The following is an 81,512-nucleotide window of genomic DNA, read 5'->3' as shown; positions in this document are numbered from 1 at the left end:
CCACCAACATTTCTTCCTAGCGCCGATACTCAGCCACTGAGTTCATCCGGTCTTCCATCGCCAGCGCTGACCACTCCACCTTCACGTCTTGCCCTCGGCTTTGCGCAGGGCGGCGGCGCGGCGTTTGGCGAAGTGGGCTGAGGCCTCTTCATTGGGCACGGCTGGCCGCGTGTCGCTCAAGGCTTCTTGCACTTTGGCGCGAAACCAGGCGTCATGCGCGGCAGGGTCCACGGCAAAATTGAACGGCAGCGTTCCTTCATTGGCCACGCGGGTCAACAGAATACGCACGGCATCCGACACGGTCAGGCCCATGTTGTTGAGCACTTGCGTGGCGCGCGCTTTCAGAACGGGGTCGATGCGGGTTTGAACAAGAGCGGTGGCGGGCATGGCGGGCCTCCTGGTGGACTAGACTTGGGATTCCCGCATTGTAATTCAATTGAATTACACAAAACCGCTGTCAAATACCTGATCCAAAACCAAGGTGGACATCCTGAACTCGAACCCATGACATGGTTGCCCGGAAAAGGGGGAAATCCCATTGCAGGGTAAAATCGATCCTGCTCCGGGGTGCACGCCAGTGCTGAGATTCAGACCCGCGAACTTGACCCGGTTCATGCCGGCGTAAGAAGAGCATTCGCCTTGTCCTGCCGCGCCCTTGCGCCGCTTGCGCAGGCGGGCTTCGGAGCTTCCCTGTACAGGATTGCCACGAACGCCCATGAACAACGTCGCCCCGCCGGTCGCGGAACTACTCGAATTCATCGCCCAGGACGGCTGCACCGACGAGCAGTTCGATCAGCTCGCGCTGCTCCTCTTCGCCTATCAGTACGGCGCCAACGCCCCCTATCGCAGTTTCTGCCAGCGCCGCGGCGCGACGGTGCGCAACGTGAAGACGTGGAGCGACATTCCGGCCGTGCCCATCGATGCCTTCAAGGCGATGGAGCTGCGCTGTGAGCCGCCCCGTCCTGACGAGCGCGTGTTCATGACCAGCGGCACGACGCGCGCCGATATGCGCGGGCGGCATTTCCATCCGCACCTGGCCGTGTACGACCTGTCCATGACCCGCAATTTCGCCCAGCGCGTCATGCAGGGCACGCCTCGCCTGCCGATGGGCATCTTGTTCCCGGATGAAATCGCGATGCCCAATTCGTCGCTGGCGCATTACCTGGCGCTGGCGAAATCCGCCTTCGGCACCGAAGACAGCCGCTATTTCATGTCGCCGCAGGGCATCGACCTGGACGGCTTGTGGCGTCAGCTGGAAGAGGCCGAGCGCCAGGGCGAGCCCTATGCGCTGCTGGGCGCCAGCTTCAGCTTCGTGCATGTGATCGACGCGCTGCGCAAGGAGGGCCGGTCGTTCCGCCTGCCGCCCGGAAGCCGCATCCTGGATACCGGCGGCTACAAGGGGCAGTCGCGCGAGTTGCCGCTGGACACCTTTTATTCGGAACTGTCGGAGCTGCTGGGCGTGCCGCGCACGCTGTGCATCAACATGTACGGCATGACGGAACTGAGCACGCAGTTCTATGACGACGGCAATGCCGTCGTGCCGTCGGTCAAGTCGGGGCCGCACTGGATCCGTTCGCGCCTGGTCGATCCGGCCACCGGCCGCACCGTGCCGGCCGGTGAGCGTGGCATCCTGGCGCACTGCGATCTGGGCAACTTCAATTCGGTCAACACCATCCTGACGGAAGACGTCGGCCTGCCGGCAGACGGCGGCTTCCTGCTGCTGGGTCGCGCCGAGGGCGCGCAGGCCAAGGGATGCTCACTGGCGGTGGAAGAATTCATCCGGTCGGCCACGCCATGAACACGGTCCGGGTCGAGGCCGGATACCTGCCGGGACTGGCCGCGGCCGACGTCCAATGGCAGACCCTGCCGTTCGAGCAGGATGGCCAGCGCGTCGACGTCGCGGTGCCGGTATTGACCGCGCTGCAGATGCAGGCACTTGCCGAGCGCATCAAACGCGCCAGCGCGCAGCATCTGAAGACGATGACGATGTCGGAGATCATCGCAGTTATCGACCGCGCCATCGCCCGCCTGCTTGACCCCAACGACCCGTACCGGCGGCAGGCCGACGCGCTGCTGCCGATCGTCAGCGGCTACGACGCTGAGATGGTGCGCCTGGGCCTGACCGGCTTTTTCAAGACGTTCCGCGCGCCGCAACTGCACCGCTTCGTAGCCGAAGACTTCGCCAACCCCAAAGTGCTGGACGGCTTCCAGCCTGCCGCCAAGGGCGGCGCGGTGCGCGCCTACGGTCCGCAGCTGCTCGCCCATAGCTGGGCGGGCAACGTGCCCGCGCTGGCGTTGTGGAGCCTGGTCTGCGGCTTGCTGGTGAAGGCCGGCAACATCGGAAAACTGCCCAGCGCCGAGCCGCTGTTTGCAGGCTGGTTCGCGCGCTTGCTGGCTGAGGTGCACCCGCCGCTGGCCGATTGCCTGGCCGTGGTGTGGTGGCGCGGCGCAGGCGACGAAGACGCGTCGGCGCTCTATGCCCAGGCCGATACGGTCGTGGCCTACGGCGGCAACGACGCGCTGCACGCCATCCAGCGCCGCCTGCCGGTCACGGCACGCTTTCTGGCGCACGGGCACAAGCTGGGTTTCGGCGTGGTCAGCGCAATGGCGCTGGATGCCCAGAAGGCGCCCGCCTTGGCCCGGCGCGCCGCGTGGGATGTGATGCGCTACGACCAGCAGGGATGCTATTCGCCGCACGTGTTCTATGTGCAACGCGGCGGCCCGGTTTCGCCGCGCGATTTCGCGGGCTACCTGGCCGGCGAGCTGTCGAATCTGCAGCGGCGCTTTCCACGGCGCGCGCTGGATTTGGAAGAATCTGCCGCCGTGGCGAAATGGCGGCAGGCGATCGAATGGACGCTGCCCCCAGGCGGCGCGGACGCGCTGATCGGCGACATGGAAACGGCATGGAGCGTGGCCTACGTCGATGAGGCGGCCTCCCTGGCGCCGACCGCTCTGCAGCGCAGCATCACGGTGGCCGGCATCGACGCGCTGGACGAGGTGGCGCCGCTAGTGGCGTGCCGCCGCGAATTCCTGCAGACCGCCGGCGTGGCCGCCACGCCGGAAGAGCTGTACCGCTTGGCCGAACAGCTGGGCGCGGCAGGCGTCACCCGCGTGAGCGCCATCGGCGCGATGAGCGTGCCCGAAGCCGGCTGGCATCACGATGGCCGCTTCAATTTGCTGGATCTCGTCCGCATGACTGAAATCGAGCAGTCCGCCGAAGCCGCGGCCGATCCGTTCGCGTCCTACGAGCCATGAACGCCGCTGTGACCAGGCCTTTTCTGGACATCGAACGGGCGGTCTATACCTACCCGGGCCGCCCACCCATCGTCGACGGTATCGATTGGCGACTGGAGGCCGGTGGCTTTCATTGCCTGGTCGGGCGCAGCGGCTGCGGCAAGACGACGCTGCTGAAGCTGGCCGCCGGCCTGCTGAGGCCGCAGTCCGGCCACATCCGCCTGTGGGACGGTACGCCCGCCGCCCCCGGGCCGCAGCTGGGCTATGTGTTCCAGGCCCCCACGTTGCTGGAATGGCGCCGCGTGATCGACAACGTGCTGCTGCCCGTGTCGCTGCAACGCCGTCCGTCTTCGGAGGACACCGCGCACGCGCACGAACTGCTGGCGATGCTGGGCCTGTCCGACCATGCCCAGCATTACCCCCGGCAACTGTCTGGTGGCCAGCAGAGCCGGGTGGCACTGGCGCGGGCACTGATCCTTGCGCCGGCCCTGCTGTTGTTGGACGAGCCCTTCGCGGCATTGGACGCCATCACGCGCGGCGAGCTGCAGGACGACCTGATGCGGATGTGCCGCCTGCGCAAGACAACGGTGCTATTCGTCACGCACGACATCAGCGAAGCTATCTACCTGGGCGACCGCGTCGCGGTCATGCACCAAGGCCGCATGGTGGCCGACCTGCACGTGGACTTGCCCGCGCCGCGCACGCAGTCCATGCGGCACGGCGCCGCGTTCAATGCATATTGCGCGCAGGTGTTCGAATTCATGAACGGGGCCCGCCCATGAAGGCCGCCTTCACGTCTCGCTTTTTGGCGGTCGCGCTGCTGGTCGTCCTGATCGGCGCTTGGGAGGCGGTTGTCAGGCAAGCGGGCATTTCCGCGCTGGTGCTGCCCGCCCCTTCCACCGTGGCCACGACGCTGTGGACGAGCCTTGCCACCGGCTATCTGTGGCCGCACATCGGCGCCACGCTGGCCGAAATGCTGCTGGGGCTGGCGCTGGGCGGCGCAACCGGCCTGGCGATGGGCGTGGCGTTGGCGGAATCGGCCTTGCTGGATCGCGTGCTCAAGCCCTACGTCATCATCAGCCAGGTCGTGCCCAAGCTGGCGCTGGCGCCGCTGTTCGTGCTGTGGTTCGGCTTCGGCATGGCGCCCACCGTCGTCATGACCGCGCTGATCTGCTTCTTCCCTTTGATGGAAAACACGCTGACCAGCTTGCGGCAGGTGGATCCGAACCGGCTGCAGCTGTTCCGCATGCTGGGCGCCTCGCGCGCGCAGACCTTGCTGCGCCTGAAACTGCCCGCGGGGCTGCCCGGCATCCTGGCCGGGCTGCGCGTGGCCCTGGTGCTGGCGCTGGTCGGCGCCGTGGTGGGCGAATTCATCGGCGCCAGCCGCGGGCTGGGCGCCGTCATCATCGCCGCGCAAGGCATGATGGACACGCCTCTCATGTTCGCGGCGCTGACGGCCATCGCCGCCATCGGGCTGCTGGGCTATCAGGCCACGCTGATGCTGGAGCGGCGCCTGCTGCGCCCCTACGCCGATCACTCATGACATTCTTCAGGACTCGTCCCATGCTCCCCTCTCCCACCCGCCGCGCGCTGCTGACCGCAGCCGCGAGCTTCGCCGCGGCGTCTCTGGCGCCGGCGGCCGCACGCGCCCAAGACGCCGCCGCAGGCAAGGTCACGCTGGCCGGCTGGAGCAAGCCCATCAGCGAAATCACCAACCTGCTGGCCGAGCCCGACAAGGGCTTCTTCAAGGCGCAGGGCGTGGAACTGGTCTACCTGCCGGGCGCGGGCGGCGGCGACGCCATCCGCAACATCCTCAGCGGCCAGGCCGACGTGGCCTTCACCGACCCGGGCTCGTTCTTCATGGCCCTGGATAAGGGCGAAAAGCTGCGCGCCATCTACGACATCTATCCGCAGAACGTCTTCAACGTGGTGTCGCTGAAGTCGGCCAACATCACGCGGCCGGCGGACCTGAAAGGCAAGCGCATCGGCGTCTATAGCCTGGCCAGCGGCACGCGCCAGAACCTGCTGGTGATGCTGCACCAGGCCGGCCTGACCGAGGCCGACGTTGAAATCGTCGTGACGGGTGTGCTGAATTTCGCACCGCTGCTGCAAGGCCAGGTTGACGCCACCGCGGCCACTGACACCGGCCTGCTCGTGGGACGCCGGCGCGGCCTGGGCGAGGTCAATGTGATGGAGGTGCGCGACACCCTGAACGTGTCCAGCGACCTGTTCGTGGTGAGGGAATCCGTCCTGCAGCAAAAGCAGCCGCTGCTGCGCGCGTTCCTGAAGGCGTACCGCGACAGCGCCGCGTGGATGATCGCCCAGCCGGAGGAAGCCGCAACGCTGGCCGGCAAGCGCGCCATCGACGGCACCGACCGCGCCATCAACCTGGAAGTGATCCGGCTGCGCAATGCGGCCTCGATCGCTTCCGGCGGCCGCCCGCTGGGCACGCTGGATCTGGACCTGCTGCAACAGGCCGCCGACGCCTATCGCAAGCTGGGCCTGATTCAGAATCGCATCGACGTGTCCGCCGCCGTCGACGCCAGCCTGCTGCCGGCAGCCTGACATGAGCGCCGCCCTGAAGTTCACAGGCAAGGTGGTGCTGGTGACCGGCGCCAGCCGCGGCATCGGCGCCGAAATCGCCCGCGGCTTTGCGCGGGAAGGCGCGACAGTGGTCGTCAACTACCTGAGCAATGCCGAGGCCGCCGAGGCCGTGGTGGCGCAATGCCAGGCCGCCGGCGGCGACGCCTGGGCCGTGCAGGCCGATGTCGGCTCGCCGGAGGCGGTGCGCGCCATGGTCGACGGCATCGTGCAGGATGCGGGCCGGCTGGATGTGGTGGTCAACAACGCCTTGCGGCATTACGCGTTCGATCCCCGGCAGCGCACCGCGTTCGACGCCCTCGGCTGGCAGGACTACCAATCGCAGTTCGACGGCGCCGTCGGGGCGGCGTTCAACGTCTGCCGCGCCGCGCTGCCGCATTTCAAGCAGCGCGCGCAAGGCGCCATCGTCAACATCGCCAGCAACCTGATCGAGCATCCGGTGGTGCCGTATCACGACTACACCACCGCCAAGGCGGCATTGGTGGCGTTCAGCCGCAATCTGGCCACCGAACTGGGACCCTACGGCATCCGCGTGAACTGCGTCGCCCCCGGCCTGGTCTACCCGACCCAGGCCAGCGGCGGCACGCAGGAGTCGTTTCGCGAGCAGTTGATCGCCGCCACGCCGCTGCGGCGCATCGCCCGGCCCGAGGACGTTGCCGGCCCCGTGTTGTTCCTGGCGTCCGACTGGAGCGGATTCATGACCGGGCAGGTGCTGTTCGTGGACGGCGGACTGGTGATGCGCTAGAGTGGGTAGCCCCCCGGTTCGCCGCATCCCAACGGAGTCGCGACATGCGCGTCCGAGCACGAATCCTCCACTGCCTGTTCGGACTGCTGCTAGGCCTGCCGGGCCTGGCAAGCGCACAAACGGCCTCGGCGCCGGCGGCGCCCGCCCCGGCTCCGCCCGAGGCCATCCAGATGGCGGACATCCCGTTGCGGGCGGATACCGACCTTCGGTACGCCGAAGGCGTGCTGCAACGCGTCGCGACGGCCGACCCGGGCACGGCGTTCACACCCACGCTGGACGCCATCGCCAAGTCCGCCGACGAAAAACTCTATGAATTCCAGCCCGCCCAGCTGCGCACCCTGCCGATCATGCGGGTGGAAAGCCTGGAGCGGCATTGGCTGTTTGACGCCCACCGGCTGGCGCATTGGCGATCCGACCTGCGTCAGGCCACCTCCTGGTACGCCAGCGACGCGGCGGAATTGTTCCGGCGGCGCGCCGCGTGGCAGGCGATCAAGGATGCCGCGGGTGCGGCCAACCTGCCGCCCGCGCTGACCGACCGCATGGATGCGGTGCTGGCGCAATTGACCGCAGCCGCCCAGGCGCTGTCCGGGCCGCTGTCGCGGCAAGCCGAACTGGAACAGCGCGCCGCTTCCATCGAGGAACGGATCAAGGCCGGCCAACGTTCGGTGACCGACGCCATCGACTACATCGATTCCCGCCTGATGCGCGTGGATTCGCCCCCGCTCTGGGCCCTGGGCCAAACCCCGGACTCGGGCCAGGACACGATGGCGCTGCTGCGCACGGGGCTGGACATCGAAGTGCGTTTCGCCCGCGATTACAACGCGGCCGAAAGCGGCAACCAGCGCGCGCTGCGCATATTGCAGCTGGTGCTGCTGCCGCTGCTGCTATGGCTGGCGCGAAAAAGCCGGGACGCGATCCGGGCGGGCGTCATGAGCGAAACCGCGGCAGGCGTGCTTGGCCGTCCCCTGTCGACGTGGCTGCTGCTGTCCATGCTGGGCGTGCTGGCGCTGGAGCCGGACGCCCCCTTGATGGTGCAGCAGGTCGCGCTGGTGCTGGCGGCGGTGCCGGTGCTGCGCTTGCTGCCGCCCTCTGTCCGCCGCCAGATGGATCAGTGGCCGCACGTCATCACCGGCCTGTTCCTGGCCGAGCGCCTGGGGTTCCTGTTCCTGGCCAACACGCTGTTCTACCGGCTGTCCACGGTGGCGCTGACCGCCGTCGCGCTGGCCGCCATCCTGTGGTTGATGCGCCGCGGCCACAAGGCAGTGCCCGTCGCCCCCACGCGGCAGATGCGCGCCTTGCGGGCTATCGCCTGGGGCGCCGCGGCGCTGCTGTGCGCGTCGCTGGCCGCCAACCTGTTCGGCAATGTGTCCCTGGCCGAAATGCTGACCAGCGCCGTCATCGGCAGCGGTTACTTCGGGCTGGTGCTCTACGCGGGCGTCACCGTCATCACCACGCTGCTGCAACTGTTGCTGGCGCGTCAGGGGATCTCCCGCTTCCGGCTGGCTCGCGAGCATGCGCCGCCGCTGGTTCAACTGCTGATCCGCCTGTTGACCGCGGCCGCCGCCGTGGGGTGGGCGGTGTACGCCATGGACCGCTTCCGGGTGCTGCGGTCGACCTACGCCTTCGTCGCCGAACTGCTGTCCTACACGCTGGCCGTCGGGACGATCTCGATCAGCCTGGGCAATATCCTGGTGTTCCTGATCTCGGTGGTGATCGCGTTCTGGGCCGCGCGCACCATCCGCCTGGTCCTGCACGACGAGGTGCTGACGCGCATGGCGCTGCCTCGCGGGGTGGGCAACAGCATCGCGTCGCTGACCTACTACCTGGTGCTGCTGCTGGGCCTGGGCATCGCGCTGTCGGCGGCGGGTTTCCAGACCAGCCAACTGACCATCGTGTTCGGCGCGTTGGGCGTGGGCATCGGCTTCGGCCTGCAGAACGTGGTGAACAACTTCGTGTCGGGCCTGATTCTGATGTTCGAACGCCCGATCCAGCCCGGCGACGTCGTGGACATCAGCGGCACGTCGGGGCAAGTGCGCGAGATCGGGATGCGGGCCACGCGGATCAAGACTTTCGAAGGCGCCGATGTGATCGTGCCGAACGGCACCTTGCTGTCCGAAAAACTGACGAACTGGACCATGCTGGACCGCAGCCGCCGCATCGAAATCAGCGTCGGGCTGGCATACGGCACCGACCCTGCGCAGGTGATCGCGCTGCTGAACGGCGTGGCGCGGCAAACCCCCGGCATCGTGGCCGACCCGGCGCCCGTGGTGCTGTTCATGGGTTTCGGCGCCAGCACACTGGACTTCAGCCTGCGCGCCTGGACCACCGATTTCGACCGCTGGATCGATATCCGCAGCGACATGCTGACGGGCATGTACACGGCGCTGAAACAGGCCGGCATCGAGATCCCGTTCCCGCAGCGCGACCTGCATCTACGCAGCATTTCGGACGAGGCCGGCGCCATGCTGGCGACGCGGCCGCCGCCCGCGGCCACCGAATCGGGCTGAGCCGTGGCGCCGCGGCTTATGCCGGCATCGCTTCCTTCACCAGTTCCACCCAATAGTGCGCGCCCAGGGGCAGGATGTCGTCGTTGAAATCGTAGTACGGGTTGTGCACAGGCGGATTGTCCTGCCCCGGGCGGGCCGCCCCCACGAACACATACGCGCCGGGGCGCTGCTCCAGCATATAGGCGAAATCCTCCGACCCCATCCGCGGCGTGCAGGCCGTGTCCACCTGTTCCGCGCCCACCACGCGCGCCGCCGCCCGGGCGGCCAAGCGCACTTCGGCCTCGGTGTTGACGCATGCGGGATAGCCGCGGAACACCTGCACGTCGATCGTGGTGCCGGAGGTCATGGCCACGCCGGCGCACACCTCGCGCAGCCGGCGTTCGGCCAGGTCGCGCGTGGCGGCCGTCAACGTCCGGCAGCTGCCGCGCAGCAGCACGCTGTTGGGCACGACGTTCCACGTGTCGCCCGCGTGAATCTGCGTGAGGCTCAATGCCAGCGCGTCGGTGGGCTTGACGTTGCGGCTGACGATGGTCTGCATGGCGGTGACCACCTGCGCCGCCGCCACGATGGGGTCGACGCCATGTTCGGGCTGGGCTGCGTGGCACCCCTTGCCCGTCACGGTGATCTCGTAGGTGTCGCAGTTAGCCATCACGGTGCCCACGCGGGTTGCCACCGTCCCGAAGGGCAGATTGGGCGAATTGTGCAGCGCGAAGACGGCGTCGCAGGGAAACTGCGTGAACAGGCCGTCCCGCACCATCGCCAATCCGCCGCCCGCGTGCTCTTCCGCAGGCTGGAAAATGAAATGCAGCGTGCCCCGCCAGCCGGGGTCGCCGGCCAGATGATGTGCCGCGCCCAGCAGCATGGCGGTATGGCCGTCGTGGCCGCAGCCATGCATCTTGCCGGCGATGGTCGAACGGTGGGAGGCGTCACCCAGCTCTTGCATGTCCAGCGCGTCCATGTCGGCGCGCAGGCCGATCACTGGCCCCTCGCCTCGCGTCATCGTGCCCACCACGCCGGTCTGGCCCAATCCGCGGTGAACGACAGCGCCGGCCCGTTCGAGCTCCCGGGCCACCAGGTCAGCCGTGCGGAATTCACAGAAGGCGGTTTCAGGATGCGCGTGCAGATCGCGGCGCCATTCGCGCATTTGATGCAGCAGGTCGGGGCTGACGGGCGATTGGACGATGGCCATGGGGCGGAGTCTCCGTAAGGCGGCTTGGGGGAAATACGGCTACCGACTATAGACAGGCGCGGGTACAAAGCCGATAGCAATGATCAAGTCTTATCGATGCGGTTTTTGCAACGATCCAACCCCACGCCAAGACCGCGGCAAGGAAGCCCTGATGGATGATGTCCTGGAGTTCAAGCGGACGCTGTGTCTGCTGCAAGTCATCGAGACCGGCACGCTGCGCGCCGCGGCCGACCAGCTGAATACCGATCCGTCGGCCATCAGCCGCGCCATCGCCCGGCTGGAGGCGGACACGGGGCTGACCTTGCTGGAACGCCGCGGACGCGGCGTCGTGCCGACCGATGCGGGGCGCCTGGTGGCGCTGTTCGCGCGGCGGCAGCAGGACTTGAATGAGTCCTTCCAGGCCGAGGTCAACAACCTGAAAAGCGCCACCCGCGGCCACGTCGAGCTGGCGTTGGGCGAAGGGTTCGTCGACATGCTGTGGGAACCCGTCCTACTTTCGTTCGTGCGCGAGCATCCCGACATCACCTACAGCATCCATGTGGCCGGCACCAACGAAACCGTGCGCTGCATCGTGGAGGAACGCGCGCAGATCGCCCTGGCCTTCCAGCCGCCCAACGATATGCGGCTGCGGTCGCACTATTCCCGCGCCGCGCCGATGCGCGTGCATGTGCACAAGGACCACCCGCTGGCGCGCACGCGCCGGGCCTTGCGGCTGGCGGACCTGGCGCCGCACGGCTGGGCCGCGATGGACGAATCGTTCGGCGTGCGCCAGCACATCCAGGCGGCGGAGCTGGACGAAAACGTCAAGCTCAAACCTGCCTTGCTGACCAATTCGTTCAAGATCCTGTGGGAGTTCGCCAGCCAGGGGCTGGGTTATGTCGTGAACCCGCTGTCCATGCCGCTCAAAGGCGCGCAGTTCCGCCAGATGGTGTCGCTGCCGCTGGCCAATCCCATCCTGAACAACAGCCGCACGCACGTCATCAGCCTGGCGGGCCGGCACCTGCCGCCCGCAACCGCCAGCATGCTGCGCCACATCCTGAAGACGTTTCCCGCCCTGGAGCCCCGGCGCGCCTGAGCCGTCCTCGCCTGAACCTTCCGCACTGATGCAGGCCACCCCCCAGGCCGGCAGCGCATCGTTGCGGAATTCACAATGATCCGACCGGCCGCCCGACATTGATGCGGGCAAACGCCGCTGCCTAGACTGCGTGAAGCAGTCCGGGAACCCGGCTGCCTCGACAACAGCAATGACAAGGGAGAAGCAGCATGCGTTGGAACCTACCGGCCCGGGCGGCCGCCATTTGCCTGGCGGCCTGCGCTGCCGCCCCGCTGGCGCAGGCCGCGGACTACCCCGGCGACAAGCCCTTGAGCCTGATCGTGCCGTATCCGGCCGGCGGCGCCAGCGATGCCTCGGCGCGGCAGTTCGGCGTGCACATCGCCCATGCGCTCAAGCAGCAGGTCGTCGTCGAGAACGTAGGCGGTGGCGCGGGCATGCTGGGCGCGCGCCGCGTGCTGACCAGCGCCCCCGACGGCTACACCTTCCTGCATGGGTCGGCCAACGAAGTCATCCTGAGCCCGTTCCTGAACACGGCGGCCCGCTACAAGCCCGAAGACTTCCGCCTGACCCAGCCCATCAGCGAAGCCACCATCGTGCTGTTGGCGCGCGCTGACTTACCCGTATCGACCGTCGATGACTTCATCGCCTACGCCAAGCGGCCGGGCGCCAAGCCCCTGACCTTCGGCAGCGTCGGGGTGGGTTCCCTGTACCACATCATGACCGAGTACCTGGGCCGGCGCGTAGGTGCGGAATTCCTGCACGTGCCCTATCGCGGCGCGGCGCCCGCCTTGCAGGACCTGATCGGCCGCCAGGTCGATTTCGCCGTCCTGCCCTATCAGCAGGCGATGGAAGGCATGGCGGCGCAGCAACAGATAAAGATCCTGACCAGCTTTTCCGACACCTTGCCCCCGCCGCTGGCCAAGCTGCCGCTGATCTCGCAAAGCAAGACCATCCCGGACTTCGTCTACACGATCGCGGGTGGCTACTACGTGCGGCAGGATACGCCGGCGCCAGCCGTGGACACTTTGCGCCGCGCGGTGGGGTACGCGTTGGAGCAGCCCGACCTGCGCGAGCGGATGGAAGCCGAAGGACGGCTGCTGTTGCGGCCGATGAGCCAGCAGGATGCCGACGCCTACGCGGTGGCGCAGGTCGCCAAGTACCGGCAGATGATCGACGCGCTGGGGCTCAAGCCGATGTAGGCATCGGCACCGTCAGCCCGTGCTTCACCCGGTTCATGACCACCAGGGTGGAGAAGCGCTTGACGTTGGGGTTGCCCCAGAAGTGGCGCTGGGCGAAGACCTCGTATTCGGCCATGTCGGACATGGTCAGGGTCAGCACGAAATCGACCTCGCCCGTGACCGACAGACACTGCATGATCTCGGGTGCGCCCGACATCGCGCGCTTGAACTGGTCCAGCTTGTCGGCGCGCTCGCTCTCCAGCGACACCAGCACCACCATCATGATCCCCCGCCCCACGGCGGCGGGATCCACCACCGACACGTCGGCCGTGACCACGCCGGCTTCGCGCAGGCGCTTCATGCGGCGCAGGCAGGACACGGGCGACAGGTTCACGCGCTCGGCGACGTCCTGGCTGGTGCGCTGGTTGTCTTCCTGCAGGCTTTGCAGGATCTGAAGGTCGAAATCGTCTAGTTCCATGGGGGCTCGGAACGCGTGGTATCTGGGCGGATAGGGCTACCCGCCAGATTCTAATCCTGCCCGCGACGGAATCCGGCCCCATTTCGACGGGAAACTTCATTTCCGGCCCTGCGGACGAAGGAAATATTCAGGCGGCTTGCTTACACTGGGAGCCTGCCACCCGCCACGCGGGATTTCCAGCCGTATCCCGCAATGCCCTCACTCCAGCTTTTCCTGCTTTTCCTTGCCGCCGATGCGGCGCTCAAGCTCACGCCCGGCCCCGACATGGCGCTGACGCTGTCACGGGGCATGACGCAGGGGTTCCGCCCCGCCTTCCACAGCGTGCTGGGCAATGTGGCGGCCGGCTTCATCCAGGTGCCGGCCGTGGTGTTGGGCCTGGCCTCCGTGCTGCGGGCCCTCCCGGCGCTGTTCGTGGGCATCAAGGCGGCGGGCGGTCTGTACCTGGGTTACCTGGGCATCAAGGCGATCATCCGCTGCGCGCAATCGGCCGAGGTGTCGCTGAGCGCTCGGCCGGGCGACGCCCGCGACGCCTTCTGGCAGGGCTTCATGACGAATCTGCTGAACCCGAAGGTGCTGCTGTTCATGATCGCCTTCCTGCCGCAGTTCACCACGCCGGACAACGGGCCCGTGTGGGTCCAGATGCTGGTGCTGGGCATCACGATGAAGGTGCTGAGCCTGCCCTATGGCAGCTGCTTCGCGTTCGGCGCGTCGCGTATCCGCGGCTGGGTCGGGCGCAATCCGTGGTTCCTGCGGATGCAGCAAGGCCTGCTGGGCGCCATCATGGTCGGCCTGGCCCTGTATGTGCTTTACTCCACCGCCGTGAATCCAGGCCCGTGAGGGCTGGACCCAGGCCCTTTTTGATTTTGCGCACCGCCCCAACGCTTTGAGCTTCACCCCGCCACCATGACCGCCGCCACCTTGAACACCGGGCAGAACGCCTCGGCCTCCACCCTGCTTCCCACCCTGTCGCTGATCGGCGCCATGGCCTCGCTGTGCATTGGCACCTCGTTCGCCAAGTCGCTGTTTCCCGAAGTGGGCGCGCAGGGCACGACCGCTTACCGCATCGTCATCGGCGCCATCATCCTGATCGCGTTCTGGCGGCCGTGGCGCTTTCCGCTGACCAAAAAGAACGCGGCCAAGATCGCCCTGTACGGCGTCACGCTGGCGTGCATGAACCTGCTGTTCTACATGGCGCTGCGCACGCTGCCGTTGGGCGTGGCGATCGCCATCGAATTCACCGGGCCGCTGACCTTGGCGGTGGTGCTGTCACGGCGCGCGATCGACTTTGTCTGGATCGCTTGTGCGCTGGCCGGACTCGTGCTGCTGATCCCCACCGGCCAATCCATCCATGACCTTGACCCGACGGGCATCGCCTACGCGCTGGCTGCCGCGGTCTGCTGGGCGCTCTACATCATCTTCGGCAAGATGGCCGGCAACGTGCATGGCGGCCAGGCGACGTCGCTGGGCCTGCTGGCCGCCACGATGGTGGCGCTGCCGGTGGGCGCCGCCCATGCGGGCATGGCCCTGCTGGACCCCAAGCTGATCCTGGCCGGCATCGGAGTCGGCATCCTGTCCAGCGCCTTGCCGTATTCGCTGGAAATGGTGGCGCTGCGGCGGCTCCCGCAAAAGACCTTTGGCGTGCTGCTCAGCATGGAGCCCGCGATGGGCGCGCTGGCTGGGGTGATCGTGCTGAACGAACACCTGACCCAGACGCAATGGCTGGCCATCTGCGGGATCATCCTGGCGTCGGCCGGTTGCGCGGCAACCGCGCAACGCAGCCGCAAGGCCCAGGTGCCCGCCCCCGACTAAGGCGTGCGCCGTCAGTCGGCTGATATGCCCTTGTGGCGGATCACCGCGCCCCAGCGGTCGCGTTCCTCGCTCGCATAGGCAAAGAACGCGTCCGGCGTGCTGCCGGCGGGTTCCATGCCTTGCAAGGTCAGTTGCTTGATCACGTCGGGCGACTGCAATGCCGCCACGATGGCGCGGCTCAGCTTTTCCACGATAGGCTTGGGCGTCCTGGCCGGGGCCACCACGCCTTGCCACGCCGCGGCTTCCAGGGGATAGGCGCCGGCCTCCCCGAAGGTTGGCACGTCGGGCAGCAGCGCCGACCGTTGCGCGGCCGGTACGGCGATGGCGCGCAGCTTGCCCGCCTGGATCAACGGCCGCGCGGCGGCCAGGTCGGCCATCATCAGGGGCACAACCCCCGAGGCCACGTCCTGCAGGGCGGGCGGCGTGCCCTTGTACGGGATGGCCGTGGCCTGCCCACCGAAGGTCTGCAGAAACAGTTCCATGGCCAGATGGTGCGGACTGCCCACGCCCAGCGAAGCGTAGCTGGCCTGCTTGCCACTGCGCAGATACATCAAGACGTCAGTCATGGTGGTCAGGTCGGATGCCGGCGACGCCACCAGGACGATAGGCAGGTTCACCAGCGTGGACACCATCGACAGATTGCGGAACGGCTCGTAAGGCAGGTTCTTGTACAACGACGGGTTCAGCGCCAGGGTGCTCATGCCTGCCGTCATCAGCGTATAGCCGTCCGGCGCGGCGCGGGCCGTTTCCTGCGCGGCGACGATAGTGGCGGCGCCGGGGCGATTTTCCACCACCACCGTCTGGCCCAGCGTGTCGCCCACGTGCTTGGCGACGATGCGGGTCGCCAGGTCGCTGCCGCCGCCGGGGCTGAATGGCACCAGCCAGCGGATCGGATGGTCCGGATATTCCGCGGCGGGCGCACTGGCGGAAAATGCGGCGGCGGCCGACAGCGCCGCCCCCAGCAAGGCGCGGCGGATGGTGCTTGTACTCATGACCTGGTCTCCTGAAGTGTTCGCGTCCATCAACCGCGTGCGGGGGACAGCCAGCGCAGGCCTGCGGAGGTGTCGCCTGCCGGCCGGTATTCGCAGCCGATCCATCCCCGGTAGTCCAGCTCGCGCAGCACGCCAAACACCCACCCGTAATCCAGTTCGCCGCGGTCCGGTTCGTGACGCAATGGCACGCCGGCGATCTGCAGGTGCCCCACACGTCCGGTCGGCAGGAACTCGCGCAGCTTGGCGGTGACGTCGCCTTCGACAATCTGGCAATGGTACAGGTCCATCTGCACCTTCAGGTTGGGCGCATTGACGGCCTGCACGATCGCATGCGCGTCGTCCTGGCGGTTCAGGATATAGCCGGGGATGTCGCGCGTATTGATGGGTTCGATCAGCACCGTGACGCCCGCCGAACGGGCCTGGCGCGCGGCCCAGTCCAGGTTCTCGCGGTAGCAATCCAGCAGGGCCTCGCGCGGCACGTCGGCCGGCGCCAGGCCCGCCATCACGTGGACATTCGAGCAGGACAACGCCGTCGCGTAGGACAGCGCCTGTTCGATCCCCGCCTGGAATTCTGCTTGCCGGCCGGGCAAGGCGGCCAGCCCGCGCTCGCCCTGGCCGACCACGCCGGGCGGCGCGTTGAACAGCACTTGCGACACGCCGGCCGCATCCATGCGTTCGCGCACGAAGGCCGCGGGCGCTTCGTACGGGAACATGCATTCCACGCCCAGAAAACCATCCGCCGCTGCTGCGGCGTAGCGGTCCAGGAACGCATGTTCCGTGTACATCATCGACAGGTTGGCGGCGAATTTCAGCATGGCGGGCTCCGGGCCGGGCGGCATTCCCGGCAACTTAGCACACCGCCGCCCCGCCGGGGCTACCCGCCGAAGTCGGGCGCCGGATGCAGCGTCAGGCGCGGCCCCGCCTTCAGGATCTGGCTGGGGATGTCGTGCCCGACCAGCGCGGGCAAGGTCGCCGCGATGCCCAAAATTCGGGTCAGGTCCACGCCCGTGTCGTAGCCCATCAGTTCCAGCATGTGCACCAGTTCTTCCGTGCAGACGTTGCCGCTGGCACCCGGCGCATACGGGCATCCGCCCAGTCCGCCCAGCGACGCGTCGAAGCGGTCGATGCCCGCTTCCAGCGCCGCCAGCGTGTTGGCCAGCGCCATGCCGCGTGTGTTGTGAAAGTGCAGGGTCGTGGTCAGGTCCGGAAACAGCCGGCGGACCTCGCGGCTGATCTTGCCCACCTGCGTGGGATAGGCCATGCCGGTCGTGTCGCACAGGGTGATGCCATCCACGCCCAGCGCGGCGAAGCGCCCCACCAGTTCCAGCACGTCGAAGGCGTTGATGTCGCCTTCCATCGGGCAGCCGAAAACCGTCGACAGCGACACGTTGACCGCGACGCGGCTGCCACGCACCACGCTGACCACGTCGCTCAGCTGCTCGAACGACTGCTCGCGCGTCATGCGCAGGTTGGCGCGGTTGTGGGTCTCGCTCACCGACATCACCAGGTTGACCTCATCCACGTTGCACTCCAGCGCCCGTTGCGCGCCGCGCACGTTGGGCACCAGCACCGTGTAGACCACGTCCGGATTGCGCTCGATCTGGTGCATCACGGCTTCGGCGTCGCGCAGTGCCGGAATGGCCTTGGGCGAAGTGAAGGACGTGGCCTCGATCTTGGCGAATCCGCTTTGGGACAACGCGTTGATGAAGTCGATCTTGTCCTGCGTCTCGATGAACTGCTTTTCGTTCTGGAAGCCGTCCCGGGGCGCCACGTCCTGGATGTACAGCTTCTTGCGGGTTGCGCTCGGTTCGTTCATGGCTGTCCCTTTCAGATGATGCCGCGCGCGCGCCAGTCGGCGCGCTTCGCCTCGTCGATGCCCAGGCCGGCCAGCACGTCGTCCGTGTCCTGGCCCAGGGCGGGCGCGGCGCTACGCACCTCGCCCGGCGTCTCCGACAGCTTGGGCACGATGCCCGGCAGCTTGATCGGCGTGCCATCGGGCAGCGCGCAGTCCAGGATCATGCCGCGCGCCTGGTAGTGCGGATCGGTGGCGATATCGGCCACGTCGTAGATCTTGCCGGCCGGTATCTGTCCTTCGTTCAGACGGACGAGGACCTCGTCCAGCGGGTGCTGGCCCGTCCACTGCGAAATGGCGTCGTCCAGCATCACCACGTGCTTCACGCGGCCGGCGTTGTTGGCCAGTTCCGGCGCATCGGCCAGGTCCGGGCGGCCAATCACGCCCATCAGGCGCTTGAAGATGCTGTCGCCGTTGCCGGCCACCAGTACGTACTTGTTGTCCTGGCAGCGGTACGCATTGCTGGGCGCGATGCCCGGCAGGCTGCTGCCCGCCGGCTGGCGCACTTCGCCGAACACGGCGTATTCCGGCAACAGGCTCTCCATCATGTTGAAGACGGATTCATACAGCGCCACGTCGATCATCTGACCCTGGCCGTTCTGGTCGCGCGCACGCAGCGCCAGCAGGATGCCGATCACGCCATGCAGCGCGGACAGCGAATCACCGATGGAAATGCCCACGCGCACGGGGGTGCGGTCCGGCTCGCCGCTCAGGTGGCGCAGGCCGCCCATGGCTTCGCCGATGGCGCCGAAGCCGGGCAGGTCGCGGTACGGACCCGTCTGGCCATAACCGGACACGCGCAGCATCACCAGCCCCGGATTGATGGCGCGCAGGTCTTCCCAGCCCAGGCCCCAGCCTTCCATCGTGCCCGGCTTGAAGTTCTCGACCACGACGTCGATGTCCTTGACCAGCGCGCGAATCAGGTCCTGCGCCTCGGGCTGGCGCAGGTCCAGGCTGACCGATTTCTTGTTGCGCGACTGCACCTGCCACCAGACGGACGTGCCGTCGTGGATCAGGCGCCAGTTGCGCAGGGGGTCGCCCTTGCCGGGCGGCTCGATCTTGATCACCTCGGCGCCGAATTCGCCCAGCATCTTGGCGGCGAACGGCCCAGCGATCAGCTGGCCCAACTCCAGCACACGGATCCCGCTCAATGGTTTGGATGACATGATTGCCTCGTCAGCTCTTGTGTTTTCCCAGATAGGCCTCGCGCACGCGCTCGCTGGCCAACAATTCCTGGCCGGTGCCCTCCATCACGATGGAGCCCACCTCCAGCACATAGGCGCGGTCCGAAATCGCCAGCGCCTGATTGGCCATCTGCTCGACCAGCAGGATCGTCATGCCGCGTTCCTTCAGCGACTTGATGATCTTGAAGATCTCCGCCACGATCAGCGGCGCCAGGCCCAGCGACGGTTCGTCCAGCATCAGGATGCGCGGCTTGCTCATCAGCGCGCGGCAGATGGCCAGCATCTGCTGTTCGCCGCCCGACAGCGTGCCCGCGTACTGATCCCGGCGCTCTTTCAGGCGCGGGAACATGGCAAAGCAACGCTCGATCTCGGCGGCCAGTTCCGCGGGCGGCTCCTTGCGCAGGAAGGCGCCCAGCATCAGGTTGTCGAACACGGTCTGGTCCGGGAACACCTGGCGGCCTTCCGGCACGTGGGCGATGCCCAGCCCCACGCGCTTGTGCGCACTGACGCCACCCAGGTCCTGCCCGGCGAACGCGATGGACCCCGTGGACTTCTCGATGCCCGACAGCGCGCGCATCATCGTGCTCTTGCCCGCGCCGTTGCCGCCGATGATGGTCACGATCTCGTTCGTGTCCACATGCAGCGACACCCGCTTCAATGCGTTGACGGCGCCGTAGCTGACCGCCAGGTCTTTGATATCCAGTAATCGGCTCATGGTGGTCTCCTATGCGGGCGCGCCCAGGTAGGCTTCGATCACTTTCGGGTTCTCCTGGATGTGGTTCGGCAGGCCGGAGGCGATCTTCACGCCATAGTCCAGCACGACGATGTGGTCCGAAATGGCCATAACCAGATCCATGTGGTGTTCGATCAGCAGAATGGTCAGGCCCATGCCCTTGAGCTTGACGATCAGATCGGTCAGCTGGTCGGTCTCGGCCGGGTTCAGGCCCGCCGCGGGTTCGTCCAGCAGCAGCAGGTCGGGCATGGCGGCCACCGCGCGGGCGATCTCCAGCCGGCGCTGCAAGCCGTAGGGCAAGCTGTTGGCGGCATCGTCCGCGTAGCGGTCCAGGTCGAAAAACTTCAGGATGGCGAATGCCTCCTGGCGCATGCGCCGTTCTTCGGCCAGGCTGGCCGGCAACCCCAGCAGGTTCGAGAAGAAGCCGGACTTCTGCACCCGATAGAACCCCACCATCACGTTTTCAAGCGCGGTCAGGCCGTCGAACAGCTTCAGGTTCTGGAACGTGCGGCCGATGCCGGAGGCCGCGATCTCGTTGGCGGACAGGCCCACCATCTGCTTGTTCTTGAAGCGGATGCTGCCCGCGTCCGGCGCAACCAGCCCGGACAACAGGTTCAGGGTCGTGGTCTTGCCCGCGCCGTTGGGCCCGATCAGCGACACGATCGAGCCTTGCGCCAGCGAGAACGACACCTTGTTGGTGGGAACCACGCCGCCGAAGGCCTTGTACAGGTCCTTCACTTCCAGGAACTCCGGCGCGGCCCGGCCTTGGCCAGGCTTGGCGGGCGGCGCGGTGCGCTTGGGCGTCCATTCGGCCGCGTTCGTGCTGCGTGCCAGGGCGTCGCGCTGCCCGCGCTGCGGCAAGACACGGCGCAGCAAACCGGCCAGGCCTTCGGGCATGGCGTACAGCGCAAACAGCAGGATCAGGCCATAGGCGAAATGCTGCACTTCGGGCCAGCGCGCCAGCATGGCGTCCAGCACGGTCAGCACCACCGCGCCCAGGAACGAGCCGACCGGGGTGCGGCCGCCGAACAGCACCAGCACCAGGAAGAACACCGACAGGTTGAAATTGACGAAGTCCGAGTTGATGTACTGGTTCTGCTGCGCGACCAGCCCGCCCGCGATGCCGCAGGTGATGGCGCTGATTGCAAACGCCAGGATCTTGAAGCGGTAGACGCTGATGCCCACGCTTTCCGCGGCGATTTCAGAGGTGCGCACAGCAGCGAAGCCGCGGCCGAAGCGACCGTTCAGCAACAGCGACGTCATCGCATGCAACGCCAGCCCCACCAGCACCACCACGACCACCCACTGGCGGCTGTCCAGCGTGGCGCCGTTGAAGGTCAGGCCGGTGATGCCGTAGAAGCCTTCCTGGCCCTTGAACACGTCGGTCCATTCGGACACGATCTTTTCGATCAGCAGGCCGAAGGCGATGGTGACCATGGCCAGGCTGGGCCCTTTGACCTTCAGCGCCGGGATGGCGATCGCCACGCCGAAGACGGCGGACACGCCCGCCGCGCACAGCAGCGCCAGCCACGGATTGACCTGGTAGTTCACCGTCAGCAGCGCCACGGTGTAGGCGCCCACGCCGAACAGGCCGGCGTGGCCCAGCGACTTCTGCCCGGTCTGGCCGACCAGGATGTTGAAGCCGGTGGCGGCGATGTAATAGACCCCGATGTTGAACAGGATCAGCAGGTAGAAATCGTTCAACCCCGAATAGGCGAAACCCACGGCCAGGGCGGCGATGACGAGCGGAATGAGGAGTTTGGACATGTTCACACCTTCTCCGCGTGCACGCGGCCCAGGATGCCGGCCGGGCGGAAATACAGCACGACGATGATCAGCGCGAACACGGCGATCTCGCGCAGGTTCGAATACCAAAGGCCGATCAGCGATTCCAGCAGCCCGATCAGGAAGCCGCCGAAGATGCAGCCGCGCGGGTTCTCCAGCCCACCCAGGATGGCGGCGGAAAACGCCTTGAGCGACAGCAGCGTGCCCACGAACACGGAGGCGGTTGCGATCGGCGCGATCATCACGCCGGCGATTGCGGCCAGCGCCGAGCTGATGACGAACACCGCCACCGCCACCGCGTTGGCATTGATGCCCATCAGGCTGGCGGTGGACTTGCTGAACGCCACCGCGCGCACCGCCTTGCCCATCTTGGTCTTGTGCAGCGCCCAGTCGAACACGATCATCAGGACGAGCGTGGTGCAGAACACCAGGATCTCCTGGGGACGCACGCCGGTGCCGAAGATCGTGATGATGCCTTCACCCAGCGGCGAGGCCACCGCGATCGGGGCCGGGCCCCAGATCAGCAGCGCCAGGTTCTGGATGATGATGCCAAAGCCGATGGTGCTCATCACCCATGACAGCCCCGCTTCGCCCACGAAGTGCTTGATGGCGGTGATGTACAGCACGAATCCCAGCAGGCCCAGGACCAGCATGGCCGCCAGCAGCGCGAACAGGAACGATCCCCAGGTCACGTCCTCGGGGCTGGGAAAGCCGATCAGCTTGCCCTGCGTGACCAGCAGGATCGCGCTGATGCCGATCAGGCTGGCCAGGGCCAGGAACGCGCCCTGGCCGAAGTTGAACGTCTTGGTCGTGGTGTAGGTGATGCTGAAACCGAACGCGACCAGGGCATAGACGCTGCCCATGGCCAATCCACTCAATATGGCTTGTAGTATTTGCATGCTGAAGGCCCCCTTTTGACGACTCCCCCGCAGCGCTGCCGCCGCGGGGGAGAGATCCTTGATGTACCGCTTTCCTGCCGTTTACAGCTTCAGGTCTTCGGGCTTGATGGCGCGGGTGACGTCGTCGTCAACCGTCACGACCTTGCCGTCGATCCAGCGCACCAGGCGGAAGTCCTTGACCGACAGGGCTTCGTGGTTGTCTGCCGAGAACGGCTTCTGGTAGGCCTTGATGACGCCTTGCGCCTGCGACAGTTGCTCCAGGGCGGCCTGCACGGCGGCGCCGTCCGTGGACTTGGCCTGCTCCATGGCGGCGGCGATCAGCTTGACCGAGTCATAGGCCTGCGCGGCCATCACGTACGTCGGCACGCGGCCGTCGCGCTTCATCAGCGTGTCGTACAGCGCCTTGGATTCCTTCGACGAGTCTTCGGTAATTGACGCGGTGAAGATCATCTTGCCGGCCAGCTCCGGGCCCGCGATACGCAGGAACGGTGAGCTCAGGTTGGCCCAGGACGCGAGCGTCGTCGGGAAGTAATTGATCTTCTCCAGGCTGCGCATGACGTGCGCGTTGGAGTCGGCCAGCGCATAGACGATCAGCGTGTCCGCGCCCGACGCCTTGATCTTGTTCAGCTGCGAGCTCATGTCCGTGTCCTTGGGACCGAACTTCTCGTTGGCGACCGGGGTGATCTTGTGCAGTGCCAGGATCTCCAGCGCATCCTTGGCGCCTTGCTGGCCGTAGCCGGTGGTGTCGGCGATGATCGCCACCTTGCCCGACTTGCTGGCGCGCGCCGCATAGGCAGCCAGCAGCGCGATCTGGTCGCGGTCGCGCATGGACACGCGGAACACGTAGTTCGGCGGCGACTTGGCGTAACGCCCGGTGATGTCGGTGGCGGTCGCCACCGGCGAGATCGTCGGGATCTTCTTCTGCTGCACGATGTGCAACCAGGCCAGCATGTTGCCGGAGTTCACGCCGCCCAGCATGGCGTTGACCTTGACGTTGTCGACCAGTTCGTTGGTGTTCTGGATCGCCTTGGGCGGGGCGCCGACGTCATCGCGTTCGACGATGACGACCTTCTTGCCCAGCACGCCGCCTGCGGCGTTCAGGTCATCCGCGGCCTGGCGCGCGCCGGCCAGGGCCGAAATGCCGAAGTCCGCCGAGCCGGTGGCCGACATGTCGCTGTTGAAACCGATCTTGATGTCGTCGGCAAGCGCAGCGCCGCTGGCGCCCGCAAGCGCCGCCGAGAGCAGCAAGGTCTTCATGATCTTGGGGAAATGCTTGGTGTACACGTTGTCTCCTAACGGGTCACTCGAGTGACCGCATCTTGGGTTTTCAGGAATTCCTGATCAGGTCGGCCGCCTTGTTGCCGATCATCATCGTGGCGGCGCAAATGTTCGCCGACGGCATGGCGGGCATGACCGACGAATCGATCACGCGCAGGTTCTCTACACCGTGCACGCGCAGCTGCGCATCCACCACGGCGTACTTGTCGCCCGCCGGACCCATGCGGGCCGTGCCGTTGACGTGATAGGACGACACGCCGAAACGGCGCGCGAAATCCAGCAGTTCGGAATCCGATTCGCACAGGGGGCCAGGCAGCGCCTCGCTGTCGAAGTACGGCGCCAGTGCCTGCGACTGCAACAGCCGGCGGGCCAGGCGAATGCCGCGCACCAGCGTCTGCTGATCGCGTTCGTCCGCCAGGTAGTTGGCCAGGATCACCGGGTCCTGCAGCGGATCGGCCGAACGGATGCGGACCTGCCCGCGGCTGTCCGGGCGGTGCTGCCAGACGCCCGCCGTCATGCCGGGAAAGTCGTCCAGCACCCCGACGTAGCCTTCCTTGTAGCTGGCGGGCGTGAACACGCCCTGCAGGTCGGGCGCGGTCAGTTCCGGCCGCGATTTCCAGAAATAGTGCAGCAGCGACGGGCTAAGCGCCATGATGCTGGGCCGCTTGAACAGCCAGCGGCTGATCTGGCCGGCCAGGTTCAGGCCTTTGACCAGTTCATTCATGGTCTGGCTGTTCTTCACGCGCGCCACGATGCGCACGGAATAGTGGTCGCTCAGGTTCTCGCCCACGCCGGGAAGATCGCATACGACCGGGATGCCGTGCTCACGCAGCAGCTCGGCCGGCCCCAGGCCGGACAATTGCAGCAGCTTGGGCGTGTTGATCGCGCCGCAGGCCACGATGACCTCGCGCTTGGCGCGCACCGCACGCACCCGGGCAGGATGCGCGGGATGGCAATAAGCCACGCCCACGGCCCGGGCGCCGTCGAACAGCACGCGGGTAGCCTGCGCATAGGTGCGCACGTCCAAATTCTTGCGCGCCATCGCAGGCTTCAGGAAGCACTTCGCCGTGCTCATACGCCAGCCGTTGCTGATGGTGCGCTGGAAGTAGCCCACGCCCGCCTGGTCGGCGCCGTTGTAATCGGGATTGCGCGGAAGGCCTTGCTCTACCGCGCCGGCAATGAAGGCCTCGCACAGCGGATGAATCCAGTCGATGTCGGTGACGGGCAGTTCGCCCTGGCGGCCGCGATAGCGGTCGTCGCCGCCTACCCGGCGCTCCATCGACTTGAAGTACGGCAGCACGTCCGCATACGCCCAGCCGGGGTTGCCGAGGCTTGCCCAATGGTCGAAGTCGGCCGCTTGGCCGCGGTTGTAGACCAGGCCGTTGATGGACGTGGAGCCGCCCAGCGTGCGGCCCTGCGGAATCGGCACGCGCCGCCCGTTGGTCTGCGCCGTGCCTTCGCTTGAGAACTGCCAGGCGTATTTCTTGTTGAATACCGCCTTGATGAAGCCGGCCGGAATGTGCAGGAACGGGCTATTGTCCGGCGGGCCCGCCTCCAGCACGCAAACGGTCGCGCCGTCGGCCGACAGGCGGTTGGCCAGGATGGATCCGGCCGCGCCGGAACCGACGATCACATAATCGAACGAGTCGGCGTCCCGCAGGGACGCTTGCTGGGCTTGGCTCATGTCAGGGTTCCGGAAGGGTTAGCGCGGCGCGTTGAACGACTTGCCGGCCAGGCACACGTACTTGATTTCGAGGAACTCTTCGATGCCGTACTTCGAGCCTTCGCGGCCCACGCCCGATTCCTTGATGCCGCCGAACGGGCCGACCTCGTTGGAGACCGCGCCGGTGTTGACCCCTACGATGCCGTATTCCAGCCCTTCCATCATGCGCCAGACGCGTTCCAGGTTGGCCGTGTAGAAATAGGCGGCCAAGCCGGAAGCGCTGTCGTTGGCGCGCGCCAGCACGGCGGCTTCAGAGTCGAAGGTGCTGATGCCCACCACGGGTCCGAAGATCTCTTCGTGCGCCAGTTCCATGGCATCCGTGATGCCCGTCAGCAGCGTCGGTTCATACAGCAGGGTGCCGGCCTGGCGCAGCTTGCCGCCCGCCAGCAGCGTGGCGCCATGCGCGGTGGCGTCGGCCACCAGGCGCGTCACCTTGTCGACTGCGCGCTGGTCGATCAGCGGGCCTTGCGTCACGCCGTCTTCCAGCCCGCCGCCCACTTTCATGCGGCGGATCTCGGCCAGCAGCTTGGCGTTGAACGCGTCTACCACGCTGGCGTGCACGTAGACGCGGTTGGCGCATACGCAGGTCTGGCCGGCGTTGCGGAACTTGGACAGCACCAGCCCCTGCACCGCCTCGTCCAGGTCAGCGTCCTCGAACACGATGAAAGGCGCGTTGCCGCCCAATTCCAGCGACAGCTTCTTGATGTTGGAGGCGCTTTGCTGCATCAGCAGGCGCCCCGTCTGCGTCGAGCCGGTGAACGTCAGCTTGCGCACCGTGGGGTTCTGCGTCAGTTCCGTGCCGATGGGGGCCGGGTCGCCGATGACCACGTTCAGTACGCCAGGGGGGATGCCCGCCTGCTCGCCCAGCCAGGCCAGCGCCAGCGCGGTGAACGGCGTCAATTCAGAGGGCTTGAGCACGACGGTGCAACCGGCGGCCAGCGCGGGGCTGACCTTGCGCGTGACGAGCGCCGACGGGAAATTCCACGCGATGATGGCTGCGCACACGCCGACCGGCTGGCGGATGGCCAGCATGCGCTGGTCGCTGCGGGTGTGCGGCAGCACGTCGCCGTAGACGCGCTTGGCTTCCTCGGCAAACCATTCCACGAACGACAACGCGTAGTTCAGTTCGCCGCGGGCCTCGGCCAGCGGCTTGCCTTGCTCCAGCGTCAGCAATAGCGCCAGGTCGTCGCTGTTGGCCTCGATCAGGGCATGCCAGCGGCGCAGGATGGCCCCGCGTTCCTTGCCTGTCTTGGCCCGCCATGCCGGCAGCGCGGCATCGGCGGCCGCGATGGCACGCGCGGTTTCGGCCTGGCCCAGATTCGGGACCGTGCCCAGCGGGCTGGCGTCGAAGGGATTGCGCACCGTGATGGTGGCCCGGTTGTCGGCGTCGCACCAGGCGCCGCCGATGTACGCCTGCTGCCGCAGCAGCTGGCTATTCTGCAGATTCATTGCTTTGCGCTCCATCCATCCTTCTTGCGCCGTCCGCTCAAACAGGCGGGCCGGTCGCTATTTTTGGGGAGAATAGCAACGGGCTTGCCGTCCCCAATAGCAGTCATTAACGATGCTGCCATCGCCAAACGCGATGGCAAGCCGGTGGCTCGCTACAATGGCCGTTCCCTTGCCGCCTTCGCCTGCCGCCATGCGTTTAGACCCCACTTCCCTCAAGCTTTTCATCAGCGTGGTCGAACAAGGCACCATCGCGGCGGCGGCCGAACACGAGCACATCGCCGCGGCCGCGATCAGCAAGCGCATCAGCGAGCTGGAAGAGAACCTGAAGATCCGGCTGCTGATCCGCACCAACAAGGGCATCCGCCCCACCCCGGCCGGCATTGCGCTGTCCACCATGGCGCGCCGCGCCCTGCACGAGCTGGACGAGATCGCCGTGCAGATGCGCGACTACTCGCGCGGCCTGCGCGGCTTCATCCGCGTCTACGCCAACATCTCCGCCATCACGCAGTTCCTGCCGCAAGACATCAAGCTGTTCCTGAACGACTACCCCAACGTGCAGGTGGACCTGGAAGAGAAGATCACGTCCACCATCATCAAGTCGGTGGCCGAGAACGCGGCGGACGTCGGCATCTTTTCCGGCGACGCGCCCGACGACGACGTCGAGATCCACCCCTACCGCGAAGACACGCTGGCGCTGGTCGTGCCCGCCGACCACCCCTTGCGCGACAAGCCCGGCTTCCGCTTCGCCGACGCGCTGGAACACGACTTCATCGGCCTGCATCGCGGCAGCGCCATCAACCGCATCCTGTCCAGTGCCGCCAGCGACGAAAAGCGAACCATCCGGCTCAAGGTGCAGGTCACGGGCTTCGACGCGCTGTGCTTCATGGTGAACTCGGGGCTGGGCATCGGCGTGCTGCCGCTGGACATCGCGCGCCGCTACTCGGTCATGTTCGACCTGCGCATCATTCCGCTGGCCGAACCGTGGGCACGCCGCAAGATCCAGATCTGCGTGCGCTCGTTCGAATCGCTGCCCACCGCCGCCAAGCTCTTCGTCAACCACCTGAGCCGCGGCCAGGCCTGAACCGCCCGGCCGCGCGCCCGCTTACTGCTTCAGGTCTTCGGGCTTGATGGCCTGCGTGACGGCGTCATCCACCGACACCACCTTGCCGTCGATCCAGCGCACCAGGCGGAAGTCCTTGTACGACAGCGCTTCGTGGTTGGCGCGGGTGAAGGCCGGCGCATAACTCTTGATCACGCCGTCGACCTTGCCCAGGTTCTCCAGCGCCTGCTGGACCTTTTCGCCGTCGGTGGACTTGGCCTGCGTCATGGCCGCCGCCAGGATCTTCACCGAGTCATACGCGTGCGCGGCGAACACATAGGTGGGCAGCTTGCCCTCCTTTTTCATGATGGTGTCGTACAGCGCCTTGGACTGCGGCGTGGAATCCTGCGTAATGGACGCCGAAAAAATCATCTTCTTCGCTAGTTCCGGGCCCGCGATGCGCAGGAACGGGGGGCTGAGGTTCGACCAGGAACCGAGTGTGGTCGGGTAGTAGCCGATCTTCTCCTGGCTGCGCATCAGATGGCCGTTGGAATCCGCCAGCGCGTAAACGATCAGTGTGTCGGCGCCCGACGCCTTGATCTTGTTCAGCTGCGAGCTCATGTCCGTATCCTTCGGACCGAATTTCTCGTTGGCCACCGGCGTGATGCCGTGCAGCTGCAACACGGCCGCCGCGTCCTTGGCGCCCTGCTGCCCATAGCCCGTCGTGTCGGCGATGATGGCGACCTTCTTGTTCTGCGTGGCGCGCGCCGCATACGCCGCCAATAGCGTGATCTGGTCCAGGTCCCGCATCGACACGCGGAAGATGTAGTTGGCGGGTTCCTTGCTGTAGCGGTTGGTGATCTCGGTGGCGGTCGCCGATGGCGAGATGGTCGGGATCTTCTTCTGCTGAACGATGTGCAGCCACGCCAGCATGTTGCCCGAGTTCACGCCGCCCAGCATCGCGACGACCTTTTCGTTGTCCACCAGTTCGTTGGCGTTCTGAATGGACTTGGGCGGGGATCCCACGTCATCGCGCGGCACGATGACGAGCTTTTTGCCCAGCACGCCACCGGCGGCGTTGATCTCTTCGGCGGCCTGCCGCGCGCCCGACAAGGCCGACACGCCGAAGTCGGCCGAGCCGCTGGCGGACATGTCGCTGTTGTATCCAATCTTGATTTCGCTTTGTGCCCAGGCGCCCTGCGCGGCCATTGCCAAGGCGGCAGCCAACGCGAGGCGCGTCAGCGGATTCTGCTTGTTCATTGCTTTGTCTCCAGACTTTATGTAATGGTGCTTCGACTTACCGCCGCCATCGGTCTGTACGCCGTTCGCGGTCCACCCTGCGCGCTGCTGATGTGGACACCTAGAACAACCTTTCCACTCAACCCGCTAGAGAATCAATTCGATGGGATGCTCCATGAAGTGCCGGACTTCCTTCAGGAACCGCGCGCCCAGCGCGCCGTCCACCACGCGGTGATCGGCGGACAGCGTCAGGCTCATCACGTGGCCGATCGCCAGCGCGTCGCCGTCCACCACCGGTTGGCGCGTCACGGCACCCGCGGCCAGAATGGCTGACTGCGGCGGATTGATGATCGCCGCGAACGACTTCACGCCATGCATGCCCAGGTTCGATACCGTCAGGCTGCCGCCTTCGTATTGGTCGGGCCGCAGCCGGCCACTGCGCGCCTGATCCGCCAATTGCCGGACCTGCGCCGAGAGTTCGCGCAGCCCCATGCGGCCGGCATCGCGCAAGATCGGCGTGATCAGGCCGGTCTCCAGCGCCACGGCGACGCTCAGGTCGACCTGCTCATGGCGCAGCACGCCCTCGTCGGTCCATTGCGCGTTGATCTCGGGCACGCGCGCCACGGCGCGGGCGACCGCCAGCAGCAACAGGTCATTCAGGGAATAGCGGACGGGATCGGGGCTAGCCTGCGCGCTGTCGTTCAATGCCTGCCGCGCCGCCATCATCGCGTCCATGCGGCAGTCCACGGTCAGATAGAAGTGGGGAATCTGCTGTTTGGATTGCGCCAGCCGACGCGCGATCGTGGCGCGCATCGGGGTGTGCGGGGTCAGCCTGCCTGGGGCTGTGGCGGGCGCCTTGGCTGCCGGCCTGGCATCCGCCACGGGACGATCCTGCGCGGCCTGCTCGATGTCTACGCGCACGATCCGTCCGTTCGGGCCGCTGCCGGTCAGCGCATGCAGGTCCACGCCCATGATGCGGGCCAGCCGGCGCGCCGAGGGGCTGGCAAAGAGCCGGTGCGCGGGCGGTTCGACGGCGGTGGCAGGCGGCGCAATGACTGCCTGCGTTGGTTTGGCCGCAGGTGGCGCCGGCATGGCCAGCACGGGCGCGGTCGGTTCAGCGATGGGGGCAGGCGCCTCGCGACGCGCGTCCTGCTCCGCCAGCAAGGTCGCGATGACGTCGCCCACCGGCACGGCGGTGTCGCCCGCTTCGACATGGATGCGGTCCAGCACGCCGCTGTCCACGGCCTCCAGCTCAATAACCGCCTTGTCCGTTTCGATTTCGGCCAGGATATCGCCCACCTTGACGGTGTCGCCGGACTGCTTCAACCACTGGAGAATCCTGCCCTGCGTCGTGCCCGCGCCGATCGCGGGCATCACGACTTCGATATCCATGTCTCACTCGCTTCAGGTGATGGCCAAATTGCCCGTCTTCTCGATGTAAGCCGCCGCATCGGAAATGTCCGCCACCACCGCGTCGCGCGCGCCATCGGCGTCGCGCCGCCGCAGCGCCGCCAGCAGCGCGTCGTGGTGACTGAACGATTCCCAGCTTTCGGATTTCCGGTCCTTGCTGCTCATGCTGAGCGAGAACAGGGGCGCGATCTGCAGCCAGATGTTCTCGATCATCGTGACCAGCAGCGGCATCGCCGCCGCTTCATACAGCGTGAAATGCAGGTTCCGGTTCGCTTCGATCGTCTTCAAGGTGTCGATCTTGCGCTGGTGCCCCAACTTGTCGAACTCGTGGGCGTGGCGTTCGATGCGCGCCACGGTCTCGTCGTTGATCACTTTGACGGCTTCGGCCGCGGCAAAACCTTCCAGACAGCAGCGGATGCGCACGATCTCGCGAAACTTCGGCAGGCTGGGTTTCGGAACGCGCAGGCCGCGGCTGGGCAGCATTTCCAGCGCGCCTTCGGCCACCAGCTTGTTCACGGCTTCGCGCACCGGCATCGGGCTGGTGTTCAAGGCGGCGGCCAGGCCGCGTAAGGTGATCTTTTCCCCGGGCGGCACCGCGCCGCTCATCAGGAGCTGGCGCGTCTGTTGATAGATCTGGTCCGCGACGGTCACGCGTTCCTGCTTGTCGAGCAGGCCTTCCAGGATGCTGTTGTCCATGTTCTTGCGCCTAATTCATGTAGACGCCACCGTTCACATCCAGCGTGGCGCCGCAAATGTAGCTTGCGCCATCCGAACATAAAAAGGCGATGGGCAAGGCGATCTCGCGGGGCTGGGCCATGCGTCGCAGAGGAATTCTATTCGCATCCAGGGCGGCGCCCTGCACCATGGCGGTGGCGGTCGCGCCCGGCGCCACGCTGTTGACGGTGATGCCCGACTCCGCCCCCTTGCGCGCCAGCCATTTCACGAAAGCGTGCGTGCCGCCTTTCGCCGCCACATAGTGGGGGCTGGCCGCCAGGCCGCCCATGCGCGCCGCCACGGACGACACCAGCACCATGCGGCCGCTGCCCTGCGGCGCCATCTTGGCCAGCGCCGCGCGGGTCAGGTGCATGACGCCAAGCAGGTTGATGTCGATGACCTGCCGGAACACGTCGTCCCAGCCGTCGGCGTTCCAGTCGTCCCAGGGGCAATAGCCCGCGTTGGCCACCAGCGCATCCAGCCTGTCGAGGCGTTGGACGGCGGCTTCCGCCGCGGCGCGATCGGTCACGTCGAACGCGATCGCCTGTGCCGCCGATCCCTGCGCGCGCAATTCCTCGGCCAAGGCCTCAGGGGCTTCGCGGTCGGCCAGCACGAGTGCAGCGCCCTGTTCGGCGCAGACGCGTGCCGTCTCGCTGCCGATGCCGCCGGCCGCACCCGTGATCAGGATGGTTTTGCCTTCAAGCGCGTAGGGCACGGACATTTCCTTGTGTGAGGTCCAGGGCGCTGTCGCGCCGCATGGCGGCGATCAGCGTGCGCAGGTCGTCCTCGTCCGCCAGCGCCGCGCGCTCCAGCGCCTGCGACACCGTAGGCGGCGCCCAGCGGCCCGTGACGCGCTGCACCGGCTGGTCCAGATAGTCGAAATAGCGGCGCTGGATCTCGTCGGCGATCAGCGCGCCCAGGCTGGCGCCGCGCGTCGTCTGTTCGACGATCGCCACCCGGCCCGTCTTCATGACCGAACGCCCGATGGTGTCGTAGTCGATGTCGCGCTGCGACAGCGTGCGCAGGTCGATGATGTCGGCGCGCACGCCGGTTTCGTCCACGACCTGCCGGCAGCGCTCGACCATGCTGAGCGTGGCCAGCAGCGTGATCTGGTCGCCTTCCTGCACGCGCTTGGCGCGGCCGATGGGAATGCAATAGTCCAGGTCTTTCGGCACCAGCGTCTTGCGCTTGTGCAGTTCCTGCGGCTCGATTACCAGCACCGGGTCCTGGCAGCGCAGCGCGGAATTCATCAGGCCGACATAGTCGAAGGCGTTGGATGGCGCCACGATATGCCAGCCCGGAAACAGCGCGAACACGCCGGCCGGGTCCATGGAATGCTGCGAACCGTAGCCCTCCGCGCCCGGGATGCGCGTACGCAGCACCAGCGGCACGTTGGCCGTGCCGTTGAACAGGTGGCGGATCTTTCCCGCCTGGTTCAGCAGCTGGTCGCCCGCCACCAGGAAGAAGTCGCTGTACATCAGTTCCACTACCGGGCGCAGGCCCGACAGCGCCGCGCCCGTGGCCAGGCCGCAGAAGCCGTTTTCAGTGATCGGGGTGTTCACCAGGCGGCCCGCGTAGGTGTCCGTCAACCCGCGCGTGGCGCCGACCGTGCCGCCGCCCATGTTGGCCACGTCTTCGCCGAACACGTAGATGCGATCGTCTTCGGCCATGCGCGCGCCCATGGTGCGCGACATGGCTTCGATGTAGGACAGGCTTTCCATGTCGTCCACATCGAAGTCTTCCGCCTCGGCAAAGCGCGCGCCGTCGAATTCGCGCATGTCGCTGGTCAAATGATCGTCCACGCTGGCGGCTGCCGGCCACAGCGCGGCGCGGATACGGGTGGCGGAGCCCGTGCCTTCCACGCAGGAGTCTGCGGCCGCTTCCACGGCGTCGGTGACGGTGGCGTCGATGGCGGCCAGGGTGTCAGCGTCCAGAATGCCGCGCGCGGTCAGTTCACGCTGCAGGAACAGCCAGGGATCGCGCGCCTTCCAGGCGTTCTCCTCGTCGCGCGTGCGGTAACCGAAGGCGCTGCCGGGAATCGACGAGCTCTGGTGGTAGTAGCGGTAGACCTCGGCCAGGATGAATGCCGGCCGCCCTTCGCGTTCGATATGCGCCTGCGCCCAGCGCGTGGCCAGCCAGACGGCGAAGGGGTTCATGCCGTCTACCTTGACGGCTGCGATGCCATGCGCCTGCGGACGCGTCAGCAGTTCGGTCTGGAATGTGGATTGCTCCACGCTCATCGACACCGCGTACTTGTTGTTCTCCAGGAAGAAGATCATGGGCAGGCCGTACAGCGCCGCCAGGTTCATGGCCTCGTGCGTGGCGCCCTGATGCACCGCGCCGTCGCCGAAGAACGTAACCATCAACTTGCCCGATCCGCGCTGCTTTTCCGCGAACGCGTGGCCGCAGGCGATGGGGATGCCGCCGGCGACGATGGCATTGGTGCCCATGATGCCCAGGTCGGCGCGGCGCAGGTGCATGGAACCGCCACGCCCGCCCGTCCAGCCGTCCTTCAAGCCCAGGATCTCGTGCATCAGGCCCTGGATCTCCTGGCGCATGCGCGGGGTGAGCCCGCTGGCGGCCGGGTCGAAGCCGTCTTCATACAGCGCATTGACCGCCTTGGCGACGCATTGGTGATGCGCGCGGTGCGTGCCGTTCATCAGCGTATCGATAGGCAGGGCCGCGACGCAGCCCGCCGCGCCGCCTTCCTGGCCGATGCTGGAATGCGCCGGCCCGTGCACCAGGTTCAGCTTGTCCAGTTGCAGGATCTTTTCCTCGAAGCGGCGCGCCGCCAGGAACAAGGTCGTCAACCGCATGGCCTCGGCGCGCGTCAGCTGCGCCCAATCGCTGTCTTCCACCACCAGCGTGCGCGCTTCTGTCGTCTGCCCGATGTCCTCGAAAAGCATGTCTTCTCCTTGTGCAAGACCGGCCTCTGACGGGCCGGCAGCCTGCCGTTCAGATATGCGCGGTCACGCCGCCGTCCACCACCAGGCTTGCGCCCGTCACGAAGTCGGATGCGGTGCTGGCCAGGAACAACGTCGCGCCGATCAGGTCTTCGGGTTCGCCCCAGCGGCCCAGCGGCGTGGTGGCCACCACCCGTTCGGCGTGGCCGGGAATGTCCACCCGCGCCTGGCGCGACAGCGCCGTGTCGATCCAGCCCGGCTGGATCACGTTGACGGTGATGCCGTCCGCCGCCCAGGCGCACGCCAGCGAACGCGTCAGCTGCAGGACACCGCCCTTGCTGGCGGAATAGGCCGCCGTCACGGCGTTTGACGCCAGCGCCAGGATCGAGCCGATGTTGATGATCTTGCCCTTGCCGCGCAGGCTCATCGGCGCGTGCACGGCCTGGCACATGTTGAACGTGCCCTTGAGGTTGATGTCGACGATGCGGTCCCACACGTCTTCCGCGTACAGCTCGGGCCGCATGCGCGTATTGACGCCGGCGCAGTTGACCAGCACGTCCACGCCGCCGTAGCGCGCCACCACGTCGGCCACCGCGTCCGCGCAGGCCTCGCGGTTTTCCACGCTGAGCGCGATGGCTCCGGTCTTCACGCCGGATTCGCGCAGCTCGGACGCCAGCGCGTCCAGCTTTTCCCCCGCCAGGTCGGCCAGCACCAGCGTCGCGCCGCCTTGGGCGAAAGCCCGGCTGAGCGCAGCGCCGATACCGCCCGCGGCACCGGTAATCAAAACGATCTTGTCTCGAACACTGAATAGTTGTTGGGTCATGCCTGCTTCGCCGCTGCCCGCGTACCGGCGGTTGCCGGACGCTATTTCTGATATGTGATCACAAATCTGATTCTAGGAACGGCATGTTCGGGCGTCAACAAGATCGGACTCGGGGTCTACCCGTAGAGGCTGTGCGCCCGCAGTGCAGCAAAAAAACGCCGGGGCGCATGGCCCCGGCGTCCGTCTTGCGGCCAGGCGTCCATCTCGGACGCCCTGCCTTGTCAGTACGTCATGCGCACGCCCAGCAGCACGCTGCGCCCGGGCAGCGGCGCCACCGACGAGATGAACGAGGCGTGGTTGTAGGCCAGCTTGTTCAACAGGTTGGTGCCGCGCAGATAGACTTCGTAGCCGGTCGCGCCGTAGCGGCCGCGGTAGGCGACCACGGCGTTGACCTGGTTGTAGCCCGGGGTGCTGTCTTCGTACGACGCAATGTCCTTTTGCGAGAACACGCGCGCGTATTCCACGCCGCCCGACCATTGCTGCCACGTCACGTTGCCGCGCACGCCCGCGCGCGCCGCCGGGATGCGCGGCAGATTGCCATCGCCGCCCGTCAGCTTGCCGCGCACATAGTCACCGAATACCGCCGCCGAGAACACCGGCGTGAACTGATGGCGCAGTTCGCCCTCGACACCCGTGAATTCCGCGTCGCGCTGCGTGTATTCGATCAGCCGGAAGTCTTCGTAGCGGTCGAGCGTGTTCGCGTAGATGTAGTTCTTCACGCGGTTGTGGAACACGCTGGCCGAGAACGTCGTGTCGCCCGAATGCTTGCGCAAGGTCAGGTCGATGTTGTGCGAGGTCTCGCGGCCAAGGTCTGCATTGCCCAGTTCGTACGTGTTGGTGGCCAGGTGGACGCCGTCCGCATACAGCTCCTGCGCATTGGGCAGGCGTTGCGAGCGTGACAGCGACAGCGCCACGGAATACTGCGGCGCAAAGTCCCAGATGGCCGCGGCCGACAGCGACGTGCCCGACAGGCTGCTACGCGAAGCACCGCCCGACGGCGAGATGCGCTGCCAGTCCTGGCGCGCGCCCACTTCGAAGCGCCAGTCGTTCAGCTGGTATTCCTCCAGCACGAACAGGCCGTTGGACCGCGTCTTGCTGCGCGGCAGGAAGGCCTCTTCGCCTTCGGCGCGGAAATCGCTATAGGCGTTCTGCACGCCCACCACGCCACGCCAGCCGGCGATGGGCTTGTGCTGCAGCTCCACCCGCAGGTCGTAGCCCTTGTTCTTGAAACGGGTGCCGACCTGGCCGCCTTCGATCTCATCGTGCTGGTAGTCGGTCAGGCCGCCGCGCACGCGGATCTTCTCGAAGCCGGCAAACGGGTCCTGGTACTCCGCGCGCAGGTCCAGGCGGTTGCTGCGCAGCTTCACGTACGGCACGCCGCCATGTTCATGCTCGTGATCATGGTCATGGCCTTCTTCTTCGTGGTCATGATCGTGCCCGCCGCAATGCAGATGCGTGCCGTGCGGGTGGCAGCCTTCGTATTCGTGGTTATGCCCCGGCAGGCCATACTTGCTTTCCAGATGCGTGAAGGCCAGGCCGACGTATCCGCGCGGGGTGATCCACGACATGCCGACAGAGCCCTGGGTGGATTCGCTATACGAACCTTCCAGCTTGCCACCCGGCCAATCGGGCACGTCGTAGTCGCTGGTGCGCCGCTTCATCCCTTCAACGCGCACCGCGAACTGGCCTTCGCCCGCCGTGATGCCCACCGCACCCGCACGTTCCTTGGTACCGGTCGCGCCGCGCAGTTCGGCTTCGGCCTCGATGCCCTTTTCCGGCACCGCGGTGGGGATCTTCTTGTCCACCACGTTCACCACACCGCCGATCGCGCCACCGCCGTACAGCAGCGTCGCCGGGCCGCGCAGCACTTCAATCCGCTCGGCCAGCAGCGGTTCGACCGTCACCGCGTGGTCGGGGGAAATGCTGGACGCGTCCATGACTTCAGAACCATCGGACAGCACTTTGACTCGCGGCGCGGTCTGGCCTCGGATCACCGGCCGGCTCGCGCCGCCGCCGAAGGTATCGCTGTTGACGCCGGGCAGGTTCTTCAGGGTCTCGCCCAACGTGCCGGACCGCTGCTCGATCAGGGCATCGCCTTCGAGCACCGAGGCGGGCAACGTCGTGCTGTTCAAGTCCAGCCCCAGCGGGTTGGCGGACACGGTAATGGGGGCCAGCGTCTTGGCGCGATCGGACTCCGTTTCGGCCTCGGCCTGCGCGACCGGCGCGATCAGCATCAGTGAGCAGACCAGCGGTTTCAACGCCCCCCGGCGGCTGGCCCGCAGGGCCTTCGCCCCGCCTCTTTCCTCAACCGCCCCTAGCTTCTTGCCTTTCATCTTCGCTCTCTCGGATGTTATATCATTACAAATACCTGACAAATGATATAACATTTCAAGATTGACGCAAGATGTCCAGGGTAGATTCATCGGCCGCCCATCGCAGACGGGGACCGATCTGCAACGTCCCTCCGGATGCGGACCGGCCGCATCCGGAAGCGGCGCCTCAACCCGCCTTGAATTCCTTGTTCCAGAATTCCAGCATGTCGGCCTTGCCCTCCGTCAGGCGCTTCAGGTCATAGGCGTGCAAGAGCTTCACTTCCGCCTCGGAGAAACCCACGCGCTTCAAGTTTTCCGGCAACGACGCGTTGGTCACCGTGGGCGCATAGCCCATTTTTTCGGCGAAACCGATCTGGCCTTGCGGGTCCAGCATGGCGTTCAGGTATTCCCAGGCGGCGTCCTTGTTGCGGCTGTTCTTGGCGATGCCGGCCTCGAACGACACGGGCACCGAACCCTCCTTGGGAATCACGAAACCCAACGGCAGGCCGCTGTCTTTCCATTGCAGCGCGCGCGCCTTCCACATGCACGCGATGGCAATCTCGCCGGACTTGAAGGCGGCCGCGACCGCCTCGTTGGACGGGTAGATGCGCGGCGCATTCGCCTTGAGCTTGGTCAGGAAGCGCTTGCCCCCGTCAAAACTCTTGGTGTCGCCGCCCGCGCCCAGCCCGACGAAGACGGCGTTGTACAGGTACAGGATGTCCGAAAAGCCCACCTGCCCTTTCAGTTTTGGGTCCAGCAACACTTCCAGCGAATCCGGCGGCGTCGGGAATTTTTCGGTGTTATAGACCAGCGTCATCGCGCTGAAGATATGGGGAATCGAATATGCCGTCTTCAGCGCGCCGATCGCATGCGCCAGATTGGGCAGCTTCTTCGCGTCGATCGGTTCCAGCGTGCCGGAGCGCTCGGCGTCGTACATGTCGACTTCGCCCAGCAGCGCCACGTCCATGCTGCCGCGCCGCGAATTCTTTTCGGCGCGCAACTTGGTCACGCGGCCAACGGCGTTGCCCGTGTCGTAGACGACCTTCACGCCTTGTTTGTCGACGATGGGGTTGATGATCTGCTGCAGCAGGTTCTGGTAGTCGCCGCCCCAGGTCCCCACCACGATTTCTTTTTCGGCGGCGTGCGCCATGCCCGGCACCCAGCCCAAAGCGGGAGCGAGCGCCAGGCCGGAGGCGGTCTTGATGAAGCCACGGCGAGTCAGGTTTTTCTCTTGCATAACGACCTCGTATCGAAGGGGAACTGACGACTTGCTACGGTGCGGACGCGTGGCCGGCTGTGCCCGGCCGCGCGCCCCGGTACGAAAAATGCTTCAGGCCAGCATGTCCACGGGCGCGTGGGGCGAGGACGCCCGGATCTCGCCCGCATCGATGTCGCGCGCGATCACGATGATGGCGTCGGGCGCATCGGGTTGCCGGGTCAGGCGTTGCGGCGCGCTGAAGGTGGTGCCCACCGACTGGATCAGGATGGGTTCGGCGCATTCGTTGACGCGCACCACCGCCTTGACCCGCAACAGGCGTTCGCCGCAAAGCCCGGCCAGGTTGTCCAGCCATTCCGAAAAATCCGTCCAGCTGATGCCCGCGTGGGCACGGGCCGCCATGACGCGGATGCGGGGGTGCGCGACCCCCTGCCCGCCCGCTGTCAGCATCCGCGCGGCCAGCCCCGCCAGATCCGCCACGCCTTGGGACGGGGCAAACGCGGCTTGTACGGCGCGCCGGCGGTCCGGGTCGGCAATGACGGCCGCCAAGGGGTTCAGGGCAGCGGCGCGCACGGCGCGTGCGTCCAAGGCGCCGTCGGGCAGCAAGTCCGTCTTCGTCAACACGATGCGGTGCGCGGCGCCGAACTGGGCCATGGCTTCGTCCATCTCGGCCAATGCGTCCGGGTCGCGCGCGCAGTCGTCGGTGCAGACCACCGTCAGCCGCAGGCCGCGGCGCGCCAGCTCAGGATCCGCCAGGGACGCGATGATGGGGCCGGGCCGCGACAAGCCGCTGCACTCCAGGATGACCCGCTGCAAGGGCCCTTCGCCGTCGGGGCGCGGCGCGTCCAGCAGCGCGCTCAAGGTATAGACCAGATCGCTGCGCAGCGAGCAGCACACGCAGCCGTTGGCCATCAGCGTCATCGGCACGTTGTCGCTGTCATTGGCGACGATGGCGCCATCCACGCCGACCTCGCCCGCCTCGTTGACGATCACGCCCGTGTCGCGGGACGCCGGATCACGCAGGTAGTCCACCAGCAGCGTGGTCTTGCCGCTGCCCAGGAAGCCGCAAAGCAGGAAGAGGTCGACGGCCATGTCAGGATGCCTCTTGCCCGCCGTCGCAGGGCGAGCCTGCCGGCGATCCGCCGAACGGCGGGCGCTCGCCGTCCGGGTCTTGCTCCCAGCTGTCCTTGACCATCTTGCGCACGTCGGCCAGCATTTCGGCGGTGTCATACACCACGCCCGATTTGATGGTGGTTTGCAGGCAGCGCTTCCATTCCACCTTGGCCGTGTCGTCGTTCAGGCGCATGGCGCCGGTGCCGAACAGCAGTTTGAAATCGGTCAGCGGATTCTGGTCGTGGATCAGCAGGTCGGCGCGCTTTTGCACGTCGATGGAGCCGGTGTCTTCATCGATGCCTAGCAGCGCGGCGCTTTGCGACGTGGCCGCGCGCAGCACTTCGATGGGATGGAACCCCGCTTCCTGCAGCAGTTCCAGTTCGCGCACAAAGCCGAAGCCGTAGATCTGGAAGATAAAGCCCGAATCGCTGCCGGCGCACACGCGGCCACCCAGGTTCTTGTATTCGTTGATGAACTGCATCCACAACCGGTAGTTCTGCTTCCACTCGATCTCGTTCGTGGTGCTCCAGCGGTACCAGTACGCGCCGTGCCCGCCGCGTTGCGGCTGGAAGTACTTCCAGACCGCCTTCCAGGTGTAGTCGTCGTGCCAGTCGGCGCGACGCGCGCGCATCAGGTCGCGGTTGGCGTCATAGATGTTGAACGTGGGCACGAAGGTATGGCCCAGCTCCAGGAACTGATCCATGACCTGGCGCCACTTTGCCGACCCCGGCTGCGCCGCCTGCATGAAGGTCTGGCCGGCGACGGCGAAGCGGTAGTATTCGTCGCTGTAGTTGTAGTCGGTGGGAAAGGACTGCACGATGCGATCTTCGAACAGCGCTTCCGGCAAGCCGTAATAGTGTTCGGAACTGGTCAGCCCCCAGCGCGCGGACTTCAGTGCGTTCACCCGCGTGACCGCCATCTGCGCGTGATGGCAGCCCGACCGCAGCCCCAGCTGCGCGGCTTCGTCCAATGCCGCTTCCATGATGGCGGGCGGCGCGCCGAAGAACTTGATGCCGTCCGCGCCGCGCGCCGCCAGCTTGCGCACCCATTCGCGGCCCTGCTCCGGCGTGTGGATCGTCTTGACGCGGTCGTTCACGGCGGGGAACACGGAATGCACCACCATGCGCGGCGCCGCGATCTTGTTGGCGGCGGAAAGCTCGCGCTGCTCCATCGTCCAACCCAGGCCGCCCATCGCGCCCATTTCGCGCACGGTCGTGACCCCATGCGCCAGCCACAATTTGTAGATGTAGTCGGCGGGCGGGACGATGCCGCTCATGGCGTGGTACGGCGTGCCAATGTGCGCGTGCGCATCGACGAATCCGGGGGTGACGAACTTGCCGTGGCAATCGATCTCGTGGTCGCCGGGGCCCGGCCGGCGTTTCGGGTCGATGGCCTTGTGTGGCGTGCCCACGTTGACTAGCGCGGTGATGCGGTCGTTCTCGATCACGATGTCCACCGGCCCCCAGGGCGGTGCGCCGGTACCGTCGATGATCGTCGCCCCGCGCAGGATCAGCCTGGGAAACGGGCCCAGGCCGCGGTCGCGCGAGACCGGTGCCGACGGCGGATGCCAGCCTTTGGCGGCGTTGACGTCGCGGGATTCCTCGCCGACTTCCGATTGCGAAAACGTGGGATCGCTCATGGCGCTTACACCCCCAGTGCGTTGTGTTCGATGACCCCGCCCTTCATGATCAGGGCCAGATGTTCGCCCTGCCCCAACAGGCAGGACAAGTCGCGGTACGGGTTGCCGTCCACCAGCAACACGTCTGCCAAGGCGCCCGCCTGGATGCGGCCCAGCTGCCCCACCTGGTTCAGCACTTCGGCCGCGGTGGTGGTGGCGCACTGGATGACTTCCTGCGTGGACAGAACCTCGTTGCGGATGCGGAATTCGTCGCTCTGCAAGCGCTGCGACGGCCCCAGCAAGTCCGATCCGTAGCCGATCTTCACGCCCGCCTTCTTGTAGATTTCCAGCGAATGCAGGCCGGCGGTGCGCACCGTGGCAATCTTCGCCACCGAATCCGGCGGCAGGCCGTAATCGGCCCCTTCGTTGGCCAGCGCCTCGTACGTGACAAGCGTGGGTACCACGAACGCGCCCTTCTCGGCCATGAATCGCGCCACGCGCTCGTCGACCAGGTTGCCGTGTTCAATCGTGCGCACGCCGTTGCGGATGGCGCGCTCGATGGCATCGGCCGTGTACGAGTGCGCCATCACATAGGTCTGGCGGCTGGCGGCCTCGTCCACGATGACGCGGATCTCTTCCTCGGAATAGCCGAAGGACGCGATGGGGTCGGTGGGTGACGCCACGCCGCCCGAGGCCATCATCTTGATCTGGTCGGCGCCCATCTGCAGTTCCTGGCGCACGGCGCGGCGCACGTCGTCGATGCCGTCGGCCACGCGGCCGATGTCGCCGGCACGGAAACAGCAGCCGCAAAAGCTCATCGGACGCAGATGATCGGAACGCGGGCGCGGGTCGCCATGGCCGCCCGTCTGGCTGATGGCGCGGCCCGAGATGAAGAGACGTGGCCCCTTGACCGTGCCTTCGTTCACCGCGCATTTCAGCCCCCAGCCCGCACCGCCCGCATCGCGGACGGTGGTGAAGCCCCGGCGCAGCATCGCCGCCATGATGGGCACCGCGCGCATCATGACCAGCGCATCGGGCAGCGCGCCTTGCGTGCTGAGGTTCAGCTGGGTCGCCAATACGTGCACGTGCAGGTCGATCAGCCCCGGCATCAGCGTGCGGCCCGCCGCGTCGATCACCTGCGCGGATGCGCTGGACAGGGGCTTGTCCGACACGTCCTTGATGAGGCCGTCCTCGACCAGCACGTGATGGCCTTCCAGCAGGTCGGCCTGCAAGGGATCAAGCAGGTTCGCGTTCTTGAACAATACGGATGCCATGAAAGTTCCTTGTTGGAAATGCGGAGTCAAGACGCCATGGTCTTGATGTAGCGTCGATGGATCAGCCAATTCGAGACCAGTGCGATGGCCAGCGTGCCGCACACCAGGATGACGGCCAGCGCCGCGCCGAATGGCCAGTTCGACGCGCGCGTGATCTGGTCGTAGAGCGCGGGCGCCATCATCGTCAGGCCGGAGCCGCCCAGCAGCACGGGCGTGGCGTAGGCATTCATGCACAGGATGAACACCAGCATCGTGCCGGCCGCCACGCCGGGCGCGGCGATCGGCAACACGATGCGGCGAAACGTCGTGAAGAAGCTGGCACCCACGTTGCGGGCGGCCTCCTCCACCGACAGGTCCATGCCTTCCAGCACGCTTTGCAGGGTCAGGATCAGGTACGGCATGACCACGGCGGTGGTGCCGATGACGACCGCCGTGGGCGTGTACATCAGGGTTAGCGGCTTGTCGATCAGCCCAAGCCCCTGCAGCACGGCGTTCACCACGCCTGCGTTGCCCAGCGCCACCATCCAGCCCGCCGCGCGCACCACGTTGCCCACCATCAGCGGAAACACCAGCAGGATCACGAACAGGCTCTTGTACCGGCTTTGCGTGCGCGCCAGGAAATACGCCACCGGAAAGCCCAGCACCAGCGCCAGCACGGTGCACAGCCCGGCCACCCACAAGGTCGTGAAGAAGATGTCGCGGTAGTAAGGGTCGCCGAAGAACTTGGCGTAGTTCTCGAACGTGAAGGCGGTCTGCATCAGGTCCGCCGGATCGAAATGGTTGAAGCTGTAGCGCGCCAGCTGGAGGATGGGGACCAGGATGATCACCAGCACCACCAGCGACGCCGGAAAGGCCAGCCCCGGCCCCAGCCAGCGGCTGGGCCGCCCGTCTTTTATCGCGGTCGTCATGGGGGCTCCTATTGCGTGAAGGCCACGCAGTCTTCGGGCTCGAAGCATGCGTAGACTCGCGCGCCCGGCGCCGGCTGGGCGCGGCCCGCGCCGCCGTTGACGATCTGGCTGATCATGCGATTGCCGCCTTCAAGCTGCACGCGCACTTCCAGCACCGACCCCAGGTACAACGACGATTCCACCACCCCGGCCAGCGCGTTGCCGCCTTCGGGCTGGGCGGCCAGCCGCACCCGTTCCGGCCGCACGCCCACGTGCGTGGCGCCGGCCCCGCCCGGCGTGGCGATGCGCTGGCCGGTGTCGGTGTGGAACTGGTTGTCGGCCTGCCCACGGCCCGTGAACACGTTCATCTTGCCCAGGAAGTCCGCCACGAAGAGATTGGCCGGACGCTCATACAGGGTGGCGGGCGCACCCACCTGCTGCACGATGCCGTCGTGCATGATGGCCATGCGGTCGGCGATCGCCAGCGCTTCTTCCTGGTCGTGCGTGACGAACACGGTCGTCAGACCCAGGCGCTGCTGCAGGGAACGGATCTCTTCGCGCACTTCCAGGCGCAGCTTGGCGTCCAGGTTGGACAGCGGCTCGTCCAGCAGGAACACCTTGGGCTCGATGGCAAGCGCGCGGGCGATCGCCACGCGTTGCTGCTGGCCGCCGGACAACTGCCGCGGATAGCGTTCGCGCAATTCGGTCATGCGCACCATGTCCAGCACGCGGCGGATCTTGGCGTCGCGGTCGGCCTTGGGCACCTTGTGCATTTCCAGTCCGAACGCCACGTTCTCGGCCACCGTCATGTGCGGGAACAGCGCATAGCGCTGGAACACCATGCCGGTGTCGCGTTTGTGCACGGGCAGCCGGGTCACATCGGTCTCGCCGATGCGGATACGGCCCGCGGTCGGTGTGATGAAACCGGCGATCATGCGCAGCGTGGTGGTCTTGCCGCAGCCGCTGGGGCCCAGGAACGTCACCAGCTCGCCCTCGGCGATCTCCAGTGAAAAATCCGACACCGCCACCGCCGATCCGAACTGCTTGCGGATATTCTCGATTGAGACCTTCGCCATTTCTTACACCACCTGACTGAGTTTCACGTAGCGGTCGGTCACAAGCATGATGATCCCCAACAGCAAGATTTGCACCGAAGCCACCGAGGCGATGGTCGGGTCCAGATTGAATTCCAGGTACTGCATGATGGCGATCGGCAGCGTCGTTCGGCCCGGCCCCACCAGCGACAGCGACAGCTCCAGGTTTTCGAACGACACCACGAAACTGAACAGCGCCGCCGCCACGATGGACGGGCGCAGCATAGGCAGCGTCACGCGCATGAAGGCGACCGGCGCGCTGGCGCCGAGGTTGCGCGCGGCCTCTTCGATGGAGCCGTCCAGACCGGCCATGCCGGCGGTGACTAGGCGCACCGTCCACGGAATCGTCAGGCACACGTGCGCGATGACGAGACCGCCGAAGGTGCCGATGATGTCCTGGTCCAGCATTTCTTCGGCGCGCAGGTAGAACAGGTAGATGCCCACGCCCGCGACGATGCCGGGGATCAGCAGCGGCGACAGCAGCAAGGTATTGATGCCCTTGCTGCCCTGGAAGCGGTAGCGGGCGATGCCCACCGCCGCCAGCACGCCCATCACCACGCCGATGGCGGCGGCCACCAGCGACACTTGCAGGCTGAACAGGAATCCGTTGGCGAACGCCGGGTTCTGCCACGCTTTCACGTACCAGGACAGCGTGTAGCCGGACGGGGGGAAGTAGAGGATGGCGTCCTTGAAGAAGCTCAGCCAGACCACCAGCACGATGGGGCAGAGCATGAACGCATACATGAGGACGACGAAAACGCGGTGCAGCCACGTTGCCCACGGGATCACGCGAATGGGCTTGATCCGGGCGGCCGTGACGGCCGAGTTCAAAGGAGGCGCGCTATGCAAATCCTGGTTCCTTGTCAGCGAGGTGCCGGCTCGGTTTGAAACTCCTCCGGTTGGAACTCTTCGGTTCGCTCGGTTAACCCAAGCATATCGATGGGTTGCTGGCAGGCTCAACTAGGGATAACCCAACACTGCACCGCACTTGCGGGTAATCCCTGGCGCAGGGGCGCATGCAGGTGCAACCCGCTGAGACAGAAGGCCAGAAGCAGGTGCAACCCGGATAATCAGTGCGGGTTGCGGGGCCGACGAACGACGCGATCAGCGCGCGGCTTCCAGGCCGCACAATGCTTGCAGCACGGCCACGCGGCTTTGCCCCAGCACCATGCCGTGCCAATCGTCGGTGGGGCAGTAGAACGCGTCCTGCGTGGCCTGCAGGATGTCGCGGCGCAGCGGCGCCGGCGCGTCCGGGTTGGCCCGCAGCCAGTTGCGGCCGCGCAGTGCCAGCACGATGTCGTCAAACTGCAAGGTGCCGTATTCCAGCGCCATCAGCGTCGGCGACGACTCGGGGCAGGTCTGGTAGATCAGGCCCGCCAGGTGACCGGTGATGTCGACCGATGCCGACGTGCCCTGGAACGGCACGGCGATGTCCAGGCCCCACCATTGCCGCGCGCGCGCCACTTCGGCATCGTTGCGCCGGCCCGCGTAGATCTTCTCGCCGTGCCCCCGCGGCCCCAGACCGGTGTGCACGTCGATCCAACCGATGTGGGCATGGCGGCTGGCCTGCGTTTGAAGGATGCACCGCAGGTTCGCCAGCGATGCGGCAGGCGCCGCGCCACCATAGAACAGGCCATCGTCGTGCGTGTACTGGCCGCGCGACACGGCCTGCGCAAAGGCGGCCTGCCCATGTTCCGCCACGTAGCGCGCGAGGCCCCGCTGGTTTTCTTCCGACGGCGGCCATTGCGCCGGCAGCAGCAACGGATGCAGATCGCCATAGCCGGGATTAATTGGCAGCGGCGTACCGTCGAACGGCTGGGCGTTGCGGTTCAGGTCCACATTGCCCTCGTCCGTGCGGGCGATCCACGAAAAGCCGTAAGGATTCACGGCGTGCACCAGCAGCAACGCCACGCCCGCTTGGGCGGCGCGCTTGAGCATCGGCGCATCGTCCATCAATGCGGCCTGGCAGCCTGCGCCGCAGAACCCTTCCACGCCATGCGTGGCGGACGTCATGATCAGCAGACGTTCGGCACCCGCGGCGCCGATCAGCGCCGTGTCGGTTGCCAGCGCCTCGCCTTCGCGGCCCATCGCCTCGATCGCGTAAGACTGCACGTGGGCGCCCAGGCGCGCGGCGTCGGACAGGAACCGCTCGCGCGATTCGGCGTAGCTGCGGGGGAAGTAGCTCGTACTGCTGGGCATCATGCCTCCTGCTTGTCGATTTCATGGCCGGTGCGGTCCTGGATCCAGAACAGCACCACGGTCGATAGCGTCACAGTCACCATCAAGTACCAGGCGGGCGCCATCGGATTGCCGGTGACGTGCAGCAGCCAGGTCACGAAGAACTGGGCGAAGCCGCCGAACACAGAGATACCCAGCCCATACACCACGGACATCCCCGTCGTGCGCACCGCCTTCGGAAACAGTTCGGGCAGCATGGTGATGGTGGGCGCCGTCTGCAGGGCCAGCAGGATGGCCAGCAGCGCGATCACCGTCATCAGCCGCGCGGTGCTGGGCGCGGACACCAGCCACTGGAAGCACGGCAGCAACGCGCACACGGTCACCGCGCGCGACCAGAAGATGACCCGCTTGCGCCCGACCCGATCGGCCAGCATGCCGACAAACGGCGCCAGCACAAAACCGATGGCCCCCAGCACCACGCTGGCAAACAGCGTGGACGTGGCCGGCAAGCCCAACTCCTTGCTGGCGTAGGCGGGCATGTAGAAGCCGATGATCTGCGCGCAGACCATGCCGCCGATCACCAGCAGGATGCCTTTGACGATCTGGGCCTTGTGATCGGCGAAGACGCGGCGCAGGGGCTGGTGGGTGGAGGCGGCGCGCGTCGCCGAGGGCGCCTGGGCGGGCTCCAGCGTTTCCTCCAGGTTGCGGCGAATGTAGGCGCCGACCGGCACGGTCAGGATGCCGATCACGAAAGGCACGCGCCAGCCCCAATCCTGCATCTGTTCCTTGGTAAGCGCGGCCGTCAACAACGCCACGGTCAGCGCGCCCAGCATTACGCCCAGTGATTGGCTGCCGAACTGCCAGCTGGAATAAAAGCCGCGCTGATTCGGAGGCGCGTGCTCCACCAGCAGCGTCGTGGATGCTCCCACCTCGCCGCCGGCGGCAAAGCCTTGGATCAAGCGCGCCACCACCATCAGCACCGGCCCCACCACCCCCATCTGAGCGTAGGTGGGCGCCACCGCAATCAGCCCGCAGCCCAGCCCCATCAGCCATAAGGTCAGCGTCATGGCGGCGCGGCGGCCGTGGCGGTCGGCGTAGGAACCAATCAGCATGCCGCCCACCGGCCGCATCAGGAAGCCGACGCCGAAGGTGGCGGTGGTCAACAGCAACTGGCCATAACTGGACGCGGCCGGAAAAAACAACGGCCCGATGACGAGCATCAGGAACGTGAACACGGTGAAGTCGAAGAACTCCAACGCATTGCCGATGGTCGTGCCGGCGATCACCCGCCGGCGCGCCATCGACGAATGCAGAGACTGCCGACCAGGATCGGCGGCAATGGCGGTAGACATGTTTCCCCCTTGATGTCCGTGGCGGGGCGCCGGTCCGTAGACCCGGACGCTGTGACACCCCCGAGTGGAGGAATATACGGATGGCGCACGATAAGGAAAAGACAGTATTTTTGTTCCAGTGAAACCTTTTTCTTATATCCCGATCCGTCTTCGCACTACCCCCGATCCCGGACCCTGCCCATGAACCTGCGCCAACTGCGCACATTTGTCCTGATCGCCGAACACCGCAGCATCCGTGCGGCGGCCCGTGCCCTGTTCGTCACCCAGCCCGCCGCCACGCGCAGCCTGCGCGAGCTGGAGCAAAGCGTGGGCGCCGAATTGGTGCGCCGCAGCGCACGCGGCGTAGAGCTCACGACTTATGGCGAGGCGCTATACCGGCGCGCCGTGCTGATCTTGCAGGAAGCGCGCAAAGCGCAGGAAGAAATCGGGCAGATGCGCGACGGCGAAGGCGGCACGCTGAACCTGGCCATCAGTTCTTCGGCGCTGACGGCGCTGCCCGCCGCGCTGATGGCATTCCGCGCCCGGATGCCGCGCGTGGCGGTGTCGTTCAACGAGGTCGCGCCGCCCTACAGTCACGAACAATTGGAATCGGGCCGCTACGACCTGCTGGTGCAGACGGAATACGACGGCAACATCGACGACGGCTTTGCGCGCCAGACACTGTTCACGCTGCCGATGGCGGTGGGCGCGCGGATCGGCCATCCGTTGCGCCACGCGCGCAGCCTGGCCGACATGCACGACGCGCTGTGGCTGCTGCCCGGCAACATCCAGGCGCCGGCGAACCTGCTGCGGCTGGCGTTCGACGCCCACGGGCTGCCGCCGCCGCGCGACATCATCCCCTGTCAGTCCATCGCCATCGCGCTGGCGATCATGGCCGAAAGCGATGCGCTGGGCATCTTCGTGCGGGCCCTGTTCGACCACCAGCTGATGCCGCGGCCCTTGCGCATGGTGCCGCTGGCGCACGAGCTGCCCGCCGCGCGCGTGTCCATCCTGACGCGCGCCGACTCGCCGCCCACGCCGGCCGCCCAGTGCTTCGTCGATTGCCTGATGGCGGCGCGCGCCGGGCCCGCGGCCTAGGGCCGGCGCCTAGCGCCTTTCAATGCCGACAGGCCCTGCCCCAGGCAACCGGTTATCATTGGCGCCGGACTCAGCCGCAGGCCTTCAGACCGGCCTGCCGCCTCCTCTCAGTCATCATCCATGGCGTTTCCAAGACTTCCTTCCCCTCCCACGCTGACCGACACCGTCGCCAAGCGCCTGCTCGCCGAAATCGACGAGGGGCGCGTGCTGCCCGGTGAAAAGCTGCCCACCGAAGCCATGCTGGCCGAACAGTTCGGCGTCAGCCGCACCGTCATCCGCGAAGCGGTGTCGCGCCTGCGGCAAGACGGCATCGTGGAAGCACGGCAAGGCAGCGGCGTCTTCGTCACCGGACTGACGGGCAACCGGGCGCTGCGCATCGACGCCACCGAGCTGAGCTCGCTGGACGCCGTGCTGCACATCGTGGATTTGCGTCGCGCGCTGGAGACTGAAATCGCGGCTCAGGCCGCGGCGGTGCGCAAGAAGCGCGACATGACGGATATCGACCGCGCGCTGGCCGCGATCTCGCAAGCGGTCGCCGATGGCGGCGACGGCGTGAAAGAAGACGTGGCGTTTCACCGCAGTATCGCGCGCGCCACCGGCAACCCGTACTTCCTCACCACCCTGGCTTTCGTCAGCCAGTTCCTGGAAGCCGCCACGCGCGTGACGCGCGGCAACGAGGCCCGCCATGCCAACCTGATGCGCGACGTGATGCAGGAGCACATCGCCATCGTCGAAGCCATCCGCAGCCAGGACGTGGAAGGCGCCCGCGAGGCGGCACGCATCCACATGGTGAATGCGGCCAAGCGGCTGAGCCAGGCGCATCGCTAAGCGCGTCGCCTGTTTCGCCCGCCCCGCCAGCTCGGAAACTACCCGAACGCCTTGATGAAGAAGTCCGGCGTGCCGAAGTTTCCCGACTTCAGCGCGATGCTGACGTCGTCTTCTGCCACCGGCGTGTAACCCGCGCACCAGGGAACGCCGGGATCGATCTGTTCGCCGATGGCGATCTGTTCCAGCCCCAGCGCCTGCACCACCGCGCCCGAGGTCTCACCGCCCGCCACGATCAGTTGCCGCACGCCACGTTCGACGAGGCCGACCGCGATGCGCGCGATGGCGTCTTCGATCATGGCGCCCGCCTGCGCCGCGCCCAATGCGCCCTGCGCCTGCTTGACCTGATCCGGTTGCGCGGTGGAATAGACCAGCACCGGGCCATTCTGCATGTGGGGCTCTGCCCAGGCCAGCACTTGCGCGACCACGTCCTCGCCCGCCGCGATCCGCATGGGATCCAGCGCATAGGCCGGGCGGCCGCTTTCGATGAAGGCGGCCACCTGCCCATTCGTGGCGGTGGAGCAGCTTCCCGCCACCACCGCTTGCAGACCGGCGGCGCGGGTCTGCCCGGCGGCGCTGGCCGGCGTCAGGCCCCAGTTGCCCGGCAGGCCGATCGCCACGCCGGAACCCGCCGTGACCAGCGGCATGCCGCGTAGCGCCGGCCCCAGGGCCAGCAGATCGTTATTGGACACCGCGTCCACGATGGCGATCTCGATGCCTTCCGCCTGCAAGGCCTGGATGCGCGCACGGATCGCCTCGCTGCCCGCCGCCACCACGCTGTAGTCGATCAAGCCGACCTTGCGCGACGTCTGCGCCGACAGCACACGGACCAGGTTCGGATCCGTCATCGGCGTCAGCGGATGATGCTGCATGCCCGATTCGTTCAGCAGCACGTCGCCCGCAAACAGATAGCCCTTGAAGACCGTGCGCTTGTTGTCGGGAAACGCCGGCGTGGCGATGGTGAAGGCCGTGCCCAGTTGGGTCATCAACGCATCGGTCACGGGGCCGATGTTGCCCTGCGGCGTGCTGTCAAAGGTGGAGCAGTATTTGAAGTAGATCTGCTCGGCGCCCTGCTGCTGCAGCCATTGCAGCGCGGCCAGCGACTGCGCCACGGCTTGCCCCGCCGGCAGCGTGCGCGTCTTCAGCGCCACGACCACGGCGTCCGCGTCATCGCGCAACGGCGCGCCGGGAATGCCGATGGTCTGCACCGTGCGCATGCCGGCGCGCACCAGGTTGTTGGCCAGGTCGGTCGCACCCGTGAAATCGTCGGCGATACAGCCCAGTTTGATGCTCATTTCGCCTCCGGCAGAGTAATGCCCGGGAAGATCTTGATCACGGCGCTATCGTCCTCGCGCCCATGTCCGGCGGTGGACGCCTGCATGAACATCTGGTGCGCGGTCGATGCCAGCGGCAACGGGAACTTGGTGTGCCGGGCGGTATCCAGCACCAGCCCCAGGTCCTTGACGAAGATGTCCACGGCGGACAGCGGCGTGTAGTCGCCCGCCAGCACATGCGCCATGCGGTTCTCGAACATCCAGCTGTTGCCCGCACTGTGCGTGATGACCTCGTACAAGGCGTCCGCGTCCACGCCTTCGCGCAGGCCCAGCGCCATCGCCTCGGCGGCGGCCGCGATGTGCACGCCAGCCAGCAACTGGTTGATGATCTTGACCTTGCTGCCCGCACCGGCGCTGTCGCCCAAGCGATAGACCTTGCCGGCCATCGATTCCAGCACCGCGCCGCAGGCCTCGTAGGCGGCGGCGCGACCGGCGGTCATCATCGTCATCTGGCCGGCAGCGGCCTTGGCCGCGCCACCGGAGATGGGCGCGTCCAGGTACAACACGCCCTGCTCGGCCAGCCGCGCTTCCAGCGCGATGGACCAGCTGGGATCAACGGTAGAGCACATCACGAACACGGCGCCAGCGCGCAAGGCGGCGGCGATGCCGCCTTCGCCATACAGCACGGCTTCGGTCTGCTGGGCATTGACGACCACGCTGATCACGATGTCGCACGCGGCGGCCATGTCGGCCAGTGTGGCGCAGGCCACGCCGCCCTGCGCGGCAAAGGCCGCGGCGGCGTCGGCGCGAATGTCGTAGACGTGCACGTCATGGCCGGCGCGGCGCAGGCTTTGTGCGATGCCCGCGCCCATGGCGCCCAGGCCGATGACGCCGACGCGGCGTGAAGAAGGTTGCGTAAGAGTCATGTCTTTCGTCGTCCTGGGAAATCCAAGAAGGCCGCCGTCCGCCGCTTAGCGCGGCAGGTCGTCGGCCTGGTAGGCGCGGATGATGTCCGCGAAACTGTTGTCGCCTTTCAAGCCCAGGCGAGTCGCGCGCGTGGTGTCCCAGCGGCCGGGCCAGCTGCCTACGATGCGTTCGACGCGTTCATCGGCTTGCCACGTGATGCGGTCGGCGACCTCATCGCCCGCCACCTCGCGCAGCGCCTGCGCCATGTCCGCCACCGTGACGGACACGCCCGGCAGATTGATCGGCGCGCGGTCGGCCACGGCGTCCGCCTGCAATTCACAACCGGCGATCAGCGCCTGGATCGCGCCGCGGGGCGACAGCAGCCACAAGCGCGTGTCGGCGCCGACCGGGCAGACCGCCGCTTCGCCATTCAGGGGTTCGCGGATGATGCCGCTGGCGAACGAGGACGCAGCGGCATTGGGACGGCCGGGGCGCACGCTGATGGTGGGCAGGCGCAGCACGCGGCCGTCGACGAAGCCGCGGCGCGTGTAGTCCGCCAGCAGCAGTTCGGCGATGGCTTTCTGCGTGCCGTAGGAAGACTGCGGATTCAGGGCCGTATCGTCGCGCACGGTCTCGGGCAAGGCACCGCCGTAGACGGCCACCGAGCTGGTGAAGATCACGCGCGGCTTGTGTCCCAGCGCGCGGCACGTTTCAAGCAGGGCGCGGGAGGCGTCCAGGTTGATGCGCATGCCCAGATCGAAATCCGCTTCTGCCTGGCCGCTGACGATGGCCGCCAGATGGAAAATGGCGCGCGTATCCGTGCCGATGGCCTGGCGCAGCACCGCCGGGTCGGCGATGTCGCCCACCTGCGAATTCACGCGCGGATCGGTCAGCGCGTCGGATTTCACGACGTCCAGCAAGTCGATCCGCGTGATGGGTTGCGGGCCGCTGCCATCCAGCGTCAGCGTGCCTTGCTCCAGCAGTTTGCGGGCCAGCCGCTGGCCCAGGAATCCGGCGCCGCCGGTGATCAGGATCTTCATGATGGGATGCTCAATGGTTGGCAAGATAGGGTTGGGCCCAGCCCAGCCCGGCGGACGTGCCGGCCTTGGGGCGGTATTCGCAGCCGATCCAGCCGGTGTAGCCCAGCGCGTCGATCCGCTCGAACAGGTAGGGATAGTTCAATTCGCCCAAGTCGGGCTCGTGCCGGTCGGGCACGCCGGCGATCTGAATGTGGCCGATGCCCGCCATATCGCGCTGCAGCTTCACGGCGATGTCACCTTCGACGATCTGGCAGTGATAGCAGTCGAACTGCACTTTCAGGTTGGGTGCGCCGACCTCGGCGCAGATGGCTTGCGCGTCGTCTTGGCGGTTCAGAAAGAATCCGGGGATATCACGGGTGTTGATCGGCTCGATCACGACGGTGATGCCGGCCGTTGCCGCGGCGCGGGCCGCGAACGCCAGGTTCTTCAGATAGATGTCGCGGTGCGCCGCGCGGTCCTCGCCCGGCCGGATCAGGCCGGCCATCACATGCAGGCTGCGATTGCCCAACTGGGCGGCGTACTCCAGCGCCTGCTCCACCCCGCGCTGGAACTCGCTTTCCCGCCCGGGCAAGGAAGCGATGCCGCGTTCGCCCGCGCCCCAGTCTCCCGGCGGCGCGTTGAACAAGGCCTGCGTCAAGCCGTTGTCCGCCAGGCGGGCCTTCAAGTCTGCGGCGGCGAATTCATAGGGAAACAGGAACTCGACGCCGGTAAACCCGTCTTGGGCAGCCGCCTGGAAGCGATCCAGGAAGGCATGCTCGGCGTACATCATGGTCAGGTTGGCGGCTAGGCGTGGCATGGCGAATCCTTGGGGTCAAAAGGTAAATAGCGTGGCGGCATCAGCGGTTGACGAGCTTGGCCGGCGTAAACCAGACCGCGATGGCGCCGATGACCAGCACGGCGGCCAGCACGTACATGCCGGATGCGGTCGAGCTGGTCAGGTCTTTCAGGTAGCCGATCATGTACGGGCTGGCGAAACCCGCCAGGTTGCCGACCGAGTTGACGATGGCGATGCCTGCGGCCGCCGCGGTGCCGGACAGGAAGGCCGTCGGCAGCGACCAGAACAGCGGTGCGCACGTCAGCACACCGGCCGCGGCCATCGACAGGCAGATCAACGACACCACGGTATTGTCGGCAAAGGACGCCGCCGCGGTGAACCCGATGGCGCCCGCCAGCGCCGGCACGATCAGGTGCCAACGGCGTTCACGGCGGCGGTCGGCCGAGTGGCCCAGCAGGTTCATCACGACGATGGCGCAGAGGAAGGGGATGGCGCTCAGCAGCCCGATATTGAAGGCGCCCGTGACACCGGTGGACTTGATCAGCGTCGGCATCCAGAACGTCAAACCGTATTGGCCTGCGACGAAGGCGAAGTAGATCAGGCACATCCACCACACGCGCTTGTCGGCGAACACGGCACGCAGCGAGTGCTTTTGCGTGCCCGTCTGCTTCTGGTCCTGTTCGATCTCGCGGGTCAGCAACTGCTTTTCCTCGGCCGTCAGCCACTTGGCGCTGGAGATGCCGTTGTCCAGGTACATGACGGTGACCACGCCGATCACCAGCGCGGGGATGGCTTCGATCAGGAACATCCACTGCCAGCCCTGCAGGCCATGCGTGCCGTGGAAGGCTTCCATGATCCAGCCGGACAAGGGGTTGCCGAAAATGCCGGCCACCGGAATGGCGGACATGAACAGCGCGATGATCTTGGCGCGGCGGTGAGCCGGATACCAGTAGGTCAGGTACAGGATCACACCGGGGTAGAAACCCGCTTCGGCCAGGCCCAACAGGAAGCGCAGGATGTAGAAACCGGTGGGCGTCTCGACGAACATGAACATGCCGGACAGGATGCCCCACGTGATCATGATGCGCGCGATCCAGATCCGCGCGCCCAGCCGGTGCATCAGCAGGTTGCTAGGCACTTCGAACAGGAAGTAGCCGATGAAGAACACGCCGGCGCCCAGGCCGAACACGGTTTCGCTGAAGCCCAGGTCTTGCGACATCTGCAGCTTGGCGAAGCCGACGTTGACGCGGTCCAGGTACGCGATCACATAGCAAAGCATCAAGAACGGCACCAGGCGCCAGAACACCTTGGCGTAAGCGCGGGCGGTCTCGCGGGATTCAGGCTGCGTCGCCTGAGCGGGCGCGGTCGACGCCAATTCCATCGGGGGCATGACAAGTCTCCAGGAGGGTGCGCCACCGCGATACGCGCAACACGCGTCCGGGCGGCTTTGTGCGAATGGGGGATCTATCTAGTAACGCGCCCCGAAGGTCGCGCGCAGTTCTTCAATGGCGTCGGCGGCCAGCGGCGCGGGCCGGGGGTCGCTCATCAGCCACAGGCGGGCCGTTTCTTCCAGTTCTTCCAGCGCATAGGACGCGTGCGCGACCGAGCGTTCCCATACCACCGGGCCCAGCCGCTCGAACAGCGCACCGCGCACCTGCCCCGCCACCGCGGCAACCTCGGCGGCGGCTTGCGGGTCGCCGGGCCGGCGATAGCCGATCAGCGGAATGCGGCCGACCTTCATGACCTGATAGGGAGTGATGGGCGGCAGCACTTCATCAGGCCGCCAGACGCCGGCCAGCGTCAGCGCGACCAGATGCGTGGAATGCGTGTGGATGATGCCGCGCGACTCGGGACTGGCGCGGTAGATGCCCTGGTGCAGCACCAGGGTCTTGGAAGGCTTGGCGCCCGAAACCCATTGGCCGTCCAGATCGACCTTGGCCAGTTCGGCGGGATCCAGCCGGCCCAGGCAGGCGTCGGTGGGAGTGATCAGCCAGCCGTCGTCCAGCCGGGCGCTGATGTTGCCGGCGGCGCCCACGGTGTAGCCGCGGTTGTAGAGGCTGGCGCCGACGACGCAGATTTCTTCGCGAACGCGGGATTCTTCAGTCATGGAACGCCCCTGGCACGCAGGGGCGGAACCGCGGGCGAGCCCGCGGGGAAGTCGACTTCACAACCAGCATGATGACGTGTCTCTTGAATAGAAGTTATCGGGTCATCATACAAATTATGGCTTTTGAACAGATACCGGGTAAACCCGTATCTGATGAAAAAATCCGCTGCCTTGCTGCGCTGGCTACCGTGCCGCCGGCGCGAAACCGCGTCGCCGCGCGGCTGCGTCCGCCAGGTGTTCCGGCATGACGGTGGCGGTCAGCGCGCGCGCCTGGGCCAGCGTGGCCCCATTCGCCAATTCCGGGCGGCCGCAGCCGTTGGGCGGCTCGGGCGCGTATTCCAGCACCAGTTCGATCAGGCGCGCGGTCTCGGCGCCGGCCCATTGCGCAACCATCACCAAGCCGAAATCGATGCCGGCCGTGATGCCGCCGCCGCTGGCGCGGTTGCGGTCGATGACCACGCGCCCGGCATCGGCCACAGCGCCGAACTTTTCCAGGTAGGGGCGCGCGCTCCAGTGCGACGCGGACCGGTAGCCTTGCAACAAGCCCGCCGCCCCCAGCAACATCGAGCCCGAGCAGACGCTGGTGACCCATTTGGCGCCGGCGCCCACACCTGCAATCGCGTCCAGCAGCGCGTCGTCCTGCATGGCCTCGAAAACGGGCAGGCCGCCGCCCGGCACCAGCAGCACGTCGGGCGCCTTGGCCACGTCACTGAAGTCATGCGTGGCGCGCACGGCCAGGCCGGAATCCGTCATCACGTCGCCTTTGGCGGCCGCCACGAATTCGAATTCCACCTCGGGCATCATCGACCATACGGTCACGGGGCCCACCATGTCCTGCAAGGTGAATCCGGGGAACATGAAACACACTACCTTCATCGCTGCACCTATTGATTGTTCATGCGTTATCGCCCTTTGTTTATAGTGTTGGCCGGCCCCGCCGGCCATCGTTGCCAGCCGCCCGATCCCGCCAATCGCCACGCAATTTCCGCCACCCCGCCAATCCGCCATGCCGCCCTCCCGCTCCCACCGCCGCACCGTCGCCGTCGCCATCCATGAAGGGGCAGCAGCCCTGGACCTGGCCGGGCCGATGGACGTGTTTTCAGCGGCCAACAGCCTGCTGGGAGAAGCCGGCGGCTACCGGACCTTGCTGGTCGGCCAATCCACCGCGCCGACGCGCCTGTCCAACGGCACGCGCGTGCTGGCCGATTTGTCGTATGCAGATGCGGTCCAGGCGTATGACGTGGTGTTGGCCGCGGGCGGGCCCGCGCCATCGGAAGACCCCCTGCAAGCGGAATGGCTGCGCGCGGTAGCACCGCTGGCTGGCGTGCACGGCTCCATTTGCACGGGCGCCTTCGCCTTGGGACGCGCGGGGCTGCTGGACGGGCACACCGTCACCACGCATTGGGAATACGCGGCTGAACTGGCGGCGCGCCATCCCGCCGCGCGCGTCGAACCCGACCGCATCTATGTGCGCAGCGGCGCCCTCATCACCTCGGCCGGGGTGACGTCAGGCATGGACCTGGCGCTGGCGCTGGTGGCGGGCGACCATGGCGCGGACCTGGCCTTGCAGATCGCCCGGCGTCTCGTGGTGCTGGCGCAGCGGCAAGGTGGGCAATCGCAGTTCAGCCCCTATCTCGTCGCGCCGCTGGCCGATGGCTCGCCGATTGCGCGCGCGCAGGCCTTCGTGATGGACAACATCGGCCATGCATTCACCGTGCAGGCGCTGGCGGACGCCGCCGGCATCAGCGCCCGCAGCTTTGCGCGCCACTTCCGGCAACACGCGGGGATGACGCCGCACGACTTCATCGAACAGGCGCGTATCGACGCGGCGCGCCGCGCGCTGGAGAGCACGCGGCTGCCGCTGAAGTCCGTGGCCTACGATTGCGGTTTCGGTAACGCGGACAACATGCGCCGCGTCTTCGTCAAGCGCCTGCAGGTGACGCCCGCGGATTACCGCAAGCGCTTCCTGCGGGACGCCTAGGCGTCACTCCAGCACGCGCCCCTTCGTTTCGGGCAGCAACAGCGCCGTCACGATCACCATCGCCCCGCGCTAACCGCCTACAGCGAATAGCGGTAGTTGCAGTGCAGCGTGGCCTTGAGCGGGAGGTCTGTCTGCACCCCGCCCGCCGAACGAGGGCGGGGCCCGGCCAGCTTAGCCCGGAAGCTGCCCGCGATATCGCCGTTGGCCTGCTTGGCCACCGCCACGCTGGACGGCAACGCATAGAGCGTCAGCGCGCCCCCCGGCGATGGGGCGAGCAGCGTGAACACCGATTGCGGAAAATCCTCTACCACGAGACTGTTGGCGTGCGTGTCAGAGTTGAAGTTCAGGTTCGCGTCGAAATAGCTCAACGTGATGTTCAGTTCTTCAGATGACGGCGAGGGGATCACCCCTTTCAGCGCGACCTTGCCGCTTTCCGAAGCGCAGGACAGTTCGGCCGGGGCGGACCCAGCCTGGGCGGCGCCCGCGAAAAGCATGCAGGACAGGAACCACGCGGCGCGTAGAGTCATGGGCGTTTCCTTGCGGGAGGTCGTGAACGAAGAGAGCGGCAAGTGTAGGCGGAAAGCGGGACGGACCGCCAGACGTCCTTCACAGTCCGGCCGCCCATTGCCGCACTGCGGCGGCCAGCGCGGCGGGCGCCTCCAGCGGCACGAAATGCCCGACCTGCGGCAGGCGGACCCAGCGGGCGTCCGGCATGCGGTCCGCCATTTCCTGCTGGCGGTCGGCGGGGTTGAGCAGGTCGGCCTCGCCACTGACGATCAGGGTCGGCACGCGCACGTCAGCCAGGCGCGGCAGGCTGTCGGCCCGCAGCACGGCGATGTCGGCCTGACGGCCGAACGTGTCGGCCCCCACTCGCCGTACCATGGCAAGAATGCATGACATCAGCGCATCGTCATCAAGTCGGCCGGGCGCGACGTAGCTTGGCCACAGCACCCGGCGGACATAGGCGGCCACGCCTTCCCGCTTGGCGTCCACCGCCGCCTGCCGGCGAGCCTGGGCATTGGCCGGCGCGTCTGCGCGGGCATTGGTGGCGATAAGCGCCAGCCCCGCCACGCGTTCGGGCGCCTGCGCCATCATTTCCAGCGCCAGGAATCCGCCTAGCGAAAACCCCGCCACGGCGAAGCGGCCGGGCAGGTCCGGCAACAGGTCGCGGACAGCTTCCTGCGCGGACCGGTAACGGGAATACGCCAAGATCCGCGCATGCGCCGCAAGCGCCGGCGCGGCGTGCAGCATGGGTTGCCACAAGGCGTCATCACACAGTGTGCCGCCAATCAGCACCAGGGGGAGCGGAGAGCCCATCAGGCTCTCAATTCGCCGACGCCGATCGCACTGTCCGGCAGCAGGTGACGCGGCGCGATGTAGCCATCGGGGTCCAGCGCGCAGTTCTGCCGGGCAGCCTCTTCGATCACCTCGTCAGGCCATTCGATGCGCTTGCGCTGGTCTCCCGCGCACAGCACCGCGACGACAACGGGCGATTCGCCGGCCGAGACCTCCCGCCAGACGCCGGCCGGCACGGAATACACGGCCTGCTCTTCGAGCCGCACGCGAACTTCCTGCCCGGGCGCATTGAGCACCAGGTCCATGGCCCCCTCCATGACCATCAGCACCTGCTTTTCCCGCAACCGGAAACGGCGCGTCGTCTGCCTGGGCGCCAGGCGCATCCAATCCAGCGAAAAACCATGCGGATTGCCGATGGGTGCCCGCAGCCCGCGCTCTTCACTCATGCCGTAGCCGATCACGGGTGCGAGCTCGCAGCCGCCGCCTGCGGCATTGCCGAGCCAGCCGCTGGCCGACCAGTCGCGCGCGGCGGCGGCAAGATGGCGCTGACGCATCTGATCGGGTGTGTAGCGCGGAAGCATTTCCATCTCTTGCTCCGTAAGCGGACGGATCAGTTCCGCCGCCGGAGGCAGACCCGGCGCGCCTTCCAGCAAGGTGTTATCACGCCCCAGGAACAGGCCGTGCGCGGCGGCTGCCGTCAGGATGTCCGGATGCCAGATGATGCCGCCGGTGTCATCCCCGCCCAGGGCGGTAAATATCCAACCCGTGTCCTGTCCGATATTGGAAAAACCCCGGAAGATCCAGGTCGGGATGCTCAGCACGTCGCCCGGGCCGCCCTCGATTTCGCCGGCGCCCGGGCCCGAGCCCCAGCGGAATTTCCAGCGGCCTGAATAGATCACGAAGACTTCCGCGCTGAAATGCAGATGCAGGTTGTTCGTGACGCCGGCGGGCATCGCCGCCGCACCGACGCTGAAGCCATGCGGCTCGGTCAGGTTCACGACCTGGTCTTCGGATTGCGTCACGCCTGCGCCGATCATGGAGTAGTTCTCCTTCAAATCGGAGCCAGGCAGCTTGCAGTCGATGAAGGCAAGCTTGCACGCCACCATGGCTTCGCGCGGAATCGCCCGCGCCATCGCCGCCTCGCGGTCAAGGACAATCTCAGTCATTGCTGTGCTTTCCCAAAAAAAAGCGCCTGCTGGCGCCAGGTTGGATTGAGTTGTGAAGTCAACGCATTCGAATGCAAAATAGGGCCGACCCTATCCATCGTCCTGCCTGCCTCATGCCGCCTGTTGCCAAAAACCGCCGCCCGCGCGCCACCTCCTACGACGTCGCCACGGCTGCGGGCGTTGCGCAGTCCACCGTTTCGCGCTGCTTTCAGCCCGGCAGCAACATCTCGGACGAAACGCGGGAAATCGTGCTGGCCACGGCGGCGCGCCTGGGCTACGCGCCCAACGCGCTGGCCCGCTCGCTCATCACCCGCCGATCCCACGCCGTGGGCGTACTGATCACGCGGTACACCTTGCGCAGCGCGCCGGCTCTGCTCTACACGTTGGGCGACGCCCTCGCGCGCGCGGGCCAGCACATGATCCTGCTGGCCGTCGACGACGACGCGTCGGTCAAGCCCGTGCTCCACGGGCTGGTGGGGTATCCCCTGGACGGCCTGATTGCATGCGCCACCATGGACGACGACGATGTGCGGCGCTTCACGGACCAGGGCGTCGCGGTGTTGTTCTTCAACCGGCAACCTGGGGGCATCGTCGTTGATGGGGTCTCCACCGATCACGCCGCTGGCGCGCAGGCGCTCGCGCAGGGCATGCTGGCTGCCGGCCGAAAGCATTTCCTGTGCCTGGGCGGTCCGCGGGAAGCGCCCGTGGGCCGCGAACGGATCGAAGGCTTCCAGAAAGCGCTGCGCGCGGCCGGTCTTCCCGCGTGCCAAGTGCTTGATGGCGGTTTCTCGTACGATCAGGCGCACGAGGTATTCCTGCAGGCCGTGGACAGGGGCGCCAATCCCGACGCGGTGTTCTGCGCCAATGATCAGATGGCGATGGCCGTCATCGACGCCTGCCGCCATCGGCTGGGCTGGGACATTCCCAAGCGCCTGATGGTCGCCGGCTTTGACGATGTCCCCGAAGGCGCGCGCGCCCCGTATGCGCTGACCACCGTGCGCCAGCCCATCGATGAGATGGCGCGCCGAGCCATGGAAATGCTGCAGGCGCGCCGCCTGCAACCCGGGGGACGCCCCCGCCAGGAGAGGCTGCCCGGTGAAGTGGTCTTGCGGGGATCGGCCTCGTGGCCGGCCTGACCAGAACGCCATGGCTCAATCCACCAGCCGCGCTTGGGTCGCGGCATCGAACAGATGGCAGTGTTCGCGCGGCAGGCTCAGGCCGATGCGCTCTCCGATGCCGTAGCGCAGATGGCGGTCTCCGCGCACGCAAAGCCGAGCAGCACCCACGTCCAGCGTCACCAGCACCGCGTCGCCGGTCAGTTCGAACATGTACACGACACCGTCCAGATCGCCCTCGCCGGCCGGCGTCAGTGTCACGTCTTCAGGGCGGATGCCCAGCACCAGCTCGGTGTTGTCAGGCCCTGCCAGGCCGCTCAGGCGCTGCCCCTCGACGCTCAGCCCGCCGTCGGCCATGCGGGCGGGCAACAGGTTCATCGGCGGCGATCCGACAAAGCCCGCCACGAACAGGTTGGCCGGACGGTTGTAGACCTCGGCGGGGGTGCCAACCTGCTGGATCAGCCCGCCTCGCATGACCACGACCCTGTCAGCCAGCGTCATCGCCTCGATCTGGTCGTGCGTCACATAGATCGTCGTAATGCGTAGTTCGCATTGCAGGCGGCGGATCTCGGCGCGCATCGAAACGCGCAACTTCGCATCCAGATTGGACAAGGGTTCATCCATCAGGAACACCTGGGGCCGCCGCACAATGGCGCGCGCCAGCGCCACGCGTTGGCGCTGCCCCCCGGACAAGTCACGCGGTCGACGGTCGAGCAAATGCCCCAACTCGACCTTGTCGGCGACCTCGCGCGCACGCAGGGCCCGCTCGGCACGGCCCATGCCACGCACCTTGAGCGGATAGGCGATGTTCTCGCCCACCGTCAAATGCGGGTAGAGCCCATAGTTCTGAAAAACCATGGCCACATCGCGATCCTTGGGCAAGGCGTCGGTCACGTCCCGCCCGCCGATCCAGATTTCACCCGCACTGGGTTCCTCCAGCCCGGCCACCATGCGCATCGTGGTTGTCTTGCCGCAACCCGAAGGGCCCAGGAAGACCACGAATTCGCCGTCGGCAATGTCCAGGGACTGCCGCGCGACTCCCACCACGCCGCCCCAGCGCTTTTCCACATCAATCAGTTTTACGGAAGCCATGTTTATCCTCAGCGAATCGCGCCTGCGACCAGGCCTTTTACGAAGTAGCGCTGCACGAAGCGCGAAATGAGCAGCATCGGCGCAATGATGAACAAGCCCATGCTGGCCATGATGTCCCAGGCGTCGCCCTGTTCGGTGCGTGCGCTCATCAGCGCAACCGGCAACGTCACCGCGTGGTCGCGTGTCAGCACGAGCGCGTAGAAAAACTCGTTCCACGAGACGACGAACGAAAAAATGGCGGCGGTGGCGATGCCCGGCAAGGCCACCGGCACCACGACATCCCACAGAGCACGCAACCGCGAGGCGCCGTCGATCTGAGCGGCTTCTTCCATATCCGGCGGCAAGGCGTCGAAGAAGGCCTTGATCATCCAGGTTGCGTACGGGACGACAAACGACAGGTTCGCCACCATCAGCGCCCAGGGTGTATCCAGCAGGCCCAGGTTGCGGAACACGACAAACAGCGGGATGACGATGATGACCGGAGGAAGGAACTGCGTGGCCAGCAATAAAAGCGGCCCCAGTTGTCCGCCCGGAAACCGGAACCGTGAGAACGCGTAAGCCGCCAGCGTCGACAGGGGAATGGCCATGAGCAGCGTGCCCGCCGTCACGAACAGGCTGTTCGCCAGACGCTCGCCCAGCAGATAGGGAGAACCGAAAGCGGCGACGAAGTTATCCAGCGTGGGTCGGAAAGCCAGCGCAAGGCTGTATACGTCCAGCCGGGGCTTGAAGGCGGTGGCCACGATCCAGACGACCGGCGCGAACCAGACGCCAGCGATCAACCATATGGCCAGCCGGCGCAGGACGCCGCGGCGGCGAGAGGGGCGCGCGGCGGCGCGGGCAGGAAGCGTTGCGGTTTGCGTCATCACGATGGGCGCCCCATGGCAAAACGAGAATAGATCAACGCCAGCGCCATCATTACGACAGCCAGCAACCAGGCCATCGCCGAGGCGTAGCCGATGTCGTAGAAGCGGAAGGCGGTGCTGTAGACCATATGCGGCAAGGTGTCGGTGGCGGTGCCGGGACCGCCCGCCGTCATCGTCACGACCTGGTCCAGCATCTTCAGCGAGAAAATCGTCTTGAGCAGGATGGCGATGGTGAGCACGGGCTTGAGTTGCGGCAGCACGATTTCGAAGAAGATCCTTCCGCGCCCTGCCCCATCCACTTGCGCCGCATCCAGCGTGTCCTGCGGCAACGCGGCCAACGCGCCAATGAACGTCAGCATGAAGTACGGCGCCCAGTGCCAGACGTCCACGACGATCAGCGCCGCCATCGCCAATACCGGATCGGCCAGGACCGGCGCGCCGCTCCAGCCAGGCACCAATGTCTTGAGCAGTGCATCGACCACGCCGAACTCCGGGTTCAGCATGAACCGCCATGAGATGCCGACCAACGCGGGCGACATGGCAAACGGAATCACCAGCAGCGTCCGGGCGTTGACCTGCAAGCGGCCGTCGCCCGCCAGCAGCATGGCCAGGCCCAACGCGATCACCATGGTCAACACCACGGAAGGCACGGTGAACACCAGCGTCACCCAGGCGCTGCCCAGGAACTCCGGGTCATGCAGAATCAGATCGACATAGTTGAGCAGGCCCACATAGCCTTGCGGCGTGGGTGAACGGCCCAGGTTCCAGTCGTGCAGCGAATAGAACAACGATTGGCATAACGGATACAGCAGCGTGGCGGCGCACACCACGAGTGCCGGGGCCAGCAGCGCGTACTTCAGATAACGGTCTTTCATGATCGGCTTTCCTGTCCACGCCCACGGCCGCCCGTGCGGCGGGCGATGCGGGCGACCTGGGCCGCGGCGTCATCCAGCGCGGGCCTGACAGGTTTTCCGCTGGACACAATCTCCGAAATGGCGCTTTCCAACGCCGTGGCGATTTGCGGCCACGCGGCCAATTGCGGCACCGTTCGAGCTTGCTGCAAACTCGCCAGGGCAGCGCGGTGCAGGCCGTGATTGGCTGCGTTGACGGCTTCGTCCAGATAGGTGGCCGTGTGCGTCGCGACGATGTCCGCGCTTTGCGGATCGCTCTTATCGCAGACGATGGCTTTTTCCAGGACAGGGTTGGACACCCATTTCATGAACTCCCACGCGGCCTCCTGGTGGCGCGACTGGCGTGAGATACCGAAGGGCATCACGATCGCGACGGTCGGCGACTGCGCCTGCCCCACGCGCAGCATCGGCGCAAATCCCACCTGTTCGGGCTTCAGGCGGGAACGATCACCCGTCAACACGGAATACGTCCACCACCAGACCATCATCGTCGCCGCATTGCCTTGGGCCATGGCGTTGACCATGTCGTATTCGTTGAATTGGCTGGAGCCCGGGTTGGCCACCTTATGCTTGAGCAGCACATCCACGTAGGCTTGTGTCGCCGCCACGCCTGCCGCGTTATTAAAGAGCGGCTTGCCTTCGGCATCCAGCACGTCGGAGCCATGCCCCCAAAGACAGTTGAACCACAGCCACAGGTTCTGAAACCCGCTGCCTTTGACATAGTCCATGGCCACGCCCGGAACACCTGTCTGCTTCTGCACGGCCGCGGCGGACGTCAACATGTCGTCCCAGGTCGCGGGCGGTGAAATGCCGGCCTGCTCGTACAGGTCCTTGCGGTAGAACAGCAACTGGGGATGCGCGCGGACCGGCAAGCCATAGGTCGCGCCGCTGAACTGGCAAGCCTTGCGGTACACGTCCGGATAGCGGGTCATATCGACGCCATCGGCGCGCACCTGCGCATCGATGGGGCTGAGGTAATTGGCCAGAGATGCCAGCCAGCTGTCCTGGTAGGCAACCAGGTCATAAGCCGAACTGCCTCCCACGGCTTCGGTCGTAAGCTTTTCCAGCAATTGGCCATAAGGCACGTACTGGTAGGCCACCTTGATGCCCGAGGCCGCCTCGAATTCCGGCAAGCGCTTTTCCTGTGCGCGGAACTGCGACGAGGGCGGCAGCATGATCGCCAGCCTGGTTCCGGCGTACGGTTTACCTGCCTTCAGGCCGAGCGCGTCGGCAGCGTAACTTCGGAAGGGCAGCGCGCCCAGTCCCGCGCATGCTCCTGCGCCCTGCAGAAATAGCCTTCTTTTCATTGTCGTCTCCTCTGGCGGCTACCTCGGCGCACCGGGCCCGCTCTTTACGCATTCGAATGCATAAAATGATGTTAACGAACATCCCCGCTTGCCGGAGACGCCCGGACAGGGCTTGCGCCCTGGGGATTTCCCTAGCCGGCGCTGCCCGTCCGGCCCTTCCTCACCCCGTCAATACCGCAGTTGCGCATCACGTCCGGCGCAAGCCGCCTGCGCCAGCGCGCGGGTAATGATGCTGGTCGACACGTTGGCGAAATAGCGGGCGCCGAATGCGCCGTACTTTTCCTCGTCAGCGGGCGTCAGCGCAATGATGCCCGGGCACTTCCCCGCGGAGGCGATGGCTTTGAGCCCCTGCTCGATGGCGTGTTGCACAGGCGCAGCCGTCCAATCGCTGCCATGTCCCATCGCGTGCGCCAGGTCATTCGGACCGATGAATACGGCATCCACGCCGTCCACCGCAGCGATTTCCGCGGCAACGGCGATCGCTTCCGGCGTTTCAATCATCGCGATGAACGCGATCCCGTCATTGCTGCGCTGCGTATGGCCGGCGCCGCCAAACGCGCCATAGCCCGCCGCGCGCGTGCTGAAGGCGCTACCCCTGCGCCCCAAGGGTGGATAGCGGACCAGGGACACTAGCCGCCGCGCCTGCTCGACGCTTTCCACCATGGGCACCTGCACCGCACCGGCCCCCATGTCGAGGATGCGTGGCAGATCGTGTTCAAAGCAACGCACCACCGAGGCGATGCCCGCTGCCCGGGCCGCGCGCAGCATGTGCTCGGTCACCCCCAGGTCGGCGCTGCCGTGTTCGTTGTCGAGAATGATGAAGTCAAATCCGGCGTAGGCGCACATCTCGACGATGGCCGGGCTGGGCAGGCCGTTGAACAGTCCTCGCAACGGCTTGCCGCTGCGCAGCATGTCCGGCAGACGGCCGTCCAGAGGAAAACGGGATTCGGTCATGCAAGTCTCCTGGCAAAGTTCATTAGCAGCGATCAATCGGCCTGGATGCCGGCATCCTTGATCACCTTGCCCCATTTATCGATTTCGCTGCGCTGGAATTGCGCGAACGGTTCAGCGCCGCGGCCATCCGGCGCGACGCCCAACATCAGCAGCTTGGCCCGCACGTCCGGGCTGTTGACGATGGCGGCGATCTCGCGTCCCAGACGGTCTACCACCGGCGCGGGCGTGCCGGCCGGCGCGAAAATGCCCTGCCAGGACTGCATTTCAAATCCCGGCAAACCCAGTTGCGCCAGCGGCTTGACCCCGGGCAAATCCGCCAGCGGCGCCGCCGAGGTCACGCCCAGCACTTTGACGCGCTTGGAATCGATCATCGGACGCGCCGCCGCCACGGTTTCGAACACCATGTCGATTTGACCGCCGATCAGGTCCACCATGGATTGCGAGCCGCCCTTGTAAACGATCTGCCGCAGTCGCGTTCCCGAGATGGACTGGAAAAGCTGGCCCGAAAGATGCTGCGACGTACCCGCCCCGGCGGTGCCGTAAGTCAGGCCATCGGGCTGCGCACGCGCCGCGTCGATGACTTGCTGCACCGTATTGAAGGGGCTGTCGGCCCGCACGACCAGCGCATTGCTGACCATTCCCACCAGTGCCACGGGCGTGAAATCCTTGACGGGGTCATAGCCCAGCGATTTGATGAAGAACGGATTGACGGCATGCGTGGTGATGGTGCCGCCCACCAGCGTGTAGCCGTCCGGCTCCGCACGAGCCACCAGTTGCGTGCCGACGATCCCGGACACCCCCGGCTTGTTCTCGACGATCACCGATTGTCCCAATCGGGCACTCAGTTGCTCGGCCATCAGGCGCGCCACGCCGTCCGATACGCCACCCGGCGAAAACGGCACCACATAGCGAATGGTCTTCGCCGGCCAGGCCGGCGCGCCAGCCTGGGCGTGGGCCAGGGAAGCCGTCAACCCCACCGCCGCAACGGCGGTCAGGGTACGTACAAAAATGCTGCGCATGCGTTTGTCTCCTGCGAACTGCGAATAGTCATGAGCGCGGTCTGCGCGCGCTTTCAAGGTGTTGCTGCAAATTCATTTCCAGGGCCTGCCCGGACCGTGGCGCGTTCAACCAGGCTGCACGGCACGACGATGTCGCGCGGGCGGAGTTCCGCCTGCATCTGCTCGCGCAGCAGCCCCACCGTCGCTTCCACCATCGGTTCGACCTGCTGACGGATCGTCGTGAGCCGGTACGCGCCCCACGAAGCCTGCGGCACGTCGTCAAAGCCCACCACCGCCACGTCCTGCGGGACGCGCAGGCCAAGCTCCTGGCGCAGCACGTCCAGCGCCGCAATCGCCATGTGGTCATTGCCGGCGAACAACGCGTCCGGCGCATCGTCGGCGAACATGCGGCGAACGGCGGCCTGCGCCCGATCGAAATCGTAGTGGCCCGCTTCACGGCGATGCACGGCATGGCCCAATTGGTGCAGCCCATCACGGTAGCCCCGCTCCCGTTCGATGCTGGTCGAAGAGTCTTCCAGGCCCGCCAGAAAGCCGAACCGCCGGTACCCGCGCGCAACCAGCAACCGCGCCGCCGTCTGGCCGCCCGCATAGTTGTCGGAAGTCACCGAGCTGCTGGCATGCCGCGCCAGTCCGCCCAGGATGGACACCCGGTTGAACTGCACCACCGGCACGCCGACTTCCGCGCAGCTTCGCGCCACGTTGGAAGACAGCATGGCGGAAGCCATGACGATTCCGTCTACTTGGTACTGAAGGATTTCCGCCAGCACGCCGTCGGCTGCCTCATCGACTTCCGCGATGAACATCAGCACGTGATAGCCCTCTTTCTGCAGCTTTTGCGACAGCTTTTCGATCACCAGGGGGTAGAACTGGTTCTCCAGATAGCTCATCACCAGCGCCACGATGCGGCTGCGCCGCGTGATCAGGCTGCGGGCGAGCGCGTTAGGCCGGTATCCCAGCTTTTGTGCGGCCGCAAGCACCTTGCGGCGCGTCTCTTCCGAGACGCTGGCGCCAGGGGTGAACGTCCGGCTGACGGCGGACTGCGAGACTTCCGCCAGATCCGCTACGTCCTGGGCGCGAGGCGCAGTCTTCATGCTGCCGTCCACCCCGCGTCCAGCATCAGCGCGCTGCCGGTCATCAAACTGGATGCCTCGCTGGCAAGGAACACGATAGCGCCCATCACTTCCTCCAACTGGCCCACCCGGCCCAGCGCGTTGCGCGCGCACACCCAGTCGCGAAACCCGGGCTGCTCCAGCATCCCGGCCGTCATGGGGGTTTCGATGAAGGTCGGGCACACGGTATTCACGCGGATTCCCGCCGCCCCCAACTCCCATGCCAGCGCGCGGGTCATACCTTCAAGCGCATGCTTGCTCGCGCAGTACAAGGTACGCCGGGGGCTGCCGACATGCCCCATCTGCGACGACACATTGATGATCGAACCGGGCATGCCCTCCTGCAACAGCCTGCGCGCCACGGCGCGGCTGGTATAGAACGCCGCCTTCACGTTCAGATCGAGCACGCTGTCGATATCTTCATCGGACTGCTCCACCAAGGGCTTGGGACGATTCATCCCCGCGTTGTTCACCAGGATGTCGAACGGCCCGTCTGCCGCGATCGCCCGGTCGACGGCAGCGGAATCCGTCACGTCCAGCACCAGCGGCGCACAGCCAATCGCCTCGGCGCGCAGCGCTTCGCAGACCTGCGCCAACTCGCGTTCGCGCCGCGCCGCCACCGTCACATGCGCGCCGGCGCGCCCCAGCCCGGCAGCCGCAGCCAGGCCGATGCCGCCGCTGCCGCCCGTCACCAGGGCCCGGCGTCCGTCCAGGCGGAAGTCCGGTCCTTTTGGCAGCGCAATCATGCCTGCGCCTCAACCGGCTGGTACCAGGGCAGGTCGGGCCGGTTGCCGTAGCGGCGCACGCGGATGTTGGCCTGCTCGCCATGCCCGGAGAAATTCTCCATGTGGCAAAGCCGCGAGCAATATTCGCCCATCGTGGCGCTGGCCGCATCGGTCAGCACACGCTGATAGGTGCAGGTCTTCAGGAATTTGCCTACCCATAGCCCGCCCGTGTAGCGCGCGTTCCGGTTGGTCGGCAACGTGTGATTGGTGCCGATCACCTTGTCGCCGAAACTGACATTGGTGCGTGGACCCAGGAAGAGGGCCCCATAGTTGGTCATGTTGCGAAGGAAGTAATCCGGGTCGCGCGTCATGACCTGCACGTGCTCGAAAGCCAGGTCGTCCGCTACCTGCAGCATCTCTTCGATGGTGTCGCAGACAATGACCTCACCGCACTCGGCCCAGGCCTGGGATGCGATGCCGCGGGTGGGCAGGATGGCCAATTGGCGCTCGACTTCGGCCAGCGTGTTGCGCGCCAATGCTTCGCTGTTGGTAAGCAGCACGGCGGGCGACGTGGGGCCGTGTTCCGCCTGGCCCAGCAGGTCGACGGCGCACAGCTCGCCATCCACGCTATCGTCGGCGATCACCAAGGTCTCGGTGGGACCGGCAAAGAGATCGATGCCGACCCGGCCATACAGCTGCCGCTTGGCCTCGGCCACGAACATGTTGCCCGGGCCAACCAGCATGTCGACCGGCGCCACGCTGGGCGTTCCGACCGCCATCGCGACGACGGCCTGCACACCGCCCAGCACGAGGATTTCGTCGGCTCCAGCCATGTCCATGGCCGTCACGATGGCCGGGTGCGGCTTGCCTTGATAAGGCGGGGCCGTGGACACAATGCGCTTCACACCCGCTACCTTGGCCGTCAACACGCTCATGTGCGCGGAAGCCAGCAGGGGATATTTGCCACCGGGGATATAGCAGCCAACGGCATTCATTGGCACGTGCTTGTGGCCGAGCACCACGCCCGGATAGGTCTCGACTTCCACGTCCCGCATCGAGTCCCGCTGGATCTGGGCAAAATTGCGGACCTGGGCCTGGGCGAACGTGATGTCCTCGATCTCGCGCGCCGACAATTGCTTGCGAGCCGCTTCGATTTCCGCGCGCGACAGTCGGAAGTCGGCCGGGTCCCAGTTGTCGAATTTTCGGCTGTAGTCTCGTACGGCGTCGTCGCCCCGGGTCTCGATATCGCGGATGATGTCTTCGACGGTCGCGCGTACCTTGGCGTCGTCGTCGGTTTTTACGGCGGCGGTCCGGCCGCGCTTCAGATAACGGATCATGGTCTCCTGGCCCTGCATACGTTGGGTTCAAAACAAAGTGAGCCCACTTTCGAAGCCTTGCATACGTATGCAAATAGGGAGAAACCCGCAGTCCGGGCGCAGATCTCGTCGCCTAACCGCCCATCGTCCGGCAAAACGCCTGCGCATCACCGTCGATGATCACGCCCGACGGCAGATAGCCTTCCCTTTGCTTGGTCGCACGCAGTTGCTGCGCCAGCGCGGCGTCGCCGCCGACCGCGTAGACGAACACCCGCACCGATTCCGACGCCGCGTCGCGCAGCAGCTGGGGATTGGCAGCTAGCGTCAGGGCGTCCACGTGCACGCCGACCGGCGCGCCCACGGTTTTCGCCAGATTGGCCAGCCACGGACGGGTGAGCTTGGGCGCCGTGGCGCGCTGCGACACGTACTTGCCCAAGGGGTTGGCGCTGACGGATTCGGCATTCCGGGGGTCAAAGACGATCAGCCCCAGATAGCCTTGGCGGTCGGTACCGCGCACGCAGCGCAACGCCTCTGGAAAGGCCGACGTAATCATCCAGTTGCCGTGCGGCAGCGATTGCTTCATGCCGGCGACCAGTTGGCTGACCGGCGCGCAGTCGCGGTAGACGACCTTTAGTTCGGCGTTGAACGTCTTGGCGGGTTGGGCGGCTGCAACCCGCAGCGCGTCGTCCAGGAACGGCGGCGGCGACCCGCCGCCCTGCCCCATCAGCTTTGCGCCGCGCCAATCGGCGCTGTTCAGTTGCAGCACGGCCTTGCGTCCCACGCCGCCTACCGTCCTGCCCGTAAGCACGTCGTGATGCAGCACCCAACGGCCGTCCTGCAAGCGCTGCATGTCGATTTCGACCCCGTCCCAGCCGCCCGCGTAGGCGGCGCTGATCGACGCCAGCGAATTCTCGGGCAACGTCGGCGCGCCGCGATGGGCGTGCACCTGCATGCCCAGGCAGGCGGCGCTGGCGCCGGACACGGGCAGCACGGCGGCAAGCAGCGCTGCGATCAAGCGCTTAACTCGCATCGCCGTGGTATCCATACTTGATGCCGCCCAGCACGCGTGTGCGCACCGCCTCGTTGAAGGGATAGGTATAGGCCTGCCCCACCACCACCACGTGCGCAATGTTGGCCAGCACGCGGCGGCGCAGCGCCTGGCCGGCCGACTCATCATCCCGGCCGGACTCCGCGCGCGACATTTGCTGGAACAGTTCGCTCTGGGTCACGCCGTTCTGCATGAAGGAAAACGCAGTCCAGACGCATACCAGCGTCAACACCAGCGCCAGGCCGGCTGCGCGCGTCGCAGTGCGGCCCGGCTCCTGCCCGGCAGGCGTGCGCACCCACACGACCAGCTTGGCGATCAGATACAGCAGCTTGGCGAAGTGACCCACCGCGCCCAGCAGGGAAAACAGCAATGCCACCGGCGGCACGATCGCCGCCCGCGCGGCATCCTGGCCCAGCTTGTAGTGCTGGCCGCCCCGGCCGAAGTCTTCGTTGCGGGCGGAAAAGCGCGGCATCGCCTCGTCCACGGCGCGGTCCAACATGCCGTCGTACAGGCGCTTGAAGCTGGCCGCATCGGTGTAGTTGGCGGCCACGCTCATGCTGGCGGGCACCATCAGGGTCTGGCGCAGCAGCTTCTGCACGCCGGGACGCGCCACGAAGTCCTCGTACGATAGCCCCGGCGGAATCGCGTCCCCTTCCACATGGACGGTGCGGCTGCGCATGGTCTTCCAATATTGCTGGGCCACTGCCTCGTTGAAGGTGGCGCGGTCATAAGGCTGCCAGTCGCCCGGCACCGGAATGCGCTTGCGCACGTCCTGCACCACGCGGCCCTGATAGCGCGCCGGCACGCTCTCCGGCGTCCAACCCCGCTTGGACAGGTTCCTGCGGTAATCGCTCCAGGCACGGTCCTGCTCGCGCGCCAGGCCGATGTCGTTGCCCACCGGCACGCCCGCATACTGCTTCCAGCGATCGGCGACTGACTGCATCACGCTGGTGTAGACCTGGTGATAGCCGCGGATGCCCGGCGCCGTCATGCGGACGTCGCGGCCATCAAACGTGAAGGTCTTCATCTGCCGTTGCAGATCAGTGCGGATCACCTGGCGCTTCTTGGGTTCGACCTTCTCGTCCAGGTTATCGATATTGGACAGCAGCACCTGGAACACGGCCAGGAACGCCTTGCCCTCGGGCCGCGCATAGACCTCGTCGTCGACCAGGCCGTCCAGATGCAGGTCGCCCTGCACCAGCGACCGCTGCAGCAAGCCGGCGTTGGCGGCGATACGGCGGAAATCCCCGTCGCGGCTATCCACCAACACGTTCACAAGCCCCTTGATGGCGCTGAACACCAGCAGCGCGGTCACGACGCAGGCAACGCCTATCTTCAGGTATGACGGCTTTCCGCCGGTGCGCAGGCGCCGGGTCAGCAGCAATTGCAGCACTACCAGCGCGGCGGCAATGCCGGACAGCGTGCGGCCGAAGAACTCAAGCTCTTCGATGTCGTGCGGCGTGGCGCGGCTGCCCACCACGTCCAGCAGGCGCGCATTGAATCCCAGCTCGAAGCTGAGATAGATGACCGTCAGGACGATCAGGAAAAGAAGTTGGCGAATCTGGGCTTGCCGCACGTCAGTCCCTCAGGTCAAGACGGGTCGAGGTGATTTCCTCATCGGGCAGGTCCAGCTTGGCGGGCGTGCGCGATGCGCTGCCCGCGCGCGGCGCGGGGCTGGCGGCCGTGGCAGGCCCATCGCCTCCCGGCACGCGCTGGGGCGGCGGCGGAACGACTCGGCCGGCGGTCTGCGTTTGGCCCTGGGACTGACTGCCCGCCGGGTTGTCGACGGGCGCCGTCCTGGCGGGCGCGTCCGGCGTGGCGGGCCGTCCGGGCTTGGGCGTTTTGCCCGGCTTGCCGGATTTGCCGGTCTTTGCAGCCGGGGCCGCAGGCGGCGGGTAGACGCCGTACAGGCGCAGCGAGTCCAGGTACCCCGGCGGGTATAACGATTCGTCGGCAAAGGGCTTGGCGCGCGGATTCAGGCCGGCCACCGCCTTGACGTCACCCCGGCGCATGCGGCCGTCCTGCGTGTAGACGAACCGCTCGATGTTGGATCCCTTCGGAAAATCGAAGGTCATGGCGCTGCGGTCGTCCTGCACCAGCACCGCCGGCCGGTCGCGGCAATTGCCCAGGTCCCACGACAACACGTCCGACCCCTCGATCGCCAGCACCGTGTAGCGGTAGTCGCAATTGCGCCGTTGCGTCTCGATGACGACCACGGTGCGCGGGCCCACGTTCTCGGTGCGCGCGACGCGGGCCGAGTCCACGTTGTTCAAGGGCACCACGCGCTGGTTGCCCGACAGCTTGACCGAGAAGTTCTTGCCCTCGCGGCGCAGCGTGCCCTGCCCGCCGTCCTGCAACGGGAACTGGCCGATTTCGGTACCGAAGAGGGCGGCGGTGTCGACGCCATAGACCAGCCCGCCACGGGAATTGGTCTTGACCGCGCATGCGCTCAACCCTCCCAGCAACAACAGCATGGTCACAAGGCGAAAGATCAGGGAACGGAGTAAGAGCGGGCGCATCGACATCATGATGGTGGCCGGATATCGCGCAGCGGCAAGGCGCAATTTCCGTCAAAGCCCTGCAATGTATCTCAAAGTTACAGCGCAGGGCCAGGGTTGTTTCAATTCCGCGCGGCCGGCGCGCGTCTCAACCCGCAGCGGCCTGCTTGAGTTCCAGCGCGTCTTTCACCAGTTCGCCAGCGCAGTGGCGGATGGCCGACACGCAACGCGTCACGATGGCGCGCAAGAGCACTTCGGCGGGCAGCGTATCGGACGGGGCAACAAAGCTCTCTACGGATGCCGACACGCGTCCAGGCTTCGGACCGCGGTCTTGCTGCAGGCTCAGCTTGACCGCCTTGCAGCGGTTGTTCACCGCATTGACCACTTCCAGCAGTTGCGCACGGGTCAGGCCCAGTTCATCCGCGTCCACGAAGCTCGGGTAGACCAGGCGCAGGAATTCCGGATCCGACTCGCTCAGGCTGAAGAACATGGTGCCCAGGTCGGGGTAGCGAAACAGCACGTCGCCATCTTCATCAATACGGGCGACCAGGCCCAGTTCTTCTTGCACCACGGTCTGGTACAGGGCGGTCAGCGGGGTGGGGTTGGACATATTTCGACTCTCCGTGTGGATGGATGGCGGCGGGAAAATCCGCGCCCTTGTCCCCTGCTACGCACCAAGCCGGGAAAGGTTCGAAAAATTTCTTCGAAAAATAAATCGAACCTTTTCGTGCGCCGCGCATAGCGACAGATACAGGCATCCCCGCCCGAACCAAAAAGGAAAGACCATGCAAGGCAAAGAGGCACGCGACGTATTGAACCAGGCCAAGACCCACGGCGCCCGCTGGGCCGCCACCGCCGCCCAGCGCGTCAATCGGGGCGACGCTGCAGGCGCGCTGCTGTTCCTGCTGGCCACCACGGTGTTTTCGGTGATCACGGTGCGCATCATGGGCTCGAACGCCAGCCTCAGCTTCTATGACATGCTGCGCATGCAGAACGGCGGCAATATCCAGGGCGCGCACGGCACGGGCGCCGGCATCTATGCACTGTTGTGGCTGCTGGCGGTCGTCGGCCCGTTGCTGCCGTCCCTGCTGCCACACCGCGCCGCCCGGTTCGGCTATTTCGTGCCGCTGGCCTTGTGGCTGATCGTATTGGCCGGCGTGGTCTCGCAAGTGCGCGAAATCATGGACGCCACCCGCCAGTTCGCCGGCTTCATGGGCAACTCCCGCGCCAGCCGCAACATGGCCGGCGATATGGCGTCGTCATTGTGGAGCAGCCTGAGCTTCGGTTTCGGCTTTTACCTGTCGTTGGCCATCGTCGTGGCCTTCACCGTCCGCGGCGTTGCCGTGCTGCGCCGCCGCGCTTGATTTTCCGCCCCTGCGCGGCTAAGGTGCCGCAGCCCTCGCCCCGGAGGGCTGCGGCATTTTCCGCCGATGGGCTGACGTTCCGCGTCCAGTTCGACACCAAGAATCTGAACCATGAACACGCTCGACCCCAAGCGCTACGTCATCAACAACGTCGACGCGCTGCTGCGCATCATGCATGCCGATCCCCGCTACGCGCTGGAATTCCGCAACAAGGCCGAGCAGCACATCACGTTGAAGCTGCGCAAGAAATTCTTCAACACCTCGCCCGAAGGCGTGGTGGACGCCTTCAATAACGCGCTCATGAAGTTCCTGCAAACGCGCACGTTCAAGGACGAAGGCTTCCAGCACGGCCAGCCGGCCGGCGGGTGGGCCGCGCACGAACTTGCGGTCAGCAAGCTGGGCGGCTATCTGTATCGGGGCTCGCTGCACGAACTGATCCAGATGCATCGGCGCACGCGGCTTGAAGTGCAGTGGACCCGGCCCGAAGGCGACGGCGGACAGGACGACAACATCTTCGACGACGCCGAAGACGTGGGGGACCCCTCCCCCTTCGCCGACCCCGCACACGCGTACGAGCACCTGTCGCTCGTCAAGCGGATGCGCGATTGCCTGAACAAACTGAGTGACACCCTGCGCGCCACGATGTTCCTGTATCTGGACGAGATACCCATGGAGCAGATCGCCCGCCAACAGGACTTGCACGTGCCTACCGTCAAAAGCCGCCTGCACGCCGCACGCAAGCTCGTGGCCGAATGCACGCGCAAAGGAATGGACTGATCATGTCTGAAGACCGAGTGCTGTCCTATTTGTCGGGCGAGCTCGACGGCGACGCCCGCCGCGCCTTCGAAACCGACATGGCGCGCAACCCCGCCCTGCAAGCCGAGGTCGACGAATGGCGCAACCTGGCCCAGGCGCGCCAACTGGCCCATAACGACATCGGCCGGGCCGACCGCGATTCCGCGTTCCTGCGCGCCTTGGCCGAACGCCCGCCCCCCGCGCAGCCCTTGCCGTCCCGCGCCCGCCGGTTGTGGCAATGGCGATGGCCCACGCCCGCCAGCCCGCTGATGCCGCTGGGCTGGGCGCTGGCGATCATGCTGTCGGTCATGGTGGTGCAGCAAGCGCCTCTGGACGTGTCGCCGGATTTGCCCGCGTCCGACGGCGTGCTGACGCGCGGCGGCGGCTCCTGCCCGCGCCTGGTGGTGGACCTGCCCGACGCGCTCACCGCCAAACAGCTGCGCAACACCTTGTCCCAGTACGACGTGTCGATTGTGGACGGCCCCGACGCCGACGGCCGATACGTGCTGAGCGCCGCGCGCGAATCTTCGTTGCAAGACGCCGCCCACGCGCTGGGCGTGCTGTCCGCTACCCCCGGCCCGGCCGGCGTTTGCCCCCGTCAATGAGGCCAGGCATGAAGACGAATCCGTTTCCGGTTGCAAAGTCCGAGGCGATGCCCTTGACCCGCCGACGGCTGCTTGCCGCCATGTTGGGCGCGGGTCTGTTGCCGCTGCACGCGGGCGTGATGGCCAACCCCGCACCCACCGCCGCCAAGCGTCGCTACGCGCTGGTCATCGGCAACGCCCGCTACGCGGTGCCCGCCAACGCGCTGGTCAACCCGGTCAACGACGCTCGCCTGATCGCCGAGTCGCTGCGCAAGCGGCAGTTCGACGTCACGCTGCTTACCGACCTGACCACCGCCCAAATGGAAACCGCCGTCGACGAGTTCGCCACACGCGCGAAAGACGCTGATCTGGCGCTGGTGTACTTTGCCGGCCATGCGGTGGCCGTGGACGATGTGAACTATCTGTTTGGCGTGGACCTGGCGTTGCCCCTGGGCGAAGTCCGCATCCGCACCGCACAGCAAAGCTCGCTGAGCATCAAGCGCGTGTCGCAGGCGCTGCGCCGGGCCGACGTGCGCGCCAGGCTGATGGTGCTGGACGCGTGCCGCACGAATCTCACGCGCGGCGCCCCCTCGGCGGGCCTGGTTCACACCGTGCCGGCGGGCGGCGAACTGATCGCGTTTTCGACGCAGCCTGGCGCCACGGCCGAAGACGGCTTTGGCAACGAAGGGCCGCGCCATAGCCCGTACGCGTATTACTTCGCGCAAGGCCTGGACTCCCTGCCCGCGTCCGCCCCGGTCGAGAATTTCTTCAAGCAGCTGACAGGCGATGTGCAAGTCGCCACCGCCTACCGGCAGATTCCGCACTACGCCAGCAGCCTGGTGGGCACGGTCACCTTCACCACACTGGCCGACGGCCAGACGCCCGCCGTGCCGGGTGGCAAGCCCGGGCAAGCCGGCCGCGGTCCCTCGCCCACGTTGGGCCGCGACTTGATCAAGGCGCGCATGAGCGCGTGGGAATTTGAAATTGAACGGGGCGCGAAGTACTTGGACGAGCCCAGGCTGGCCTCGCTGCAAGCGCGTGCCAAAGCGGGTGACGTGGTCGCCATGACCACATTGGGCCTCATCGCCGAAAACGGCGAACACGTGGAGCAGGACTACAAGGTGGCGGCCCGGTGGTATCAGCGCGCTGCCGACCAGGGCTTCGCCCCCGCGCAAACGTACCTGGGCGAACTGACCGGCATGGGCCGGGGCGTGCCCAAGAACTACAACGTGGCTGAACGCCTGTTCCGCGAGGCCGCGGAAGCCGGCCACCGCCGCGCCGCGCTCGACCTGCTGGACGTGCGTGCGCGCATGGGCGAACCGATGAACCCGCAGGAATGGATCAGCGTGCTGCAAGACGCTGCGCTCAATCCCCTGGGCATGCCCGCCCCAGGTATGCCGCAGATACAGGGGCTGCCCGAAATGCCCTGGATGCGCCCGCCGGTCATGCGTACGCCCGGCCGGCCCTGAACTCGTCGGCGCGGCGCACTTCGGCTAGGATGGAGCTATTGTCCCCGCCAAAGGAAACTGCCATGCCCTTGATGAAGCATCTGGCCTGCGCCGCCGCCCTGGCCTTGTCGCTGCCCTTGGCCGCGCACGCCGAAACCGTCACGCTGCAAGCCGCCAGCGCCACGCCCAGCGCCGACCCGCACACCGGCGCCCGCGTCGTTGACGTGGCATTGAAACCCGATAGCCAAAAGGCCCTGGCCGACTTCACCCGCAACCGCGTGGGCAAACGCATTCAGCTGCGGTCAAACGGCGTGCTGCTCACGTCCGCCACCTTGCAAAGCCCGCTGGAAGGCGACAGCTTCCGCATCACGGCAGGCGAACACGGCTTTGCCGGCAAGAGCGCCGAAGAGATCGCGCAAGGCATCATGAAAGACGGCGGGCTGACCGTGGACGACGAGAACGTCGCGAAATAACGCCCTGCGGCCATCCCCTCAGGGAGTGATTTCGAACAGGCCGGCTGCGCCCATGCCGCCGCCCACGCACATCGTCACCACCGCATAGCGCACACCGCGCCGGCGGCCTTCGATCAGCGCGTGCCCCGCCATGCGCGCCCCCGACATCCCGTAGGGATGGCCGATGGAAATGGCGCCGCCGTTGACGTTCAGGCGCTCGTCCGGAATGCCGAGTTGATCGCGGCAATACAGCACCTGGCAGGCAAAGGCCTCGTTCAGTTCCCACAGGCCGATATCGTCGACCTTCAAGCCGTGCCGCGCCAACAGGCGCGGCACGGCATGCACCGGCCCGATGCCCATTTCTTCGGGGCCGCAGCCGGCGACCGCCATGCCGCGGTAAGTGCCCAGCGGCTTCAGGCCCCGCCGGCGCGCCTCGGCGGCTTCCATGACCACGCAGGCCGATGCACCGTCCGAGAGCTGCGACGAATTGCCGGCGGTGATGTGCTGGCCGGCCTCCAACCGCTGGCCGTTCTTGAAGACGGGTTGCAGCTTCGCCAGGCTGTCCAGCGAGGTATCCGGGCGGTTGCCTTCGTCGCGCGCCAAGGTCATCGACTGGGCCGACGTCTGGCCTGTTGCGCGGTCCGTCACCAGCATGACGGCGGCAAGCGGCACGATCTCGTCGTCGAAGCGCCCGGCGGCCTGCGCGGCGGCCGTACGTTGCTGCGAGCGCAACGCATACGCGTCCTGCGCGGCGCGGGGAATGCCATAGCGGCTGGCCACGATCTCGGCCGTTTCCAGCATGCTCATGAAGATTTCGGGTTGCTCGCGCATCAGCGCCTCGTCGAACCAGCGGTGGCGATTCATCGTGTCGTTCTGCACCAGCGAGATCGACTCCAGGCCTCCGGCCACGACGATATCCATGCCTTCCTGCGTCACTTGCCGCGCGGCCGTGGCAATCGCCATCAGCCCTGACGCGCATTGCCGGTCCAGCGTCATCGCGGGCACCTGCGCGGGCAGGCCCGCGCGCAGTGCCGCCTGGCGCGCCACGTTCATGTGCGTCGTTCCTTGCTGCAAGGCGGCGCCCAGGATCACGTCCTCGACCTCGCCCGGCGCCACCCCCGCGCGCGCCACGGCGTGCGAGATCGCGTGGCCGCCCAGCGTAGGCGCGGTCGTGTCGTTGAACGCGCCGCGATAGGCCCGGCCGATGGGCGTGCGGGCGGTTGAAACGATGACGGCTTCTCTCATGATGGTTTCCTGTGTCTTAGCGATGCCAGACGGTGTGGCTTTGTTCGCGTGCGAATTGGGCGACGTAGTACGGCCCCAGGCCGCCCTTGCCGGTCATGCCTGAACCCTTCCAGCCGCAGAACGTCTGGATGCCCGGCCAGGCGCCCGTGGTCGCTCCGCTGGCCCGGTTCACATACAAGGCACCCGCCTGGGCCCGGTTCAGGAACCTGTCGATCTCATCCTGCTCTTGCGCATAGCAGCCGGCGGTCAGGCCGTAGTCCACCGCATTGCCGTCGTCGAGCGCTACGTCGAAATCGGTGAACGGCAGCACCGAGACGAAGGGCAGGAAGAGTTCCTTGCGGTTCAGCCGGTGGTCGGCCGGCAAACCGGCCGCGACAGCGGGCCGCACATAATGGCCATAGGCCAGCTCGCCCGCGCTCAGGCGGCGTCCGCCCGCCAATAGCCGGCCGGCCGCCCTGACGTCTTCGCAGGCCGTGCGGTAGCGCCGCCACGCTGCTTCGTCGATCACGGGCCCCATGAAGACGCCGCGCTCGCGCGGGTCGCCCACGGACACGTCCTCCGTGGCGGCGCAAAGCCGGTCCAGGAAGGCGTCGTGGATGCTGGCGTGCGCATAGACCTTGGACCCCGCCGAACACTTTTGCCCTTGCAACCCGAAGGCAGAACGCACCACGCCTTGCACGGCCGTATCCAGATCGGCGCTGGCGGTGACGTAGGTCGGGTTCTTCCCGCCCATCTCTGCGATGACGGGCCGCGCATGGCGGCCCGACGCCACCGCCTGCAGCAAATCCATGCCCACTTCAAGGCTGCCCGTGAACGCATAGCCGTCGACGCCCGCGTGATGCGCCAGCATCGCGCCCGTCTGCGCCCCGCCGAATACGCCATTCACGCAGCCCGACGGCACGCCGGCACCGTCGCAGGCGCTCAACAGCAACGCGCCGGTCAGCGCGGCGCGGGGCGACGGCTTGTAGACCACGGCATTACCTGCCAGCAGTGCCGCGCACACCATGTTCACGGACAACGCCAGCGGGAAGTTGAAGGGCGCGATCACCGCGAACACGCCGTAGGGGCGCAACACGTCGTGCGTGCTTTCATTGTCGAAGGCGCGCGCCAGTGGCTGCCGGTAGCCGTCGCTGCGTTCTGCCTGATCGCAGTAATAGCGGATCAGGTCGACGGCTTCCTCAGCTTCGCCCAGCGCTTCCAGCCGCGACTTGCCGATTTCGATCATCGTCGCCATGGCGAAGTCATACTTGCGTTCCGACAGCACCATCGCCAACCGGCGCAGCACGGCGATGCGCGCCGCCCACCCCCGCGCGGCCCAGGCTGGTTGGGCGCGGCGCGCACTGGCAATCGCCTGGTCG

At 66.5% G+C, this 81,512-nt stretch carries 75 protein-coding genes and 1 riboswitch (1 of these 76 only partly in view); of the genes, 21 read left to right on the top strand and 54 right to left on the bottom strand.

The genetic code is table 11. The features are described 5' to 3' along the window. Window positions 1-81: 81 nt before the first annotated feature. On the bottom strand, window positions 82-387 hold the full coding sequence (locus tag AC3WMU_RS13470) for a type II toxin-antitoxin system RelB/DinJ family antitoxin (protein WP_315139812.1): 306 nt from the start codon (window positions 385-387) through the stop codon (window positions 82-84). Between the two features lie 166 nt (window positions 388-553). Beyond that, a riboswitch (TPP riboswitch) is annotated at window positions 554-645 on the top strand. A 70-nt stretch (window positions 646-715) separates the two neighbouring features. Here AC3WMU_RS13470 and AC3WMU_RS13465 point away from each other — a divergent pair. From AC3WMU_RS13465 to AC3WMU_RS13435, 7 genes are read left to right on the top strand one after another with little or no spacing between them, the layout of a single operon-like run. Next, the gene (locus tag AC3WMU_RS13465; protein WP_492282481.1) at window positions 716-1,798 is read left to right on the top strand and encodes a LuxE/PaaK family acyltransferase; all 1,083 of its coding nucleotides are present in this window, start codon (window positions 716-718) and stop codon (window positions 1,796-1,798) included. After that, the gene (locus AC3WMU_RS13460) at window positions 1,795-3,255 is read left to right on the top strand and encodes an acyl-CoA reductase (RefSeq protein WP_492282480.1); all 1,461 of its coding nucleotides are present in this window, start codon (window positions 1,795-1,797) and stop codon (window positions 3,253-3,255) included. The genes AC3WMU_RS13465 and AC3WMU_RS13460 overlap by 4 nt, the downstream gene beginning before the upstream one ends. Then, a complete protein-coding gene (locus AC3WMU_RS13455) occupies window positions 3,252-4,016 on the top strand; it encodes an ABC transporter ATP-binding protein (RefSeq protein ID WP_492282479.1) in 765 nt (254 codons plus the stop codon). Before AC3WMU_RS13460 ends, AC3WMU_RS13455 begins: the two co-directional genes overlap by 4 nt. Further along, complete coding sequence (locus AC3WMU_RS13450; RefSeq protein ID WP_280029233.1) at window positions 4,013-4,777, top strand: ABC transporter permease; 765 nt, start codon at window positions 4,013-4,015, stop codon at window positions 4,775-4,777. Before AC3WMU_RS13455 ends, AC3WMU_RS13450 begins: the two co-directional genes overlap by 4 nt. A 20-nt stretch (window positions 4,778-4,797) precedes the next feature. Continuing rightward, complete coding sequence (locus AC3WMU_RS13445; RefSeq protein ID WP_424625548.1) at window positions 4,798-5,799, top strand: ABC transporter substrate-binding protein; 1,002 nt, start codon at window positions 4,798-4,800, stop codon at window positions 5,797-5,799. A 1-nt stretch (window position 5,800) separates the two neighbouring features. Beyond that, window positions 5,801-6,580, top strand: coding sequence for an SDR family oxidoreductase (locus AC3WMU_RS13440; RefSeq protein ID WP_006227126.1), 780 nt, complete (start codon window positions 5,801-5,803; stop codon window positions 6,578-6,580). A gap of 44 nt (window positions 6,581-6,624) precedes the next feature. Then, the gene (locus tag AC3WMU_RS13435; protein WP_492282478.1) at window positions 6,625-9,087 is read left to right on the top strand and encodes a mechanosensitive ion channel family protein; all 2,463 of its coding nucleotides are present in this window, start codon (window positions 6,625-6,627) and stop codon (window positions 9,085-9,087) included. Window positions 9,088-9,103: 16 nt separating this feature from the next. Here AC3WMU_RS13435 and AC3WMU_RS13430 read toward each other — a convergent pair whose 3' ends face one another. Further along, on the bottom strand, window positions 9,104-10,276 hold the full coding sequence (locus AC3WMU_RS13430; protein ID WP_492282477.1) for a M20 aminoacylase family protein: 1,173 nt from the start codon (window positions 10,274-10,276) through the stop codon (window positions 9,104-9,106). Window positions 10,277-10,427: 151 nt separating this feature from the next. On the opposite strand from AC3WMU_RS13430, the gene AC3WMU_RS13425 reads away from it, so the two are divergent. Both AC3WMU_RS13425 and AC3WMU_RS13420 read left to right on the top strand, forming a co-directional pair. Further along, the gene (locus tag AC3WMU_RS13425; RefSeq protein WP_006227123.1) at window positions 10,428-11,351 is read left to right on the top strand and encodes a LysR family transcriptional regulator; all 924 of its coding nucleotides are present in this window, start codon (window positions 10,428-10,430) and stop codon (window positions 11,349-11,351) included. 188 nt (window positions 11,352-11,539) lie between these two features. Further along, a complete protein-coding gene (locus tag AC3WMU_RS13420; protein ID WP_492282476.1) occupies window positions 11,540-12,529 on the top strand; it encodes a Bug family tripartite tricarboxylate transporter substrate binding protein in 990 nt (329 codons plus the stop codon). Here AC3WMU_RS13420 and AC3WMU_RS13415 read toward each other — a convergent pair. Beyond that, window positions 12,516-12,986 (bottom strand): Lrp/AsnC family transcriptional regulator, encoded by a 471-nt coding sequence (locus AC3WMU_RS13415; RefSeq protein ID WP_006227121.1) that lies wholly within the window; start codon window positions 12,984-12,986, stop codon window positions 12,516-12,518. The genes AC3WMU_RS13420 and AC3WMU_RS13415 overlap by 14 nt on opposite strands. 192 nt (window positions 12,987-13,178) lie before the next feature. Between AC3WMU_RS13415 and AC3WMU_RS13410 the strand changes: the two genes are divergently transcribed. Next, complete coding sequence (locus AC3WMU_RS13410; RefSeq protein WP_492282475.1) at window positions 13,179-13,823, top strand: LysE family translocator; 645 nt, start codon at window positions 13,179-13,181, stop codon at window positions 13,821-13,823. Window positions 13,824-13,889: 66 nt separating this feature from the next. Next, window positions 13,890-14,795 (top strand): EamA family transporter, encoded by a 906-nt coding sequence (locus tag AC3WMU_RS13405; protein ID WP_488704347.1) that lies wholly within the window; start codon window positions 13,890-13,892, stop codon window positions 14,793-14,795. Between the two features lie 11 nt (window positions 14,796-14,806). Here the strand turns inward: AC3WMU_RS13405 and AC3WMU_RS13400 are convergent, their stop codons facing one another. From AC3WMU_RS13400 to AC3WMU_RS13355, 10 genes are all read right to left on the bottom strand, one after another. Then, window positions 14,807-15,787, bottom strand: coding sequence for a Bug family tripartite tricarboxylate transporter substrate binding protein (locus AC3WMU_RS13400; protein ID WP_492282474.1), 981 nt, complete (start codon window positions 15,785-15,787; stop codon window positions 14,807-14,809). Window positions 15,788-15,816: 29 nt separating this feature from the next. Continuing rightward, window positions 15,817-16,602: a 2-oxo-tetronate isomerase gene (gene otnI, locus AC3WMU_RS13395; protein WP_492282473.1), complete on the bottom strand. Its 786-nt coding sequence runs from the start codon at window positions 16,600-16,602 to the stop codon at window positions 15,817-15,819. Between the two features lie 59 nt (window positions 16,603-16,661). Then, window positions 16,662-17,603, bottom strand: coding sequence for a hydroxymethylglutaryl-CoA lyase (locus tag AC3WMU_RS13390; protein WP_315139848.1), 942 nt, complete (start codon window positions 17,601-17,603; stop codon window positions 16,662-16,664). A gap of 11 nt (window positions 17,604-17,614) precedes the next feature. Beyond that, window positions 17,615-18,805: a CaiB/BaiF CoA transferase family protein gene (locus AC3WMU_RS13385; RefSeq protein ID WP_492282472.1), complete on the bottom strand. Its 1,191-nt coding sequence runs from the start codon at window positions 18,803-18,805 to the stop codon at window positions 17,615-17,617. A 10-nt stretch (window positions 18,806-18,815) separates the two neighbouring features. Continuing rightward, window positions 18,816-19,538, bottom strand: coding sequence for an ABC transporter ATP-binding protein (locus tag AC3WMU_RS13380; protein ID WP_280029210.1), 723 nt, complete (start codon window positions 19,536-19,538; stop codon window positions 18,816-18,818). A gap of 9 nt (window positions 19,539-19,547) precedes the next feature. Then, the gene (locus tag AC3WMU_RS13375; protein WP_006227113.1) at window positions 19,548-21,329 is read right to left on the bottom strand and encodes a branched-chain amino acid ABC transporter ATP-binding protein/permease; all 1,782 of its coding nucleotides are present in this window, start codon (window positions 21,327-21,329) and stop codon (window positions 19,548-19,550) included. After that, window positions 21,326-22,240 (bottom strand): branched-chain amino acid ABC transporter permease, encoded by a 915-nt coding sequence (locus AC3WMU_RS13370; RefSeq protein ID WP_088588861.1) that lies wholly within the window; start codon window positions 22,238-22,240, stop codon window positions 21,326-21,328. The genes AC3WMU_RS13375 and AC3WMU_RS13370 overlap by 4 nt, the downstream gene beginning before the upstream one ends. An 81-nt stretch (window positions 22,241-22,321) precedes the next feature. Then, window positions 22,322-23,524, bottom strand: a complete 1,203-nt coding sequence (locus AC3WMU_RS13365; RefSeq protein ID WP_280029207.1) for an ABC transporter substrate-binding protein — start codon at window positions 23,522-23,524, stop codon at window positions 22,322-22,324. 43 nt (window positions 23,525-23,567) lie between these two features. Next, complete coding sequence (locus AC3WMU_RS13360) at window positions 23,568-25,202, bottom strand: GMC family oxidoreductase (protein ID WP_088588859.1); 1,635 nt, start codon at window positions 25,200-25,202, stop codon at window positions 23,568-23,570. An 18-nt stretch (window positions 25,203-25,220) separates the two neighbouring features. Further along, window positions 25,221-26,690, bottom strand: coding sequence for an NAD-dependent succinate-semialdehyde dehydrogenase (locus tag AC3WMU_RS13355; protein ID WP_492282471.1), 1,470 nt, complete (start codon window positions 26,688-26,690; stop codon window positions 25,221-25,223). Window positions 26,691-26,880: 190 nt separating this feature from the next. Here AC3WMU_RS13355 and AC3WMU_RS13350 point away from each other — a divergent pair, with 190 nt between their 5' ends. Next, a complete protein-coding gene (locus AC3WMU_RS13350; RefSeq protein WP_492282810.1) occupies window positions 26,881-27,771 on the top strand; it encodes a LysR family transcriptional regulator in 891 nt (296 codons plus the stop codon). Window positions 27,772-27,792: 21 nt separating this feature from the next. On the opposite strand, the gene AC3WMU_RS13345 is transcribed toward AC3WMU_RS13350, so the two are convergent. From AC3WMU_RS13345 to AC3WMU_RS13270, 16 genes are all read right to left on the bottom strand, one after another. Then, a complete protein-coding gene (locus tag AC3WMU_RS13345; protein ID WP_280029204.1) occupies window positions 27,793-28,989 on the bottom strand; it encodes an ABC transporter substrate-binding protein in 1,197 nt (398 codons plus the stop codon). A gap of 126 nt (window positions 28,990-29,115) precedes the next feature. Beyond that, the gene (locus tag AC3WMU_RS13340; RefSeq protein ID WP_492282470.1) at window positions 29,116-30,360 is read right to left on the bottom strand and encodes a dihydrolipoamide acetyltransferase family protein; all 1,245 of its coding nucleotides are present in this window, start codon (window positions 30,358-30,360) and stop codon (window positions 29,116-29,118) included. Between the two features lie 12 nt (window positions 30,361-30,372). Beyond that, on the bottom strand, window positions 30,373-31,074 hold the full coding sequence (locus tag AC3WMU_RS13335) for a GntR family transcriptional regulator (protein ID WP_006227105.1): 702 nt from the start codon (window positions 31,072-31,074) through the stop codon (window positions 30,373-30,375). 10 nt (window positions 31,075-31,084) lie between these two features. After that, complete coding sequence (locus AC3WMU_RS13330) at window positions 31,085-31,813, bottom strand: SDR family NAD(P)-dependent oxidoreductase (RefSeq protein ID WP_234704851.1); 729 nt, start codon at window positions 31,811-31,813, stop codon at window positions 31,085-31,087. Continuing rightward, window positions 31,791-33,998 (bottom strand): alpha-ketoacid dehydrogenase subunit alpha/beta, encoded by a 2,208-nt coding sequence (locus AC3WMU_RS13325; protein WP_492282469.1) that lies wholly within the window; start codon window positions 33,996-33,998, stop codon window positions 31,791-31,793. The genes AC3WMU_RS13330 and AC3WMU_RS13325 overlap by 23 nt, the downstream gene beginning before the upstream one ends. Window positions 33,999-34,047: 49 nt before the next feature. After that, window positions 34,048-34,818 (bottom strand): SDR family NAD(P)-dependent oxidoreductase, encoded by a 771-nt coding sequence (locus AC3WMU_RS13320; protein ID WP_035214019.1) that lies wholly within the window; start codon window positions 34,816-34,818, stop codon window positions 34,048-34,050. A gap of 221 nt (window positions 34,819-35,039) precedes the next feature. Further along, the gene (locus tag AC3WMU_RS13315; protein WP_234818290.1) at window positions 35,040-37,052 is read right to left on the bottom strand and encodes a TonB-dependent receptor domain-containing protein; all 2,013 of its coding nucleotides are present in this window, start codon (window positions 37,050-37,052) and stop codon (window positions 35,040-35,042) included. A 265-nt stretch (window positions 37,053-37,317) separates the two neighbouring features. After that, complete coding sequence (locus AC3WMU_RS13310) at window positions 37,318-38,367, bottom strand: ABC transporter substrate-binding protein (protein WP_280029195.1); 1,050 nt, start codon at window positions 38,365-38,367, stop codon at window positions 37,318-37,320. Window positions 38,368-38,460: 93 nt separating this feature from the next. Then, a complete protein-coding gene (locus AC3WMU_RS13305) occupies window positions 38,461-39,438 on the bottom strand; it encodes a CobW family GTP-binding protein (RefSeq protein WP_424625558.1) in 978 nt (325 codons plus the stop codon). Window position 39,439: 1 nt separating this feature from the next. After that, on the bottom strand, window positions 39,440-41,098 hold the full coding sequence (locus tag AC3WMU_RS13300; protein WP_492282468.1) for an amidohydrolase family protein: 1,659 nt from the start codon (window positions 41,096-41,098) through the stop codon (window positions 39,440-39,442). 5 nt (window positions 41,099-41,103) lie between these two features. Then, window positions 41,104-42,351 (bottom strand): metal-dependent hydrolase family protein, encoded by a 1,248-nt coding sequence (locus AC3WMU_RS13295; protein WP_492282467.1) that lies wholly within the window; start codon window positions 42,349-42,351, stop codon window positions 41,104-41,106. Between the two features lie 26 nt (window positions 42,352-42,377). Beyond that, on the bottom strand, window positions 42,378-43,259 hold the full coding sequence (locus AC3WMU_RS13290) for an ABC transporter permease (protein WP_006227096.1): 882 nt from the start codon (window positions 43,257-43,259) through the stop codon (window positions 42,378-42,380). A gap of 8 nt (window positions 43,260-43,267) precedes the next feature. Further along, the gene (locus tag AC3WMU_RS13285; protein ID WP_280029184.1) at window positions 43,268-44,314 is read right to left on the bottom strand and encodes an ABC transporter ATP-binding protein; all 1,047 of its coding nucleotides are present in this window, start codon (window positions 44,312-44,314) and stop codon (window positions 43,268-43,270) included. 3 nt (window positions 44,315-44,317) lie between these two features. Then, window positions 44,318-45,181, bottom strand: coding sequence for an ABC transporter permease (locus AC3WMU_RS13280; protein WP_035214014.1), 864 nt, complete (start codon window positions 45,179-45,181; stop codon window positions 44,318-44,320). 255 nt (window positions 45,182-45,436) lie between these two features. Beyond that, window positions 45,437-46,534 carry a M14 family metallopeptidase gene (locus tag AC3WMU_RS13275; protein ID WP_492282466.1) on the bottom strand — a complete coding sequence of 366 codons (1,098 nt, stop codon included), beginning with the start codon at window positions 46,532-46,534 and terminating at the stop codon, window positions 45,437-45,439. Beyond that, complete coding sequence (locus AC3WMU_RS13270; RefSeq protein WP_492282465.1) at window positions 46,531-47,862, bottom strand: MFS transporter; 1,332 nt, start codon at window positions 47,860-47,862, stop codon at window positions 46,531-46,533. The genes AC3WMU_RS13275 and AC3WMU_RS13270 overlap by 4 nt, the downstream gene beginning before the upstream one ends. Window positions 47,863-48,042: 180 nt before the next feature. On the opposite strand from AC3WMU_RS13270, the gene AC3WMU_RS13265 reads away from it, so the two are divergent. Both AC3WMU_RS13265 and AC3WMU_RS13260 read left to right on the top strand, forming a co-directional pair. Then, entirely contained in the window at window positions 48,043-48,939 is an 897-nt protein-coding gene (locus tag AC3WMU_RS13265; RefSeq protein ID WP_088588843.1) for a LysR substrate-binding domain-containing protein, read from the top strand. A gap of 120 nt (window positions 48,940-49,059) precedes the next feature. Beyond that, window positions 49,060-49,767 carry a FadR/GntR family transcriptional regulator gene (locus AC3WMU_RS13260; RefSeq protein WP_006227088.1) on the top strand — a complete coding sequence of 236 codons (708 nt, stop codon included), beginning with the start codon at window positions 49,060-49,062 and terminating at the stop codon, window positions 49,765-49,767. Between the two features lie 38 nt (window positions 49,768-49,805). On the opposite strand, the gene otnK is transcribed toward AC3WMU_RS13260, so the two are convergent. The 7 genes from otnK to AC3WMU_RS13225 form a co-directional block, all read right to left on the bottom strand. Then, window positions 49,806-51,059, bottom strand: a complete 1,254-nt coding sequence (gene otnK, locus AC3WMU_RS13255) for a 3-oxo-tetronate kinase (protein WP_492282464.1) — start codon at window positions 51,057-51,059, stop codon at window positions 49,806-49,808. Beyond that, window positions 51,056-51,964, bottom strand: coding sequence for an L-threonate dehydrogenase (gene ltnD / locus AC3WMU_RS13250; protein ID WP_315139905.1), 909 nt, complete (start codon window positions 51,962-51,964; stop codon window positions 51,056-51,058). The genes otnK and ltnD overlap by 4 nt, the downstream gene beginning before the upstream one ends. 45 nt (window positions 51,965-52,009) lie before the next feature. After that, window positions 52,010-52,984 carry a D-erythronate dehydrogenase gene (gene denD, locus AC3WMU_RS13245; RefSeq protein WP_280029171.1) on the bottom strand — a complete coding sequence of 325 codons (975 nt, stop codon included), beginning with the start codon at window positions 52,982-52,984 and terminating at the stop codon, window positions 52,010-52,012. Between the two features lie 10 nt (window positions 52,985-52,994). Then, the gene (gene otnI / locus AC3WMU_RS13240; protein WP_492282463.1) at window positions 52,995-53,780 is read right to left on the bottom strand and encodes a 2-oxo-tetronate isomerase; all 786 of its coding nucleotides are present in this window, start codon (window positions 53,778-53,780) and stop codon (window positions 52,995-52,997) included. Window positions 53,781-53,820: 40 nt separating this feature from the next. Then, a complete protein-coding gene (locus AC3WMU_RS13235; protein ID WP_085946977.1) occupies window positions 53,821-55,140 on the bottom strand; it encodes an MFS transporter in 1,320 nt (439 codons plus the stop codon). An 87-nt stretch (window positions 55,141-55,227) separates the two neighbouring features. Further along, window positions 55,228-55,866, bottom strand: a complete 639-nt coding sequence (gene otnC / locus AC3WMU_RS13230) for a 3-oxo-tetronate 4-phosphate decarboxylase (protein WP_006227082.1) — start codon at window positions 55,864-55,866, stop codon at window positions 55,228-55,230. 183 nt (window positions 55,867-56,049) lie between these two features. Beyond that, window positions 56,050-56,742: a DJ-1/PfpI family protein gene (locus AC3WMU_RS13225; RefSeq protein ID WP_492282462.1), complete on the bottom strand. Its 693-nt coding sequence runs from the start codon at window positions 56,740-56,742 to the stop codon at window positions 56,050-56,052. A 130-nt stretch (window positions 56,743-56,872) separates the two neighbouring features. Here AC3WMU_RS13225 and AC3WMU_RS13220 point away from each other — a divergent pair, with 130 nt between their 5' ends. Further along, window positions 56,873-57,847, top strand: a complete 975-nt coding sequence (locus AC3WMU_RS13220) for a GlxA family transcriptional regulator (RefSeq protein WP_492282461.1) — start codon at window positions 56,873-56,875, stop codon at window positions 57,845-57,847. Window positions 57,848-57,924: 77 nt separating this feature from the next. On the opposite strand, the gene AC3WMU_RS13215 is transcribed toward AC3WMU_RS13220, so the two are convergent. The 3 genes from AC3WMU_RS13215 to AC3WMU_RS13205 form a co-directional block, all read right to left on the bottom strand. Next, entirely contained in the window at window positions 57,925-58,374 is a 450-nt protein-coding gene (locus AC3WMU_RS13215; RefSeq protein ID WP_492282460.1) for a hypothetical protein, read from the bottom strand. A 79-nt stretch (window positions 58,375-58,453) separates the two neighbouring features. Continuing rightward, window positions 58,454-59,164, bottom strand: coding sequence for an alpha/beta fold hydrolase (locus AC3WMU_RS13210; protein WP_492282459.1), 711 nt, complete (start codon window positions 59,162-59,164; stop codon window positions 58,454-58,456). After that, window positions 59,164-60,309, bottom strand: coding sequence for a cupin domain-containing protein (locus AC3WMU_RS13205; RefSeq protein ID WP_492282458.1), 1,146 nt, complete (start codon window positions 60,307-60,309; stop codon window positions 59,164-59,166). The genes AC3WMU_RS13210 and AC3WMU_RS13205 overlap by 1 nt, the downstream gene beginning before the upstream one ends. Window positions 60,310-60,422: 113 nt before the next feature. Between AC3WMU_RS13205 and AC3WMU_RS13200 the strand changes: the two genes are divergently transcribed. Continuing rightward, complete coding sequence (locus tag AC3WMU_RS13200) at window positions 60,423-61,445, top strand: LacI family DNA-binding transcriptional regulator (protein WP_492282457.1); 1,023 nt, start codon at window positions 60,423-60,425, stop codon at window positions 61,443-61,445. A gap of 15 nt (window positions 61,446-61,460) precedes the next feature. Here the strand turns inward: AC3WMU_RS13200 and AC3WMU_RS13195 are convergent, their stop codons facing one another. From AC3WMU_RS13195 to AC3WMU_RS13135, 13 genes are all read right to left on the bottom strand, one after another. Continuing rightward, window positions 61,461-62,516 (bottom strand): ABC transporter ATP-binding protein, encoded by a 1,056-nt coding sequence (locus AC3WMU_RS13195; protein ID WP_492282456.1) that lies wholly within the window; start codon window positions 62,514-62,516, stop codon window positions 61,461-61,463. A gap of 8 nt (window positions 62,517-62,524) precedes the next feature. Continuing rightward, window positions 62,525-63,379 (bottom strand): carbohydrate ABC transporter permease, encoded by an 855-nt coding sequence (locus AC3WMU_RS13190; RefSeq protein ID WP_006227074.1) that lies wholly within the window; start codon window positions 63,377-63,379, stop codon window positions 62,525-62,527. Next, window positions 63,379-64,254: a carbohydrate ABC transporter permease gene (locus AC3WMU_RS13185; protein WP_006227073.1), complete on the bottom strand. Its 876-nt coding sequence runs from the start codon at window positions 64,252-64,254 to the stop codon at window positions 63,379-63,381. Before AC3WMU_RS13185 ends, AC3WMU_RS13190 begins: the two co-directional genes overlap by 1 nt. After that, window positions 64,251-65,597 carry an ABC transporter substrate-binding protein gene (locus AC3WMU_RS13180; RefSeq protein WP_492282455.1) on the bottom strand — a complete coding sequence of 449 codons (1,347 nt, stop codon included), beginning with the start codon at window positions 65,595-65,597 and terminating at the stop codon, window positions 64,251-64,253. The genes AC3WMU_RS13185 and AC3WMU_RS13180 overlap by 4 nt, the downstream gene beginning before the upstream one ends. Window positions 65,598-65,765: 168 nt before the next feature. After that, on the bottom strand, window positions 65,766-66,551 hold the full coding sequence (locus AC3WMU_RS13175; RefSeq protein WP_006227071.1) for an HpcH/HpaI aldolase family protein: 786 nt from the start codon (window positions 66,549-66,551) through the stop codon (window positions 65,766-65,768). A gap of 32 nt (window positions 66,552-66,583) precedes the next feature. Next, window positions 66,584-67,570, bottom strand: a complete 987-nt coding sequence (locus tag AC3WMU_RS13170; protein WP_280029155.1) for a Bug family tripartite tricarboxylate transporter substrate binding protein — start codon at window positions 67,568-67,570, stop codon at window positions 66,584-66,586. Window positions 67,571-67,623: 53 nt separating this feature from the next. Then, window positions 67,624-68,661, bottom strand: coding sequence for a LacI family DNA-binding transcriptional regulator (locus AC3WMU_RS13165; RefSeq protein ID WP_492282454.1), 1,038 nt, complete (start codon window positions 68,659-68,661; stop codon window positions 67,624-67,626). Further along, window positions 68,658-69,425, bottom strand: a complete 768-nt coding sequence (locus tag AC3WMU_RS13160; protein WP_006227068.1) for an SDR family NAD(P)-dependent oxidoreductase — start codon at window positions 69,423-69,425, stop codon at window positions 68,658-68,660. Before AC3WMU_RS13160 ends, AC3WMU_RS13165 begins: the two co-directional genes overlap by 4 nt. After that, complete coding sequence (hisD, locus tag AC3WMU_RS13155) at window positions 69,422-70,741, bottom strand: histidinol dehydrogenase (protein WP_006227067.1); 1,320 nt, start codon at window positions 70,739-70,741, stop codon at window positions 69,422-69,424. The genes AC3WMU_RS13160 and hisD overlap by 4 nt, the downstream gene beginning before the upstream one ends. A gap of 112 nt (window positions 70,742-70,853) precedes the next feature. Next, a complete protein-coding gene (locus AC3WMU_RS13150; protein WP_100220456.1) occupies window positions 70,854-71,750 on the bottom strand; it encodes a glycerophosphodiester phosphodiesterase in 897 nt (298 codons plus the stop codon). Further along, window positions 71,740-73,344 (bottom strand): hypothetical protein, encoded by a 1,605-nt coding sequence (locus AC3WMU_RS13145; protein ID WP_492282453.1) that lies wholly within the window; start codon window positions 73,342-73,344, stop codon window positions 71,740-71,742. The genes AC3WMU_RS13150 and AC3WMU_RS13145 overlap by 11 nt, the downstream gene beginning before the upstream one ends. A 1-nt stretch (window position 73,345) precedes the next feature. Then, the gene (locus tag AC3WMU_RS13140) at window positions 73,346-74,242 is read right to left on the bottom strand and encodes a hypothetical protein (protein WP_492282452.1); all 897 of its coding nucleotides are present in this window, start codon (window positions 74,240-74,242) and stop codon (window positions 73,346-73,348) included. A gap of 172 nt (window positions 74,243-74,414) precedes the next feature. Beyond that, entirely contained in the window at window positions 74,415-74,876 is a 462-nt protein-coding gene (locus AC3WMU_RS13135) for a hypothetical protein (RefSeq protein ID WP_088588816.1), read from the bottom strand. A gap of 175 nt (window positions 74,877-75,051) precedes the next feature. Here AC3WMU_RS13135 and AC3WMU_RS13130 point away from each other — a divergent pair, with 175 nt between their 5' ends. The 5 genes from AC3WMU_RS13130 to AC3WMU_RS13110 all read left to right on the top strand — a co-directional run bounded on the left by AC3WMU_RS13130 (window position 75,052) and on the right by AC3WMU_RS13110 (window position 78,930). Then, entirely contained in the window at window positions 75,052-75,630 is a 579-nt protein-coding gene (locus AC3WMU_RS13130; RefSeq protein ID WP_492282451.1) for a hypothetical protein, read from the top strand. A gap of 111 nt (window positions 75,631-75,741) precedes the next feature. Further along, the gene (locus tag AC3WMU_RS13125; RefSeq protein WP_492282450.1) at window positions 75,742-76,407 is read left to right on the top strand and encodes an RNA polymerase sigma factor; all 666 of its coding nucleotides are present in this window, start codon (window positions 75,742-75,744) and stop codon (window positions 76,405-76,407) included. Window positions 76,408-76,409: 2 nt separating this feature from the next. Beyond that, window positions 76,410-77,030, top strand: coding sequence for a hypothetical protein (locus AC3WMU_RS13120; protein WP_492282449.1), 621 nt, complete (start codon window positions 76,410-76,412; stop codon window positions 77,028-77,030). Window positions 77,031-77,038: 8 nt separating this feature from the next. Next, entirely contained in the window at window positions 77,039-78,478 is a 1,440-nt protein-coding gene (locus tag AC3WMU_RS13115; RefSeq protein ID WP_006225915.1) for a caspase family protein, read from the top strand. 62 nt (window positions 78,479-78,540) lie between these two features. Beyond that, window positions 78,541-78,930 (top strand): SecDF P1 head subdomain-containing protein, encoded by a 390-nt coding sequence (locus AC3WMU_RS13110; RefSeq protein ID WP_088588811.1) that lies wholly within the window; start codon window positions 78,541-78,543, stop codon window positions 78,928-78,930. An 18-nt stretch (window positions 78,931-78,948) separates the two neighbouring features. Here AC3WMU_RS13110 and AC3WMU_RS13105 read toward each other — a convergent pair whose 3' ends face one another. Further along, window positions 78,949-80,154 (bottom strand): acetyl-CoA C-acyltransferase, encoded by a 1,206-nt coding sequence (locus AC3WMU_RS13105; RefSeq protein ID WP_006225913.1) that lies wholly within the window; start codon window positions 80,152-80,154, stop codon window positions 78,949-78,951. Between the two features lie 16 nt (window positions 80,155-80,170). Beyond that, on the bottom strand, window positions 80,171-81,512 hold the 3' portion of the coding sequence (locus AC3WMU_RS13100) for an aldehyde dehydrogenase family protein (RefSeq protein ID WP_492282448.1). The gene runs 236 nt beyond the window's last position; the window shows 1,342 of its 1,578 coding nt (coding positions 237-1,578); its start codon lies beyond the right edge, outside the window; the stop codon is at window positions 80,171-80,173.

This window comes from Achromobacter sp. FW305-C-13, assembly GCF_058783475.1.
Note: the sequence above shows the minus strand (reverse complement) of the source record. Positions and strands in the feature narration are given on the sequence as shown.

Excerpts from the sequence above, each read along its gene's own strand:
- AC3WMU_RS13470 (WP_315139812.1), bottom strand. The coding sequence starts at position 387 with ATGCCCGCCACCGCTCTTGTTCAAACCCGCATCGACCCCGTTCTGAAA.
- AC3WMU_RS13465 (WP_492282481.1), top strand. The coding sequence starts at position 716 with ATGAACAACGTCGCCCCGCCGGTCGCGGAACTACTCGAATTCATCGCC.
- AC3WMU_RS13460 (WP_492282480.1), top strand. The coding sequence starts at position 1,795 with ATGAACACGGTCCGGGTCGAGGCCGGATACCTGCCGGGACTGGCCGCG.
- AC3WMU_RS13455 (WP_492282479.1), top strand. The coding sequence starts at position 3,252 with ATGAACGCCGCTGTGACCAGGCCTTTTCTGGACATCGAACGGGCGGTC.
- AC3WMU_RS13450 (WP_280029233.1), top strand. The coding sequence starts at position 4,013 with ATGAAGGCCGCCTTCACGTCTCGCTTTTTGGCGGTCGCGCTGCTGGTC.
- AC3WMU_RS13445 (WP_424625548.1), top strand. The coding sequence starts at position 4,798 with ATGCTCCCCTCTCCCACCCGCCGCGCGCTGCTGACCGCAGCCGCGAGC.
- AC3WMU_RS13440 (WP_006227126.1), top strand. The coding sequence starts at position 5,801 with ATGAGCGCCGCCCTGAAGTTCACAGGCAAGGTGGTGCTGGTGACCGGC.
- AC3WMU_RS13435 (WP_492282478.1), top strand. The coding sequence starts at position 6,625 with ATGCGCGTCCGAGCACGAATCCTCCACTGCCTGTTCGGACTGCTGCTA.
- AC3WMU_RS13430 (WP_492282477.1), bottom strand. The coding sequence starts at position 10,276 with ATGGCCATCGTCCAATCGCCCGTCAGCCCCGACCTGCTGCATCAAATG.
- AC3WMU_RS13425 (WP_006227123.1), top strand. The coding sequence starts at position 10,428 with ATGGATGATGTCCTGGAGTTCAAGCGGACGCTGTGTCTGCTGCAAGTC.
- AC3WMU_RS13420 (WP_492282476.1), top strand. The coding sequence starts at position 11,540 with ATGCGTTGGAACCTACCGGCCCGGGCGGCCGCCATTTGCCTGGCGGCC.
- AC3WMU_RS13415 (WP_006227121.1), bottom strand. The coding sequence starts at position 12,986 with ATGGAACTAGACGATTTCGACCTTCAGATCCTGCAAAGCCTGCAGGAA.
- AC3WMU_RS13410 (WP_492282475.1), top strand. The coding sequence starts at position 13,179 with ATGCCCTCACTCCAGCTTTTCCTGCTTTTCCTTGCCGCCGATGCGGCG.
- AC3WMU_RS13405 (WP_488704347.1), top strand. The coding sequence starts at position 13,890 with ATGACCGCCGCCACCTTGAACACCGGGCAGAACGCCTCGGCCTCCACC.
- AC3WMU_RS13400 (WP_492282474.1), bottom strand. The coding sequence starts at position 15,787 with ATGAGTACAAGCACCATCCGCCGCGCCTTGCTGGGGGCGGCGCTGTCG.
- otnI (WP_492282473.1), bottom strand. The coding sequence starts at position 16,602 with ATGCTGAAATTCGCCGCCAACCTGTCGATGATGTACACGGAACATGCG.
- AC3WMU_RS13390 (WP_315139848.1), bottom strand. The coding sequence starts at position 17,603 with ATGAACGAACCGAGCGCAACCCGCAAGAAGCTGTACATCCAGGACGTG.
- AC3WMU_RS13385 (WP_492282472.1), bottom strand. The coding sequence starts at position 18,805 with ATGTCATCCAAACCATTGAGCGGGATCCGTGTGCTGGAGTTGGGCCAG.
- AC3WMU_RS13380 (WP_280029210.1), bottom strand. The coding sequence starts at position 19,538 with ATGAGCCGATTACTGGATATCAAAGACCTGGCGGTCAGCTACGGCGCC.
- AC3WMU_RS13370 (WP_088588861.1), bottom strand. The coding sequence starts at position 22,240 with ATGCAAATACTACAAGCCATATTGAGTGGATTGGCCATGGGCAGCGTC.
- AC3WMU_RS13360 (WP_088588859.1), bottom strand. The coding sequence starts at position 25,202 with ATGAGCCAAGCCCAGCAAGCGTCCCTGCGGGACGCCGACTCGTTCGAT.
- AC3WMU_RS13355 (WP_492282471.1), bottom strand. The coding sequence starts at position 26,690 with ATGAATCTGCAGAATAGCCAGCTGCTGCGGCAGCAGGCGTACATCGGC.
- AC3WMU_RS13350 (WP_492282810.1), top strand. The coding sequence starts at position 26,881 with ATGCGTTTAGACCCCACTTCCCTCAAGCTTTTCATCAGCGTGGTCGAA.
- AC3WMU_RS13345 (WP_280029204.1), bottom strand. The coding sequence starts at position 28,989 with ATGAACAAGCAGAATCCGCTGACGCGCCTCGCGTTGGCTGCCGCCTTG.
- AC3WMU_RS13340 (WP_492282470.1), bottom strand. The coding sequence starts at position 30,360 with ATGGATATCGAAGTCGTGATGCCCGCGATCGGCGCGGGCACGACGCAG.
- AC3WMU_RS13335 (WP_006227105.1), bottom strand. The coding sequence starts at position 31,074 with ATGGACAACAGCATCCTGGAAGGCCTGCTCGACAAGCAGGAACGCGTG.
- AC3WMU_RS13330 (WP_234704851.1), bottom strand. The coding sequence starts at position 31,813 with ATGTCCGTGCCCTACGCGCTTGAAGGCAAAACCATCCTGATCACGGGT.
- AC3WMU_RS13325 (WP_492282469.1), bottom strand. The coding sequence starts at position 33,998 with ATGCTTTTCGAGGACATCGGGCAGACGACAGAAGCGCGCACGCTGGTG.
- AC3WMU_RS13320 (WP_035214019.1), bottom strand. The coding sequence starts at position 34,818 with ATGACCCAACAACTATTCAGTGTTCGAGACAAGATCGTTTTGATTACC.
- AC3WMU_RS13315 (WP_234818290.1), bottom strand. The coding sequence starts at position 37,052 with ATGCTGATCGCGCCGGTCGCGCAGGCCGAGGCCGAAACGGAGTCCGAT.
- AC3WMU_RS13310 (WP_280029195.1), bottom strand. The coding sequence starts at position 38,367 with ATGCAAGAGAAAAACCTGACTCGCCGTGGCTTCATCAAGACCGCCTCC.
- AC3WMU_RS13305 (WP_424625558.1), bottom strand. The coding sequence starts at position 39,438 with ATGGCCGTCGACCTCTTCCTGCTTTGCGGCTTCCTGGGCAGCGGCAAG.
- AC3WMU_RS13300 (WP_492282468.1), bottom strand. The coding sequence starts at position 41,098 with ATGAGCGATCCCACGTTTTCGCAATCGGAAGTCGGCGAGGAATCCCGC.
- AC3WMU_RS13295 (WP_492282467.1), bottom strand. The coding sequence starts at position 42,351 with ATGGCATCCGTATTGTTCAAGAACGCGAACCTGCTTGATCCCTTGCAG.
- AC3WMU_RS13290 (WP_006227096.1), bottom strand. The coding sequence starts at position 43,259 with ATGACGACCGCGATAAAAGACGGGCGGCCCAGCCGCTGGCTGGGGCCG.
- AC3WMU_RS13285 (WP_280029184.1), bottom strand. The coding sequence starts at position 44,314 with ATGGCGAAGGTCTCAATCGAGAATATCCGCAAGCAGTTCGGATCGGCG.
- AC3WMU_RS13275 (WP_492282466.1), bottom strand. The coding sequence starts at position 46,534 with ATGATGCCCAGCAGTACGAGCTACTTCCCCCGCAGCTACGCCGAATCG.
- AC3WMU_RS13270 (WP_492282465.1), bottom strand. The coding sequence starts at position 47,862 with ATGTCTACCGCCATTGCCGCCGATCCTGGTCGGCAGTCTCTGCATTCG.
- AC3WMU_RS13265 (WP_088588843.1), top strand. The coding sequence starts at position 48,043 with ATGAACCTGCGCCAACTGCGCACATTTGTCCTGATCGCCGAACACCGC.
- AC3WMU_RS13260 (WP_006227088.1), top strand. The coding sequence starts at position 49,060 with ATGGCGTTTCCAAGACTTCCTTCCCCTCCCACGCTGACCGACACCGTC.
- otnK (WP_492282464.1), bottom strand. The coding sequence starts at position 51,059 with ATGAGCATCAAACTGGGCTGTATCGCCGACGATTTCACGGGTGCGACC.
- ltnD (WP_315139905.1), bottom strand. The coding sequence starts at position 51,964 with ATGACTCTTACGCAACCTTCTTCACGCCGCGTCGGCGTCATCGGCCTG.
- denD (WP_280029171.1), bottom strand. The coding sequence starts at position 52,984 with ATGAAGATCCTGATCACCGGCGGCGCCGGATTCCTGGGCCAGCGGCTG.
- otnI (WP_492282463.1), bottom strand. The coding sequence starts at position 53,780 with ATGCCACGCCTAGCCGCCAACCTGACCATGATGTACGCCGAGCATGCC.
- AC3WMU_RS13235 (WP_085946977.1), bottom strand. The coding sequence starts at position 55,140 with ATGGAATTGGCGTCGACCGCGCCCGCTCAGGCGACGCAGCCTGAATCC.
- otnC (WP_006227082.1), bottom strand. The coding sequence starts at position 55,866 with ATGACTGAAGAATCCCGCGTTCGCGAAGAAATCTGCGTCGTCGGCGCC.
- AC3WMU_RS13225 (WP_492282462.1), bottom strand. The coding sequence starts at position 56,742 with ATGAAGGTAGTGTGTTTCATGTTCCCCGGATTCACCTTGCAGGACATG.
- AC3WMU_RS13220 (WP_492282461.1), top strand. The coding sequence starts at position 56,873 with ATGCCGCCCTCCCGCTCCCACCGCCGCACCGTCGCCGTCGCCATCCAT.
- AC3WMU_RS13215 (WP_492282460.1), bottom strand. The coding sequence starts at position 58,374 with ATGACTCTACGCGCCGCGTGGTTCCTGTCCTGCATGCTTTTCGCGGGC.
- AC3WMU_RS13210 (WP_492282459.1), bottom strand. The coding sequence starts at position 59,164 with ATGGGCTCTCCGCTCCCCCTGGTGCTGATTGGCGGCACACTGTGTGAT.
- AC3WMU_RS13205 (WP_492282458.1), bottom strand. The coding sequence starts at position 60,309 with ATGACTGAGATTGTCCTTGACCGCGAGGCGGCGATGGCGCGGGCGATT.
- AC3WMU_RS13200 (WP_492282457.1), top strand. The coding sequence starts at position 60,423 with ATGCCGCCTGTTGCCAAAAACCGCCGCCCGCGCGCCACCTCCTACGAC.
- AC3WMU_RS13195 (WP_492282456.1), bottom strand. The coding sequence starts at position 62,516 with ATGGCTTCCGTAAAACTGATTGATGTGGAAAAGCGCTGGGGCGGCGTG.
- AC3WMU_RS13190 (WP_006227074.1), bottom strand. The coding sequence starts at position 63,379 with ATGACGCAAACCGCAACGCTTCCTGCCCGCGCCGCCGCGCGCCCCTCT.
- AC3WMU_RS13185 (WP_006227073.1), bottom strand. The coding sequence starts at position 64,254 with ATGAAAGACCGTTATCTGAAGTACGCGCTGCTGGCCCCGGCACTCGTG.
- AC3WMU_RS13180 (WP_492282455.1), bottom strand. The coding sequence starts at position 65,597 with ATGAAAAGAAGGCTATTTCTGCAGGGCGCAGGAGCATGCGCGGGACTG.
- AC3WMU_RS13175 (WP_006227071.1), bottom strand. The coding sequence starts at position 66,551 with ATGACCGAATCCCGTTTTCCTCTGGACGGCCGTCTGCCGGACATGCTG.
- AC3WMU_RS13170 (WP_280029155.1), bottom strand. The coding sequence starts at position 67,570 with ATGCGCAGCATTTTTGTACGTACCCTGACCGCCGTTGCGGCGGTGGGG.
- AC3WMU_RS13165 (WP_492282454.1), bottom strand. The coding sequence starts at position 68,661 with ATGAAGACTGCGCCTCGCGCCCAGGACGTAGCGGATCTGGCGGAAGTC.
- AC3WMU_RS13160 (WP_006227068.1), bottom strand. The coding sequence starts at position 69,425 with ATGATTGCGCTGCCAAAAGGACCGGACTTCCGCCTGGACGGACGCCGG.
- hisD (WP_006227067.1), bottom strand. The coding sequence starts at position 70,741 with ATGATCCGTTATCTGAAGCGCGGCCGGACCGCCGCCGTAAAAACCGAC.
- AC3WMU_RS13150 (WP_100220456.1), bottom strand. The coding sequence starts at position 71,750 with ATGCGAGTTAAGCGCTTGATCGCAGCGCTGCTTGCCGCCGTGCTGCCC.
- AC3WMU_RS13140 (WP_492282452.1), bottom strand. The coding sequence starts at position 74,242 with ATGCTGTTGTTGCTGGGAGGGTTGAGCGCATGCGCGGTCAAGACCAAT.
- AC3WMU_RS13135 (WP_088588816.1), bottom strand. The coding sequence starts at position 74,876 with ATGTCCAACCCCACCCCGCTGACCGCCCTGTACCAGACCGTGGTGCAA.
- AC3WMU_RS13130 (WP_492282451.1), top strand. The coding sequence starts at position 75,052 with ATGCAAGGCAAAGAGGCACGCGACGTATTGAACCAGGCCAAGACCCAC.
- AC3WMU_RS13125 (WP_492282450.1), top strand. The coding sequence starts at position 75,742 with ATGAACACGCTCGACCCCAAGCGCTACGTCATCAACAACGTCGACGCG.
- AC3WMU_RS13120 (WP_492282449.1), top strand. The coding sequence starts at position 76,410 with ATGTCTGAAGACCGAGTGCTGTCCTATTTGTCGGGCGAGCTCGACGGC.
- AC3WMU_RS13115 (WP_006225915.1), top strand. The coding sequence starts at position 77,039 with ATGAAGACGAATCCGTTTCCGGTTGCAAAGTCCGAGGCGATGCCCTTG.
- AC3WMU_RS13110 (WP_088588811.1), top strand. The coding sequence starts at position 78,541 with ATGCCCTTGATGAAGCATCTGGCCTGCGCCGCCGCCCTGGCCTTGTCG.
- AC3WMU_RS13105 (WP_006225913.1), bottom strand. The coding sequence starts at position 80,154 with ATGAGAGAAGCCGTCATCGTTTCAACCGCCCGCACGCCCATCGGCCGG.